The sequence below is a fragment of the Aeromonas sp. 604443 genome (genome assembly GCF_049170315.1).
Lineage (GTDB): Bacteria > Pseudomonadota > Gammaproteobacteria > Enterobacterales > Aeromonadaceae > Aeromonas > Aeromonas veronii_A.
Genome location: NZ_JAAKMI010000005.1, coordinates 171,468 through 284,250, shown reverse-complemented (window position 1 = coordinate 284,250; position 112,783 = coordinate 171,468). Strand labels below are relative to the sequence as shown.

The 112,783-nt window shown below is 58.8% G+C and carries 109 protein-coding genes and 2 tRNA genes (2 of these 111 only partly in view); 53 read left to right on the top strand and 58 right to left on the bottom strand.

The window, feature by feature from the left end; genetic code table 11:
* On the top strand, positions 1-295 hold the 3' end of the coding sequence (locus G5380_RS10320; protein WP_421205251.1) for an EAL and GGDEF domain-containing protein. It extends 1,658 nt beyond the left edge of the window; the window shows 295 of its 1,953 coding nt (coding positions 1,659-1,953); the start codon falls outside the window, past its left edge; it ends in the stop codon at positions 293-295.
* Between the two features lie 56 nt (positions 296-351).
* Here the strand turns inward: G5380_RS10320 and rraB are convergent, their stop codons facing one another.
* Positions 352-687 (bottom strand): ribonuclease E inhibitor RraB, encoded by a 336-nt coding sequence (gene rraB / locus G5380_RS10315; RefSeq protein WP_033114697.1) that lies wholly within the window; start codon positions 685-687, stop codon positions 352-354.
* A 265-nt stretch (positions 688-952) separates the two neighbouring features.
* Here rraB and G5380_RS10310 point away from each other — a divergent pair.
* The 4 genes from G5380_RS10310 (at position 953) to G5380_RS10295 (ending at position 3,885) form a co-directional block, all read left to right on the top strand.
* A tRNA-Phe gene (locus G5380_RS10310) sits at positions 953-1,028 on the top strand.
* A 4-nt stretch (positions 1,029-1,032) separates the two neighbouring features.
* Positions 1,033-1,108 (top strand) — tRNA-Asn (locus G5380_RS10305).
* 426 nt (positions 1,109-1,534) lie between these two features.
* On the top strand, positions 1,535-2,809 hold the full coding sequence (locus G5380_RS10300; protein ID WP_421208850.1) for an alpha/beta fold hydrolase: 1,275 nt from the start codon (positions 1,535-1,537) through the stop codon (positions 2,807-2,809).
* A gap of 350 nt (positions 2,810-3,159) precedes the next feature.
* Positions 3,160-3,885, top strand: a complete 726-nt coding sequence (locus tag G5380_RS10295; protein ID WP_421208853.1) for a carbonic anhydrase — start codon at positions 3,160-3,162, stop codon at positions 3,883-3,885.
* Positions 3,886-3,971: 86 nt separating this feature from the next.
* Here the strand turns inward: G5380_RS10295 and G5380_RS10290 are convergent, their stop codons facing one another.
* Entirely contained in the window at positions 3,972-4,880 is a 909-nt protein-coding gene (locus tag G5380_RS10290) for a pseudouridine-5'-phosphate glycosidase (RefSeq protein WP_421208849.1), read from the bottom strand.
* On the bottom strand, positions 4,874-5,965 hold the full coding sequence (locus G5380_RS10285; RefSeq protein ID WP_421208848.1) for a PfkB family carbohydrate kinase: 1,092 nt from the start codon (positions 5,963-5,965) through the stop codon (positions 4,874-4,876). The genes G5380_RS10290 and G5380_RS10285 overlap by 7 nt, the downstream gene beginning before the upstream one ends.
* 204 nt (positions 5,966-6,169) lie before the next feature.
* Between G5380_RS10285 and G5380_RS10280 the strand changes: the two genes are divergently transcribed.
* Positions 6,170-6,622: an RNA methyltransferase gene (locus tag G5380_RS10280; protein ID WP_216954310.1), complete on the top strand. Its 453-nt coding sequence runs from the start codon at positions 6,170-6,172 to the stop codon at positions 6,620-6,622.
* A gap of 18 nt (positions 6,623-6,640) precedes the next feature.
* Here G5380_RS10280 and G5380_RS10275 read toward each other — a convergent pair whose 3' ends face one another.
* A complete protein-coding gene (locus tag G5380_RS10275; protein ID WP_216961110.1) occupies positions 6,641-7,390 on the bottom strand; it encodes a substrate-binding periplasmic protein in 750 nt (249 codons plus the stop codon).
* Positions 7,391-7,583: 193 nt separating this feature from the next.
* On the opposite strand from G5380_RS10275, the gene G5380_RS10270 reads away from it, so the two are divergent.
* Positions 7,584-8,015, top strand: coding sequence for a universal stress protein (locus G5380_RS10270; RefSeq protein WP_216952973.1), 432 nt, complete (start codon positions 7,584-7,586; stop codon positions 8,013-8,015).
* A 76-nt stretch (positions 8,016-8,091) separates the two neighbouring features.
* Here G5380_RS10270 and G5380_RS10265 read toward each other — a convergent pair whose 3' ends face one another.
* From G5380_RS10265 to crp, 4 genes are all read right to left on the bottom strand, one after another.
* Positions 8,092-8,721, bottom strand: a complete 630-nt coding sequence (locus tag G5380_RS10265; protein ID WP_216952974.1) for a murein L,D-transpeptidase catalytic domain family protein — start codon at positions 8,719-8,721, stop codon at positions 8,092-8,094.
* A 176-nt stretch (positions 8,722-8,897) separates the two neighbouring features.
* Positions 8,898-10,004 (bottom strand): porin, encoded by a 1,107-nt coding sequence (locus G5380_RS10260; protein ID WP_227342031.1) that lies wholly within the window; start codon positions 10,002-10,004, stop codon positions 8,898-8,900.
* Between the two features lie 343 nt (positions 10,005-10,347).
* A complete protein-coding gene (locus G5380_RS10255) occupies positions 10,348-11,148 on the bottom strand; it encodes a putative RNA methyltransferase (RefSeq protein ID WP_421230649.1) in 801 nt (266 codons plus the stop codon).
* Between the two features lie 125 nt (positions 11,149-11,273).
* A complete protein-coding gene (gene crp, locus G5380_RS10250; RefSeq protein WP_005335304.1) occupies positions 11,274-11,912 on the bottom strand; it encodes a cAMP-activated global transcriptional regulator CRP in 639 nt (212 codons plus the stop codon).
* A 300-nt stretch (positions 11,913-12,212) separates the two neighbouring features.
* On the opposite strand from crp, the gene G5380_RS10245 reads away from it, so the two are divergent.
* Positions 12,213-12,617, top strand: coding sequence for an OsmC family protein (locus G5380_RS10245; protein WP_216952977.1), 405 nt, complete (start codon positions 12,213-12,215; stop codon positions 12,615-12,617).
* 97 nt (positions 12,618-12,714) lie between these two features.
* Positions 12,715-13,011 (top strand): MliC family protein, encoded by a 297-nt coding sequence (locus G5380_RS10240; protein WP_216952978.1) that lies wholly within the window; start codon positions 12,715-12,717, stop codon positions 13,009-13,011.
* Between the two features lie 159 nt (positions 13,012-13,170).
* Here the strand turns inward: G5380_RS10240 and G5380_RS10235 are convergent, their stop codons facing one another.
* The 3 genes from G5380_RS10235 to G5380_RS10225 are packed head-to-tail and all read right to left on the bottom strand — an operon-like array spanning position 13,171 to position 14,866.
* On the bottom strand, positions 13,171-13,704 hold the full coding sequence (locus G5380_RS10235; protein WP_216952979.1) for a DUF4136 domain-containing protein: 534 nt from the start codon (positions 13,702-13,704) through the stop codon (positions 13,171-13,173).
* Positions 13,705-13,719: 15 nt separating this feature from the next.
* Entirely contained in the window at positions 13,720-14,589 is an 870-nt protein-coding gene (locus G5380_RS10230) for a phosphoribulokinase (RefSeq protein ID WP_157162054.1), read from the bottom strand.
* A gap of 52 nt (positions 14,590-14,641) precedes the next feature.
* On the bottom strand, positions 14,642-14,866 hold the full coding sequence (locus G5380_RS10225) for a YheU family protein (RefSeq protein WP_216952980.1): 225 nt from the start codon (positions 14,864-14,866) through the stop codon (positions 14,642-14,644).
* Between the two features lie 145 nt (positions 14,867-15,011).
* Between G5380_RS10225 and G5380_RS10220 the strand changes: the two genes are divergently transcribed.
* Positions 15,012-16,115, top strand: coding sequence for a membrane-associated sensor domain-containing protein (locus tag G5380_RS10220; protein ID WP_421208847.1), 1,104 nt, complete (start codon positions 15,012-15,014; stop codon positions 16,113-16,115).
* Here the strand turns inward: G5380_RS10220 and G5380_RS10215 are convergent.
* The 3 genes from G5380_RS10215 to G5380_RS10205 all read right to left on the bottom strand — a co-directional run bounded on the left by G5380_RS10215 (position 16,094) and on the right by G5380_RS10205 (position 18,857).
* Positions 16,094-17,080 (bottom strand): hydrolase, encoded by a 987-nt coding sequence (locus G5380_RS10215; protein ID WP_266134384.1) that lies wholly within the window; start codon positions 17,078-17,080, stop codon positions 16,094-16,096. The genes G5380_RS10220 and G5380_RS10215 overlap by 22 nt on opposite strands.
* A 64-nt stretch (positions 17,081-17,144) precedes the next feature.
* Positions 17,145-18,044 carry a chemotaxis protein gene (locus G5380_RS10210; protein ID WP_227342036.1) on the bottom strand — a complete coding sequence of 300 codons (900 nt, stop codon included), beginning with the start codon at positions 18,042-18,044 and terminating at the stop codon, positions 17,145-17,147.
* A gap of 153 nt (positions 18,045-18,197) precedes the next feature.
* Positions 18,198-18,857, bottom strand: coding sequence for a hypothetical protein (locus tag G5380_RS10205; protein ID WP_421208846.1), 660 nt, complete (start codon positions 18,855-18,857; stop codon positions 18,198-18,200).
* Positions 18,858-18,896: 39 nt separating this feature from the next.
* Here G5380_RS10205 and G5380_RS10200 point away from each other — a divergent pair, with 39 nt between their 5' ends.
* Both G5380_RS10200 and slyD read left to right on the top strand, forming a co-directional pair.
* Positions 18,897-19,100 (top strand): YheV family putative zinc ribbon protein, encoded by a 204-nt coding sequence (locus G5380_RS10200; RefSeq protein WP_005335287.1) that lies wholly within the window; start codon positions 18,897-18,899, stop codon positions 19,098-19,100.
* 143 nt (positions 19,101-19,243) lie between these two features.
* On the top strand, positions 19,244-19,915 hold the full coding sequence (slyD, locus tag G5380_RS10195; RefSeq protein WP_421205033.1) for a peptidylprolyl isomerase: 672 nt from the start codon (positions 19,244-19,246) through the stop codon (positions 19,913-19,915).
* Between the two features lie 100 nt (positions 19,916-20,015).
* Here slyD and G5380_RS10190 read toward each other — a convergent pair whose 3' ends face one another.
* Together G5380_RS10190 and G5380_RS10185 are read right to left on the bottom strand one after the other, a co-directional pair.
* Positions 20,016-20,231 carry a SlyX family protein gene (locus G5380_RS10190; protein ID WP_421205035.1) on the bottom strand — a complete coding sequence of 72 codons (216 nt, stop codon included), beginning with the start codon at positions 20,229-20,231 and terminating at the stop codon, positions 20,016-20,018.
* Between the two features lie 14 nt (positions 20,232-20,245).
* Positions 20,246-21,214 (bottom strand): hypothetical protein, encoded by a 969-nt coding sequence (locus G5380_RS10185; RefSeq protein ID WP_421208845.1) that lies wholly within the window; start codon positions 21,212-21,214, stop codon positions 20,246-20,248.
* Positions 21,215-21,332: 118 nt separating this feature from the next.
* Here G5380_RS10185 and fkpA point away from each other — a divergent pair, with 118 nt between their 5' ends.
* Positions 21,333-22,136 carry an FKBP-type peptidyl-prolyl cis-trans isomerase gene (gene fkpA, locus G5380_RS10180; protein ID WP_005335283.1) on the top strand — a complete coding sequence of 268 codons (804 nt, stop codon included), beginning with the start codon at positions 21,333-21,335 and terminating at the stop codon, positions 22,134-22,136.
* 151 nt (positions 22,137-22,287) lie between these two features.
* Positions 22,288-23,694 (top strand): sigma-54-dependent transcriptional regulator, encoded by a 1,407-nt coding sequence (locus tag G5380_RS10175; RefSeq protein WP_005335282.1) that lies wholly within the window; start codon positions 22,288-22,290, stop codon positions 23,692-23,694.
* 54 nt (positions 23,695-23,748) lie between these two features.
* Here the strand turns inward: G5380_RS10175 and G5380_RS10170 are convergent, their stop codons facing one another.
* From G5380_RS10170 to G5380_RS10160, 3 genes are all read right to left on the bottom strand, one after another.
* The gene (locus tag G5380_RS10170) at positions 23,749-24,618 is read right to left on the bottom strand and encodes a hypothetical protein (protein WP_421266130.1); all 870 of its coding nucleotides are present in this window, start codon (positions 24,616-24,618) and stop codon (positions 23,749-23,751) included.
* Positions 24,619-24,729: 111 nt separating this feature from the next.
* Positions 24,730-25,065: a hypothetical protein gene (locus tag G5380_RS10165; RefSeq protein ID WP_107684268.1), complete on the bottom strand. Its 336-nt coding sequence runs from the start codon at positions 25,063-25,065 to the stop codon at positions 24,730-24,732.
* Between the two features lie 143 nt (positions 25,066-25,208).
* Positions 25,209-25,553, bottom strand: a complete 345-nt coding sequence (locus tag G5380_RS10160; protein ID WP_206877835.1) for a DUF2956 domain-containing protein — start codon at positions 25,551-25,553, stop codon at positions 25,209-25,211.
* A 268-nt stretch (positions 25,554-25,821) separates the two neighbouring features.
* Here G5380_RS10160 and ushA point away from each other — a divergent pair, with 268 nt between their 5' ends.
* Entirely contained in the window at positions 25,822-27,546 is a 1,725-nt protein-coding gene (gene ushA / locus G5380_RS10155) for a bifunctional UDP-sugar hydrolase/5'-nucleotidase UshA (RefSeq protein WP_421352712.1), read from the top strand.
* Between the two features lie 195 nt (positions 27,547-27,741).
* On the opposite strand, the gene G5380_RS10150 is transcribed toward ushA, so the two are convergent.
* Positions 27,742-28,602 carry a Tim44 domain-containing protein gene (locus tag G5380_RS10150; RefSeq protein ID WP_421352711.1) on the bottom strand — a complete coding sequence of 287 codons (861 nt, stop codon included), beginning with the start codon at positions 28,600-28,602 and terminating at the stop codon, positions 27,742-27,744.
* A gap of 363 nt (positions 28,603-28,965) precedes the next feature.
* Between G5380_RS10150 and dnaB the strand changes: the two genes are divergently transcribed.
* The 3 genes from dnaB (at position 28,966) to G5380_RS10135 (ending at position 32,052) form a co-directional block, all read left to right on the top strand.
* The gene (gene dnaB / locus G5380_RS10145; RefSeq protein ID WP_026035132.1) at positions 28,966-30,360 is read left to right on the top strand and encodes a replicative DNA helicase; all 1,395 of its coding nucleotides are present in this window, start codon (positions 28,966-28,968) and stop codon (positions 30,358-30,360) included.
* 199 nt (positions 30,361-30,559) lie between these two features.
* A complete protein-coding gene (alr, locus tag G5380_RS10140) occupies positions 30,560-31,633 on the top strand; it encodes an alanine racemase (RefSeq protein WP_421208843.1) in 1,074 nt (357 codons plus the stop codon).
* A complete protein-coding gene (locus G5380_RS10135; protein WP_042052785.1) occupies positions 31,633-32,052 on the top strand; it encodes a secondary thiamine-phosphate synthase enzyme YjbQ in 420 nt (139 codons plus the stop codon). Before alr ends, G5380_RS10135 begins: the two co-directional genes overlap by 1 nt.
* A 119-nt stretch (positions 32,053-32,171) precedes the next feature.
* Here G5380_RS10135 and pepE read toward each other — a convergent pair whose 3' ends face one another.
* The 5 genes from pepE to G5380_RS10110 all read right to left on the bottom strand — a co-directional run bounded on the left by pepE (position 32,172) and on the right by G5380_RS10110 (position 37,438).
* Positions 32,172-32,909 carry a dipeptidase PepE gene (gene pepE, locus G5380_RS10130; RefSeq protein ID WP_421208842.1) on the bottom strand — a complete coding sequence of 246 codons (738 nt, stop codon included), beginning with the start codon at positions 32,907-32,909 and terminating at the stop codon, positions 32,172-32,174.
* A gap of 233 nt (positions 32,910-33,142) precedes the next feature.
* Positions 33,143-34,504: an endonuclease/exonuclease/phosphatase family protein gene (locus G5380_RS10125; RefSeq protein ID WP_421208841.1), complete on the bottom strand. Its 1,362-nt coding sequence runs from the start codon at positions 34,502-34,504 to the stop codon at positions 33,143-33,145.
* Positions 34,505-34,734: 230 nt separating this feature from the next.
* Complete coding sequence (locus G5380_RS10120; protein ID WP_421352710.1) at positions 34,735-35,547, bottom strand: heme ABC transporter ATP-binding protein; 813 nt, start codon at positions 35,545-35,547, stop codon at positions 34,735-34,737.
* Positions 35,548-35,558: 11 nt separating this feature from the next.
* On the bottom strand, positions 35,559-36,590 hold the full coding sequence (locus G5380_RS10115; RefSeq protein ID WP_166740553.1) for a FecCD family ABC transporter permease: 1,032 nt from the start codon (positions 36,588-36,590) through the stop codon (positions 35,559-35,561).
* Entirely contained in the window at positions 36,587-37,438 is an 852-nt protein-coding gene (locus G5380_RS10110) for a heme/hemin ABC transporter substrate-binding protein (RefSeq protein ID WP_227342041.1), read from the bottom strand. Before G5380_RS10110 ends, G5380_RS10115 begins: the two co-directional genes overlap by 4 nt.
* Positions 37,439-37,608: 170 nt before the next feature.
* Here G5380_RS10110 and hutX point away from each other — a divergent pair, with 170 nt between their 5' ends.
* Positions 37,609-38,121 (top strand): heme utilization cystosolic carrier protein HutX, encoded by a 513-nt coding sequence (hutX, locus tag G5380_RS10105; RefSeq protein WP_040066748.1) that lies wholly within the window; start codon positions 37,609-37,611, stop codon positions 38,119-38,121.
* A complete protein-coding gene (gene hutZ, locus G5380_RS10100; protein WP_005335257.1) occupies positions 38,118-38,675 on the top strand; it encodes a heme utilization protein HutZ in 558 nt (185 codons plus the stop codon). The genes hutX and hutZ overlap by 4 nt, the downstream gene beginning before the upstream one ends.
* Positions 38,676-38,761: 86 nt before the next feature.
* Here hutZ and G5380_RS10095 read toward each other — a convergent pair whose 3' ends face one another.
* From G5380_RS10095 to G5380_RS10085, 3 genes are read right to left on the bottom strand one after another with little or no spacing between them, the layout of a single operon-like run.
* Positions 38,762-39,145: a hypothetical protein gene (locus tag G5380_RS10095; protein WP_421208839.1), complete on the bottom strand. Its 384-nt coding sequence runs from the start codon at positions 39,143-39,145 to the stop codon at positions 38,762-38,764.
* 37 nt (positions 39,146-39,182) lie between these two features.
* Positions 39,183-39,737, bottom strand: coding sequence for a cysteine hydrolase family protein (locus G5380_RS10090; RefSeq protein WP_421208838.1), 555 nt, complete (start codon positions 39,735-39,737; stop codon positions 39,183-39,185).
* 25 nt (positions 39,738-39,762) lie between these two features.
* A complete protein-coding gene (locus tag G5380_RS10085) occupies positions 39,763-40,734 on the bottom strand; it encodes a ChaN family lipoprotein (RefSeq protein WP_421352709.1) in 972 nt (323 codons plus the stop codon).
* A gap of 192 nt (positions 40,735-40,926) precedes the next feature.
* Here G5380_RS10085 and G5380_RS10080 point away from each other — a divergent pair, with 192 nt between their 5' ends.
* The 10 genes from G5380_RS10080 (at position 40,927) to G5380_RS10035 (ending at position 53,588) form a co-directional block, all read left to right on the top strand.
* Positions 40,927-43,032 carry a TonB-dependent hemoglobin/transferrin/lactoferrin family receptor gene (locus G5380_RS10080; protein WP_139442008.1) on the top strand — a complete coding sequence of 702 codons (2,106 nt, stop codon included), beginning with the start codon at positions 40,927-40,929 and terminating at the stop codon, positions 43,030-43,032.
* A 306-nt stretch (positions 43,033-43,338) separates the two neighbouring features.
* The gene (locus tag G5380_RS10075; protein WP_421208836.1) at positions 43,339-44,049 is read left to right on the top strand and encodes a LuxR family transcriptional regulator; all 711 of its coding nucleotides are present in this window, start codon (positions 43,339-43,341) and stop codon (positions 44,047-44,049) included.
* A 229-nt stretch (positions 44,050-44,278) separates the two neighbouring features.
* Complete coding sequence (hcp1, locus tag G5380_RS10070) at positions 44,279-44,797, top strand: type VI secretion system effector Hcp1 (RefSeq protein WP_010634242.1); 519 nt, start codon at positions 44,279-44,281, stop codon at positions 44,795-44,797.
* Positions 44,798-45,159: 362 nt separating this feature from the next.
* Positions 45,160-47,205: a type VI secretion system tip protein TssI/VgrG gene (gene tssI, locus G5380_RS10065; protein ID WP_421208835.1), complete on the top strand. Its 2,046-nt coding sequence runs from the start codon at positions 45,160-45,162 to the stop codon at positions 47,203-47,205.
* A 25-nt stretch (positions 47,206-47,230) separates the two neighbouring features.
* Positions 47,231-49,882: a pesticin C-terminus-like muramidase gene (locus tag G5380_RS10060; protein WP_421352708.1), complete on the top strand. Its 2,652-nt coding sequence runs from the start codon at positions 47,231-47,233 to the stop codon at positions 49,880-49,882.
* Positions 49,879-50,253, top strand: coding sequence for a lysozyme inhibitor LprI family protein (locus tag G5380_RS10055; RefSeq protein ID WP_421208833.1), 375 nt, complete (start codon positions 49,879-49,881; stop codon positions 50,251-50,253). The genes G5380_RS10060 and G5380_RS10055 overlap by 4 nt, the downstream gene beginning before the upstream one ends.
* 101 nt (positions 50,254-50,354) lie before the next feature.
* The gene (locus G5380_RS10050; protein ID WP_421208832.1) at positions 50,355-50,711 is read left to right on the top strand and encodes a hypothetical protein; all 357 of its coding nucleotides are present in this window, start codon (positions 50,355-50,357) and stop codon (positions 50,709-50,711) included.
* Positions 50,712-50,865: 154 nt separating this feature from the next.
* Positions 50,866-51,159, top strand: coding sequence for a lysozyme inhibitor LprI family protein (locus tag G5380_RS10045; RefSeq protein WP_223951286.1), 294 nt, complete (start codon positions 50,866-50,868; stop codon positions 51,157-51,159).
* A 474-nt stretch (positions 51,160-51,633) separates the two neighbouring features.
* Complete coding sequence (locus G5380_RS10040) at positions 51,634-52,032, top strand: hypothetical protein (protein WP_421208831.1); 399 nt, start codon at positions 51,634-51,636, stop codon at positions 52,030-52,032.
* A 401-nt stretch (positions 52,033-52,433) separates the two neighbouring features.
* Positions 52,434-53,588 carry a 3-phenylpropionate MFS transporter gene (locus G5380_RS10035; protein WP_421208830.1) on the top strand — a complete coding sequence of 385 codons (1,155 nt, stop codon included), beginning with the start codon at positions 52,434-52,436 and terminating at the stop codon, positions 53,586-53,588.
* 76 nt (positions 53,589-53,664) lie between these two features.
* Here G5380_RS10035 and G5380_RS10030 read toward each other — a convergent pair whose 3' ends face one another.
* Genes G5380_RS10030 through G5380_RS10020 form a run of 3 tightly spaced genes read right to left on the bottom strand, consistent with a single transcriptional unit; the run spans position 53,665 to position 55,717 of the window.
* Positions 53,665-54,882, bottom strand: coding sequence for a hypothetical protein (locus G5380_RS10030; protein ID WP_421208829.1), 1,218 nt, complete (start codon positions 54,880-54,882; stop codon positions 53,665-53,667).
* A 6-nt stretch (positions 54,883-54,888) separates the two neighbouring features.
* Complete coding sequence (locus G5380_RS10025; protein ID WP_201949611.1) at positions 54,889-55,098, bottom strand: helix-turn-helix domain-containing protein; 210 nt, start codon at positions 55,096-55,098, stop codon at positions 54,889-54,891.
* 7 nt (positions 55,099-55,105) lie between these two features.
* Complete coding sequence (locus tag G5380_RS10020) at positions 55,106-55,717, bottom strand: DUF2975 domain-containing protein (protein WP_421258066.1); 612 nt, start codon at positions 55,715-55,717, stop codon at positions 55,106-55,108.
* Between the two features lie 344 nt (positions 55,718-56,061).
* On the opposite strand from G5380_RS10020, the gene G5380_RS10015 reads away from it, so the two are divergent.
* Entirely contained in the window at positions 56,062-59,517 is a 3,456-nt protein-coding gene (locus G5380_RS10015; RefSeq protein ID WP_421352707.1) for a NahK/ErcS family hybrid sensor histidine kinase/response regulator, read from the top strand.
* A gap of 17 nt (positions 59,518-59,534) precedes the next feature.
* Here G5380_RS10015 and G5380_RS10010 read toward each other — a convergent pair whose 3' ends face one another.
* Positions 59,535-60,146, bottom strand: a complete 612-nt coding sequence (locus G5380_RS10010; RefSeq protein ID WP_421352706.1) for an arylesterase — start codon at positions 60,144-60,146, stop codon at positions 59,535-59,537.
* Positions 60,147-60,202: 56 nt separating this feature from the next.
* Here G5380_RS10010 and G5380_RS10005 point away from each other — a divergent pair, with 56 nt between their 5' ends.
* Complete coding sequence (locus tag G5380_RS10005; protein ID WP_216952998.1) at positions 60,203-60,898, top strand: ABC transporter ATP-binding protein; 696 nt, start codon at positions 60,203-60,205, stop codon at positions 60,896-60,898.
* A gap of 36 nt (positions 60,899-60,934) precedes the next feature.
* Positions 60,935-63,382, top strand: a complete 2,448-nt coding sequence (locus G5380_RS10000) for an ABC transporter permease (RefSeq protein ID WP_421352705.1) — start codon at positions 60,935-60,937, stop codon at positions 63,380-63,382.
* Between the two features lie 126 nt (positions 63,383-63,508).
* On the opposite strand, the gene G5380_RS09995 is transcribed toward G5380_RS10000, so the two are convergent.
* Positions 63,509-64,414 carry a TIGR01777 family oxidoreductase gene (locus tag G5380_RS09995; protein WP_216953000.1) on the bottom strand — a complete coding sequence of 302 codons (906 nt, stop codon included), beginning with the start codon at positions 64,412-64,414 and terminating at the stop codon, positions 63,509-63,511.
* Between the two features lie 252 nt (positions 64,415-64,666).
* Here G5380_RS09995 and G5380_RS09990 point away from each other — a divergent pair, with 252 nt between their 5' ends.
* Entirely contained in the window at positions 64,667-66,196 is a 1,530-nt protein-coding gene (locus tag G5380_RS09990) for an EAL domain-containing protein (RefSeq protein WP_421352704.1), read from the top strand.
* Positions 66,197-66,271: 75 nt separating this feature from the next.
* Here the strand turns inward: G5380_RS09990 and G5380_RS09985 are convergent, their stop codons facing one another.
* Together G5380_RS09985 and G5380_RS09980 are read right to left on the bottom strand one after the other, a co-directional pair.
* Positions 66,272-67,453: a PLP-dependent aminotransferase family protein gene (locus tag G5380_RS09985; protein ID WP_005354174.1), complete on the bottom strand. Its 1,182-nt coding sequence runs from the start codon at positions 67,451-67,453 to the stop codon at positions 66,272-66,274.
* A gap of 206 nt (positions 67,454-67,659) precedes the next feature.
* Positions 67,660-68,727, bottom strand: coding sequence for a M28 family metallopeptidase (locus tag G5380_RS09980; RefSeq protein WP_144714311.1), 1,068 nt, complete (start codon positions 68,725-68,727; stop codon positions 67,660-67,662).
* Between the two features lie 274 nt (positions 68,728-69,001).
* On the opposite strand from G5380_RS09980, the gene trmB reads away from it, so the two are divergent.
* From trmB to G5380_RS09945, 7 genes are all read left to right on the top strand, one after another.
* Entirely contained in the window at positions 69,002-69,715 is a 714-nt protein-coding gene (gene trmB / locus G5380_RS09975; RefSeq protein ID WP_005335228.1) for a tRNA (guanosine(46)-N7)-methyltransferase TrmB, read from the top strand.
* A 48-nt stretch (positions 69,716-69,763) separates the two neighbouring features.
* Positions 69,764-70,096 carry a YggL family protein gene (locus G5380_RS09970; RefSeq protein WP_005348158.1) on the top strand — a complete coding sequence of 111 codons (333 nt, stop codon included), beginning with the start codon at positions 69,764-69,766 and terminating at the stop codon, positions 70,094-70,096.
* 122 nt (positions 70,097-70,218) lie between these two features.
* On the top strand, positions 70,219-71,139 hold the full coding sequence (gene glsB / locus G5380_RS09965; RefSeq protein ID WP_005348151.1) for a glutaminase B: 921 nt from the start codon (positions 70,219-70,221) through the stop codon (positions 71,137-71,139).
* A gap of 29 nt (positions 71,140-71,168) precedes the next feature.
* Positions 71,169-72,464, top strand: a complete 1,296-nt coding sequence (locus tag G5380_RS09960; RefSeq protein WP_421352703.1) for a sulfurtransferase — start codon at positions 71,169-71,171, stop codon at positions 72,462-72,464.
* A 124-nt stretch (positions 72,465-72,588) separates the two neighbouring features.
* A complete protein-coding gene (locus tag G5380_RS09955; protein ID WP_421352702.1) occupies positions 72,589-73,764 on the top strand; it encodes a S8 family peptidase in 1,176 nt (391 codons plus the stop codon).
* A gap of 113 nt (positions 73,765-73,877) precedes the next feature.
* Positions 73,878-74,087 (top strand): YgdI/YgdR family lipoprotein, encoded by a 210-nt coding sequence (locus tag G5380_RS09950; RefSeq protein WP_129503426.1) that lies wholly within the window; start codon positions 73,878-73,880, stop codon positions 74,085-74,087.
* 169 nt (positions 74,088-74,256) lie between these two features.
* The gene (locus G5380_RS09945; RefSeq protein ID WP_129503427.1) at positions 74,257-74,658 is read left to right on the top strand and encodes a DUF2541 family protein; all 402 of its coding nucleotides are present in this window, start codon (positions 74,257-74,259) and stop codon (positions 74,656-74,658) included.
* An 83-nt stretch (positions 74,659-74,741) separates the two neighbouring features.
* Here G5380_RS09945 and mog read toward each other — a convergent pair whose 3' ends face one another.
* Positions 74,742-75,272: a molybdopterin adenylyltransferase gene (gene mog, locus G5380_RS09940; RefSeq protein WP_005354170.1), complete on the bottom strand. Its 531-nt coding sequence runs from the start codon at positions 75,270-75,272 to the stop codon at positions 74,742-74,744.
* Positions 75,273-75,654: 382 nt separating this feature from the next.
* Between mog and G5380_RS09935 the strand changes: the two genes are divergently transcribed.
* From G5380_RS09935 to proX, 7 genes are all read left to right on the top strand, one after another.
* Positions 75,655-75,990 carry a DUF3135 domain-containing protein gene (locus tag G5380_RS09935; RefSeq protein WP_421205075.1) on the top strand — a complete coding sequence of 112 codons (336 nt, stop codon included), beginning with the start codon at positions 75,655-75,657 and terminating at the stop codon, positions 75,988-75,990.
* A 235-nt stretch (positions 75,991-76,225) separates the two neighbouring features.
* Positions 76,226-77,023, top strand: coding sequence for a threonine/serine exporter family protein (locus G5380_RS09930; protein ID WP_421352701.1), 798 nt, complete (start codon positions 76,226-76,228; stop codon positions 77,021-77,023).
* A complete protein-coding gene (locus G5380_RS09925) occupies positions 77,020-77,487 on the top strand; it encodes a threonine/serine exporter family protein (protein WP_026035076.1) in 468 nt (155 codons plus the stop codon). The genes G5380_RS09930 and G5380_RS09925 overlap by 4 nt, the downstream gene beginning before the upstream one ends.
* 18 nt (positions 77,488-77,505) lie before the next feature.
* Positions 77,506-77,997, top strand: coding sequence for a type 3 dihydrofolate reductase (gene folA / locus G5380_RS09920; RefSeq protein ID WP_421352700.1), 492 nt, complete (start codon positions 77,506-77,508; stop codon positions 77,995-77,997).
* 552 nt (positions 77,998-78,549) lie between these two features.
* The gene (gene proV, locus G5380_RS09915; protein WP_421352699.1) at positions 78,550-79,746 is read left to right on the top strand and encodes a glycine betaine/L-proline ABC transporter ATP-binding protein ProV; all 1,197 of its coding nucleotides are present in this window, start codon (positions 78,550-78,552) and stop codon (positions 79,744-79,746) included.
* Positions 79,743-80,894 carry a glycine betaine/L-proline ABC transporter permease ProW gene (gene proW, locus G5380_RS09910; RefSeq protein ID WP_216978160.1) on the top strand — a complete coding sequence of 384 codons (1,152 nt, stop codon included), beginning with the start codon at positions 79,743-79,745 and terminating at the stop codon, positions 80,892-80,894. The genes proV and proW overlap by 4 nt, the downstream gene beginning before the upstream one ends.
* Complete coding sequence (gene proX / locus G5380_RS09905; RefSeq protein ID WP_421352698.1) at positions 80,891-81,892, top strand: glycine betaine/L-proline ABC transporter substrate-binding protein ProX; 1,002 nt, start codon at positions 80,891-80,893, stop codon at positions 81,890-81,892. Before proW ends, proX begins: the two co-directional genes overlap by 4 nt.
* 95 nt (positions 81,893-81,987) lie before the next feature.
* Here proX and G5380_RS09900 read toward each other — a convergent pair whose 3' ends face one another.
* The 3 genes from G5380_RS09900 to G5380_RS09890 are packed head-to-tail and all read right to left on the bottom strand — an operon-like array spanning position 81,988 to position 86,286.
* Positions 81,988-82,782, bottom strand: a complete 795-nt coding sequence (locus G5380_RS09900) for a phosphoadenylyl-sulfate reductase (protein ID WP_115521878.1) — start codon at positions 82,780-82,782, stop codon at positions 81,988-81,990.
* A complete protein-coding gene (gene cysI, locus G5380_RS09895) occupies positions 82,772-84,496 on the bottom strand; it encodes an assimilatory sulfite reductase (NADPH) hemoprotein subunit (RefSeq protein ID WP_421208817.1) in 1,725 nt (574 codons plus the stop codon). Before cysI ends, G5380_RS09900 begins: the two co-directional genes overlap by 11 nt.
* A complete protein-coding gene (locus tag G5380_RS09890; RefSeq protein ID WP_421284075.1) occupies positions 84,496-86,286 on the bottom strand; it encodes an assimilatory sulfite reductase (NADPH) flavoprotein subunit in 1,791 nt (596 codons plus the stop codon). The genes cysI and G5380_RS09890 overlap by 1 nt, the downstream gene beginning before the upstream one ends.
* Positions 86,287-86,475: 189 nt before the next feature.
* Here G5380_RS09890 and G5380_RS09885 point away from each other — a divergent pair, with 189 nt between their 5' ends.
* Positions 86,476-87,282 carry a PhzF family phenazine biosynthesis protein gene (locus G5380_RS09885; RefSeq protein ID WP_421208815.1) on the top strand — a complete coding sequence of 269 codons (807 nt, stop codon included), beginning with the start codon at positions 86,476-86,478 and terminating at the stop codon, positions 87,280-87,282.
* A 120-nt stretch (positions 87,283-87,402) separates the two neighbouring features.
* On the opposite strand, the gene lysS is transcribed toward G5380_RS09885, so the two are convergent.
* Together lysS and prfB are read right to left on the bottom strand one after the other, a co-directional pair.
* A complete protein-coding gene (gene lysS, locus G5380_RS09880; RefSeq protein WP_421205090.1) occupies positions 87,403-88,938 on the bottom strand; it encodes a lysine--tRNA ligase in 1,536 nt (511 codons plus the stop codon).
* Between the two features lie 16 nt (positions 88,939-88,954).
* Positions 88,955-90,053, bottom strand: a protein-coding gene (gene prfB / locus G5380_RS09875; protein ID WP_100645262.1) for a peptide chain release factor 2 whose coding sequence is annotated in 2 segments (ribosomal slippage) — positions 88,955-89,977 and positions 89,979-90,053 — 1,098 coding nt in all. Because the reading frame shifts where the segments join, the coding sequence is not laid out codon by codon here.
* Between the two features lie 256 nt (positions 90,054-90,309).
* Here prfB and G5380_RS09870 point away from each other — a divergent pair.
* Positions 90,310-92,181, top strand: coding sequence for a methyl-accepting chemotaxis protein (locus tag G5380_RS09870; protein ID WP_319920118.1), 1,872 nt, complete (start codon positions 90,310-90,312; stop codon positions 92,179-92,181).
* Between the two features lie 231 nt (positions 92,182-92,412).
* Here G5380_RS09870 and gltS read toward each other — a convergent pair whose 3' ends face one another.
* On the bottom strand, positions 92,413-93,612 hold the full coding sequence (gene gltS, locus G5380_RS09865; protein WP_108614086.1) for a sodium/glutamate symporter: 1,200 nt from the start codon (positions 93,610-93,612) through the stop codon (positions 92,413-92,415).
* Positions 93,613-94,058: 446 nt separating this feature from the next.
* On the opposite strand from gltS, the gene ansA reads away from it, so the two are divergent.
* On the top strand, positions 94,059-95,066 hold the full coding sequence (gene ansA / locus G5380_RS09860; protein ID WP_005335195.1) for an asparaginase: 1,008 nt from the start codon (positions 94,059-94,061) through the stop codon (positions 95,064-95,066).
* Between the two features lie 262 nt (positions 95,067-95,328).
* Here the strand turns inward: ansA and G5380_RS09855 are convergent, their stop codons facing one another.
* Together G5380_RS09855 and G5380_RS09850 are read right to left on the bottom strand one after the other, a co-directional pair.
* The gene (locus G5380_RS09855; protein WP_005335194.1) at positions 95,329-95,622 is read right to left on the bottom strand and encodes a YeaC family protein; all 294 of its coding nucleotides are present in this window, start codon (positions 95,620-95,622) and stop codon (positions 95,329-95,331) included.
* Between the two features lie 72 nt (positions 95,623-95,694).
* A complete protein-coding gene (locus tag G5380_RS09850; protein ID WP_421205092.1) occupies positions 95,695-97,128 on the bottom strand; it encodes a glyceraldehyde-3-phosphate dehydrogenase in 1,434 nt (477 codons plus the stop codon).
* Positions 97,129-97,339: 211 nt separating this feature from the next.
* Here G5380_RS09850 and G5380_RS09845 point away from each other — a divergent pair, with 211 nt between their 5' ends.
* Positions 97,340-98,140, top strand: coding sequence for a DUF2989 domain-containing protein (locus G5380_RS09845; RefSeq protein WP_227342060.1), 801 nt, complete (start codon positions 97,340-97,342; stop codon positions 98,138-98,140).
* Positions 98,141-98,147: 7 nt separating this feature from the next.
* The gene (locus tag G5380_RS09840) at positions 98,148-98,708 is read left to right on the top strand and encodes an NUDIX hydrolase (protein ID WP_421352697.1); all 561 of its coding nucleotides are present in this window, start codon (positions 98,148-98,150) and stop codon (positions 98,706-98,708) included.
* 106 nt (positions 98,709-98,814) lie between these two features.
* Here the strand turns inward: G5380_RS09840 and lipA are convergent, their stop codons facing one another.
* From lipA to leuS, 14 genes are all read right to left on the bottom strand, one after another.
* Positions 98,815-99,780 carry a lipoyl synthase gene (gene lipA, locus G5380_RS09835; protein WP_139740976.1) on the bottom strand — a complete coding sequence of 322 codons (966 nt, stop codon included), beginning with the start codon at positions 99,778-99,780 and terminating at the stop codon, positions 98,815-98,817.
* Positions 99,777-100,454 carry a lipoyl(octanoyl) transferase LipB gene (gene lipB, locus G5380_RS09830; protein WP_216953013.1) on the bottom strand — a complete coding sequence of 226 codons (678 nt, stop codon included), beginning with the start codon at positions 100,452-100,454 and terminating at the stop codon, positions 99,777-99,779. The genes lipA and lipB overlap by 4 nt, the downstream gene beginning before the upstream one ends.
* A 62-nt stretch (positions 100,455-100,516) precedes the next feature.
* Positions 100,517-100,780 carry a DUF493 family protein YbeD gene (gene ybeD, locus G5380_RS09825; protein WP_005348100.1) on the bottom strand — a complete coding sequence of 88 codons (264 nt, stop codon included), beginning with the start codon at positions 100,778-100,780 and terminating at the stop codon, positions 100,517-100,519.
* Positions 100,781-101,072: 292 nt separating this feature from the next.
* Positions 101,073-102,269, bottom strand: coding sequence for a D-alanyl-D-alanine carboxypeptidase family protein (locus tag G5380_RS09820; protein ID WP_216953014.1), 1,197 nt, complete (start codon positions 102,267-102,269; stop codon positions 101,073-101,075).
* A gap of 184 nt (positions 102,270-102,453) precedes the next feature.
* On the bottom strand, positions 102,454-103,437 hold the full coding sequence (locus G5380_RS09815; protein ID WP_421208814.1) for a septal ring lytic transglycosylase RlpA family protein: 984 nt from the start codon (positions 103,435-103,437) through the stop codon (positions 102,454-102,456).
* Positions 103,379-104,377, bottom strand: coding sequence for a lytic murein transglycosylase B (mltB, locus tag G5380_RS09810; protein ID WP_421352696.1), 999 nt, complete (start codon positions 104,375-104,377; stop codon positions 103,379-103,381). Before mltB ends, G5380_RS09815 begins: the two co-directional genes overlap by 59 nt.
* On the bottom strand, positions 104,377-105,480 hold the full coding sequence (rodA, locus tag G5380_RS09805; RefSeq protein ID WP_227342064.1) for a rod shape-determining protein RodA: 1,104 nt from the start codon (positions 105,478-105,480) through the stop codon (positions 104,377-104,379). Before rodA ends, mltB begins: the two co-directional genes overlap by 1 nt.
* Positions 105,473-107,395, bottom strand: coding sequence for a penicillin-binding protein 2 (mrdA, locus tag G5380_RS09800; protein ID WP_421235954.1), 1,923 nt, complete (start codon positions 107,393-107,395; stop codon positions 105,473-105,475). The genes rodA and mrdA overlap by 8 nt, the downstream gene beginning before the upstream one ends.
* A gap of 103 nt (positions 107,396-107,498) precedes the next feature.
* Positions 107,499-107,966: a 23S rRNA (pseudouridine(1915)-N(3))-methyltransferase RlmH gene (gene rlmH, locus G5380_RS09795; protein ID WP_005335166.1), complete on the bottom strand. Its 468-nt coding sequence runs from the start codon at positions 107,964-107,966 to the stop codon at positions 107,499-107,501.
* Positions 107,967-107,985: 19 nt separating this feature from the next.
* Positions 107,986-108,327 (bottom strand): ribosome silencing factor, encoded by a 342-nt coding sequence (rsfS, locus tag G5380_RS09790; RefSeq protein WP_005335165.1) that lies wholly within the window; start codon positions 108,325-108,327, stop codon positions 107,986-107,988.
* 103 nt (positions 108,328-108,430) lie between these two features.
* Entirely contained in the window at positions 108,431-109,081 is a 651-nt protein-coding gene (gene nadD, locus G5380_RS09785; protein ID WP_421352695.1) for a nicotinate-nucleotide adenylyltransferase, read from the bottom strand.
* Positions 109,075-110,112, bottom strand: a complete 1,038-nt coding sequence (gene holA, locus G5380_RS09780; RefSeq protein WP_216953019.1) for a DNA polymerase III subunit delta — start codon at positions 110,110-110,112, stop codon at positions 109,075-109,077. The genes nadD and holA overlap by 7 nt, the downstream gene beginning before the upstream one ends.
* Positions 110,112-110,594 carry an LPS assembly lipoprotein LptE gene (gene lptE / locus G5380_RS09775; RefSeq protein ID WP_421235955.1) on the bottom strand — a complete coding sequence of 161 codons (483 nt, stop codon included), beginning with the start codon at positions 110,592-110,594 and terminating at the stop codon, positions 110,112-110,114. Before lptE ends, holA begins: the two co-directional genes overlap by 1 nt.
* A gap of 113 nt (positions 110,595-110,707) precedes the next feature.
* On the bottom strand, positions 110,708-112,783 hold the 3' portion of the coding sequence (leuS, locus tag G5380_RS09770) for a leucine--tRNA ligase (protein ID WP_319920089.1). It continues 501 nt past the right edge of the window; the window shows 2,076 of its 2,577 coding nt (coding positions 502-2,577); the start codon falls outside the window, past its right edge; it ends in the stop codon at positions 110,708-110,710.

The following is a 112,783-nucleotide window of genomic DNA, read 5'->3' as shown; positions in this document are numbered from 1 at the left end:
CATCGATGATTTCGGTACTGGGTATTGCTCGCTGGCCTATCTGCCAAGGCTCAAGGTCGCCACGCTCAAGCTGGATCGCAGCTTCACCCAGGGGTTGGTCAGCAACAGTGCCACCACCGCCATCGTGAGATCGGTCATCGGACTTGGCCATGAGCTGGGGATCTGCATTACTGCAGAAGGGGTGGAAACCGTCGAGCAACAGTTGTGGCTGACCCAGGCGGGGTGTGATCGGCTACAGGGTTATCTGTTCAGCCCCCCGTTGTCGCCCGAGCAGTTTGCCGCCAGTTATTTGTGACAGTCTGCAATAACAGAGAGGCCACCCGCAGGTGGCCTCTCTGTTTGTGGCAGGGATCAATCCTGGAAGTAGGTGCCCCAGCCATCGTAGTCCACCCCATATTTTTCCAGGATGGGCAGCATCTTGGCGATATCGGCAACGATCGCTTCGACATTCAGCTTGCACTCGATGGTGGCATCGAAGCAGAAGATGGTGGCGCCGTCATCCAGTTCCATCTCTTCGGCATCGGTCACTTCAAAACCGGCCTTGAACAGGTCAACCGCTGCTTTTTCCAGACGGTCGAAATCCTGGCAGGCGAAGTGGTGCTCGATGTCGTAATCCGCATCGGGATTGCTGCCATCGGCCAGCAGTTCGTTGACGATCTCGGTGGTCTCTTCACGCCACTCTTGCATATTCAGACTCATGTTGCCTCCAGGCGGTATCATTGCGGCAAAGCATACTCGCAGAGTGGATTCGGCTCAATGTGGCAAAGCTATAGAGGCCGTGATTTCCCGCGGTTTGGTGATCATTCATATATGAGGCGGGTCACGGTTAGGCAGATTTCTGCTCCGAAACGGCTAATAACCGTTCATTGCGTTCAGTTGTTGAGCGAACGTGCTTTTTATCGTGCCATCATGGTTGACACCCTGCGCTGGAAAGGGTTTAATGCGCGCCGTTGCCCAGATAGCTCAGTCGGTAGAGCAGGGGATTGAAAATCCCCGTGTCGGCGGTTCGATTCCGTCTCTGGGCACCACAATTCCTCCTTAGTTCAGTCGGTAGAACGGCGGACTGTTAATCCGTATGTCACTGGTTCAAGTCCAGTAGGAGGAGCCAAATTCGAAAAGCCCGCTCAATCGAGCGGGCTTTTTCATTTCTAGTTGCTGTTGCATGCTGCCAAAAAGAGCGTTGCGCCACAGGTGGCACTGAACAGCAGCATTCCGGTCTGCAGCATGCTGCCAGGGCATGGCTTCTTCTCTCTTTTTCTGGCCCTGATCCACTTCGGTTTCATCACATTCCCTTATCTATTTTGTCGGCCTGAATGGCTGCACTCCTGTACAGGCGAACCATCTTTGTTGAATGGCGCCATGGCGTCAATCTCCCTCGCAAAACAATCAATTCAGCACCGTTGAAGAGCGGCTTGTCGGGTGATGTTTCGACCTTTAAGCCATTGTTAACATTTTGGAAAACCTGAGTGACCCCAAGGCAGGGCGGGGATATGATGAGATCAATGATGTTCCCATCCTGACGGAGAGATCCCAGATGAGCAGCCCCTTGAGCTATGTACTGGACGGCATTCATTGCGAGCCGCACTTTTTTACCGTTCCCCTCGATCATGATGAGCCGGATGGTGACAGCATTACCCTGTTTGCCCGTACCCTCTGCCGTAAAGACAAGCTCGATGAGAAGTTGCCCTGGCTGCTGTTTTTGCAAGGGGGGCCGGGATTCGGGGCGCCGCGCCCGACGGCTAACAGTGGTTGGCTCAAGCGGGCGTTGCAGGAGTTCAGAGTGCTGCTGCTGGATCAGCGTGGCACCGGGATGTCGAGCCCCATCCATGGGCATATTCTGGCCAAAATGACACCGACCGAGCAGGCGGAGTATCTCAGCCATTTTCGCGCCGACAGCATAGTGCAAGATGCCGAGTTCATCCGGCAGGAGCTCAGCCCCAAGCATCGCTGGAGCCTGCTGGGGCAAAGCTTTGGCGGCTTTTGCTGCCTGACCTATCTCTCGTTTTTCCCTGACAGTCTGCGGGAGGTCTATATCACCGGCGGTATCGCGCCGATCGGCCGCAGTGCCGAGGAGGTTTACCGCGCCACCTACCAGCGGGTGGCCGACAAGAACCGCGCCTTCTTCGCCCGCTTCCCCCACGCTCAGGGGATTGCCAACCGGCTGGCCAACCATCTGCACCAGCACGATGTGCGGCTGCCCAACGGTCAGCGCCTGACGGTGGAGCAGTTCCAGCAGCAAGGACTGGATCTCGGTGCTACGGGTGCCTTTGAGGAGCTTTATTACCTGCTGGAGGAGGCCTTTATCGGTGACAAGCTGAGCCCGGCCTTTCTCTATCAGGTGCAGAGTATGCAGCCATTCAATACCAATCCGCTGTTTGCCATCCTGCACGAGGCTATCTACGCCGAAGGGGAGGCGACTCGCTGGGCGGCAGATCGGGTCAGAGGGGAGTTTCCTGCGGTGAACTGGGCGCCCGGCAAGGATTTCGCCTTCACCGGCGAGATGGTTTACCCCTGGTTGTTCGAGCAGTTCCGCGAGTTGCTGCCCCTGAAAGAGGCGGCTCATCTGCTGGCCAACAAGGCGGACTGGGGGGCGCTCTATAATCCGGCCCAACTGGCCCGCAACCAGGTGCCGGTAGCATGCGCCGTTTATGCCGAGGATATGTATGTGGAGTTTGATTACAGTCGTGAGACCCTGCGTGGGCTTGGCAACAGTCGCGCCTGGATCACCAATGAGTATGAGCACAACGGTTTGCGTGCCGATGGTGAAGCGATTCTTGATCGTCTGATCGCCCTGAATCGCGACCGTTAATTGCCGTTATCGGCAACCATCGCGGGAGCCCGTACTCCCGCGATGGTTGTGATGGATGGTTGTTATGAAAGCGTGACACCCTGAACCTTGTCCCGCACCTGCCAGTGGAGGAGTGGATAGCCGACTGATTAATTTCCCCCTCTTTCACTGTCTCTGCCGATCCCTCACCATATACTTGCCAAACGACTCTGTATTGAGCCGCGGTCAAACCGATTGACCAGCCCGTGCTCATTACCATTAGAAAGTCGCTCCGATGCTCTGTATCCCGCGTATCAGATATGCCATCTCTGCATGCCCCGCTATCCGGGGGAGGGGATGGTCGTGCTTTTCAATCAAGATAAGGATGTATGATGAGAAAGTCTCTGTTGGCCTGCTCCCTGTTGCTGTGCCCTGTCGTGTTTGCTGCCACCCCCCATTGGGAATATAGCGGTGAGGTGGGGCCTGCCCACTGGGCCAAGCTGACCCCTGAGTTTGGCCAGTGTGCGGGTAGCAATCAGTCGCCGGTTGACCTGAACGGATTGGTCGAGGCCAAACTGGCCCCGCTGGTACTCCACTATCAGGCGGGTGGCAACACAGTGGTCAACAATGGTCATACCGTGCAGGTCGGTTATGCCCCGGGCAGCATTTTGCAACTCGATGGCACCAGGTTTGAGCTCAAGCAGTTCCACTTCCACGCCCCGAGTGAAAACCTCATCGAGGGCAAATCCTATCCGCTGGAAGGGCATCTGGTGCACGTCAGTGACAAGGAAGAGATCGCCGTGGTGGCGGTGATGTTCGAGGCTGGCAAGGCCAATCCTGCGCTGGCGGCAGCTTGGAGTGCATTACCTGCCAAGGTGGGGGAGATCCAGGCCCTCAAGGCGCCGCTCTCTGCTGAGCAACTGCTGCCGGAAAGCCATGACTACTATCGCTTCAGCGGTTCCCTTACTACGCCCCCCTGCTCGGAAGGAGTGCGCTGGCTGGTGATGAAGCAGCCGGTTGAGGTCAGTCAGACCCAGATCGACGCATTCAAGGCGGTGATGCACCACCCCAACAACCGGCCGGTGCAGCCACTCAATGGGCGCGTGGTACTGCAATAACACAGCGTTGCAATAGCGCTGCAGATAGCAAAAACAACAAGAGGGCCGCGAGGCCCTCTTTTACATGGCGAGGTATCGGCGTGCGATCACAGGCTGGCAGCGATCCGGGCACCGAGGGCCGCGTTGTTCAGTACCAGCTGGATGTTGGCCGCCAGCGAGTTGCCGCCAGTCAGCTCGCAGACGCGAGCCAGCAGGAAGGGGGTTGAGGCCTTGCCCTTGATCCCCTGCTCATCCGCTTCACGCAGCGCTTGGGCAATGGCTGCGTCGATATCGGCTTTTGGCATGGCGTGTGCGCTCGGGATGGGGTTGGCCACCACGGCGCCGCCCGCCAGTCCCAGCTCCCACTTGAGGCGCAACGCCTCGGCGATGGCTGCCGGGGTATCGAGGCGATAATCGACCTTGAAGCCGCTCTCGCGGGTGTAGAAGGCGGGCAGCTCCTCGGTTTGATAGCCGATCACCGGTACCCCCTGGGTCTCCAGATACTCCAGGGTCAGCCCGATATCGAGGATCGACTTGGCACCGGCACAGACTACGGCTACCGGCGTTTGTGCCAGCTCCTGCAGATCGGCCGAGATATCGAAGGTCTCCTGCGCGCCGCGATGTACCCCGCCGATCCCGCCGGTGGCAAAGACCCGGATCCCCGCCATGGCGGCGATGATCATGGTCGAGGCGACCGTGGTGGCCCCCATCCCCTTGCGTGCCAGCACGAACGGAATGTCGCGGCGGCTGCACTTGGTAACCGCATGGCCAGCCCGACCGAGGGCCTCCAGCGCACCGGCATCCAGTCCCACCTTGAGGCGGCCATCGAGGATGGCGATGGTGGCTGGAATGGATCCGTTATCGCGCACCACCTGCTCCACCTGACGGGCCGTCTCCACGTTCTGCGGATAGGGCATGCCGTGGGAGATGATGGTGGATTCGAGGGCAACCACCGGTTTGCCAGCAGCTAGCGCGGCAGCCACTTCCGGTTGGATATCGAGGTAAGCGTTCAGCATGAGTACTCCTCCAGTATGCGGTCAACGGCGGTCTTGCTCAGACCGGAAAAAACGGTATCGGAACAATTGACGGTGAGGGCGGCGCAGCCCAAGGCAAAGCGGGTGGTTTGGGCAATGTCGAGCTCTTGCAGCCAGGCGTGGGCGAGGCCAGCCATAAAGGCATCCCCGCCGCCGGTGACGTTGAGCACCGGACTACCCAGCACAGGCAGGTGGCCCTGTTGCTCGCCATCGCTGTAAAAGATCCCCTGTTCACCCAGACTGAGGAACAGTCGCTTGACCCCGGCGAGGTGGAACCAGGCGGCCACCATGGGCCAGGTTTCGGGCCCGGCGATGGTCATGCCGCACAACTGCTCGGCTTCACTGCGATTGGGTTTGAGGGTGTGGATCTTGCCGAGCCAGGGGCGGATCTTCTCCACCTTGGCCACCGAAACGGTATCGACAAAGATGGCGTGCTCTCCCTGCCGCTCGAACAGCCAGTCGAGGGTGTGGATGGCCAGATTGGTGTCGAGCACCCAAAGCCGGGCACCGCCGAGAAAGCCACCGAGCGGGGTCAGGCGGGCAGGGGTGAGCTGCTCTATGATGGCCATGTCGTTGATGGCGCAGCTCATTTCGCCGCTGCCATCATGCAGGCTGAGGTAGCAAGAGGTAGTGTGGCCATCGAGCACCAGGGTCTGGCGCACATCGACGCCGGCCCGCTGGCTTACCTCCAGCAGATGATGACCATACTGGTCGTTGCCGACCGCTGTAAGCAGCCGGGTGTCGCTGCCGAGCCGCGCCAGATTCTCGGCGATATTGCGGCCAACACCACCTGCCGAGGTGCGCACCTTGCCCGGGTTGGAGTCGCCGAGCAGCAGGTTGTCATGGCTGGTGCCACAAATATCCATATTGGCACCGCCGATCACCACTACGTAGGGGCCTTCTCGCAGTACATAACCTCTGCCTTGCACATATCCCTGCCGGATCAGGCTGGAGATGTGGCTGGCCAGCGCGGAGCGGCTGATGCCGAGGCGATCGGCCAGATCCTGCTGGGCAATCATGGGATCCTGACGCAGCAGGGCTAGGATCTCTTGTTCACGCTCAGTCATAGACAAACATCCATTTACAAACGTTTGTCCATTATTGCTGGGAAACGTTTGCTGGCTATCGGCTTGTACAAAATTTGTCGGCTTGCGCACAAAAAATCGACATTCAAAGCTGGGTTGGCAAGCGGTTTAGCCGGGGAGGGGACTTTTAACGGGTCGGTGGCCCTGCAACGGCTTATAATGGCCGTCGCAAGATGAGGAGAGATGATGGAAAAGAGTGCATTCTGCTGCGTGGGGTTGGTCAATCCCAAGTCCCCGGAAAATGTCGGTTCCGTGATGCGGGCTGCGGGTTGTTACGGGGTGGACGAGGTCTACTACACCGGCAACCGCTTCGAGCTGGCGCGCCGCTTTGCCACTGATACTAAGCAGATGGTGGAGAAGATCCCGCTGCTCGGGGTGGATGATCTGATGGCGTTTATCCCGCAGGGATGCGTGCCCGTGGTGGTCGATCTGATCGACGGCGCTACACCGCTCCCCGACTATGTCCATCCGGAACGCGCTTTTTATATCTTCGGGCCGGAGGATGGTACGCTCGATCCTGCCCTCTATGGCGCGGTGAAAGATGTGGTTTATGTGCCGACCAGTGGCTGTATGAATCTGGCGGCCTCGGTCAATGTGATCCTCTACGACCGCTTGGCCAAGGGAATGAGGGGAGAGTAATTAGCGCAACGTTATCATTCAGTCTGCAGGACTGGCAGCCACTTTCTGTTCCAGTTCTTCGATAAAACCCTGATAGTAGTCATAGAGCTGATAGTGCTTATAGATCTCTGCCAGACCCCCGCTGCGGATCAACTCAACCATTCCCTTATCCCAGAGCTGTAACATCCGGTTGCCTTGCTGGGTATCGGCAAAAATGGGATAGGTCGGGATCCAGCGCAGGAAGACGCGATGCAGCTCGGGAGGGATAGCCTCATCCACATAGAGCACGCCGGCAGTGAGGTAAAAGCGATATCGCTCTTTACCAAGCAGTTGCAGGGCCAGCTCATCGCTGTCAATTTCATGCCACTGCATGGTGACCGCAATGTACTTGTCGAATGCCCAGCCCCGCCGCCATATCACGGTTTGCCCTTCCAGACTTTTCTCCCCTTGCCACTGGGGTTGCCATTTCTTGAGCATGAACACGGTCAGGTCATCCGCTGATGCCGGATAGCGAGATTGCTGGACGCCGGATACTTCATCGCGATATACCCCCATGGCGATATCTCCCCCTTTTTTTGCAATGACAGCGAGAGCGCGCTTATAGGGCACAATATGGGGGGTTACCTGATAGCCGTGAGGCTGGTAGATGGCTCGCACCAGATCCAGATAGAGGCCTTTGCCATCCTTTTGACAAAAACCGGGCCAATCATCGCAATAAACGTCAATAGACTCTGCCCGGCAATTCGCCGCAGTGAACAGACAACAGAGCAACAGACAGATGCGTAGCATGGTCAGAGCTGGCCTCGCTGGGGCAGAGGAAAAAACACTGATACCCTACTTTATACCATGGCATTGATGGCGACGGCGTACAGAAAAAATCCCTGATGTTCATTTTGCGACAGGGTCGAGAGTTATTTTCAATCTGATGGTTATGATGAACTCAAGATTCAATAGTACCCCAATCAGTAGAGGAGACTGCATTATGCCATCGATCAAAACTCTGCTTTGTCCTGTCGATTTTTCCCAAATGTCCCGGGCGGTACTCGACTATGCCGTATTCATGGCGCAGAGCCATGAGGCCCAGCTCAAGCTGATCCATGTCGTAGACCAACTGCACGGCTTTGACAGTTACAAAATTCTTCATATGACAGCCGTTGAGATCACTCACGAAATGGAGCGTCAGGCCAGAGCCCAACTCAAAGAGCTGATTGCCACCCTGCCTATTCCGGCAACGTTTGATATTCGCTTTGGCAGGGCAGCGGATGAAATCATTATCCAGGCCAAGGAAGACGAGGTTGAACTGATCGTTATGGGGAGTCACGGCCGCTCCGGCATCAGCCATCTGCTGGTAGGCAGCGTTGCCGAATCCGTGGTGCGTCATGCTCCGTGCCCGGTCCTGGTGGTGCGCCAATAACTCGTCCCGTTTAGTGTGAGAGCGTGACAAACAAGGCCAGCGATTGCTGGCCTTGTGTTTTATGGTGTTATGCCCGTTAGCCGTGGGCGTAGATGACACTGCCCCCTTTTATGGTATCTATGATGGCCCTGGCTTGTTCCTTTGGCAGGGCGGGACAGCCCCAGCTGCGGCCCAGTTTGTCATATTTGCGCAGATGGTTTGGGCTGGCATAGGCGGCGCCATGCACCACGATGGCACGTTTGCGGGCATTGCAGTTTTTGCCGGGGCTGAGCCCATCCAGCCGCAGGGAGTAGCCATGCTTGCCCAAGTAGGTTTCTGCGGTACGATAGACGCCGAGGGAGCTTTGTCGGGAGTTGAGCTGGTTGGAAAAGCGCTCTGCGGCTAGTTCACCTGAGTTGCGGCCATGGCTTACCCAGGTGTGATAAAGCAGTTTGTGACGTTTCATGTCGATGACGAACAGCCTGCGCTGAGTCGAAGGCTTGCTGTAATCAATGATGGTCAGGATGGATTTTTGCTTGCTGCGTACGCTTTGATAGCTAACAAGGGCTTTTTGAAAGGTTTGTCTGTCGAGTTTGCCGGCCAGCCCAAGCTGCTGATAGAGGTTGCGCTCACTACTGGCGGCGCTATTCCCGCTCCAGCCGATGCTCACCAGCAACAGTAACACTGGCCACAGTGGCCCCCACCGTTTTCCGAGTAACTCTGTCATCCCTGCTCCCCTCTTTGCGCATCCTTGCTTGTCCAACGGGCTGAAATTACAGCTATCCGCTCGATAGTTATATGCAAGGTGCTGAAAACGCGCAATAAAAAACCGGCCGCTGAGCGGCCGGAAGAAATTCAAACAGTAGACATTGGTTTCACAGGGTATAACCGACAGTCAACCTTTTAGAAGTTGTACTGCAGGGCGACAGCAACAACGTCGTCGGTGTTCTTGCCCAGAGAGTTGGTGGACTTGCCATCAACAGAGTCAAGCAGGTTCAGCTTGTAGTCAACGTAGGCGTTGAAGTTCTCGGTAAAGTTGTACCAGGCACCGATGGATACGTACTCGGTGTAGGTGTCGTCAATGCCGTGGGCAGTATCTTTGACGTCAGTGCGCAGGTAAGCCAGAGAAGGCTTGAACTTGCCGATGGTGTACTGGGCAACGGCTTCGTAACCATCCATCTTCTCGGCGTAGCCGTTGTTGACGAACAGGTGGTTCTCACCGTGGGAATAGGTTGCCGCCAGATAGAGGTCGCCTGCAGCATATTTGGCACCGAAGCCCATCAGCTTGGCATCTTTCTCGCCGCCAAAGGCTGCGTAGCGGGCCTGTTCGGCAGTTTTGCCAGCCTGGTTGTATGCAGCGCCCAGGCTCAGACCCATATCGAAGTCATAGTTGGCAGAGAAGGCAAAGCCCTCTTTGGAACCAGTGCTGTTCCAGCTCTCACCGTTGTAGAGGTTACCGTTGAAGGACTCGGCAATGGCGCTGCGGCCAGCATTTTGCGGGGTATTGTTACCAGTGAACTGGGCACCCAGAGTCAGACCTTCGTAGTTGAAGATGTACTGAGCCAGACCGTTGGTACGGCCGGTACCGAATACTTCGGTATCTTTGCCCAGGCCATCACCACCCCATTCGGGCAGTACGTCGGTATAGTTGTTTACGGCCTTGGTGAACAGACCATCCTGACGGCCATAACTGAAGGCACCGAAGCGATCGTGCTGGATGCCGGCATAGGCGTAACGCAGTTCATCGTTGTCAGAACCGGAGGTCGGCAGGTTGTATTCGGCAAAGCCGAATGCCTTCATCTCGGGAGCGATCTTGGTCTCGCCAGCAACGTGCAGACGGAAGTAGCTCTGATCTCCTTCGGCGCTGTTGTTGTCAGTGCCGTAGTAGGCACCCTGGGCACGGCCACCGATATCCAGCTTGGTGTCGTTCTGGTTGTAAACGGTAGCAGCGTGGGCGCCACTGGCCAGCAGCAAGCTGGAGATGGCCATAGTCAGTGCAGACTTTTTCATATCCTTATTTCCTCTGATGTAAACACTTCCGAACCTGTGGTCGGTTCTATGGAAATCGGAAAGGGTCCGATAGCCACACGGTAGGCGCTTGAACCTTGACTGGGCCTGAATCTGTCGTCGTTTAATTTGGTGCTGAAGGGCGCTGTTGATACTGGATATGACGTTTTTTGACAGGTTAAAAAGAGATTAAATTCAATGAATTATTCTCTATTGGCTGTTTTGACATTAAAACTGGCCTGACCAATAAGGTCGATGACTCAAGTTGTGAGGCGTATCACGAAGGGGGAGAAGAGTGGCGGGAGGAAAATGGGACAGGAGCACTTGCCGTGCTCCTGTCTGGCGGTCAGCTTGCTTTTTGCCACAGTGTCATTAGCAAATCCTGTTCCAGCTGTGCCGGGCCTTGCTGGATAAAGGCATGGCGCTGTTCGCCGTTGGCGCGCCAGCCGAGACGGCTTGTCTCCAGAATAAAGGCGCGCATGGTCTGATCCATAGAGATAGGGAACTGGCAGCGCTCCTGGCTTACCAGTCGGAGACCGGCAAGCGAGGGCCAGCTTAAAGGGTGTTCCATACTCACCGGATTGAGGCTGACCCGCAGTTGCCACTGATGACGCGGGCCTGGCTGCAGATAGAGCAGATAGCCACCGGGGGCCAGCCAGCTGACCAGCTGTTCGGTCTTGACCTTGAGATCGTTGACCAGCAGCACCTGAGCAGAGCCCGGTTGCAACGGCGCGCGAGCGGGATCGGCAATGACAAACTGGCCGTCCGGCTGCGCTTTTTTGGCGGCAAAAATGGTGTTCTTGGCGATATCAACCCCAGCAAACTGCCAGCCGGGCAGGCGCTCTGCCAGCGCGCGGCAGTAGTAGCCTTCACCACATCCCAGATGAACCAGCTCTTGCGGGGCAAGGGGAGAGAGCAGGGCGGCCATGGCCTCGACCAGCGGCAGTTGGTTGCCGGCTTCCAGGAAATGGTGCTTGGCGCGCATCAGGGCGCGGCTGTCGCTGTCTTTGGGGTTTTTCTTGCCGGGGATGAGGTCCAGATAACCTTCTGGTGCCGGATCGAAGTGATGCTTGTTGTCGCAATAGCGCCCCTGGGAGGCTTCATGAAGATGGAGCGGACTGCGGCAGCGGGGACATTGAAGATGCATAGTAACTCTCTGGACGAATGCCGGAACAGTGAAGGGCGTTCGGGATTATAGGGGAGAGGATCAAAAAAGGCTGCCGTAGCAGCCTTTTTTATCCCAAGGCCTCAGTCAGTCCTGCGGACGGGTCATCAGCGAGTGCCAAATACCACAATGGTCTTGCCGTGAGCAGAGATGAGCTCCTGCTCTTCCAGCATCTTGAGGATGCGGCCCACGGTTTCACGGGAGCAGCCGACGATCTGGCCGATCTCCTGACGGGTTATCTTGATCTGCATGCCATCCGGGTGGGTCATGGCATCTGGCTGCTTGGCCAGGTTGAGCAGAGTCTGGGCGATCCGGCCGGTCACATCCAGGAAGGCGAGGTTACCCACTTTCTGGCTGGTGTGCTGCAGGCGCTTGGCCATCTGGCCAGAGAGACGCATCAGAATGTCCGGGTTGACCTGGATCAGCTGGCGGAACTTCTTGTAAGAGATCTCGGCCACTTCGCAAGAGCCTTTGGCGCGAACCCAGGCGGAACGCTCGGGATTCTCGTTCTCCTCGAACATCCCCATCTCGCCCAGGAAGTCACCCTGGTTCAGATAGGAGAGGATCATCTCTTTGCCCTCATCGTCCTTGATCAAGACGGCCACAGTGCCCTTGACGATGTAGTAGAGGGTCTCCGCTTTTTCACCCGCATGGATCAGGGTGCTCTTCGCGGGATACTTATGAATGTGGCAGTGCGACAAGAACCATTCCAGGGTGGGATCGCTTTGCGGTTTGCCAATAACCATGAGAATTCCTCTGTAGTGTCTTTTTATGGACTTGTGCGTCCGGGCAAGCTGCCAATCTTGCCATTCCTTGTATTAGTCGCAGTAGGATAAGAGCCTTTGTCTGTGCTGACAAGGCTTTGCGCCCTTTTGCAAGAGCCCTTTGGGTAATGCCTGCTGCGCTGCTTCGGCCATTCTAGGGAAGATAGAGGTCGGAGATGTTGATTTTGATCTATTTCCATCCCAACTCCCCCTGTTCGGCAGAGATAAGCGACTGGGTTATGCTAGGGATCCATCATCACGATTAACAGGAGAGAGTGCGAGATGAAAGCCAAGGTCAGCTGGGTGGAAGGGATGAAGTTTGTGGGTGAGAGTGAATCCGGTCACAAGGTGATCCTGGATGGAGCCAACCCCGGTGAGGGGGCCAGCCCGATGGAGATGATCCTGCTGGCGGTCGGTGGCTGCAGCTCTATTGATGTGGTCTCCATCCTAGAAAAAGCGCGCCAGTCGGTGACCGCTTGTCATGTCGAGGTCAGTGGCGAACGGGTTGATAGCGTGCCCCGGGTTTTCGAGAAGATTAATCTGCACTTCGTGGTGACAGGCAAGGGATTGGCAGAGAAACAGGTGGCCAGAGCGGTCGATCTGTCGATGGAAAAATACTGTTCTGTTTCCCTGATGTTGGAAAAAGCGGTACAAATTACCCATAGTTATCAAATTGTTGAAGCTTGATAACTGACGATTGTTTCGTTGGTACCCTGGCATAAGGCCGTCACATGAGGCCTCTGCACAAGGCCATTACATAAGGCCATCACATAAGGAAAGTGCAATGAAAAAATTGATCGCTCTGCTTCCCCTGCTGGGTCTGGCGGCGTGCAGCAGCCCGCAACCTACCCAGTATCAATACAGCCAATACCAGTGTGGCGAAGAGATGCTGGCCATTACCTATGATGCCCAGGCTGACATGGTGCAGTTCCCCTATGCCGGGGTTTACCACAAACTGGCGCGTGTGGAGTCAGAGTCTGGCGCCAAATATTCTGACGGCCTGACCACCTTCTGGAATCAGGAGAAACAGGCGCTCCTCACCCAGAAAGGGGTTACGCTGCTGACCTGTACGCTCAAATAAGTGACCACAGATATCTGAAGGCGTGCAGCTTCGTGTCCCAGTCTGGCCAAGACCAGACTGGGACAAAACTGTGAGACAACTGTGAGACCACAAAAAACGGCTTGCCGGGAGGCAAGCCGTTTTTCTATCCATCCCTTTTCAATAAGCCAGCATTAACTGTTAATTGGTCGGGACGCTATGAAGCAGTTCGGCAGCGAGCTGCTGGCTGAGCGCCTGACGTTGGCTATCAGCAATGCTTACATCGCTGGTCAGCTGGATGATGCTGCTCCAGACTGCTTTCTGGGTTTTGCGATCGAGCAGCACTATGGCCAGCGAGCCTTTGCGCTGGTTGGCCGAGGCATAGACCCCGGGCGTCATGCCGAGGCGGGCGAAAATCTCGCCATCGCTCATATCCTTGCCGCCCGCGACGCCTATGGCGACCCACAGATCCGCCTCGTCGAGCGGCGCACTCTGCCACCCCTTGCCATTGAGCTCCCGGCTCACCGCCTGCTGCATCGGCTCCAGCCACCCTTCCGCCAGCTCACCGGCGAATTGATACTGCTCGGCCAGGGCGTAGCGCGGGGTTGCGCCATAGGTCCAGTTGCCAATCGGACGAACCAGCATGGTGCCGGACTCCAGCGTGGGGGCCGTCGGCCCGCTGCTGCAGCCGCCAAGCAGGGCGGCCAATACCACAGAGATAAACGCTAACCGCATTGTGAACTCCTTGGCTTAAGTGATCTTGCCGGTTTCAAGTAGTTGCTGGATGAGTGGCTTAAGGATCAACTCCATGGCAAACCCCATCTTGCCACCCGGCACGACGATGGTATTCATTCGTGACATGAATGAGCCGTCGATCATCGACAACAGATAGGGAAAATCGACCTGTTTTATGCCGCGAAACCGGATCACCAGCATACTCTCGTCCAGACTCGGGATCACCTTGGCACTGAAGGGATTGGAGGTGTCCACTGTCGGCACCCGTTGGAAGTTGATATGGGTGCGCGAGAACTGCGGGGTGATGAAGTTGATGTAATCATCCATGGAGCGGACTATGGAGTCGGTTACGGCCTCACGGGAGTGGCCGCGCTCCGAGGTATCGCGGATCAGCTTCTGGATCCACTCCAGGTTGACGATGGGCACCACGCCGATGAGAAAGTCCACGTGGCGGGCTACGTTGTGATCCTCAGTGACCACACCACCGTGCAGCCCTTCATAAAACAGCAGGTCAGTGTCGCTCGGCAGATGCTGCCAGGGGGTGAAGGTGCCGGGCATCTGGTTGAAGGGGACCGCCTCGTCAAAGCTGTGCAGATAGCGGCGATACTGGCCGGTGCCATCCTGGCCATAGCCCTGAAAAAAGCTCTCCAGCAAGCCGAAGTCATTGGCCTCGGGGCCAAAATAGCTGATGTGGCGTCCTTGTTCACGCGCCTTGCGGATTGCCACATCCATCTCGGGGCGGGTGTAGCGGTGAAAACTGTCACCTTCCACCACGGCTGCCTGATAACCCAATTGGTGGAACATGGATCGAAAGGCGATGGTGGAGGTAGAGGTACCGGCACCGGACGACCCGGTGACGGCGATAATGGGATGCTTGGCCGACATAGAATGCTCTCTTCCTTGGGAGTTTCGTTATACGGGCGTGAACCCGAGATGGTCAAGACGGCTCGTTGAAACGATCGCGTGGCACAATATTGACCGATTCATGCAACTCGCTATAGACGATCACGGCGATGCCTTGCTGTAATTGAGTCCTTACCATAGCGACTTTGGCTTCAAGCGAAACATCATGTTCGCCATATTCGGTGCCTTCTTGCAGCACAAACTGTTCGATCAGGTTGGTCAGGGTATCGGCATCCAACGCTTGCCAGGGGATTATCATGAAGGGATCTCGATGCAAAAGGGTATAACCGTCAGCTATTGTTGTGCGCAATAAAATGAGTGCAACCTCTTTTTACGCGTTTCGTGGAGTGTGAGACATGTTGTCTGAAGAGCAACGCCGGGCCCCCTCAACGATATCGGCTCACATGGATCTTGCTCGTCGCCAGGCCATCAGTCGCGGCATGGTCTGGTTCTGGTTGCTGAACTGGCTGGTTGTGCTGTTTCTGGCGATACGCTACCAGGTCTACAGCCAGGCAGGCCTGGCCAGTGACGGTACTCTGCCATGGCGCTTTCAGAGTGAGCTGGGCTTTGTCATGGTCGTGCTGCTGCTGCTGCCGGTTGCAGCCCTGCTCTGCAATCATCTGCAGGATCGAGTCTGGCTATGGTGCGCATTGGTCGTAATGCTGGTCTGGGGGGGCGTCTGGACGCTGCATATCTTCACCATTGGTGAAGTTGAGCTGCGAGGAGGGGCAAGTTATGCCAACGGGATCATGCGCCTCAATTTACTGGCTGCGCTGATCGCGTTTTATCCCGACCGACGCGTGTTGTATGCCTATCTCAGTGTACCGTTGCTATTTGGCGTTGCGCGTTTGTGGTGGCTGGAGGTGGATTTTCCGCAGCTTTATCTACTTGAGGTGGTATGTACCATAATGGCGCTGGAGGTTGGTCGCCGGATGCTGCATCGCTGGTTTGAATTGGCCGTGATGCGTGAGCATGACAATCTGGCCCTGTTGCGGCGCCTCGATGCACTGGCCAAGCAGGATCCACTGACTGGTCTTGCCAATCGGCGCCACTTCAGTCAGGAGCTCGAACGCTGCAAAGCCCATAGTCAGTCGAGCGGCGCCCCGCTTGCCCTTATCCTCATCGATGTGGACTACTTCAAACGCTTTAACGATCACTATGGCCATCAGGCGGGGGATGTCTGCCTGCGGGAGGTGGCGCAGTTGATGATGCGTTCGGTGCGCAGTGAGGCGGATCTGGCCGCCCGTTATGGCGGCGAGGAGTTTGTGTTGCTACTGCCCGATGCCGACAGTCAGAGCGCCGCTGCGGTAGCGCGGCGGCTGCAGGATGGGCTGGCCGAATTGCAGCTTGAGCATCTGGCATCCGATGTTGCCAGTCGGGTGACCATCAGTCAGGGGATCGCGACACTGGAAGGCGGGGAGAGTGGTGAGCAGCTACTGGCGCGGGCCGACCAGGCCCTCTACATGGCCAAGGCTGGGGGTCGCAATCAGTTCTGCACCGCACCCTGAGTCTGTTCGGCAATCCAGTGACTGATCCGCTCATCCAACCAAAACCGTGGCCGCCAGGGGGTGCCGTGCAGAAAACCGACATGGCCGCCGCGCTGGCTCAGCTCATAGCGCACCGTGGGCGAGAGTTGATCCGGCCGGGGAATGACCGCGTGTGACATAAAGGGATCGTCGGCGGCGTGCAGGATAAGGGTCGGGATGGGGATTTGAGCCAGCAGCGGTAGTCCCGAGCAGCTCTGGTAGTAGTGGCTGGCACTGTGAAAGCCGTGCAGCGGAGCGGTGACCAGTTCGTCAAAATCGCGCAGGGTGGCAATCTGCTCCACTTGCCGGGGCTGCCAGCGTTCACTCGCTTTCTGCTGTTGGCTGATCTTGCTGAGCAAATTGCGGCGCATGGTACGCAGCAGATAGTTCTGATAGACCTTTGAGAAACCCTGATTGACCCGTTCGGCACAGCTGGCCAGTTGCAGCGGGGCCGAGACTACCACTGCCGCTTTCAATGCCGCAGGACAGGCCCGTGCCAGCAAGTTGACCAGCATATTGCCACCCAGTGAAAAGCCGATGGCGATCAGCGGTTTGCCCGGGAAGCGTTGGCTCAGCTCGGCAATCAGCTCCTGCGCATCACCGATGGTGCCGGAGTGATAGGCATGCAGGTGGCGATTGGGCTCGCCGCTGCAGCCACGAAAGTGCATCAGCACGGCCTCTCTGCCCTCTTGCTGCAGATGGGTGAATAATCCCTTGGCATAGTGGGAGTGAATGCTCCCCTCCAGCCCGTGAAAGACCACCACCAGTGGTCGCGAATCTGTCGTGATCTCGCCGCTCCAGGCGAGATCGACAAAATCCCCGTCAGTCAGTTCGAAGCGCTCGGCCACAAATCGGGCCGGAGTCCGGCGCAGCCATTTGGGCAATATGGTCTGCAGATGAGGATTGCGGGCCCACCAGGGGGCGTGGAAGTGGCTTTCGGTCAGCATGGCGTCGTCGGTCTGGGTCGAAGATAGAGGGGCGAGAGGTGTTCAGCTCCCGCCAGTCATTGGCTTATTTCAGCAGGCGATCGTGATGTTCGGCACCGCGCAACATGGCCTGGATCAGCTCGTTGGCCTCGAACTTGGTCAGCGCCTCATGGGCGCCCACCTGATGGGCCCGCTCCACACTGATCTCGCTGGAGAGGGAGGTGTGCAGGATGATGTAGGCCCCCGCCAGTTTGCTGTCGCTCTGTACCTCGAAGGCCAGCTCGTAGCCATCGAGCCCAGGCATCTCGATATCGCTCACCAGAATATCGATGGGGGTCTGCTGGCTGGCACGTTGTTGCATCAGGGTCAGTGCGTCCTTGCCATTGGTACAGACCTCATAAGGGATATTGATGTAATCGAGGGCTGCCATCAGCTGGCGACGGGCGACCGAGGAGTCATCAACCAGCAGGATCCGCATCGGCTTGATCCGCTCCCGCTGCACATCGGTCAGCACCGGATAGAGGTGGCTCGGATCGTCCGGATAGACCCGGGAGAGGATCAGCTCCACATCCAGCAGCTGGATCAGCTGGTCATTGACCCGGGTGACACCAGTCACAAACACATTGTGGCCGAGGGCGGCGGGAGGTGACTCGATATCGCGCCAGTTGCACTCGGTGATCTTGTCGATGCCTCGCACCAGAAAGCCCACCAGGGTGCGGCGGCAATCGGTGATGATGATAAAGCAGTGGGGCATCTCCTCCTTGCTGATGGGGCGATAACCCACCGCCATCGCCATGTCGATCACCGGAATGGTGGCGCCGCGCATATTGGCGGCCCCCAGCACGGTCGGATGCGAGTGCGGCATGGCGGTCAGCTGGGTGTAAGGGACTATCTCCTTTACCTTGAGGGTGCCTATGGCAAAGGATTGCTGGGCTGAAAGGTGAAACAGCAACATGCCCTGGGATTGATTGGCTTTGCTCGTCATGGCAGATGTCCTGTTGGTCGAAAGGTTGGCAGTCACTTCAGGCCTTTAGCATAAAGGATTACGGGGGGGATGGCCCTTCCTTGTTAACGACCATCTGGCAAAAAACTGGACTCGTTCAGCCAATTTAGTTGGCGCATTCATACCTGTGTCCGGTTATTGATCGCCATCCTCGCCAACGCCCCACTGCTGGCAGGCCGCTTGCAATGCGGCCTCATCGGCATAACCCAGCTTGCTGGCCACCTGCGCGGGTTTGCTGCCGCCCTTGAGCAATCTGAGCGCCTGCAGCAGTTGCCACTGTTGTTGCAATTCACTCCCTTCCACCGGCGCATCGGCTTGTTGTGCCCACTGTTGCAGAGACTCCGGTTGGCCATTGGCCAGCGCTTGCCAGCAGGCTTGCAGCTCACCGTGACCCTGCTGGCTGATGGCACACTGTTGCAGCTCATCCAGGATCACCTGCAGTCGCTGACCGTAGGCCCCTTGCCACTCTTTTGGACGTTGCCACCGTGCCAGCGAGTCGAGCAGGGCATCGAGCAGCGGGGTGGTCTGCAGCCAGCCTGCCTGCTGCGGCTGAGCCACGCGCAAAGAGACATTCAGCTGATCGTACTCGCAACCGCTGAGGGGGCTGAAGGCCGCAAGTGCATCGGCGCAGAGCCAGAAGCTGCAGCCTGCCGGAAGCAACAGCTCATGTTGGCCCAGTCTCAGCAGCGCGGCGCCCCGGGTGATCCGCAACAGCTGCCCGACCGGAGTTCGTTTGCGGTTGCCGGCGTGCAATCCCTCACAGGAAAAATGGTGGTATTCGATTGCGTGATGCATGTAAAAACCCTGATATGATGCTGCCTGGAGGTAACAAATATGGAAACCAGGCGTAAAAAACGCTTCATTGCCGGTGCGGTTTGCCCGGCGTGCGGCAAGTTGGACAACATGATGCTGTATCTGGAGCATGGAGTCGAGAAGGTGACCTGCGTCGCCTGTGGCGATACCCAGGTACAAACGCCTGCCGAGGTCGACAAGCAGACTCGCGAGGCGGAAGAGGTGATCGGGGTGTTTCGCCCCTGATGTGGCAACGGCGGGTGGAGTGCGGGTCTCCTCGCTGACGCTGTTGCCGTTTTTTTCGTCACTCCGTGGCGCCGCACGGCATATGCGCGGCCCGCTTTTTAGGGTATTCTGAGCCCGTTTTTTTCTATCCGCAGGATCCTGACATGAAAGTAGCTCCTCTGAGCGTGGTTACGCTGGAATACACAGTCACCGACGAGCACGGTGAAGTCATCGACAGCACTGTCGGCAAAGAGCCGCTGGTCTATCTGCACGGCACCCGTTACCTGGTCTCTGGCCTGGAAGCCGAGCTGGAAGGTCGCGCGGTAGGTGAAGCCTTCGAAGTGACTCTGGCACCGAGCCAGGCCTACGGCGAATATGACGAGACACTGGTACAAGAAGTACCGGGCGAGCTGTTCGACGGCATGGAAGTCTCCGAAGGGGATACTTTTGTGGCTGAAACCGACGATGGCCACCGTCCGGTGACCGTGGTTGAAGTGTCCGAAGAGTTCGTCAAGGTGGATGGCAACCATCCGCTGGCTGGCGTGACTCTGGGCTTCAAGGTCGAGATCAAGGATGTGCGTGCTGCCACTGCCGAAGAGCTGGCTCACGGCCATGTTCACGGTGCCGGTGGTTGCGGTCACGATCACGGTCATGACCACGATCACGGCGGTTGCTGTGGCGGTCATGGTCACGACCACGATGAGGAGCATGGCCAGAGCGGTTGCTGTGGCGGTGCTGGCCACGGTCACGATCATGGCCACGACCACGGTGACGACCATGGTCACGGCGGCTGCTGCGGTGGCGGCGGTTGTGGTGGCAAGGGCCATCACCACTGATCACGGCCATACCGATGATAAAAAACCCGCGTGAACGCGGGTTTTTTTATTGGCTGACAGCTATGCCAAGCCATGTCGCCAGACCAGAGATAGCGCCGGTTCAGTAGTGCGGCGGAGGGGTCTCTTCGGCCATGCTGGCAATCTGGCTGGGTTGTACGCTTTGCAGTTTATCGATCAGCAGCTGGATCTGGTATTTGAGTCGATCGAGTTCGCGGCCCTGAGTGGTCACCTCGTCGTTGAGCTGCTCTATGGCGTACTCCGCATAGGCGAGACGGGTTTCCAGGGTTTCGATGCGATCGTTAAGTTGCTGACTCATGGGCCTTCGGGTCCTTACTTGATTGTCCAGATTTCGGCCAGACCACTGGAGCTGGCACTGACAAGATGGCTATTGTCGCGCAAAGCGACGCCGTAGACCACTGCGCTGGGCGGTTTCACCTTGGGTTGCGGCGAGACGCGCCAGCTCTGCAGCAGGGCACCATCGCTCACTTGCCACAGGGAGAGCTGACGGGAAGGGGCGCCAGTGATGATCCACTTGCCATCGTTGGCAAAGCGGGCGCTGGTGTAGACCTCGAAGCGGTGATCATATTGCAGTTGACTCACCTCCTTGCCGGTTTTCAGATCCCAGATGCTGGCCCGGCTACTGTCGGCGGTGAAGGCGTAGCGGCCGCTCGGCTCCAGTCTGGCCATGATCACCCGGCCACCATGGTTGAAGCGCCAAATTACCTGCCCGCTATGGGTGTCCCACAGATAGGCGCTGTAGTCGTTGCCGCCGGTCAGGGCGTAACGACCGTTAGCGGAGAGATCCACCGTATTGACCTGTTCGGTGTGTCCCAGAAACTGCAGGCGACGACCGCTTCGGGTATCGAGCCACTCGGCCTTGCCATCTTCCCGCCCGATCAGCACATAACGACCGTCGGCAGAGAGCGCGATGTCCCTCAGCCTGGATTCAGGAAGTGAGTAGTAGCCTTGTGATTGCCCGTCGTTCAGCCGCCAGGTAGCAAAGGTATCGGGGGTGGCGGTGACGGCATGGCTGTTGCCTTCGGAAAAACGGGTAATGAATACCAGATCATCCGTAGAGTCGGATTGCTTCCAGCGCCAGCGTTGACGGTTCTGTTCCAGATCCCAGACGATGATGCCCTGGCTGATGCTGGAGACGATGGCTTGCTTGCCATCACTGGAGAGATCTGCGGTCAGCAGACCCGTGCTGGCGAGGGTCATTTGCTGGTTGGGTTGGGAGCTTTGCTCGCAACCGGTGAGCATTAAACAGAGGCTCACCAGATAAATGGCACTTTTTATCATTTTTGCGGTCTCACGCTTTTGTTACCTGCGATCACGGCGTTAGTATAAGGCGCTTATCACGATAAACCTCTCATTTCACGATGGAACCGAGAGCGGTATTTGGAGTTTGGAGAAACTGATGAACAAATTTCTGAAGGTGTCCCTGTTGGCGGCGGCGGTTGCCGTCGGTCTGACTGCTTGCCAAAAAGACGAGAAGCCTGCTGCGGCCAATACCGCCGAAGTGAAGGCAGAAGCCAGCAAGCCGGCAGAGGCGACCAAGGCCGAAGCCAAGAGCTTTGAAGAGCAATCTGGCTACGCAATTGGCCTCTCCATGGGTCGTTACATCGCCAATACCCTGGAGCGTCAGCAGGAACTGGGCATCAAACTGGACAACGCCGTGATCCTGAAAGGGGTGACTGACGGTCTGGGCAAAGAAGCCAAGATGACTGATGAAGAGATCCAGAAGGTACTGCAGGATTACGACGCCAAGATCAACGAGCTGACCAAGGCCAAGGCCGAGAAAGATGCCGTTGAGAATCTGAAGAAGGGCGAAGAGTTCCTGGCTGCCAACGCCAAGAAAGAGGGTGTGAAGAGCACTGAATCCGGCCTGCAATACGTGGTCGAGAAGATGGGCACTGGCGCCAAGCCGAAATCTACCGATATCGTCAAGGTTCACTACACCGGTACCCTGACTGATGGCACCAAGTTCGACAGCTCCGTCGATCGCGGCGAGCCGGCTACCTTCCCGCTCAACCAGGTTATCCCGGGTTGGACCGAAGGCGTGCAGCTGATGCCGGTTGGCTCCAAGTTCAAGTTCTTCCTGCCGTCCAAGCTGGCCTATGGCGAGCACGGTGCAGGCTCCATCCCGGCGAACGCCGTGCTGGTGTTTGACGTTGAGCTGCTGGCTATCGAGAAGCCGACTGCAGACGACGCCAAGAAGTAATCCCCTCTTGTAGTTAAAAACGGCTCCTTAAGGAGCCGTTTTTACTTGTGTATTCCCTGCAATCGCGGGATAACAGAGCTGTCTTGGCGTTGGGTTTGCGCGCGAAAATAAGGCAAAATAGATCGCAGAATCAAATACAAGGATGAGTCCAGTGGCTGAAAATAAATCGCGTGTCCTGCTGGTGGAAGATACCCGTAGTCTGGCGGTGGTCTATGAACAGTACCTGCGCCAGGAGGGGTACGAGGTTGTGCTGGCCGATTGTGGTCAGCAAGCGTTGGCACAGTTGCTGGCAAGTCCTCCCCCCGTGGTGCTGCTGGATCTGGAGCTGCCGGATATGTCCGGTATGGATATTCTGCAGATGATCACCGAACAGCAGTTGCCCTGCTCTGTGGTGGTGATCACCGCCCACGGTTCGGTGGATGTGGCGGTGGAGGCGATGCGCCTCGGTGCCTTCGATTTTCTGACCAAGCCGTTTGACAGCAAGCGGCTCTGCGCCACCGTTCGCAATGCCTTGAAACACCAGCAGTTGAGCTCGCTGGTTGCCCACTATCGGGAGAACTTCGAGCGTAGCTCCTTCTTCGGCTTTATCGGCGCCTCCATGTCGATGCAGGCGGTCTATCGCATCATCGAGAGCGCTGCGCCCAGCAAGGCGACCGTCTTTATCACTGGCGAGAGCGGCACCGGCAAAGAGGTGTGTGCCGAGGCGATTCACCAGTGCAGTCCCCGCAGCGAACAGCCCTTTATTGCCCTCAACTGCGCCGCCATTCCCCACGATTTGATGGAGAGCGAGATCTTTGGTCATGTGAAGGGCTCTTTTACCGGTGCCCAGGGGGATCGCAAGGGGGCTGCCAGTCTGGCTGATGGCGGTACCCTGTTTCTCGACGAGATCTGCGAGATGGACCTGGATCTGCAGAGCAAGCTGCTGCGCTTTATCCAGACCGGCACAGTGCAGCGAGTCGGCAGCGGCAAGCTCGAGACGGTGGATGTGCGCTTTATCTGCGCCACCAACCGGGATCCGCTGGTGGAGGTGAAAGCGGGCCGTTTTCGCGAGGATCTCTACTATCGGCTCCACGTCATTCCCCTCACCCTGCCGCCGCTGCGGGAGCGGGGTGAGGATATCCTGCTGCTGGCGCGTACCCTGTTGCAGAGCTACGCCAAGGAGGAGAACAAACGCTTCAAGGATTTCGATGTCGAGGCGGCGCGAGTGCTGCTCGACTACCCCTGGCCTGGCAACGTACGCGAGCTGCAGAACGTGGTGCGCAATATCGTGGTACTCAACGACAAGGAGTTGGTGAGCCCGGATATTCTGCCGCCACCACTCAATGGAGTTCGTCCCCAGCTGCCGGCGGCTATTGCGGCAGCGGTGACATCGGCTCCGGCCACCACCGGGGTGGCCAACGGGCCAATTCGTCCGCTCTGGCTGGTGGAGAAAGAGGTGATCGAACAGGCCATCGCCAGCTGTGATGGCAATATTCCCAAAGCGGCGGCCCTGCTCGAGATCAGCCCCTCTACCATTTACCGTAAAAAGCAGGGGTGGGAGGAGTCCAATCGGGCCTGAACCATCTTGCCAGCAGAAAGGGCGGCTAGTGTGCCGCCCTTGCTATTTTGGGGATCAGAGTTTGGCGAGGCGCTTGAGGCGGGCCAGTCGCTCCCCCTCGTTGGCGCTGAACCAGCGGTCCTGCGACAACAGAAACCAGGCGCGGGAGAAGTATTCCGCGGCCAGCGGATCGTCCAGCACCAAGGAATTCTCCCCCAGCTCCTCGAACAGATAACCATCCTCAGGTTCGCCTGCCTCGGCCATATCGGCCTTGAGCTGGTGCAGCTCTGTCAGTGCCTGCTGGTGCTGACCCTGGGCCCGGGTCAGGCGAGCCAGACTCCAGCGAGCGATAAACGCCTTGGCCGGCTGGTTATGCTGCAGATGCCAGGCCAGGCACTTCTGTTGCTGGATTTTCGCCTCCTCAAAGCGGCCCAATTCGAACAGGGTCCAGCCCTGATTGTTGTAAAGGGGGGCCAGCCAGCCACGCACCTTCTCGTCACAGCTGCGTTCCGCCAGCTCCATTGCCAGTTGATGCCAGCGGCTCTGCTCTTCCAGTGGTGCGGCGATGGCGATCATGTGAGCAGCGTCGATGGCGAGATAGGTTTCCTTCTCCTTGAGCCCCCACTGCCAGGCTTGTTCAAACAGCGGTTTGGCACTGGCTTTGTCGCCCGCCGAGTTAAAGGTGCGGCCTCGCTCCAGCAGGGCTCTGATCCGCGCTCTGGGGGTTGTATCTGTGAGGCGAGGCGCTATCTCGTCGAGCAGCTGATGGGCTTCGGCAAACTGGCGCTGCAGCGAGTGGGTGCGGGCAATTTGGGTCAGCAACTCCAGTTCGAGTTGCAGGTCGGCGGCGGCGCGCGCTTCGGGAAGAAGGGTGTGAAAACGAAGGGCACTGGCGGCGGGATCCTGATAATCCCACAGCGCCATGAAATCGGGCGGATTGTCCATTTGGCCTCCTTGCTGGTTATCCTGTCACCAAGATGCCTGCAGGCCATTGTTTGTACAAGGGCGCCCGTCACAGAGCGCCCCTTGAGCCATGCTAACGGTTGTGCCAGCCGATCAGTAGACCATGGCCAGGCTCATCAGCATCAGGCCGAGGGCGGCAAAGGCCCCCTCCTTGATGGCGAGCCGTGGCACCAGCGCCTTGGGCAGGGCCGGAAACAGGCTCAGGGCAAAGCCAAGCCCCGGCATCAACCAGTGGAATGCCGGATCGCGCAGGGCGGGATTGGCGGCTCCATTGATGATGATCAGCAAAATAAACAGGGTGAAGGCGGGGAGGATAAACCAGCGTACCCCGCCGGCGGCGACCGCCCGCAGCGGCGAAATGCGATAGAGCAGCATGGTCACAAGGAACAGAACAAAAGGGGCCAGCAGATAGAGCGGAGCGGGGTTCATAACATCTTTCCTGAAAACTGATCGTCAAAAAACAGGGAGTCCGGTGCAAGAGGCGCGGGATTTAACCACTCTTCGCAGGTAATCACCAGCAGCCCGGGCCCGGGCTGTGAAGAGGATCCCGGACAAAGGTTTGCTAGCGCGTCTTAGTGCGACCAGAACCAAGCTGCTGCAAATCCCAGCCAGCTCAACACTAGCAAAATCCAGGGCAGGGGATGCTGATGGCTTACTTCAACCAGCTCCAGCTGATCGTCTTGTTCTTCGGTTTGTGGCGCGCCCTGTGGCTGCCTGGCTTTGGCCTGCATTTTTTTCTGGCGGCTCGCTTCGCGGGCCCGCGCCTTCATCTGTTTCTTGTATTCGTCGATGCCTTTCTGGATCCCTTGCGCGATAAGCTGGGTCTGTTCCTTGGTCTGCCCCGGCTTCTGGTTGGCACGGGCAATTTTCATCGCCTCCTGCTGGGTCTCGGGGGAAATCTTGTCGTACTTGGCCATCAAATCATCTCCTCGGGCATGGCTGGCTGGGGAGTATGCCATAAAGGCGCGTCCGGGTGGCGTCTCCTTGGTGCGGGAGGGGATCAAGTGAGTGACAGCTCAACAAAAAACCTGACAAATCAGCAGGAAGCCGGATGTTGGGCCGAAGATCACAATTAGCAGAATTTGTGAGTCATCGATGAAAAACGGTCATCTGTTGTTTGTTATATTGGCGCCCGACCCGCTGGACAGGGTTGATAAATAACAAAACAATCAAGGTGATATGGAAATGAATAATAACTTTATCAAAGGCGGCGTGGCACTGGCCGTGCTTGCTGCACTGACTGGCTGTAATACCTCGACCAATGACACCGTTGCACCCTGCACCGAAAATGTCTGCAAACTGACCATCCTGCACACCAACGATACCCACGGCCGTTTCTGGCACAACGCTGAAAATGAGTATGGTATGGCTGCCCAGAAGACTCTGGTCGAACAGCTGCGTGCCGATGCCAAGGCTGCTGGCAGTGACGTACTGGTTCTTTCCGGTGGTGATGTGAATACCGGGGTGCCGGAGTCCGATCTGCAGGATGCAGAGCCTGACTTCATGGCGATGAACAACATTCGCTACGATGCCATGGCAGTGGGCAACCATGAATTCGACAACCCCCTCAGCGTGCTGGAGAAGCAGCGCAAGTGGGCCCAGTTCCCCATGCTCTCGGCCAACATCTACGACAAGGCCAGTGGCAAACACTACTTTGACCCCTACAAGGTGTTCAAGCTGGAGAGCGGTCTCAAGGTCGCCGTACTGGGTCTGACCACCGAAGATACCGCCCAGCTGGTTGACCCCAACAACGTGCAGACTCTGGAGTTCCGCGATCCGACTACGGAAGCGGCCAAACTGGGCCAGCAGATCCGCAGCAACAAGGAGGCCAATCTGGTCTTCGCCATCACCCACATGGGCCATTACGAGAATGGTCAGCACGGCAGCAATGCGCCGGGCGATGTAGAGATGGCTCGTGCACTGCCGGCAGGGACTCTGGATGCCATCATTGGTGGCCACTCCCAGAATCCGGTCTGTATGGAACCGGGCACCACCAACAAGTACGCCAATTTCAAACCGGGTGATAACTGCCAACCGGACCAGCAAAACGGCACCTGGATCATGCAGGCTCACGAGTGGGGCAAGTATGTGGGCCGTGCCCAGTTTGAGTATCAGAATGGCAAGTTGACCCTGACCAGCTATGAGCTGATCCCGGTCAACCTGATCAAGCGCAACGCCAAGGGCGAGGCGATCGATGCCAACGGCGTCGTAACCAAGGACCCGACCAAGATGCAGTTCGTACAGGACGAGATCACCAAGGATCCCGAGCTGTATAACACCCTGCTGGGTTATCAGGAGAAAGGTCAGCAAGAGCTGAATGTCGTCATTGGCTCGGCAGATGGCTTGCTGGTTGGTGATCGCAACTCGGTTCGCAACAAGCAGACCAACCTGGGTCGCCTCATCACCACGGCGACCAGCAGCAAGCTGGGGGTCGACTTTGGTATCGTCAACTCAGGCGGCGTGCGTGACAGCATCCCGGCCGGTGATATCACTTACCGCAGCGTGCTGCTGGTGCACCCGTTTGGCAACACGGTCAACAAGGCTGTCATGAAGGGAAGCGAGCTGGCGACCTATCTGGGCCAGGTGGCAAGCAAGACCCGCAATACCGGTGGTTATGCCCAGTTTGGCGGTATCAACATGGCGGTGGATTGCCAGGCCAAGAGCGTCAATATCACCAGTATCGGTGGCAAGGCGTTTGATCCGGCAGCAACTTACAGCTTCGCGATCCCGAGCTTCAGCGCCTCCGGTGGTGACGGTTATCCGAAGATCGATACCATCAATGCCGGCTTGGTGGATGCAGCCGTGCTGAAAGAGTTCATCGAGATCAAGAAGACCATCAACGTTGCGGATTATCAGCCAGGCAATGAGGTGAGCTATCTGAACTCAACATCTGCCGAAGGGTGCAACTGATTCGTCAGCGGTGCGTTTAGCTCCAGATGTGATCCCCAAGGGCAGCCGGTGGCTGCCCTTTGTCGTTGTTTGGGTGGCGGTTACAACTCTTCAATCATCAATGACGATAGCAATCGCCTGTATGAGGTCAGGTGAGGGGATGAAATGAAAAGAGGCGGCCCGTTGGCCGCCTCTTGCGTAGTGACAATCTAAACCTTACAGCTGTTCGATACCAACTATATGCCAGGGGGCATTGTTTTTGGCCAGATCGCGCTCGAGGTGCCACACCTCTTTGATGTCTTCTTCGACCTGCTCCTGACGGTCCATGTAGCGGCCGCTGAAGCGCACGCTCACCTGAGCCCAGTCGCTGCCATAGTCAGCACGTACCAGCTGGGTATCGACGTACATCACTTCGGTATGCTGGTCGCCAGTCAGTTCGGCGCGCTCGGCTTTGAGCTGCTCAAAGAGCTCGGGGCTGACGTACTCGCGCACCTTTTCCAGATCGTTCTTGTTCCACGCCTCTTGCAGGGTGCGATAGTGATCGCGGGCACCGGCCAGGAAGCTGTTCATGTCAAAGCCCGGCGGCAGGCGGAACGGCACGTCGCTGTCGGCAAAGCCGGTGGCTTGCAGTGCGCTGTTGCTCTGCTCAAACTGCTGCGGGGCAGCAGATTGCGGTGGCTGATAGCCCGCATAGGCCGCCTGTTGTGGCTGTGGCGTCGCGACCTTGCCCTTGCGCAGGGTACGGATCAGGAAGACGGCACCCAGCGCCAGCAGGGCGATCAGCAGGAAGTCCATTCCTTGCAGACCTTCAAAGGCACCGCTGCCCAGCAGGTAGGCAAACAGGCCACCGGCCAGCAGGCCGCCCAGCAGGCCGCCCATCATGCCGCTCTTTTTCGGCGGAGTCTGGGCATTCAGTGTCGGATTCTTGTTGTCGACCGGTTTGGCCGCAGGCTGGGCCGGCGCAGTTTTGTAACTTTTACCAAAGGATTTGCCGCCGCCAAACTTCTTGGCTTCGGCGTGAGGTGCCCCCAGGCCAATGGCCAGGATCACGGCAAACAGGGTCAGCATCTTTTTCATTTTGACTCTTTTCACTCTCGTCTGTGGGTGGGGCATGCTCCGCTTTGGCAAGCTCAGCAAGGCGCATGGCAGGCTGCCTGTCCCTAATTGTGTCGCAGCTTGTATTCATCAATATCACCTCTGGCATGAATTATTCATGAACGAGGTTGTCGCGATGCGGCGTCAAACAAGAGGAGTAAACCGGATGAAAAGCAGAAGATTGAGTCGCAAGGAGCGCAAAATGCGAAGCAAAATCAAAATGGTCAAGGTAGAGCAGACTCTGGTTTGGCCCTTTATGATGGTATGAGCCGCCAGATAGGGCTCGCCGTAGTTGGCTTTCTTTTGTAAAATTCCCGTTCCCTTCCCGCTGCGGTTTTTATGTGTATGGCAGAGCAAGTGACGGCGAAAAAAGACGCCAAGACACAACAGCTGAAAGTTCCTCCCCACTCTTTTGAGGCCGAACAGTCCGTACTGGGCGGCCTGATGCTGGATAACGATGCCTGGGATCGGGTTGCCGAACGGGTGATCGATCAGGATTTCTACAGCCGTCCGCACCGGTTGATCTTCCAGGCCATGACCCGCCTCTCCAACGCGGGCAACCCCATTGACCTCATCACCCTGCAGGAGGAGCTGGAACGCTCCGAACAGCTGGAAGAGGCGGGCGGCTTCGCCTATCTGGTGGAGATCGCCAAGAACACCCCGAGTGCCGCCAACATCAACGCCTACGCCGAAATCGTGCGCGAGCGAGCGGTGGTGCGGGAGATGATCTCGGTCGCCAACGAGATAGTCGAAGCAGGTTACGAGCCACAGGGCCGTACATCAGGCGATCTGCTGGATCTTGCCGAGAGCAAGGTATTCAAGATTGCCGAGCAGCGCACCAGCGCCAACGAGGGGCCCCAGCCCCTGAAGCTCATCCTCGAGCAGACCGTCGACAAGATTGAAGAGCTGTTCAAGACGCCGCACAACGGGGTGACCGGGGTATCGAGCGGTTACAACGATCTCGACAAGATGACCGCCGGTTTGCAGCGTTCGGATTTGATCATCGTTGCGGCCCGTCCTTCCATGGGCAAGACCACCTTTGCCATGAACCTCTGTGAGCATGCGGCCCTCACGGCCGACAAGCCGGTGCTTATCTTCTCGCTGGAGATGCCCTCCGAGCAGATCATCATGCGTATGCTCGCCTCGGTCGGTCGCATCGACCAGACCAAGGTGCGTACCGGTCAGCTCGACGACGAGGATTGGGCACGCCTCTCCTCCACCATGGGATTGCTGCTGGAGAAGGGCAAGATGTATATCGATGACGCCTCCGGCCTCACTCCGACCGATGTACGTTCCCGTGCCCGTCGGGTGGCACGCGAGCACGGTGGCCTATCCATGATCATGGTGGACTACCTGCAGCTGATGCGGGTGCCGGCGCTCTCTGACAACCGTACCCTGGAGATCGGCGAGATCTCCCGCTCCCTCAAGGCCTTGGCGAAAGAGCTGCAGTGCCCGGTGGTGGCGCTCTCCCAGTTGAACCGAAGCCTGGAACAGCGGGCCGACAAGCGCCCGGTCAACTCGGACCTTCGTGAATCGGGTTCCATCGAGCAGGATGCGGATTTGATCATGTTTATCTATCGTGATGAGGTTTATCACGATGACAGCCCGGACAAGGGGATTGCCGAGATCATTATCGGCAAGCAGCGTAACGGCCCCATCGGCCGGGTGCGCCTCACCTTCCAGGGTCAGTTCTCCCGGTTCGACAACTACGCCGGTCCGGCGTTTGACGACGATTATTGATAAGTAACAATCATGGCAATCCTGTGGTCAGGATTGCCACCACCGCTCTGACCCGCTTGCCATTCACTGCAAGGCAGCCCGTCAGAGCCTGTTTTCCCGGTTCGACAATTATGCCGGTCCGGCCTTCGACGACGATAAGTGAGTGGCGGTCTTCTGCCCGATGAGGGGGAGACCATTTGTGCCCTCGTAAGGGAAAACCATGAAAGCGGCTACTGCCCAAATCAACACTGCGGCCTTGCGCCACAACCTCGCCGTGGTCAAGCGCCACGCTCCCGCTTGCAAGATCATTGCTGTGGTCAAGGCCAACGCCTATGGCCATGGACTGCTGCCGGTCGCCCGCACCCTGGTGGATGCGGATGCCTATGCGGTGGCCCGTATCGAAGAGGCGCTGATGCTGCGCTCCTGCGCCGTGGTCAAACCCATCGTGCTGCTGGAGGGATTCTTCTCTGCCGACGATCTGCCGGTGCTGGCGGCCAACAATCTGCAGACGGCGGTTCACACCTGGGAGCAGCTCGAAGCGCTGGAGCAGGTTGAGCTGCCAGCGCCCGTGGTGGCCTGGCTCAAGCTCGACACCGGCATGCACCGCCTCGGGGTGCGTGCCGACGAGATGCCCACCTTTATCGAACGACTCGGCAAGTGCAAGAACGTGGTGCAGCCGTTCAACATCATGACCCACTTCAGCCGCTCCGATGAGCTGGAGCAGCCCACTACCCGCGAGCAGATTGACCTCTTCAGCCGTCTCACGGCACCGCTGGCGGGCGAGCGTGCCATGGCCAACTCGGCGGGCATTCTGGCCTGGCCGGACTCCCACTGCGACTGGGTGCGCCCCGGCGTCATCCTCTATGGCGTGTCGCCCTTCCCCAACACGGTGGCGGCCGATTACGACCTGCAGCCGGTGATGACCTTGAAGACCCAGCTGATTGCGGTGCGGGATCACAAGGCGGGCGAGCCGGTGGGCTATGGCGCCAACTGGGTGTCAGATCGCGATACTCGCCTTGGCGTGATCGCCATCGGCTACGGTGACGGCTATCCACGCATGGCCCCCAACGGCACTTCCGTGCTGGTCAACGGCCGCATCGTGCCGCTGGTGGGGCGTGTCTCCATGGATATGAGCACGGTCGATCTGGGGCCGGGCGCAACCGACAAGGCCGGTGACGAGGCGGTGCTATGGGGCGAGGGGCTGCCGGTAGAGCGGGTGGCCGACGAGATTGGCACCATCCCCTACGAGCTCATCACCAAACTCACCTCCCGCGTCTTTATGGAGTACGTCTGATGTGGCAGCAGTGCCTGCTGACTCTTAAGCCCCGTTCGCGGGGCTTTCATCTGGTGACGGACGAGCTGGTGGCCAAGCTGCCGATGCTGGCGGATTACCGGATTGGCATGGCGCACCTGCTGCTGCAACACACCTCCGCCTCGCTCACCCTCAACGAGAATTGCGATCCGAGTGTGCGCAGCGATATGGAGGCCCATCTGCATCGGCTGGCGCCGGAAGATGCCCCTTACTATCGCCACACCTATGAGGGGCCGGATGACATGCCCGCCCACATCAAATCCTCCCTGCTCGGGGTGAGCCTGCAACTGCCGATCCGCGATGGTCAGTTGGCGCTCGGCACCTGGCAGGGGATCTGGCTTGGCGAGCATCGCATCGATGGCGGTGCCCGCAAGGTGTTGGTGACCCTGCAGGGTGAGTAATCAGGCTGCAACCAGCCGAAAGATGACGATAAAAAGAGGGATGGCATTGAGCCATCCCTCTTTTGTTTTAACGGTTTCGCGAGCTATCCGCCTGCCAGTGGCGCGGTGCTCTGCGTGGCTCAGCCGACCTTGAAGGGGGTCAGTTCGGCCAGCGGGGCGGCGTCCATAAAGGCTTGCGGCTCCTGACCCTGTTTGAAGATCTTGAAGTCCTGCTCACGGGCGCTCCAGTACTCCAGACGCTCGCTGCCGTTTGCTCCGGTGATTTGCAGCAGGCTCGCTTCGCGCAGAGCCACCACATATTCGCTCGGGTTGATGGCGCAGAATTCGGCCAGACGCTCGTCGCGGGTCTCGCCCATGTGGCCGCTGATGCTGGCGTCCAGATAGTGCGGGTTGATCTGCAGCGGGAACAGGCCCAGCGCGGGCAGCACGGCGGCGCTGCAAACCGGCATATCGTTGGTGGTGCGGATGCTTGGGGTCGCCACGTTGCAACCGGCGCTCCAGCCCACATAGGGGACACCCCGCTCGCGCACGGCACGCTGGATCGGCACGATCAGGCTGTTTTCATGCAGCATCTGGTTGAGGCGCCAGGTGTTGCCGCCGCTGATAAAGATGGCGTCCGCCTGATTGATGGCATCGACCGGGTCATCGAAGTGGTGGATGCTGATGGCATCGACTCCCAGACTCTCCTGCAGCTCGTTGGCGCGGGCATCCCAGTCGCTGCGGATCACCGCGTAGGGGATGAGCAGAATGCGCTTGACCTGTTTGCGAGCCAGCAGGCTCTGAACCCGATCGCGGGCCCAGCCGAGCAGACCCGGAAATTCGTTGGCTTTACCGTTGCTAAGCAGAAGCAGTTCCATCAAATCGTTCCTCAAAAAGTGAAAGCGGAGGAGGGAGGGCCACCGGATCCGCCGTGCGGCCGGATGGCAAGAGGAGGCATGCTACCACCATTGGCGCGGCGGTTCTGTGATCGCGAGGCCCATTCAACTGTTATGGATGGGGGATGCCATGCCAAGCGGTGGATTAATGAGCCGTGGTCAACGCGCCACCCCTCGCCAATAAAAGACCCCGCCGCAGCGGGGTCATGGCAGGGTTAGTCGAGTTTGAGATCGACCCACACCATGCGGTGATCCGAACTGACTCCCTTGGCGATGCCGAGTTTCGCATCATAGACCAGGTGATAACCGGCCTCGAAGCTGGCAGGCCAGTAGACACCGCTCTTCACCGCGTTGAGGTTGGCGGAGGGGATGACGTGATCCAGCTGCAGCACGCTGCTATTGGTGATCCGCTCCGGGTTGGGGCGATTGAGGTTGCGTTTGCAGTCGGTCCCCTTGCTGACACACTCCGGGCCCCCTTCGCTGACCGGGATCAGGGTGCCATTGGTGATGGCCTGATTCATCAGCGGGTTGTTTAGCAGATCCTGAATGGCGGTCAGGTCACCGTCACCGGTGAGCGGATCGGCGTTGAGATCGCCGGCGATGACAAACTTGGCGTTTTTGGCCAGCCCACCCTTGGTGCCCTTGTCATCGGTCATGTAGTTGAGACCCTTGACGTAGTCGTTCCAGAAGGCGATCTCGGCGCGGTTGTGCTTGACGGTGTGACGCGCTGCGTTGGCAAAGATCGGTGGGGTCGGGTGGGAGATCAGGAAGTGGATCACCTCTTCACCCTTCTCGGTCTTGATCCGTACTGGCACATCGGCGTGGTTCTTGGAGGAGAGCGGGTACTGCTGCCAGGCCGCGTCTGAATACCAGGCATCACCACACTGGCGGCTGGCCGGGATCTTGACCTTGGGATTGTTGCAGTCATCGATGATGGGGTTCTGCTCGCCCGGCATATCCTTCCACTTGAAGTTCTGGAAGGTACGGATCTGCTTGGTGTCGATGGGGTATTTGGACATCACCGCAAAGGCGTACTGGCCGTGGTAGTTGCCAAAGCCCCAGGCATCGTCGGGGCCGCTGTTGACCTTGCCATCCAGATTGAGGTCATAACCGCTCATCAGGCCGGTGTTGGTGGCGAAGTTCTGCATCACCGGATAGCTGATGGCCGTCACCTCTGCGTGTTGGGCGTGAGCCAGATAGTTGTCGTTGAAGGCTTTCAGATCGGCGGTGCTCTCGCCTTTGCCGTCGTTGTCGAACTCGTTGAGCAGGAACACATCCGGGCGGGTACGCTGGATGATTTCCGCCACGTTGCGGATCTGCTGCACGTTCTTGGCTTTGGTTTCAGTGGCGCCGCTCAGGCTCCCTTCGGCGAGGCGGGCCAGCAGGGCATCCTGCTCGGTGCGGGTCAGCGCCAGCTCGCCAGTCAGCATACCGGCGGCAGTGCGGTCAAAAGAGAGGTTGAAGGTGGCAAAACGAACCATGGGATCAGCTGCCTTTGAGTCGTTGTCGCTGTTGCAGCCAGCCAGCATCCCGAGGGAAATGGCGGCAGCCAGTAGGGTCTTGTTGATATTCTTCATTTTAATTATTCCGTAGCATCAATGAGTTATGCCTTCTGTGAGGCGGCGCCATTATAAGTAGACGGCGATGCTGCGGGGATTTTGCCTGAGCAAAGTGTGAGGATATTCACACCACATATCTGGCGATGATGAATGTTAGCAGGGCGATATGGGGTGTGAAAAACCGGTTTATACGCTGCAGTTTCCGGGATGAATGGCGCATTTCCTGCCGTTACCGCACTCTGAATTTGTCACACCACCATCGGCAGGCCGCTCTCGGGGTGGTGGATCACCTGTGCCGGATAGTCATAGAGACGGGCGATCAGCTCAGGGGTGAGCACCTCGGCAGGTGTGCCATCGGCCATCAGCTTGCCCCGTTCCAGCATCACCAGCCGATCGGCATAGCGCGCCGCCAGATTGAGGTCGTGCAGCACCACCAGCACCGCAGTATTGCGGCTGGCCAGGGCGCGCGCCATGGTGAGCAGCTGATGCTGGTATTTCAGGTCCAGCGCCGAGGTGGGTTCGTCGAGCAGCAGCAGGCGGGGTTGCTCGGCTTGCTCGGCCGGGGAGGGAGCTTGCCAGATCTGCGCCAGCACCCGGGCAAACTGCACCCGCTGCCGCTCGCCGCCGGAGAGCCCGGGATAGAGCCGTTTGGCCAGATGCTCGACCCCGGCATGGGTCATGGCCGCTGCCACAATTTCGTCACGCCGCGCCGCCGGTTCACTGTGGGGCAGGCGCCCCATGGCAACCACTTCCTCGCAGAGAAAGGGGAAGTTGAGGGAGGAGCTTTGCGGCAATACCCCGAGCCGGTGGGCCAGCTGGCTGCTGTCCCACTGCCGGCGATCCGCGCCAAACAGAGTGATGGAACCCTCATATTCCAGCTCGCCGGTCAGGCACTTGAGCAGCGAGCTCTTGCCCGCCCCGTTGGGGCCCAGCAGCGCGGTGAGGGTGCCGCTCTCGAGACTAAGATCGAGCCCATCCAGGATCTGGTGCTGGCCACGGCGCAGGCTGAGTCGGCTGCAGCTCAACAGGGGGGCGGAGAGTGAGGATGAGAGTGGTTGCATAACAGTCCGTATCACAGGGCGCGGCGGCCTTTTACCAACAGCCAGATGAAGAAGGGGGCGCCGAGCAGGGCGGTGATGATGCCCACCGGCAGCTCGGCCGGGGCCAGCAGGGTGCGTGCCAGCATATCGGCTGCCAGCAGCAGGGCTGCGCCCAGCAGGGCCGAGAGTGGCAGCAACCTGACATGGTTGGGACCCGCCAGCAGGCGCACCAGATGGGGCACAACCAGCCCGACGAAGCCGATCATCCCCGCTACCGCCACCGCCACGCCGACGCCCGCTGCGGTGAGCAGGATCAGGCGACGTTTGAGGGATTGCACATTGACCCCCAGATGACGGGCCTCCCCTTCACCCAGCAGCAGGGCGTTGAGGGGATTGGCATCGCGCATAAAGAGCCACAGCAGGGCCACCAGAGTGAGCAGGGCTAGCGCCACATCGGCCGGTTTGCCTGCCGCCAGCGTTCCCATCTGCCACAGGCTCAGGTTGCGCAGCATCTGATCGTCCGCCAGATAGGTGAGCAGGCCGATCACCGCGCCGGAGAGCGCCGTGATGGCGACCCCGGCCAGTAGCATGACGGTGACCGAGGTGCCCCCCTCACGGGTGCCGAGCAGATAGACCAGGGTGGTGGTGAGCGCGCCGCCGAGAAAGGCGAGCAGCGGCAGCAGACCAACCCCGATGGTGGCTTGCAGCTGCTGGCCGAGGGGGGCCAGCAGCACGATGGCGAGTGCAGCCCCAAGCGCCGCACCGCCGGAGACACCTATGATGCCGGGGTCAGCCAGGGGGTTGCGAAACAGCCCCTGCATCACGGCGCCACAGAGCCCGAGGATCCCCCCCACTGCGATGCAGAGCAGGGTTCTCGGCAGGCGAATTTCCTGCACGATCAGCAGCTTGTGTGACTCAATCCCGCTCTCCTGCCCGGCAAACAGCGCCCGCAGACTCTCGCCCAGGGTGAGGGTCATGGGGCCGGTTGCCAGCGAACCGAGCAGCAACAGTGCCAGTGCGGCCGTGGTAAAGGCCAGCAGCCAGGAGAGGGGTAACCGCATCATGACCCCTGCTTGATCCACTGGGCGATCTGGTTCGCCTGTTGCAGGGAGTTGAGGCTCAGGCCCCCTTGAAGGGCGTGGCCGTCGATGGCGTGAATGGCGTTACGCTTGCCAGCCGGGGTAGCGGCCAGGGCGGGTACTTCTGCCAGCACCTTGGCCGGATCGGCATACTGCTGCCAGTCACGACCGCTGACCAGCACCAGATCGGGCTGCATCTCGATGAGGGATTCGGCGGATACCGGCTTGTAGTTGCGCAAATCGGCGACCGGATTGATGCCACCTGCCAGCGAAATCAGCGCGCTGGCGGTGGTGTCCCCCCCGGCGATGCTGGTGGGTTGCCCCTTGTGCAGCAGCAGGAAGGCGACCTTGAGCGGTTTGTTCTGTTTGGCTTGCGCCGCCAGCTGATCGGTCTGAGCCTGGATCTCTGCCTTCAGGCGATCGCCAGCGGCTTTGTCGCCCAGCAGGCTGGCGAGGGTGTCGATACGCTGGTTGAGGTTGGCGAGGGTCGGCGCGGTATCCAGCACCTCCACCTTGACCCCGGCACGGCGCAGCTGATCCAGGGTCGGGGCCGGCCCCATCTCGTCACTGCCCACCAGTCGGGTGGGGGAGAGGCTCAGGATCCCTTCGGCGGCCAGCGCCCGGTGATAACCCACCTTGGGCAACCCTTTTGGCAAGGGGCTGCTGACATCGGTGGCGATCAGGCTCGATTCACCGCCAAGGGCCAGAATGAGTTCTGTGGTGGCCGGGCCGATACTGACGATACGCTCTTTCTGTCCGTCGGCGGCAACGGCAGAGAAGGGGGATAGTGAACTGCAGAGCAGGGTGATGGCGAGGGCAAGACGACGGCCCATGCTAACCTCCGAAGGGGTGAATGAAACGGGTGTGCCGCCGAGAATATCAAGGCTTTGGAAAAAATGCACTGATAATGATAGCAATTATCAATTGCATTGATTCCGGTGCTTTATTAGAGTAGCCGCCATGATAAACAGCGGGACGACCTGGTCCCGCAGAGGGAGAAAACATGAGCATTGCACAACGCATTCACGCGCTGCTGGAGCAGGATCCCGGCGCTCATCCGTCCACCCTGGCGGCCCAGCTTGCCATCAGCGAATGGGAGGTGGTTCGCCATCTGCCCGCCGAGCTGGTGACCCTGCTGTCCGCCGATCGCGCACAAGGTCTGCTGGAAGATCTGGCCGACTGGGGCCCGGTGACCACCATCGTCGAATCTGAAGGCTCCATCTTCGAGGTAAAAGCCCCCTTCCCGAAAGGCAAGGACGCACGCGGCTACTACAACCTGATGGGCCGCGACGGTGAGCTGCATGGTCACCTCAAGCTCGACAACGTGGCGGGGATTGCGCTGGTCAGCAAGCTGTTCATGGGCAAGGAGGGGCACTCCTTCCAGTTCTTCGGTCACTCCGGCCGCTGCATTTTCAAGGTCTATCTGGGTCGCGACGAGAAACGCCAGCTGCTGGCCGATCAGGTTACCCGTTTCATGGCGCTGCGCCACAACTCTCAAGAGGAAGTCAAAGCATGAGTGAACGTCAGGAGCGTCTGCAGAACCGCCTGCAACCGGAGATCCGCGAGTTTCGCGACAGCTGCCGTACCCTGCAGCTCGCCACCGTCGATGGCGAAGGCAATCCCAACGCCAGCTATGCCCCGTTTGTGCTGCAGGAAGATGGCTACTATGTGCTGATCTCCGAGATCGCTCGCCACGCCCGCAACCTGCAACAGGTGCCGCGAGTATCCCTGATGCTGATCGAGGATGAGAGCGGTGCCCGCGAGCTGTTTGCCCGCAAGCGCTTGACCTTCGATGCGGTAGCCGAAGTGGTGGCCCGTGACGACGCTCGCTGGAGCAAGGCGGTCGCAGCACTGGAGGGGCGTTTTGGCGAGATCATCAAGGGTCTCTCCAACCTCAAGGATTTCAAACTGTTCCGCCTCAAGCCGGAGCAGGGGCTGTTCGTCAAGGGCTTCGGCCAGGCGTTCGCGGTCTCCGGTGACGAGCTGGTGGATTTCGTCCATCTGGTGGAAGGGCACAAGCGCATCGACAACGGTGCCGAGCTCACCAGCCCGGCCGATGCGCCGGTCTGATAATCCCTGTCGACCACGACAGCCGTTATAACAAAACGGGCAGCCACTGGGCTGCCCGTTTTTATTGCGTTATCTTATCCGCCAGTTCAATCCTGCCAGCTGGCCTTGTTGGGAAAAGCGCGACGATCGGCGTCGGTGGCCGTTTCGTTGCACTCCCCCCGCACCTTCCAGGAGGTCTGGCTCAGCACTATGTAGCCCTGGCGGCAATACTGCTTGGTCGCCAGGGTATCGGTCAGCAGATTCTCCTGCAACGCCTCCCTCTGTTCCAGCAACCGTTGACTCTGGGCCGCCGAGAGGCCGCGCGGCAAGGTGTCGTTGGGCGCGGCTTCAAAGGTGAAGCGCTTGCTCCCCTCCTCGTTTATGTGGGTCAGAAACAGAGGTTCCGGCCCGTCATACTTCTGTCCGGGCAAGCTGGAGCAGGCCGACAGCAGGGGAACAATCAACAACAGGGTGGCAGACAACAGGCGCACGACAGACTCCAGTGAGAAACGAGGCGAGGCTCGCAGATTAGCATGGCTGCAGGGCGGGTGTTACTGCCAGCAGCTCGTCGGTGGTGAGTAGGGTGACATTGCGCCCCTCCGGCAGGCTGAGGTGGCGCCACATCCAGTGATGGTGCTCGGTGATCTGGGCCGCGCTCAGGTGGGGGCGATCGGCGGTGGTGTGACCATCGCTCAACACCAGCACCTCGTACCCATGGGAGGCGGCACTGCGCACCGTGGTATCGACGCAAAAATCGGTGGCGCAGCCACAGAGGATCAGTCGATCGACTGGCTGCTCGGCCAGCAGGAAGGCAAGCTCGGTATCGAGAAAGCTGTCACAGGCTGTCTTGCGCACCCGGCTCTCTCCCTTGGCCGGTTGCAGCGCACTGTGCAACTGCCAACCCGGGGTGCCCGGTTCCAGTTCGGTACCGGGGGGCGAGTCATGCTGGATATAGATGACCCGTCCCTGTTGCTGTCTGACATGGGCCGCAGCCCGATTGATATTGGCCAGCATCTGCTCCTGGCGGTAACGGGGCTCGTTGAACAAGCCTTGCTGCACATCGATGATCAGTAACACATCCATATTTTACCCGCCGTTTCCTGGAAGATTAGGGTTGCAGCCACTGGCTGCAGTCACGACTGCGGGATTGATGCAGCGCGCCCATATCTTGCTTCATCTCGTCACTGTTTTGCCAGCGCTTAGGCAGCGGCATGATGGTTACCTGCACATCGGCTGCGGGATCTGCAACAGAGGTCTCATCTGTACGGGGCACGACCAGCGCCACCTTGAGGGCAGGATTGCGGCTGGCGATGCGACTGGCGAGCCCAAGCCCCCCCTCGACGTGGAAATTGCCGGCGATATGCATGATCTGCTGGCCCGGGTGCTTGGCGAGATAATCCACCATGCTCTCGGCCATGGTGTCGTCCCAACTGGTCTGGGCGGCGAAGCGGCGGGCGTTGCTGTCGGCATCGCCGTGGTGCATGGAGGCCATAAATTTCTGGCGATAGGGGTCATCCCCCAGCGTCAGCTGGCGGGCCATCTGGCTGCGACGTGTGGCTGGCAGTTTGTCGAGCCACTCAGCCCCCTCCTGACCGACACAGCTCACCAGCGGCTTGGGGGCGTTGGCGGCGATCACCGGCATCCGGTGAGCCTTGGCAAACTCTACCAGCGGGCGGTAGTCGCTCGGATAGTTGGGCCAGGCGTTGCCTTCGCGGATCAAGGCCGCTTCACCAATCTGATTCGCCAGATAGGCATCCAGCGTCTTCTGATCGGCGCGGCTGAACTGCTCCATGGAGAGGGCCAATGGCCGACCGTGCTGCTGACCTGCGGTGTAGAGCCCGCTCAGCAGGCGCGATTGCAACAGATGCACGGCAGGATGGCTGTGCAGCTCGCCCACCAGAATGATGTCGGCGTCGGCAATGCGCGCGATTGCTTGCTCCAGCGTCAGGTCTGCATCTCCCTCGCTACTTAGCCGGTAGTCATAGAGCGTCTGCAACTGTGATGACACGTTTGGCTGGGTTGGGGTGGCACAGGCTGCCAGTAGCAGCGGCAGGGCGAGCAGGGGAAGTCGTCTAATCATGGGATCTCACGGCTGATATGCCCGGATGCCGGTGCATCTCGGGGGCTAATAGAGAATAAGGGCAACACAGGGCGACAGTGTAAAACCAATTTGGTTCAAAACAAATGAGAATGATTTCGTTTCTTGTTGATCTTTGTCGAGAGCCGGGTAATATGCGGCCTGTTTGATAACAGTTCTCAATAAGGATTCGCTGTGACCCATCATAACGCACTCTCTCTGGTTGCCCTCGCCGTGGCGGCCGGTCTCTCCTCCCAGGTCTTTGCTGCCACCCAGAAGGCGGATGAAGTCGTGGTCGTCAGCGGCTCACGGATGGAGCAAAAACTGGAAGATGTCTCCGGCCCCATCTCGGTGATCACCGCCAAGCAGATTGAAGAGCAGGTCGTCACCAACGTCGCCGACCTGTTCCGCTACGAACCCGGTGTGACCGTGCTCGGCGGTCAGGGGGATGCGCAGACCTTCATCATCCGCGGCATGGGTGAAAACCGGGTCAAGGTGGTGCGCGACGGTGTGCGCCAGAACGATGCTTACAGCAAGGGCGGTGTTGGCCAGAGCTACTTCGATACCGACATGATCAAGCAGGTAGAAGTGGCAAAGGGGCCGGCGTCTGCCGCCTACGGCTCCGATGCGCTGGGTGGCGTGATTGCCATCACCACCAAGGATGCCAGCGACTTCCTCAAGGGCAAGGATAGTTATCTGGATGTGACCAGCGGTTACGCCTCCAGCAGCCACCAGAAGATGGCGGGCTTTACCGGCGCCTTGCGCACTGGTGAAGTGGAGAACCTGCTGCGCTACACCTGGCGCGATGGCGGTGTGACCCAGAATTTCGACTCCACCAAAAACGACTTCGATATCGGTACCCACGCCCTGCTGCTCAAGAGCAAGTGGAACCTCTCCGATGAGCAGTTCCTCAAGCTGACCGTTGACTACCTGACCGATGGCGAGGAGCCGGATGCGGTCAAGCTCAACAAGGTCGGTACCGGTACTGCCCGTGTCTTTGATCAGCCCATCACCGACAAGCAGACCGACAACCTCTCTGTGGTGCTGGATCACGGCATCGCGCTGAATCAAGGCTGGGCTGATCGGATGGATAGCAAGGTCTACTTCGCCCGCACCAAGCAGACGCTGGATCAGTACGCCTCATCCAAGTATCCGGTCAGCCCCGGCAACCCCTATGTGACCAAAAACTCGCTGGATCACAACGTGTTCGATCAGAAGAACATCGGCGCCCAGCTGCAGTTCCACAAGGCGGTCGCCAACCACCGCCTGGCCTGGGGGGCTGAATACGAGCACACCGACAACGAACGTACCCGTTACAAGGGGCCGACGACCCCCGGTGATTTTGTCGGCTACAACGAGCTGAGTTTCCCGGCTACCACCAGCGAGCGCAGCGCCCTGTGGGCCTTTGACGAGATCAAGTTTGGCGAGCGCTGGGTGCTGACCCCAGGTGCCCGTTATGACTACTACCGGATGACTCCGGACAACGATCCGGCCTACACAGGCGACAAGCTGCACAAGTTCTCGGAAGGGGAGTTGTCACCCAAGCTGGGTCTGGTGTTCAAGGCCCACGAGGCGGCCAACCTGTTCGCCCAGTACAGCCACGGCTTCAAGGCCCCCATGTATGACAGCGCCTTCTCCACCCTGAACCATCAGGCTTACGGCTATCGCATCGAGCCCAACCCGAACCTCAATCCGGAGAGCAGCGACGGCATCGATCTTGGCGTGCGTGGCAGCAGCAACGGCTTCAGCTATGAAGTAGCCAGCTTCTACAACAAGTTCGAAGACTTCATCGAGATGGTGGAAGTGGGCAAAGAGGGGCGCACCGCCGTCTACCAGTACCAGAACCTGAGCAAGGCGACCACCAAAGGGGTCGAAGCCAAGGCGGATTACTGGCTCAACGACATCGTCAATGTCTGGGGCAACCTCGCCTACATCGAAGGCAAGGATGGGGATGGCAACTACATCAACAGCTTGAGCCCGCTCAACGGCTCCGTCGGTGTGCGTCTGGAACAGTCCCAGTGGAACTTCAATACCGCGCTGCGCTTTGCTGACGACATGGACAAAGTCCGTAAAGACAGCAAAGGCAACGATTACGTGAAGAGCGCCGGTTGGGGTGTGGTGGATATGTACGCCCAGTTCAACCCGATGACCGACCTGCAGCTCAACGTCGGGGTCTTCAACCTGTTTGACAAGGAGTACACCAGCTACGAGCGCATCGCCGGTCGTGCCGAGGGCTCCGATAACAGCATGATGACCGAACCGGGCCGCAACCTGAGTGCACGGGTCAAATACGTATTCTAAAAAGACAACACACGCAGTGATCTCGGGCTGTTGCCCGCACCGGATCCCCGCCCTGACAGGCGGGGATTTTTTATACATGTAGCCAGGTGTGAGGTGACCCGCTCACACCATGTTATTCATTGGCTTCGCCTTTTTCTTTGTGTTGGCGAGATATTATGCTATTTGATTTATTGTTAATGACATTTAGTAATTATTTACAACGGGTGTGCCTAGCTTTTGACTTCGACATCGAACTTTTTCCTCGACACCGCCGACGCTCTTGAGCTGATTACCCGCTTCAATGAGGCCTCTGACGAGCAGACCATAGTGGCCCTGCTGCGTACCCTTAGCCAGCAGATGGGTTTTGACCACTTCCGGCTGGGATTCATCTTTCCCAGTTCGATTCAGCGACCTGACGTGAGGATTTTCAACGGCTGTCCTGCCGAATGGGTACAGACCTATGACAAAAAGCGTTTCTTTACGTTAGATCCCGTTGTACGCAAAGGGATGAGCCAGAGTACCCCTATCCTCTGGGCCAACCTGATCACCGAGTGTTGCGATCAACAAGATATGGCGGGGCTTGAGGTGATGTTGCAGGCCCATGAGATGGGATTGCGCGACGGGATCACGATTCCCTGGCACGGGCCGAATGGCCATGTTGGCTTGTTGTCATTGATCACACGCACTACACGAACTGAGCATCAGTGGCTGACGGCTGCTCCCTTTTTAAGCTGGCTGGCGGTGCATGTCTTCGAGGCTGTGGCCCGTGTTTGTCTTGCCGTGAAGCTTCCTCAGGAAGAACTGACCCTACGGGAGCTGGAGGTGTGCCAGTGGGCTGCCGAAGGCAAGCAAGTGAGTGATATTGCCCAGATCCTGGGGATCAAGCCCAGAACCGTCACTTTCCATCTTGAACGGATAGCGGAGAAGCTGGGGGCAAGCAGCAAAAATCAGGCGATATCATGGGCGCTGATGCAGGGTATTGTCAGACTGAACATTGACACGGCACAGATTGAAAATGTGGATGATGACAGTGCATGATGCTGTATAACGCAAAAAATTGCTCATCACACAGATAAAATCACTTAAAATGACAGTTTTGCCAGTGAGTTTGATGATATTGCGCAATTTATTGCATATGAAGGAATCGTGCGAGAATTGTCTTTTATTTAACTAATTGAAAAATAAGAATAAAAATAAGTGGCATGGTCGCTGCTAAAGGGTTGGTTGAGTGCTATCTCGTTTAACCAACTTATTTAGGAGCATACACATGCCAACTCCATGTTATATCAGCATCGAAGGTAAAACCCAGGGCAATATCACCGCCGGAGCCTTCACCTCTGACTCAGTCGGCAACATCTTCGTGCAAGGCCACGAAGACGAGATGCTGGTACAAGAGTTCCAGCACGTTGTCACCGTCCCGACCGACCCGCAATCCGGTCAGCCTGCCGGTCAGCGTGTCCACAAGCCGTTCAAGTTCACCGTCGCCCTGAACAAAGCCGTGCCGCTGATGTACAACGCGCTGGCTTCCGGCGAAATGCTGCCGAAAGTGACCCTGAAGTGGTATCGCACCTCCGTTGAGGGCAAGCAGGAGCACTTCTTCTCTACCGTGCTGACCGATGCCACTATCGTTGACATCGACTGCCAGATGCCCCACTGCCAGGACCCGGCGAAGTCTGACTTCACCCAGCTTATCCAGGTCTCCATGGCTTACCGCAAGATTGACTGGGAGCACACCGTTGCCGGTACTTCCGGTGCGGACGACTGGCGCGCCCCCATCGAGGCGTAAGCCTTGCTTCGGTACTTTGGTATTCCTTGTAAGTAGTAATGTGTCTTTGAGCCGGTTGTTCAACCGGCTTCTTGTACTGTGCATTTTCTCCAGCCTGGCCAACGGGTTGGCTGGAGCTTTTCTGTTTTGCCATCCCCCTGCTGGGGTTTTATGCCCTGCGAGTGAGCGCGGAGGGATGGCAAAGCACTAAAGGGGGTCCTGTGATGCAGACCCGAACCGCTCGTAACCTGTTAACCCCCTTGTCTTTGGTGCCCTTGCGGCACCTGAGAGGGCGGTAGCGTGGCTGCGCGGCGAGGGCGTGTATGGGCGCGAGAGTTGGCAAGGGCTCAGGCACAGCTTGGCCGTGACAAGAGGGGAAAGCCATGGCTAATCAAACCGGATTGCAATTTACCGTCAAGGTGGGGGAGTTGCCCGAGAGCACCTTCGTGGTGGCCAGTTTCCAGCTGGATGAGGGGCTGAATCGGCCGTTCAATCTGCAGCTGGAGGTGGCAAGTAGCCAGCCTGATGTCGACTTTGGCGCCGTGCTGGACCAGCCGAGCGAGCTGATGGTGTGGTACAACGGCGAGTTGCAGCGTCGGGTCTGCGGGGTAGTGAGCGAGTTTGCCCAAGGGGACAGCGGCTTTCGCCGTACCCGCTATCAGCTGCAAGTCAAACCTGCCCTGTGGCGATTGGGGCTGCGCCAGAACTCACGCATCTTTCAGGCGCAAAAGCCCGATGAAATCCTCAGTATCCTGCTGCAAGAACACGGCATTACTGACTACGCCTTTGCGCTCAAGAACGAGCACGCCCAGCGGGAATACTGCGTGCAGTATCGCGAGACCGACCTCGATTTCGTGAACCGCCTCGCTGCCGAAGAGGGCTTGTTCTACTTCCACGAATTTGAGCAAGGCAAACACCGCATCGTCTTTGCTGACGATGCTGCCGCCCTGACCGCTGGCCCCGAGCTTTTCTTCAACCTCGGCAACCGCTCGCTGGAACAAGGGCCCTATGTGCGCCAGTTCCACTACCGCGAGGCGGTGCGCCCCTCGGATGTGGAGCTCAAAGACTACAGCTTCAACACCCCGGCCTATGGCCTCTCCCACAAAAAGCAGGGCGCGGAGCTCGACCATCAGCGCGATACCTACCAGCATTTTGACTACCCGGGCCGCTACAAACAGGACGGCAGCGGCAAGGCCTTTGCCCAGCACCGGCTTGATGCGCTGCGCAATGACGCGGTAGCGTGCAGTGGCAAATCCAACAGTGCAGCGCTGTTGCCGGGGCAGCACTTTTCATTGACCGAACATCCGAACGGCAGCCTCAACACCGACTGGCAAATCGTCCATATTCGCCACACCGGTGAGCAGCCCCAAGCGCTGGAAGAAGAGGGCGGCAGCGGTCCCACCGTCTACCACAACGAATTTGGCGTAGTGAAGGCGAGCACCACCTGGCGCGCCCGCATCGGCAGCCCCGAGGCACCCTACAAGCCGATGGTGGACGGCCCGCAAATCGCTATCGTGGTGGGCCCCGACGGGGAGGAGATTTACTGCGACGAGCACGGGCGGGTGAAACTGCAATTCCCGTGGGACAGATATGGCAGCTCCAACGACCAGAGCTCCTGCTGGGTGCGAGTCTCGCAAGGCTGGGCCGGTGGTCAGTACGGCATGATGGCGATTCCGCGCATCGGCCACGAAGTTATCGTCTCGTTTCTGGAAGGAGACCCCGACCAGCCTATCGTGACGGGCCGTACCTACCACGCCACCAACCGGCCGCCGTATGAGTTGCCCGCCAACAAGACCCGCACCGTGCTGCGTACCGAGACCCATCAAGGCGAGGGTTTCAACGAGCTGCGTTTTGAAGACCAGGCGGGGCAGGAAGAGATTTATATCCACGGTCAGAAAGACCTGAATGTGCTGATAGAGAACGATGCCGCCTGGCACATCAAGCATGACCAACACACCGACATCGACTTTGATCGGGTGACCCGCATCAAGGCCAATGACCACCTGACGGTGGAAGGTGAGAAGCGTGACCAGATCAAGGCGGACTATTCGCTGACGGTGGATACCTCCCTGCACCAGAAACTGGGTCAATCCCTGTTGGTGGAAGCGGGTGAAGAGGTGCATATCAAGGTGGGTGACAAGTTGGTGCTGGAGGCGGGCTCAGAGATCACCCTCAAGGGGGGTGGCAGCTTTGTCAAAGTTGACCCGAGCGGCATCAAGCTGGTCGGCCCCGCCATCAAACTCAATGCCGGAGGCTGCCCGGGAGCTGGCTCTGGCTGGGCTGGTCAGGCTCCCGTTATTCCCAAAGGGGTTGAGGTGGTCAAAGCTCCGGAACTGGTTGAACTGGTCAAGGCGATTGCCACCGAGAAGGCGATGGAGGCGTTGCTCAAGGCGCTGGAGCCCGATAGCGATTATCAGCCCTCTGCTTGATGTTCGACGAATAACTTAGGATTGAATGATAAAGATGAAAATCGTCTATCCCATGCAACTGGCGGGTGAAAATGGCTCCAGCGAGATTGCATCCCTCGATGAATTTATCAAGAAGATCAATGGTCTCAAGAGCGGTACCTTCCCGATAGGCCGTAACCGCATTTGGCACGGTGGTATCCATTTCAGTAAAAGCGGAGGCTGGCACCCGAGCGGAGCAGTGCGCGCGATTGCTGACGGGGAGATTGTGGCCTACCGACTGGCGACCAAACCGGCCAAGGCAACCCGCAGCCCCGAAGCAGGAAAGCCAGGAGACGATATTGAGCTACATACCTCCCCTTCGTTTTGTCTGGTTCGTCATCGCTACGAAGGCGGAGAGCAGAACAAGAATCGCCTGACGTTCTACAGCCTCTACATGCACATCGCCTGCGAGAACAGCTACAACAGTCCCGAGGCGGCGCGAGTTACCGTCAAGGGCTCAGGTGTCTCCACCTATGAACCGGTGGCGCAGGGAGACCCCCTAAAGCTGACACGCCGACTGTCGGGCAGTAGTCCTGTGTATGCCAAAACAGGTGCTGAGGTGAAGTTGCTCCAGCAAACCCCGAGCAACCTGCTCAACCACAGGGATGAAGCCCACAATTATTTTCTGGTGCACTACGTCGATGAACCGAACAGCCCGTTCTATATCGCACAGAGCCAGTTACAGCATGAATATCCGCAAAAGCCGACGTGGATGACCCCACCAGAAGGCAAACCGGCCCGCCACAAGGTCCCGAGTAATACATGGTTACGTAAAACTGCTGACACCACAGTGGGTAGCATGGGGCTGCCTGCTGGCAGTGAGGTGGTGGTATCCACTGAGCCACCACAGATGGTGAACCTCAATGGCGGCACGACAGAGTTTCGTAAAGTACAGGTGTTCAAGACGGGCAGCGGCACAGTCAAAGACAGTGCGAATCAGGTGATGACCAATGCTGGCAAAGGTGCCGTTGGCTGGCTGGCAAAAAGCAAGATGGGGGCCGGACTGCCCGCTGAACCGAGTACCCCGGTCGAATTCAAAGACGATGCGCCGGTTGTTAACCGCAGCGCAAATCCGATACCGGTGCAGGCCGGAGAGATCATCGGTCATTGGGGGGAGCATGAGCTAGCCACTGCCAGTGCCAGCGGTTTCGAGAAAGACGCCGACAGCAAAGCCGTGCACTTTGAGGTGTTTGTGTCAGAGAGCGACAAACAGGCGCTTAAAGATTGCATCAATAACAAGGCGCGGGTCACCGGTGGCCAAGGCTACCTGCTAGTAAAGAAAGAGGTCACTACCTATCGTCTAACCAGCGATAGCCAACATGGTTTTCACGAGGTTGCCAATTTTGGGCCGCTGGTCTTACCGTTGGCGGTGAAAGAGTCTGATATTGTTACTCATGGTGCCAACAATTTTGTGAAAGTGCGTGAGCGGACTACTGCGGACGGGGAGTTGCCTGGCGAGTTCGTATTGAAGGGCGGTGATGTCGAAGTCATCAGTCAGCACGACTGGCACCAGCTGGGCGTCAAGCTGGTCGATGGTAGCAGCGATGAAGATGGCTTTTTAGATAAGGCAGATACCGAGAGTGAAGATCCGCAGCAGAAAGAGGCGAGCAAATTTTTTAGTACCCTCTATGACAAGCTGGTGACAGACAGGGACAATAATGGCACCCTGAGCGGCAATGACATCAAGGCCGCGCTGGCCGATGAGGAGCTGGCGGGCAAGTTGCGCATGTTGTTTATCAAGCACAAAAGCGAATGGGTAAAACCGGGGGATTGGCCGCGTCTCAAGCAGGAGTTGGCTGACCAGCCGAAGCTCTATGAGTATGCGATGCAGGTACACCGCAATATGGCGTGGGTGGAAGATGCCAGCGCGATATTGGGTGATACCAAACCTTGGTTTATTCATCCGGCAGGGATGATGGGGTTGGTGGCTGAGCCTATCTCTGATGATGAAATGGATGAAAAATGGCTCACTGTACCCAAAGGACAGCTCACATTTGATGCTGAAGGGAACGATGTTGATACGAGTATGTATTTTTCAAGACATCCACATGTTCCAAATAATAGAGGGGTTGTGATTGGTGCGTCTGGTGTTACTTATGGAAGGGGGCTTGATCTGGGCCAAATATCAATTGGCGAGCTGAACAAGTTAACAACGGCTATTTCTAATAATTGCAAACCGCTATCAAGTTCCATGTTGCATTGGCTCACTGGTGCAGTTGGTCTTCAGCGGAAGGCTGCATATGATTATACTATAGCAATAAATAACGTTGTTCCCAGAAATGAACAGACCCTTACGAGAAAGCAGCAGCACTATTTGTTCAATGAAATCTATCTAAAGTTAGAAGCTATTGCTAAAAGAACGATCGAAAATCCGAAGGGGACTCGCACAAGAGCTGCTCCAAATGGTATTGATTTAGATCCGGAAAGAATGATTTCATGGCTTGCACTTCCTCAAAACATAAAGGATTTGCTCATTGACCTCACTTTTAGAGGGGATAATCGTCCTAGTACTAGAGAATTTTTCATACCCGATCTCGTCGAGAGCATAAAAAATAACGATGAGTTTTCAGCTTTTAAAGAAAATATAAAAAGTAACAGGTGGAAAGAAACTTATAATGTTCCACTCGATAGACATCAAAGAAGGTGTAACTATTTATGATTATACTAGGATATTTTTTTGCATCATCGATAGCAATGTTTGATGCAAGACAATGCGAAAACCTTGACTTAACAGCTAGATTTAAGTGTGTTGAAACTTTGTATAATAAATCAGATGCAGAGCTAAATAAGGTTTACCAAAATCTTTTTTCATATTTACAGAATGATTATGAAGGAATCGGTGAGCCTAGAACAAAATACTTGAAGTTGGCTCAACGTGATTGGATTAAGTTTCGTGATTCTAGTTGTAATTTTGAAAATCCACAAGGCATGGGCTCTGGAGGAGAGGGTTTTGGTGTGGAATACTTAACCTGTCAACTCAAAAAGACTGTAGACAGAATAGATTATTTAAATGGTTTTTTACCAGAGTAAATGCATCTATCTGTGATGTAATTTAACTTGACTAAATGCAGGGGTGAATTGAGTTCCAGCCTTGCTGATTATGAGTTACTTACAGTTTTTGTGGTGTAAAAATGGAAAAACATTCTATTTTATTTTTGAGCGTTTTTTTAGCTAACCAATACGCTGTTGCTAGTAGTGATTGTAACAATTCGTCGGGAATGCATCAGGAAATGGTTTCCTGTGTTCAAAAGCAAACGGCAAAATATGAAAGCAATTTAAAAAACATCATTTCTTCAAAGTCTAGTGATTATGGCTTTTCGAAAAATTTTTACGATAAACAACGGCTTGCTATCCATGAAAAATGTATGCTTTATTCAAACATTGGTGGTCAGCGTGGTGAGTTGTTAATGGTTCAGTGTGAATTAGATAGTGTCAAAAATTTAAATGAGTACATCAACCAATATGTTGATGATGTGAATAATAGTTAACTTCTTTGTGTAAATTAAAGAGGGGCCTTTGAGAAAGGCTCCTCTTATTTCTTCATTAGAGACAAAAATACGCCGATTACATCAAGAATAATCCCACCTTGAGCCAATATGAGCCTGGGCGTAACAGAGCTAAATATCTAACTGGAGAATAACTGTGAAAAGACTATCTTTTGCTCTTTTTTTTATATCATTGAGTGTATTTTCAAACACAGATCGTAATTGTGATATCTCTGCGCCATCTACCAATCTTGCTGCTTGTTATGAAAGTAAATCAAAACAAGCTGATGCTGAGTTAAACAAAACATATAATAATTTAAAATCTACATTGTTATCTAGCGGTTATGATAAGCAATCTAAAGAAAAATACTGGAGTCAACTGGTTCAATCCCAAAGATATTGGATTAAGCATCAGAGATGCTCAGTGTTACGCGAGGGGAGCTTTTTTTGAAGACAGTTCTATTGCTCAACTGATAGAAATTAAAAAATGCCTTATGAATGTAACAAAGGAAAGAGTGTTTTTTTTGAATAATGAGATTCAATTAATTCATGATTTACCTTGATAGGCAAGACTGATGGCCAAGGACGGCTCTGCATCAGTTTTATGCCCATCAGATGGTTGTGTAGCATATATTTACAAAACAACATATTAGGCAAAAAATATAGATGGAAGTGGCCTGTCCAAGTCGCTTATTTAATTTGAACGGTAGTTATCCAGTAACAAATTCAGTCCAGGCATCCATCATGAGGAGGCGTTGAACCAGTAAGTCCGTACGGTGGGGAAATCTGGGAACCCAATATTTTTGACTCTGCTAGATACTCAACCATGTACTCCGCAGGAGATGGGTGAAAAGTGGTATGGACGGCTTTGTCGAGATTGGCGAGGTTTTGTTGGGCAGAGTATTATAACTATAGAATAACTTAAATGAATAAATATTTGGTCTTGGTTTTTATTCTGTTTTCTTCTATTTGTTGTGCTGAAGATGTCGGCGTAGACTATCGCTGCTTTGTTAGTACAGATGGTAAAATTAAAATGCGAATGATGTGGGCCTCCACTGCGGGTTGGGTTGGAGGATATGTTCAATATGGGAAAAATAAAGATAAAATAACTATAGTTCAAGTGAATTCTGAAGAAGAGGCGAATGACGAAGGTCGACCATATGCTGTTAATAGTGACTGGGTTGAAATAATTGATGGCAAAGTTAATGGGCGGTATCACTTTAGTTACCAGGGTGCTAACTTTGACAATGTTTTTTATATAAATGCTAAAGGAAAGAAGTTTGATTTCTCTCAGGCATTGGAAAATTACGAGGATTGTTTTTGATTGCCGTGGTTGTGAAATAGTGAGTGTATAGATCTAGTTATCACCTAACACCGGCTTAACGCCGGTGTTTTTTATCGCTACAAATAGTTTTGGTGCAGGATAGTTCGAAGATTTGTTGTGTCCAGATGATTTTTCGTGGTGAGGATGGATTTAAATTTGAATCCGAGATGTAGATCCTGGTTATGAAGAAAAGTGATTAGGGGACAAAAAAGAAACCCGCCATGGGCGGGTGGAAGGATTGCAACACTAACCAGGAGGAGGTGTTACCAGGTAGACCCCACCTCTTCGGTAATAGTTCAATTTTATTGAATTTTTTTCGTTTTCTGCGCAGGGTTTCCATCGGGATCTGCGGGGGAGGATGGGTTATCATTCTGCTCCCGTCATCCGGTTGCAGAGGATCTATGCCCGCGTTTTCCTGGTTAGCGCTCTTTTTCGGCGCCTTCTATTTTGTCTACGGTGCTTACTTGCCGTTCTGGTCGCTCTGGCTGGAGGGGGTGGGCGTCAGCGCCGAGATGATCGGTCTCCTGCTGGGGGCGGGGATGGCGATCCGTTTTGCCGGCAACCTGATGGTGATGGGGCAGATCAAGGGGGCAGGGCATCTGCTGCCAGTTACCCGCTTGCTCTCCCTGCTCAGTCTACTGGCGTTTCTCGGCTTCTACCTCAGTCATAACCTCTGGTGGCTGGTGGGCTTGACTCTACTGGCGAACTTTATCTATCCGACCCTGATGCCGGTGGGTGAGGCGCTGGCGACCCGCATGGTGGTGCAGGCTCACCTCGATTACGGCAAGGTGCGGCTATGCGGTTCCTTTGCCTTTATCGTCGCCTCTACTCTGGTGGGGGCGCTGGTGGGCAACTTCGGTAGTGACTGGATTTTGCACACCATGGTGGCGGGGCTGGTGCTGATGCTGCTGCTCAGCTGGCTGCCGCTCTATCCGGCGCCACAGGATAGTCAGGGCGAGCGCGCCAAGGCGTCCTTGCTGGCAACCCTGCGCAGCGCACCGGTGCGCCGTTTCCTGCTGCTGACAGCTTTGCTGCAGGGGAGCCACGCCGCTTATTACGGTTTCAGCGCAATCTACTGGAAGGCGCAAGGATATAGCGGCACCATCATCGGCTATCTCTGGGCGCTCGGAGTGGTGGCGGAGATCTGTATGTTTGCCGCCGACAAGCGTTTCTTGCAGCGCTTTGGCGCCCAGAGTCTCTTTATCGCCGGTGCCATCGGTTGTGTGGTGCGCTGGGTATTGCTGGGTGCCTCGACCGAGCTATGGGTGTTGGTGCTGGGGCAACTGCTCCACGCGGTGACGTTCGGCATGAGTCATCTCGGGGCGGTGCGTTTTATGACTCGCCAGCTGCCCGCCGAGCAGTTGATCCCGACCCAGGCGCTCTATGCGGCCCTTGGCCTCGGCATGACGGTGGCGGCCCTGATGGCTGTCTGCGGCGTGCTGTTCGAGCCACTTGGCGGCGGCATCTTCTTCCTGATGGTGCTGGTGGTGTTGCCGGTGTTCTTCCTGCGGCTGCGCCCCTTTGCGCCCTCTGCGCAGGAGAGGGCTCTAGCCTGATATTTGTCTATTTGAATCATCACCTAACAAAAGGGAGAGCCACGGCTCTCCCTTTTTCGTTGTCGCGGTTGCGCTGTTACTGCTGCTCGCCCAGATAGAGGCGGCTGAGGCGGCGCCAGGTGTTCGAGCCGATGGTGCCGGCAAGTAGTTCATTGGAGGCGGCATCAAAGCGACTATCCGGCAGCCAGCCCAGTTGGGGCAGCAGTTGGGCCAGCGTCACGTCATTGTGTTGCAGCTCCCGCTCCAGCGCTTCCCAGAAGGCGCTCCCCTTGACGTAAAAGAGCGGGTAGTAGGAGCGATCGCCAGCCATCACCTCGCGGGCCGCCCGATAGAGACCGCTATCGCTATGGGGCAGCTGTTTGCCCCACTCGGCCAGCTCGTTGACCGCCGTGACTTGATGCAGCCGAAAGCGGCGTAGCGCCTTGATGGCGAGGTACTCGGCGAGGCTCTCGTTGACCCAGGTGGGTTGTGGAGCAGAGTGGCGAGCGCTCAGGATATGCACCGCCTCGTGGGCCGAGGTGCGCAGCAGGCGCAAGGGGGCCTGTGGCGTCGGTTTGCCAGCCTCGGTGGGGTAGTTGGCGACAAACACCTGATCTCCGGCGGTGCCGCCGAGAGAGCGGGTCGCCACATCCCGCCCCAGCCACACCAGTTGCCACGGGTGAGTGGGTGGATCCACATCGAGCTGGAAGGCCAGATAGTCGATGATCTCATTCAGTTGCTGCTGCAAGGCCGGCAGATCGAGCTGATTGGCGGTCTCGTCATGGCTCAGCACCAGCCGCGGATCCGGCTTGGTGACGGGCACAGTTTGCAGACCAAATGGCAAGATCAGCGGTGGCTGGTTGACATCCGGTAACGGTTGGCAGCTGCCATCCGGCAGACATACCTTCCCTTGGCGGCTCCCCTGCTGGCGCACAAAGTTACCCCATTCGGTCAATAGCCACTGGTTGGGAGCGAACAGAAGCGACTGTTGGGCCGAGGCATCCGCACCCACTGTCGGAGCCGGTGTGAGCGTGATCTGCCAGCCAACCTCTTTGCAGGAGAAGGGCTGGTTGAGGGCAACCGGCTGGTTGTCTGCAAGGCAGACCAGCGCGGGGGAAACCGGCGTGGCACTGCCCGGCAACTGACGAGCGGGGAGCAGGGTAAAAGGGGGCTTGCCCTGCATGGTGAGGCGCACTTGCAGCACATTGGCGCTGGCGCCCCGCTCGATAAGATAGCGGGGGCCGCTCGCGTCATTGCCAGCGCAGGCCCACAGCGGCAGCAGCCACAGGGCAAACAGGGTGATATGACGACTCATAAGGGGTTAGTGCTCCTGCTCGTAGCCCAGCAGATCGCCGGGCTGGCAATTGAGTTCACGGCAGATGGCCTCCAGAGTGGAGAAGCGCACCGCCTTGGCGTGGCCATTCTTGAGGATCGAGAGGTTGGCCTCGGTGATGTCGATGCGCTGGGCCAGTTCGCGGGCGGTCATTTTGCGCTCGGCCAGCAGGGCATCGAGCCGGATGATAATGGGCATGGGATCCTCACACCGTCAGTTGTTGTTCATCGGCCAGCTGCTTTGCTTCCCGCATCACCAGTGCCAGCGCCGAGACGATCAATCCACCCAGCAGCAGCTGAAAGTTTGAGGAGCTGATATTGATGGTGCAGTACAGTTCAGGGCCATGCAGAGTGAGCACTATATCCAGCAGTGGCGTGGTGATGATCTCGGCGATGAAACTGGCACACAGCAGCAGTCCGATCATTTTGTAACGACGGATCTGGCCGAAGGTGAACAGCATAGCGCGTCGATAGCCACGAAACAGCTGGAGCAGTTGCCACAGGATGAGCATGAAAACTACATCAGGCAGCAGCATGACCAGGGTCGCCAGCAGGCGGGTTCCCATACTGAGGGAGTAGTCGGCAATCGAGGGGGCCGGAGTGGTCACTACTGGCGAGGGCATGTTCAGTGGGACATTGCTGAGTGTGGAACCGTCATTCACTGCCAGGGCATCGACCAGCTCCTGATGCAGATAGTCGTTGCCACCCAACAGGTGTGACCAGGCTCCCATGACGGTCATAAGTGGTGTGGCCACCAGTGCAAATAGCAGAACCCACTCGATCAGGCCGCTCATTCGTTCGAGCTTGTTGTGTTTCATCGTTTATCTCCAGATGGAATGTGACAGAAAGATTAGGGCCATGAACGGTGCTGCCAGCAGGGTCAGCAGCAGGAACCATTCGATGAGGTCGCTGATGTGTCCGAGCGTGTGGTGTTTCATCGTTTCACCTCTTGCTTGAAAGAGAAAGATGGAGCGTGCGCGCATGAAATTATTGTTTATCAATAAACAGGCGCTAGTGTTTATCGTTTTACGATATAGTGTCAAGGCTGAATTTATTGAAAAACGATAAATTCAATCTGACTGCAGGGGGATGACTTTTGGCTGTCGCCTCTCTAGACTGGCGAGGTTGTATACAAAAACTCAACATCTACAAGGGGTTATCGATGCACCAGGGATGGCTGCTGATCGGATTGTCGCTCACCTATCTTGGGCTGCTGTTTCTGATCGCCTTCGTGGCAGACAAGCACAAACGGCACCGTCTCAAGGGGCAACCGCTGCTCTACAGCCTGTCGCTGGCGGTCTACTGCACTTCCTGGACCTTCTTCGGCACAGTGGGGCAGGCGAGTGAATCCCCCTGGTCACCGGTGCCCATTTACCTTGGCCCCATGCTGGTCTTTCTGTTTGGCTGGCGGCTGCTGGCCCGCCTTATTCTGGTGGCCAAGCGTGAGCACATCACCTCCATAGCCGACTTTATCGCCGCCCGTTACGGCAAATCCCAGCGGCTTGCCATGGTGATCGCCCTCATCGCCATCATGGGGATCCTCCCCTATCTGGTATTGCAGCTCAAAGCCATCGTCACCGGGCTGGATCTGCTGATGGTCAACAGTGGCGGCATCAGCCCGACCAGCAATACCAGCGAGTTGGCGCTCGGGGTTACCCTGCTGCTGGCGCTGTTCAGCATCCTGTTCGGCACCCGCCATCTCGATGCCACCGAGCACCACAGGGGGATGGTGGTGGCCATCGCCTTCGAATCGGTGGTCAAATTGCTGGCCTTTATCGCGGTGGGGGGCTTCGCCCTCTGGCTGATCCTGAGCAAACCGGGCGAGGCTCACGAGCAGGTGACCCGCGACTTTTTTGCACAGGTGGTGGCGGTGAGCCCCGGCAACCTGCTGGAGCTTGCCATCTATACGGTGCTGGCGATGTGCGCCGTCATCTGCCTGCCGCGCCAGTTTCATGTGACTGTGGTGGAGAACAATCAGGGGCAGGATCTGCACTGGGCGCGCTGGATCTTCCCGCTCTACCTGTTCGTGATGGGGCTCTTTATCTGGCCGCTGGCGCTGGCGGGCAAGCAGTGGGTGGGTGCCGACATGGCCTCCGACACCTATGTGATCAGTTTGCCGATGGCACTCGGGTTCGATGGCATGGCGATGCTGGCGTTTCTCGGCGGCACCTCGGCGGCCACTGGCATGGTGATCGTCTGCACCATCGCGTTGGCGATCATGGTGAGCAACGATCTGGTGCTGCCGGTGCTGCTGCGCCGCTTCTGGCGGCAGGGGCGTGACGAGCGGCTGGTACGGCTGCTGTTGCAGGTGCGCCGTGGCGCCATCCTGCTGATCTTGCTGGCGGCCTGGGGGCTCTACCTTTGGCTCGGCGATCTCACCAGCTTGTCGCGCATCGGCTATCTCTCTTTTGGCGCGGTGGCCCAGTTTGCGCCAGCCCTGCTGCTCGGTCTTTACTGGCGTCACGGCAATCGCAAGGGGGTCTATCTTGGGTTGAGCCTCGGGGTGAGCCTCTGGTTCGTCACCCTGCTGGTGGAGAGCGGGCTGCTGGCCGGTTCACCGCTGACCGAACTGCTGGCACCGCCGGACTGGCCCGCATTTCGCGAGCTGAGTCTCGGAGCCTGGTGCATCTTCCTGAGCCTGCTATTCAACCTGCTCGGTTATGTGGCGGGCTCGCTGCTGTCGCGCCCTGCGGTGAGCGAGCGGCTGCAGGCGGCCAACTTTGTCGGCAAGCCGAGTCGCGATACCGCCGCCCTCTATCAGGCGCGGGTCTCGGTCAAGGAGCTGGAGATGCTGGCGGCCCGCTTTGTCGGCTCAAGCCGGGTCAAACGCGCCTTTGGTCGTTTCGCCGGTGAGCGGGGCGGCACCCTGGCGCCCCAGATGCAGGCTTCGGCCGAGCTTATCGCTCACACCGAGCGGCTGCTGGCGGGGGTGTTTGGTACCTCATCGGCACGGCTGGTGCTCGCCTCTGCCCTGCAGGGGCGCAACATGCAGCTCGAGGAGATCGCCACCATCGTCGATGAAGCCTCCGACGTTTTTCGCTTCAACCGCGGCCTGCTGCAGGGTGCGATCGAGCATATCGGGCAGGGGATCTCGGTGGTGGACAGGGAGCTTCGGCTGGTGGCCTGGAACCGCCGTTACATCGAGCTGTTCCACTATCCGCCCGGGCTTATTCAGGCAGGGCGCCCCATTGAAGAGATCATCCGCTACAACGCGCAGCAGGGGCTCTGTGGCCCCGGCGATATCGAGGATCATGTGGCGCGGCGGGTCGCCTTTATGAAGCGGGGCAGCGCCCATATCTCGGCGCGGGAGCGCCCGGATGGGCGAGTAATCGAGATGCAGGGCAACCCCATGCCCGCCGGTGGTTTTGTCATGACCTTTACTGACATCACCCCGTTTCGCGATGCGGAGCGGGTGCTGCGCGAAGCGAACGAACATCTGGAGGCGCGGGTGGCCGAACGTACCCGTGAGCTCTCCGAACTCAACCGCCAACTATTGCTGGTGAACCAGCAGGTGGAGCGGGCCAATCAATCCAAGAGCCGTTTTCTGGCGGCGGTCAGCCACGATCTGACCCAGCCCCTCAATGCGGCCAAGCTGTTTACCTCCTCCCTGCTGGAGATGTTGCCCGATGCTGGCGAGCAGGCCCGCATTGCCCGCCATATCGATGATGCGCTGGGGGCGACCGAGGATCTCATCACCGATTTGCTCGATATCTCGCGGCTCGAAGCGGGCAAGTTCAAGGCCAAGAAGCTCGACTTTGCCCTGCGCGATCTGCTCGACAACCTCAAGGCGGAGTTTGGCGTGCTGGCGCAGGCGGGGGGGATCCACTTTTCGGTGGTGGAGAGCAAGCACGCGGTACACAGCGATGTGCGGCTGCTGCGTCGGGTGCTGCAGAACTTCCTGACCAATGCGTTTCGCTACAACCCGGGGGGCCGGGTGCTGCTCGGTTGCCGCCGGATGGGGGAGAAGATCCGCATCGAGGTGTGGGATAACGGCCCCGGCATCCCGCAGGACAAGCAGGAGGCTATTTTTGACGAGTTCTCCCGCCTCGATCACTCCCGCACCGCCAAGGAGCAGGGGCTGGGTCTGGGGCTTGCCATCGCCCGCGGCATCTCGCAGGTGCTCGGTCATCAGCTCACATTGCAGAGCTGGCCGGGCAAGGGATCGGTCTTTGCGGTGACCCTCAATCTGGCGACCCGGCCGGTCACGGCCCATCAGCTGGCGGCGCCGGTGGTGCGTGACAGCCAGCTGGAAGGTGTAGCCGTGCTCTGTATCGACAACGAGCGGGATATTCTGACCGCCATGAGCACCCTGCTCGGCCGCTGGGGCTGCGAGGTGCGCTGCGCCGTCGATCTGGCCGAAGCCGAGGCGCTGGTGGCAGACGGGTTTGTGCCGAGACTGGTGCTCTCTGACTACCACCTCGACGATGGCAAGACCGGGTTGGAGGCGCTCGCTGCCCTGCAACAGGTGTGTGGCGACGAGCTGGGAGGCATCATCATCAGTGCCGATCGCAAGAGCGAGTTGCAGGCGCAGATCCGCGATCGGGGGTATGGCTATATCAGCAAACCGGTCAAACCGCTCAAACTGCGGGCCCTGATGAACAGCCTGCTGCTGAGTTAAACAGGGGGAGATGTTTCTTATGGCTCCATAAGGGGCTCAATAAAACCGGCTACCTTGTCGCGGATCTTGGGCTGGGCCGCCGGGGTGGGATGAATACCATCGTTCATCATAAGTTCAGGGCGCAGCGCAATATCATCCATAAAGAAGGGCAGCAGCGGCAGATCGTTAGCTTGAGCCAGCTCGGGAAAGATCTGTTCGAACTGGCGCAGATAGCGGGCACCGTAGTTGCGGGGCAGCTGGATTTGGGTCAACACCACACGGGTCTGCAGCTCCTTGGCGAGCGCGATCATGCTGGCCAGATTTTGGCGGGTAATGGTCGGTGCGAAGCCACGCAGGCCATCGTTGCCCCCCAGTTCGATCAGCAGCCAGTCCGGTTTGTGCTCCTTCAGCAGAGCGGGCAGACGGGCCAGCGCCCCTTGTGTCGTTTCACCGCTGATGCTGGCATTGAGCAGGGTGTGTTTGCCCCCCTCTTCCTGCCATTTCTGGTTGAGCAGGGCAGGCCAGCTCTGCTCAACCTGCATCTGATAGCCGGCGCTCAGGCTGTCTCCCAGCACCAGCAGGGTCTGGGCCTGAGCCGACGAGAGCAGGCTGCCGAGGCCAACCAACAAGGCAAACAGAATACGCACCATCAATTCAACTCCCGCTATGGATTGTCATCAAGGGATTGGAACAAAGGATACAGAGCATGAGTTCAACCCCCATTATTGTCGTCAAGGGCCTCGGCAAATCGGTTCGCCTCGGCCAGGAAAGCCTCACCATCCTTGAAGGGATCGATCTGCAAGTCAATAGCGGCGAGACGGTGGCCCTGGTCGGCGCCTCAGGCTCCGGCAAGTCCACCCTGCTGGGATTGCTGGCAGGACTCGATCTGCCGAGTCAGGGGGATATAGAAATCCTCGGCAAATCCCTTGGCGAGCTGGATGAAGAGGGGCGGGCCCGATTGCGCGCCGAACAGATCGGTTTTGTGTTCCAGTCGTTTCTGCTGCTCCCGACCATGACTGCGCTGGAGAATGTGATGCTGCCTGCCGAGCTGCGTGGCGAGCGCCACTGCGAGCCGAGGGCCCGCGAGCTGTTGGCGGCTGTCGGGCTTGGCGAGCGGTTGCACCATCTGCCGCCACGGCTCTCTGGCGGCGAGCAGCAGCGAGTGGCCATCGCTCGCGCCTTTATGACCCGTCCCAGCCTGCTGCTGGCAGACGAGCCGACCGGCAACCTCGACAGCAAGACCGGCGAGAAGGTGATCGAGCTGCTGTTTGAACTCAATCGCAAGCACGGCACCACGCTAGTGGTAGTGACCCATGATCATCAGCTGGCCGAGCGTTGCCAGCGGCAACTGGTCATGACGGCGGGCAGACTGGATCTCGAGGTGGCCCATGATGTGGTGTAACGGGGTGAGCAGCGGATCAGGCGGGAGATGCCAGGGATGATGCAGTGGCGATTGGGATGGCGGCTGCTTCGCCGGGAAGGTTTTAGTGGCGAGCTACGCTGGTTTGTGCTGGCGCTGGCTCTGAGCGTGGCATGCGTCTTGAGTGTGGCGCTGGTAGCTGATCGGCTCGATGCCGGACTCAAGGCCTCAGGCCGCGACTTTATCGGGGCGGATCGGGTGCTGCGCACTGCCGCTGCTCTGCCGGATGGCTGGCTGGCCCGAGCGAAACAGGATGGCTTGGCGGTGCAGATCACCGTCAGCTTCAACAGCATGCTGTTTCATGGCGATGCGTTGCAGCTCGCCTCCATTCGGGCGGTGCCCGATGGTTTTCCCTTCTATGGCAAGCTCACTCTGGAACCTGCCCGCGCCCCGGCCCCCGGCGAGATCTGGCTCTCCGCCCGGGTGATGCAGCTGCTTAAGGCCAAAACGGGGGATGAGCTGGAGGTGGGCAATACGGTGCTCAAGGTGGCCGGTCTGCTTGGCGAGGAACCGGATCAGGGTTTCAGCCCCTTCTTGCTGGCGCCGCGTGCGCTGATCCATAGCGCTGATATCGAGGCGACCGGCGCTCTGCTCCCCGGCAGCCGCCAGCAGTGGCGCTATCTGTTCAAGGGGCCGCGAGAGTCGCTTGCTCGTTACGAACAGTGGCTATTGCCGCAGTTGCAGGCCGGACAGAAGTGGATCAAACCGGATGACAGCGAATCCCGTGTCGGCCGCTCGCTGGCCAATGCCGAGCGTTTCTTCCGGCTTGCTTCCCTAAGCGGGGTATTGCTGGGGGCGTTGGCGATGGGGATTGCTGTGCGCCACTTTGCCGAGCGCCAGACCAATATGGTGGCGCTGCTCAAAACCCTGGGGGCATCCCGTCGCTCGCTCTGGCAACTGATGGGAACCCTGCTGCTGTCGTTGACGCTGATCGGCGCGTTGCTGGGTCTGGTGGCGGGCACTGCCATGCAGTGGATCACCTTGCAACTGCTGGGGGACCTGCTGCCTCCGGATCTGCCGCCCCCCTCTTGGCGCCCCTTTGTGCTGGGCGTGGCAGTGGCGCTCTTTATCACCCTGCTGCTCGCTTTTGTGCCCTTCTTGCGGCTGCTGAAGGTGCCGCCGCTACGGGTGTTGCGTCGCGAGCTGGAGGCGGGGATTCCCCCCTGGCTGGCCCTGCCGGTCGGTCTGCTCGGGCTGTTTGCGCTGGTCTGGGGCTTTACCGCCGATGTGCGGCTGGCGCTGGGTCTGGTGGGTGGTATGGGCTTGCTGATGGGGCTGCTGGCCCTGCTGGCGGCGCTGATGTTGCGGCTGGGAGCAAGAGTGAACGGGCCTCATGCCTTGCGGCTGGCGCTGGCCCACCTGTCGCGCGAGCGCAGCAGCGGCCTGTTTCAGTTGGCGGGCTTTGCGCTGGCATTGATGCTGTTTGGCTTGCTCTGGGCGGCCAGGGTCGATCTGCTGGATGAGTTTTCGGCCCGTCTCCCCGTTGATGCACCCAACCGTTTTCTGGTCAATGTGGCCGAGAACGAAAGGGAGGGGATCCTGAGCGAACTGGCGGCGGCCGGGGCCACCACCTCCGATTTCTATCCCATGGTGCGCGGCAGGCTGACCCATATTGCCGGTGAGGCGGTGGGCGAGGGGGCCAGCAGTGGCCGCGAGGGGGTAGATCGGGAGCTCAACTTCACCACCACGGCTACCCTGCCAACCGACAACAAGCTGGTGGCCGGGAAGTGGCTTGCCGGGTCCGGCGAGGTGTCGGTGGATAGCGAGTTGGCCAAGCGACTCGATATCAAGCTGGGGGACATGCTCGCCTTTACTATCGAGGGGCGCAGCTTCGGCGCCAGGGTCACCAGTCTGCGCAGCATCAAGTGGGACAATATGCGGCCCAACTTCTACATGATCTTCTCCGAGGATCTGCTGGCACCCTTCTCCCGTACCTGGCTTGGCAGCTACCGGCTGCCCGAGGCGGGGCGCACTGCCGAGGTGGAGTTGATCCGCCGCCACCCCACGGTGAGTCTTATCGATGTGGATGACCTGATTGCGCGGCTCACTCAGGTATCGGAGCAGGTGAGCCGGGCACTGGCGCTGATGCTGGGGCTGGTGACAGTGGCCGCGCTGCTGGTGCTGCTGACCCAGACCCAGGCCAGCATGGCTCAGCGTCGGCGCGAACTGCTGCTGATGCGCACCCTGGGTGCCAGCAGCGAACTGCTGAAAAAGATGCTGCGTTGGGAGCTGGTGGCCAGTGGTGCGCTTGCGGGGCTCTGCGCCGCCATGGTGGTGGAGCTCTGCTCCTTTGGCCTGCAGTGGTGGTGGTTCGAGGGGGTGTGGCAGTTCCACTGGGCCATCTGGCTTGGCCTGCCGACTCTGGGGGCGCTGTTGGTGACGCTGGCGGGGCAGGGGATGCAGCGCCAGCTGCTGGCTGGCACCCTGAGCGATCGGCTGCGGGGGCTGGGTCAGGGACTGTTGTAATCCGGCCAGCGCGAGCCGATACACACAAGGTGCAATAGCGCAGCCGCAATAAGCAAGCAGCCCGGCCTTGGTCGGGCTGCTTGCTATGCGAGGTGCTGACGAGTGGACGCAGCGAACAGGTGTGAGTTAGCGGGGCTCGCGCAGCAGATTGGCGAGGGCACTCGGCAGCTCGGGATAGCTGAAGTGGAAACCGGCCTGTTGTAGCCGAACTGGTATCACCTTTTGTCCGGTCAGCAGCAGATCTGCCGCCTCCCCCATCACCAGTTGCAACAGCGGCGCCGGGACGAAGAAGAGGTGTGGACGGTGCAGCGTGGTGGCAAGGGTCTGGCTGAACTCCCGGTTGCTGACCGGATGGGGCGCAGTGCCGTTGAAGATGCCGCTGCACTCTTCGTGCTCCAGTATGAACAGGATGGCGCGCACCAGATCCTGCACATGGATCCAGCTCATCATCTGGCTGCCCGACCCCATGGGGCCGCCGAGTCCGAGTCGGTATGGGGGGAGCATTTTGGGTAGCGCTCCCCCATCCATGCCGAGCACCAGCCCGATCCGCACGATACAGACCCGGGTCTGCTTGCTTTGTGCTTCCAGTGCCAGGGTCTCCCACTGTTGGCAGAGTTGGTGGGTGAACTCGTCGTTGGGAGAGCGGCACTGCTCGTCGAGGGTTTCGGTGCCCTGTCTGCCATACCAGCCGATGGCGGAGGCGTTGATCAGCACCTTGGGCGGCGTTGTGGAGAGCTTGATGAGATCAACCAGCTGCTCGGTCAGCAGCCAGCGGCTGTCGCAGAGCAGCTGTTTACGCGATTCGCTCCAGCGTCCGGCGGCGATGGGTTCACCCGCCAGATTGATCACTGCGTCCACGTCATTGAGGTCATCGAGCCGGTCAAGGTTATCCAATACCTTGATATCGTGACCGAGCAGGGAGTAGGCGCGGCTCCCCTGCCTGCTCAATACCACGACCTCGTGATTGACCTTGAGATGGGCAACCAGCTTGCGGCCGATAAAGCCGGTTCCTCCGGTAATCAGAATCTTCATCGTTGCACGCTCCTGCTGCCGTTTGCTCTACTCTAATGGCGTCGTCCTCCTTCAACAAGTGGACGAGTTTGACACGTTTTGTTCATTCGACTGATGTTAACTCTATCCTCTTCTTGCGACATATTGTTGAACAATAGTTTGAATTGATTGATTTTTGTCGGGTGGACATTTGTTGTTCAATCGCTATTATGGCGACCCTTTCGCCTGTCCACCGGGGCTGTCACCCACCATCCGAGCATCAAAGAGGCCGCCATGCCATTTCGTCGTTTGAAACTTCGCCAGCTTTACTCGAGGATTCTGGTGGCACTACTGATGGGGGGCGGGATCCTGCTGCTGGGGGTTGTTGCCGTTATCTGGCAGACAGTGACCGAGATAGAGCATGATTCCGATTCACGCTTGCAGCATGCCCGGATGATGTTTGATCGCTCCATCGGCCATGCCCGGCAAGCGGCCATCAATGTGGAGGGGATGCTTGGTCACTCCTGCAAGGAGGCGGCACAACTGCTGCGCGAACAGGTGGCCACTGTGCCTGATGTCCGCTCTGCCAATCTGGCTATAGGAAATCGTATCTATTGCACCTCGCTCTATGGTGACTACGATGGCCCCTTCAACCCTGACAGTTATGTGGATGGCAGGCTGCAACTGCTGCCAGGCAATGAGGTCACACCGGATCGCCCCCTGATCGTGCTGCGCCACGAAACGGACAAGGGGAGTGTGCTGATCGGTGTGGATGGCTACTACCTGCGCAATACCCTGGAGATCTCCAGCAAGAACTCCCCGATGGCTCTGGTGGTGGGGCAGAGGGCACTGTTTGGCTCAGGTCAGTTCGGGGCGGCGCCCTCTCCGGCAGAAGAGGGTTATATTGCCCTCGCTTCGGCCGATTTCCCCTATCAGGTCGTCACCCGGATCACGGTGCATGATTACTTGAGCCACGCATGGCGCTACTCCAGAGATACCTTGATCCTCTCTCCACTGCTGGCGCTGCTGATTGGATTCGGCACCTTCAGGCTGATGGGGCGTAGCAGCTCACCAGCGGAGGAGCTCAAGCGGGCGTTGATCGAGGAGGAGTTTATCCCCTACCTGCAGCCGGTGGTCTCCGGTGAGGATGAGCAGTGGCGTGGCTGTGAGGTGCTGATGCGCTGGCAGCATCCCAAGCAGGGGATGATCTCGCCGGATCGCTTTATCCCGCTGGCGGAAGATAGCGGGCTGATCGTGCCCATGACCAGCTTGTTGATGGCTCAGGTGCGCGATCACTTCTCCCCTTATGCCCGCCAGTTGCCGGCAAAGTTTCATTTTTGCTTCAATATCAGCGCCAAACACTTTCAAGATCTCGACCTGTTGACTGACTGCAAGGCGTTTCTCGACGCGTTTAAGGACAATCCCGTTGATTTGGGGCTGGAGCTGACCGAGCGGGAGCTGCTGGTGGCCGATGAGACAACCGCCCGGATGTTTGCCGAATTGCGCAAACTGGGCGTGTTGATCTCTATCGATGATTTTGGCACCGGTCACTCCAGTCTCACCTATCTGCAACAGTTTCAGGTCGATGCACTCAAGATTGATCGGAGCTTTGTAGAGATGATCGGCACGGATGCACTCTCCAGCCATATCGTTGAAAACGTGATTGATCTGGCGAAGCGACTTGAATTGATCCTGATCGCGGAGGGGGTCGAGAAGCAGTCGCAGGCGGACTACCTGCGGGCGCGCCACGTTGACTATCTGCAAGGATATCGCTACGGCCGCCCCATTCCGATGAAGCAGTTTTGCAAGACCCTGTTTGGCTGAACGGGTGAATGGGGAGCATAAAAAAAACCAGCGAGCGCTCGCTGGTTTTTTGTTAATACGGTTTGGCTTGGGCGTTCAGAGCATCCGCTGGAGGGCGCGGGCCAGCCGCTTGACCCCCTCCTCGATGGTCGCCTCATCGACGCAGGAGAAGCTCAGGCGCAGGGTGTTCTTGATTTCGGGGCGTACATAGAAGGGGGCGCCGGGCACGAAGGCTACCTTCTCCTTGATCGCCTCGTCAAACAGCGCCATGGCACTGATGTGGGCTGGCAGAGTCAGCCAGAGGAACATGCCCCCTTCCGGTCGGGTGTAGCTGACGCCGGGCGGGCAGTGACGGGCCAACGCGGCCTCCATGGCAGCGCGCTGGCGGCCATAGACCTCCTTGATCTTCTCCAGGTGAGCGTCGAGGGAGTTGTCGGTCAGGAAGCGGTGCAGCACCTGCTGGCTGAAGGCGTTGCTGTGCAGATCGGTCGCTTGCTTGGCGATGGTCACCTTCTTGCGCAGCCACTCCGGCATCACCATCCAGCCCAGACGGAAGGCGGGCACTACGGTCTTGGAGAAGGAGCCGAGCAGCACGGTATTGTTTGGTGCCAACTTGGCAATGGGGGGCAGATGCTCGCCCTCGAAGCGCAGCTCGCCATAGGGATCATCTTCCACCATCAACAGCTCGTGGCGCACCAGTCGCTCGGCCAGTGCCTCGCGGTTAGCGCGGCTGTAGGAGACTCCGCTCGGGTTCTGGAAGTTGGGCACGCCGTAGAGCAGTTTGGCATTGGAGCCGCTTGCCAGCAGCGCATCCAGCGCCGCCAGATCCAGACCCTCTTCTTCAAGGGTGATCGGCTTGAAGGTGGGCTGGTAGACAGAAAAGGCCTGAATGGCGCCAAGGTAACCCGGCTCTTCGATGATGAGATCCTGACCCTCGTCGATCAGCACCTTGCCCAGCAGATCCAGCGCCTGCTGGGAGCCGCTGGTGATGAGGATGTTGTCCGGATTGATCTGCATGCCGTGGCGGGCCAGATAGCGGTCGGCAATATATTGGCGCAGCGGGGCGAAGCCTTCGGTCGCCGCATATTGCAGGGCAGCAGCCCCCTGTTCGCGCAGCACATCCTGACAGGCCTGATCGATCGCCTTGACCGGAAACAGGTGGGGATTGGGCAGGCCACCGGCGAAGGAGATGATCTCCGGATTGGCGGCAACTTTGAGGATTTCACGGATAAAGGAAGGTTCAACCTTCTCGAAGCGCTGGGCAAAAAACGGCTGCATAGACAATTCTCTCGGCATGTGGGCGGTCGCTCCATTCGACCGCCAGGTTATCCGTTTGTATCAGATTTCAGAAATGAGGCAATGATTGTCACAAAAATCGCCAAAAAAGGGCAGGTTTGGCACCTGCCCGAATTTTACCTGCCCGTGTGGCTCCCATGAATTGAAATGAGTTAGGGCGATCTTGTTTTGTGGACAAGCAACTGACCTTACAAACCCGGTTCCTTGAGGAAGCGGATCATCAGGTCGGTGTTGGCGCCAAGTTGGCTTTCTACTCTGCCAGGGAATAGTTCCGCCATCTTGTCGAGGCGGTCGTACTGGGTGTGCCAGATTTTTCCCCACTGGGTTTCGCTGTCACGATCGCAGGCGCTCTTGGTGGTGGCGTCATAGCAGTCCCACAGCGCTGGATTGGTGCTTTGGGAGTAGCCGTCATAGCCATCAGCGCCGTTGATGGTGAAGTTGGTCGCTTCAACGTAGGCGATCGGCACCCCCAGGCAGGCAAAGGGAGCGTGATCTGACCAGCTGCCAGTCTCCCCTTCCGGATAACCGCTGTAGCTGGGATGAATGGCAAACGGGGTCGCAGTCTGTTTGGAGAGGGTAAGCAGGCGATCCCGCACCTTGGGATCGAAGCTGTAGCGGCTCGGATCTGTGCAGTTGTATTCGGCGACGTCCGAGTGGGCTGAGTGGACGTAGACGATGTCGCCCCCGGCGATGGTGTCGTAGTTCACCATCGCCAGCAGCTTGGCGACGGCGGTGCTGTCGAGGCTGGCGGCATAGGCTTTGGAGCCGTTGAGACCGTTCTCCTCCGCCCCGAAGAATGCAAAGCGAACCGTGTAGGGCAAGGTTTGTCCTTTAAGCGCCTCAGCCACTGCCAGCAGGGCTGCTACGCCAGCGCCGTTGTCGGTGGCTCCTTCAGAACCTTTCTTGTCGCCCGTACTGTCGTAGTGGGCGCCGATCAGGATCACCTTGTCACTTGTGCCCTTGAGCTCAGCGATCAGGTTTTGGGAGTTTTTACTGGCGCCGCTTTTGGTGTAGGTGAAGGGTTGGCGTTGCACATCGTAGCCCCAACCGGTCAGATGGTCCTGGATCCATGCCGCGGCACGAGTTTCTGCCTCTGTCCCCGTGGGGCGCGCGCCAATCCCTTCTGCGGTTGAGCTCAACTGCACCAGATACTCATAGGCCTGCTCGGCGGCAGCAGGGGTTTGTGAGTCATTTGTTGATGTGTCGCATCCCGCAAGCAAAGTGGTGATGGCAAACGCCAATGCTCTGTATTTCATACTGCAATCCTTTGTTGTGTATGGTTTTATTTGCGCAGGCAGCATGTACTCGACGCGTGACCGATTCTGTGAACGGGTCGGCATTTGTCAACTGTTGTCAATGAAATGGAGAGAGATGAGGGATTTGTTTCGCGAAACACTTGCGCCTTGGGCCTATCTTGGGATAATTCGCTCCCCTGTTTTCGCGGGTCGATGAAATGCCGAGCCGCGAGCGGTCCCGCTAGGGATCGGACACAAGATGTATTACCCGGATTGATGAAATAACGAGACCATTATGCCTGTGACCCAAGATGTATTTAACGAAGACGGCAAGTTCATGCGCAAGATCCGCAGCTTTGTCCGTCGCGAAGGCCGCCTGACCAAAGGGCAGGAGAAGGCCCTGGAAGAGCTCTGGCCGGTCATGGGCATCGATTTCGAGCCAAAGCAGCTCGATCTGGTCGCACTGTTTGGCCGTGAAGCACCTGTGGTGCTGGAGATCGGCTTTGGCATGGGCGCCTCTCTGGTGGAGATGGCCAAGAATGCCCCCGAGAAGAACTTCATCGGCATTGAAGTGCACTCCCCGGGCGTGGGTGCCTGTCTGGGTACCGCTCAGGAAGCGGGAGTCACCAATCTGAAGGTGATCTGCCACGATGCGGTGGAAGTGCTGGAGCACATGATCCCGAACGGTTCACTCTCCTGCCTGCAGCTCTTCTTCCCGGATCCCTGGCACAAGAGCCGTCACCACAAGCGTCGCATTGTACAGCCTGCGTTTGCCCAGGATATTCGCCAGAAGCTGGCCATCGGTGGCGTGTTCCACATGGCGACCGACTGGGAAAACTATGCCGAGCACATGCTGGAAGTGATGAGCGCCGCCGAGGGTTACGAGAATACCTCTGCCACCGGCAACTGGGTGCCTCGTCCGGACTGGCGTCCGCTGACCAAATTTGAACAACGTGGCCACCGTCTCGGCCACGGGGTTTGGGATCTGATTTTCAAGCGTGTCAGCTAAGCTGGCACGTCAACACACCTAGCGTATCAACTAACTTGAGGAGCTATCATGGCCAATCGTAGCCGCCGCCTGCGCAAGAAACTGCGCGTCGATGAATTCCAGGAAATGGGTTTCGACATCAGTTTCAACTTCCCGGTCGGCACTGCCGAAGAGACCATCGATGCGGTAGTCGATGCGATGATCGATGAGGTTGTTGAACCCCGTAAACTGGCTTTTGCCGGCTCCGGTCACCTGGCCTGGGAAGGGATGATCTGCACCCAGCAACTGGGCAAGTGTACCGAAGAAGACCGCGCTGCCGTCAAATCCTGGCTGGAAGGCAAGGGGATGGAAGCCGTGGTCGTTACCGAGCTGTTCGACCTCTGGTACGGTGAACCGGCCTGATACAAGGCTGCCGCATCTGGCGCCTTGTTGTGGGTAACTGAAAAATCCCGCCGCTGGCGGGATTTTTGTCAGTGGGGATGGGATCTCCACCGCTGTTTTAGTCATGGAATCGCTTATTGCTTATGGTGTTGTCATCCGAATTACTGGCCAGCATCCTTGAAGAGGTGCGCCCGTTGCTGGGACAAGGCAAGGTGGCCGACTACATTCCGGCACTGGCTCAGGTACCGGCCGATCGGCTTGGTATCGCAGTCTGTACCGTCGAGGGGGAGCTGTTCACCGCCGGTGACGCTTTTGAACCCTTCTCCATCCAGAGTATCTCCAAGGCCCTGAGCCTGACCCTGGCACTCACCCTCTATCAGGAGGAGGAGATTTGGGCCCGGGTTGGCAAGGAGCCCTCCGGCCAGCCCTTCAACTCGCTGGTGCAGCTCGAGTTCGAGCAGGGGATCCCCCGCAACCCCTTTATCAATGCCGGGGCGCTGGTGGTGAGCGATCTGCTGGAGACCCGCCTCACTGCGCCGCGTCAGCGTACCCTAGAGCTGGTGCGCCGTCTTTCCGGCAATCCGGCCATCATGGCGGATCAAGTGGTCGCTCGCTCCGAATATCAGCACTCTGCCCGCAACGCCGCCATCGCCTATCTGATGAAGGCCTATGGCAACTTCGAAAACGAAGTGGACAAGGTGCTGCAAAGCTACTTCAATGCCTGTGCCATTCGCATGAGCTGCGTCGATCTGGCGCGGGCATTCATCTATCTGGCCAACCGTGGTGTGCCATTGGGCGAGAGCGTGCCGCTGCTGCCCGCCCGCACCACCAAGCAGGTCAACGCCCTGCTCGCCACCTGTGGCCTCTATGACGAGGCGGGCGATTTTGCCTATCGGGTCGGCATGCCGGGCAAATCGGGTGTCGGCGGCGGTATCATCGCCCTGATCCCGGGCGAGCTCTGCGTCTGTGTCTGGTCGCCGGAGCTCAACAAAGCCGGCAACTCGCTGGCGGGCACGGCGGCGCTGGAGCTGCTGGCCGAGCGGCTGGGTCGCTCCATTTTTTAACCTTGTTCACTATGAATCGAGAAATCACCATGAAACGACATCTTCGCTTCCTGCAGGCCGCGCTGGCGACCTTACTGCTCTGGTGTGCCCTGCCCGCCGTGGCAGGGGAGTTGCCACCGCTCTCGCTGGCCGATGCCAAGGCCAAACAGGCTGTCATCCTGGATACCCGCGCCAGCTACTTCTATCAGGGGTGGCCGATGGAAGGGGAGAAGCAGGGCGGCCATGTGGCGGGCGCCGAGAACCTCTCAGCCGAGTGGAAATACAGCGATGAAGAGTGGCCAAAGGCGCTCGAGATCAAGGGGCTGAAGGCCGATCGTCCGGTTGCCCTCTACGGTGCGTCCCGCGAAGTGGCCGAGGTGGCCCGTCTGCTGCGCAAGCAGGGGATCAAGCAGCTGTTCGAGCTGCAAGGGTGGCAAGCCGCACCGCGCGAGTCGCTGGCACGCTGGCAGCAGCTGGTCTATCCGCGCTGGTTGGCGGACCTGCAAGAGGGCAAGCCGGTTGCCGCTGCGCCCAAGGGTGACTGGAAGCTGTTTGAAGTGGATTGGGGTTCACCCAAGGCCTACCTCATCAGCCACATCCCGGGGGCCGGTTATATCGATACCAACAGCCTCGAAGAGGAGCCGCTGTGGAACAAGGTCTCTGACGAAGCGCTCAAGAAGCTGCTGCTGGATAACGGCATCCGTCACGACACCACCGTCATCCTCTATGGTCGAAACACCATGGCGGCTGCCCGTGCCGCGCACCTGATGATGTATGCGGGGGTGAAAGATGTACGCCTGCTGGACGGTGGTCTGGATGCCTGGTTTATCCAGCACCTGCGTACCGAAACGGGTCTGCCCAACAAATATGAGCCGGTGAAGGAGTTTGGCGTGGCCATTCCCGCTCACCCCGAGTACTACACCACGTTAAGTCAGGCGAAAGAGCTGCTCAAGCAGCCCGATAGCGCACTGGTCAGCGTGCGTACCTGGGACGAGTTTGTCGGCAACACCTCAGGTTACAGCTACATCAAGCCGAAGGGCGATATCCCGGGGGCCAAATGGGGTCACGGTGGGGTGGATGCCAACAGCATGAGCGACTTCCACAACCCGGACGGCACCATGAAGCCGGCCCGCGAGATCCTCGCCATGTGGGACCAGTGGAACATCGAGCCAACCCAGCAGGCTGCGTTCTACTGCGGTACCGGCTGGCGCGCCTCCGAGGCCTTCTTCTACGCCTGGCTGATGGACTGGAAACGGATCAGCGTCTACGACGGCGGTTGGTATGAGTGGAGTTCCGATCCCAAGAACCCGACCGTGACCGGTGAGCGCCAGCCCGCCAAGTCATGATTGCGCTCTTGCGCTTGAAAGAAGAGGCCGGACAGATGTCCGGCCTTTTTGTATCCGCTCGGACCTGCGCCAGCCTGCCACTACACTTTGCTGGTGGCTATCAGGTCGATGGAAGGAGTGGCTGATGAGACGGATATGGACAGGCCTGCTGGTGGCAGGCGTACTGGCACAGGGGGTAATGGCTGCCGAACGGGCTCGTTATCTGGTGCAACTCAAGCCGGGGGCGGAGGCCGCTGTGCTGGCCCAAAGCAAAGGGATGGGGGGCGAGCTGGCCCTGCAACTGCCCGAGCAGCATGCGCTGGCGCTCTGGTTGCCAGCTGCTGCAGCGACAGCGCTGGCGCGCAACCCCAACGTTCTGTGGGTGGAGCCGGATGCCAAGCGTTATGCCAGTGCCGAGACCCTGCCTTATGGCATTCCCATGGTACAGGCGCCACAACTGAGCGATGGTATGGCCGGAGAGGTGCTGGTGTGCATCATTGACTCTGGCTATAGCGGCAATCACCCGGATCTGCCCCATGGGGCGCAGGTGCAGGGTAGTGACAACGCAGGTACAGGCAGCTGGAGCAGTGACGAAAACGGTCACGGCACCCACGTGGCAGGCACCATAGCTGCCATTGGGGGGAACGACATAGGCGTGGTCGGTGTCTTGCCGAATCAGAGTGTCCCGCTGCACATCATCAAGGTGTTTGGCGCCAACGGCTGGGCCTATACCTCCAACCTGGTGGGGGCTCTCAATGCCTGCAAGCAGGGGATGAGCAGTCGTGGCTTTACTCGCATGGTCATCAATATGAGCCTAGGGGGCAATGTGCCCAGCAAGACGGAAGAGCAGGCGTTCAATCAGGCTTACAGCCAGAATGTGTTGAGTGTGGCGGCGGCGGGCAATGCGGGCAACACCAGCAAGTCCTATCCCGCCTCTTACAGCAGTGTGGTGAGCGTGGCTGCTATCGATGGCAGCAAGCAGTTGGCTTATTTCTCGCAACGCAACGATCAGGTGGAGCTGGCGGCCCCCGGTGTTGCTGTGCTGTCGACCGTGCCGAGTGGTTACGCCAGCTACAGCGGTACCTCGATGGCGACCCCTCATGTGGTCGGGGTCGCCACCCTGGCCTGGTCACAGCGGCTGGAGTGCAGCAATGATCAACTGCGCCAGACCCTGCGCAGCAGCACCCAGGATCTGGGGGCTGTCGGACGGGACAACAGCTATGGCTATGGTCTGGTGCAGGCCAGAGCCGCGGCAGATCGGCTGGCACTTGGCTGTGGTTCCGGTACCGGTAGCAGTGGCAAACCGGGTGGTCGCAAGTAACTGATTTTTGATGGTGATCTCACTTTATTGTGCAAGTTTCCGACTGCCTGCCGGATTGGAGTAGGCTGGATATGACACCCTCGTGGTGAGGGTGAAAGGAGAAGAGTGCGCCTATGAAAAAACTGATGATGATCCTGGTGTGCGCCCTGGGGCTGGTAGCATGCAGCTCCCAATACATCATGAGCACCAAGGATGGCAAGATGATCACCACAGAGAGCAAGCCCAAGCTGGACGAGAGTACCGGTATGTATCGCTATTACGATCATGAAGGGCGTGAGGTGATGATCAATAAAGAAGATGTGACCCAGATCATGGAGCGTTGAGCGCTCATATGCAGTCAGGGCCGCAATATGCGGCCCTTCACATTTTTACCGGCAAATTCCTCCATTTTCTCAGGCAATCGCCCCTCTTTCGCCGCAAATGCGCGTTCGGGTACAGCTTCCGTTATGGTTCGGCCCGTATTATTGCACTCCGTTTTTTATTGGAGGTGTTATGTCCCTGATGTCTATCTGGAATTCCCGTTTTTCCGCGCGCACCCTGCTGGGTGGTGTCTTGCTGGTGGTGGCGTCAGCCAGCCATGCTGGCGATGATCAGTTCACGCTGGGGCGGACTATTTTGCTGGGGGCCGGTGATCATGGTGCGACAATTCCTTTGGTGATTTGCCGTCAGACCAAATATATCAAGGTGAAGGCGGAACGTGATTTGACCCTGGATCGGGTGGTGGTGACCTATGGTGGTGATCGTACCAAAACCATTCGCTTCGATCGGGAGATGAGCAGTGATAAAGAGACCGAGTGGAAATCACTGGGTTCGCGTCGTTGTGTGAAAAAGATCGAAGTGTACGGTAATTCAGAGCGCAGCAAAGCGGGCGTAAAAGTATTCGGCCGTAAATAATCGATGCATTTTGTCTGCGCAAACAGATGAGCTAAAAATAATGGCGAGCCGTGGCTCGCCATTATTTTTTATGGTCGGCTTTGCTATTTTTTCGGCCGAAATGGCTTGATGACAGTTTCATCGCACTCAAGATACGGCCCTTCCATCAAATCGATGCAGTAGGGGATGGCGGGGAATACTGCATCCAGACACTCGCGGATCGATTTGGGCTTGCCCGGCAGATTGACGATCAGGGTATCGTCGCGCAGCCCGGCAGTCTGGCGCGACAGAATGGCGGTCGGCACAAACTTGAGGGATTCGGCCCGCATCAGCTCGCCAAAGCCCGGCATCATGCGATCACACACCGCTTCGGTCGCTTCCGGCGTGACATCCCGCTTGGCCGGGCCGGTGCCGCCTGTGGTGACGATGAGACAACACTGCTCTTCATCCGCCAGCCGGATCAGGGTCGCTTCAATCTGATCCTGTTCATCGGGGATCACCTGATAGACAGGTTCCCACTCCGATGTCAGATAGGCGTTCAGGGTGTCGATGATGGCCTTGCCGGAGAGGTCTTCATAGATACCCGCGCTGGCGCGATCGCTGACGGTGACGATACCGATTTTTGCCTTGCTCATGGTCTGCTCTTGAATGTCCGATAAAAGTGGCAATTAAAATAACATAATCAGTGAGATATGTTAAACCGTCGGAAGGAGCTACTGGTCATTTTATGGATGATAAAGAGTCGAATGAAGCAAAATTAATTTATCCCGGCTTTTATTGGAAATAAAAAACATAAAAAAGCAGCCTAAAATGTCTAAGTGTTTTGCATGCTCTTTCTTTTTTAAGCAAATGTTTGTTTCTGCATGTTATTTCAATGGATGATTTTCATCATGGTTGCCATTTTAATAACGATTACCTGAGTGGTGTGGTGAGCTCTTTGCCGCTCGGTCGTATATAAAGTTTTATATGGCTGATTCCTCAAGTTGTGGAGCCAGCAAGAGTCGCCGAGGAGGGCATATGGAGTTGCCTGATTTTGACACCCTGAAGGAGTTGGCCGCGAGAGAGCCTTCCCGGCTGGATGCGATCCTGGAGCAGCAGATCGACCAGTTGATGGCCCGGGCTAGCCCCGATCAGCAGCGCCGTCTGCGCGGATTGCAGTTCAAGATTGATGGTCAGCGTCGGCTGGCTAAAAACAATCTAGACAGCTGTATCCGGATTGCCAACATGATGCGGGAATCCTTTTATCTGATGCGCAGCGAAATGATCCAGTTCAGAGAAGAGGGAGAGCCTCCGCCTGAAAACGATGGCAGTGGTAAAATAATCCGTCTGGCGGACTATCGACGTCGTAAATAATCTGCAAGAAACTCCTTGGTTGATATTTCAGCCAAATCGGTGAGGTCATAATAAAGGGAATTGCTGACGACCTGATTGTTATGGTTTTTAATGTTAGTCGTAATGTATTTGTGATGTAATCTCTTTTCTCCTTCTTGTAATAAATTATTAGTCAGGTTGTGATTGAGGTGGATGAATAACGGTAAAAGTTAGGCTAATATGGCCGAAATTTTTATTGCTACGACTCGAAGGGATTATGAGAAGTATCACACCAAGACGGGTGTTGTCGCGGGAGCAACAGACAGAGATCACCCGCATTATCGTCAAGGTGGGTCAGTTGTTGGCCCAGTTCGGGGCGGAGAGCCGGATCATCGAACAGACCACGGTGCGACTGGGGATGGCGCTGGGGCTGGAGAGTGTCGAGATGGCCATCTCTTCCAGTGCCATCGTGCTCACCAGCCTCTATCAGGGGGGCTGTGTTACCACTACCCGGCGGGTGCGCGAACATGGCATCAACATGCAGGTGGTGTGCGAAATCCAGCGGATCTGCATCATGGCGGAGAAAGAGCTGATCGGCGCACGGGAAGTGCGCCAGCGCCTCGAGGCCATTGTCCCCTTCCATTATCACCCCTGGCTGGTGGTGCCCATGGTAGGGCTCTCCTGTGGAGCCTTTAGTCTGCTGTTTGGTGGTGATTGGCCCATCTTCCTGGTGACCTGCTTCTCGTCTGCCGTCGCGATGCGGGTGCGCCAGCTGATGGCCCGCCATCATCACAGTCCGCTCATCAACTTTGCTGTAACCGGCTTTATCGCCACCTTGCTCTCCTCCAGCGCCACCTTCTTCAACTGGGGTGACCAGCCCTATCTCGCCATGGCGGCCAGCGTGCTGTTGCTGGTGCCGGGCTTTCCGCTGATCAATGCGGTCTCAGATATGGTGAAGGGCTACTTCAACATGGGCTTGGCCCGCTGGGGGACTGCAACCCTGCTGACCATCAGTGCCGCCATAGGTATCATTTTGGCCATGTCGGTCACCGGGATCTGGGGGTGGAAAGTATGATGGATTTGCTCTGGCTACTGGCCAAGGATGCCTTCTGGTCCTCCATCCCGGCGGTGGGGTTTGCCATGCTGTTCAACGTGCCACCACGGATGCTGAAGTATTGCGCCATGGGCGGCGCGCTGGCCCACAGCCTGCGTACCTTGCTGATCCACTATGGTATGCCCATCGAGTGGGCGACGCTGGCGGCGGCCACCACGGTCGGCTTTGTCTGCGTCTACTGGTCGCGCCGTCTGCTGGCGCCGCGTCCGGTGTTCAGCGTTGCCTCCATCATTCCGATGATCCCGGGCAGTTATGCCTTCAAGACCATGATTGCGGTGGTAGAGCTCAACATCAACGGCGTGACCATGGAGTTGATCCAGAGTGCGGTGGAGAATGGCCTCAAGGCGCTCTTTATCGTCGGTGCCCTCAGTTTCGGTTTGGCGATCCCCTCTCTGGTCGTGTACCGTAACCGCCCCATAATCTGACAGACGGTGAGAGGCCCCATGAAGATTTCCATGATTGCCGCCATGGCCCACGACAGGGTGATAGGCAAGGACAACCAGATGCCCTGGCATCTGCCTGCCGATCTGGCTCACTTCAAGCGTGTCACCCTCGGTAAACCGGTATTGATGGGGCGCAAGACCTTCGAATCCATCGGTCGACCGCTGCCCGGACGGCGCAATCTGGTGATCAGCCGCAATCCCGACTATCAGGCCGAGGGCATTGAGGTGGTGAGCTCCGTCGAGGCGGCGCTGGCGCTGTTGGCAGGCAGTGACGTGGCCGAGCTGATGGTGATCGGAGGCGGTCATCTCTACGGCCAGCTGCTGCCACGGGCCGACAGGCTCTATCTGACCCGCATCGATCTGGCGGTGGAGGGTGATACCCGCTTTCCGGCCTTCGACGAGGGCGACTGGTCGTGCATCGAGCGCGAGTCACATCAGCCTGACGAGAAGAATCCCCACTTCTACTGTTTCGAAACCTGGCAGCGGCGTTGACGGGCGTTACCGCTCTGGCTGATAGCCCCTTGTGTTGCACAAGGGGCTTTTTTCGCACGGGCTATTTGCCAGAAGCTCCGTGCCAGCAGGCCGATTGTCCAGAGGTGGCAGGGCGATCTCATCGCGGCGTGTGAACGCACCTTCATCCTCTGCTCTGCCCCTCCTCTGCTCCTTTTCTTGTCCCCCAATCTGTCCTCATTGTGACCAATAAATAGTTAGATGTGTAATCATTTGGTCGCTGTTGATTATCTGGATGGCGCGTCACACAGTTACCGTCATTAACCTGCATTTTCTTGCGCTTTTTTGATTGTTTTTGAATGATTTTTCCCAGTGCATCTTCGTTTTATATGGAAGATTTTATGGATAAGACCAGGCTTTGTTCGGTTTTTATTGATAAAAATAACTTTTTAAAATCAATTGTTTATTTTGTGGTTTGCCTTTGGGGACTCTATTGGTCCTTTTGTTTTGGGTGTTTATTGCTTAGTGTAAAAAGCAGTTGGCTCGCGTTCGGCAGGTTAATCACCAAGATGTCGACCATGAAAAAAGGACAGTATGACAGTCAAACTCGAGGTTAAATCACTCTACAAAATCTTCGGCGATCAGCCGGAAAAAGCGTTCAAATTGCTGGCGAAAGGGCATGACCGCGCCAGCATCCTGCAAAAAACCGGGCAGACCCTGGGGGTCCAGGATGTCAATCTGGCCATCGACGAAGGGGAGATCTTCGTGGTGATGGGCCTCTCCGGCTCGGGCAAATCCACCCTGGTGCGTCTCTTCAACCGGCTGATCGAGCCGACCCGCGGCCAGGTACTGATCGATGGCGAGGACATCGCCGCCATTTCCGACAGCGAGCTGCGTCAGGTACGGCGCAAGAAGATCAGCATGGTATTCCAGTCCTTCGCCCTGATGCCGCACCTGAGCGTGCTTGAAAACACCGCCTTCGGGCTGGAGCTGGCCGGTGTGCCGCTGGCGGAGCGCCAGCAGAGCGCCCGCCAGGCGCTCCATAAGGTGGGGCTGGGTCAGTGGATCGATGCTTTCCCCGATTCCCTCTCCGGCGGCATGAAGCAGCGGGTCGGCCTGGCCCGGGCGCTGGCCAACGACCCCGACATCTTGCTGATGGACGAGGCTTTTTCGGCGCTGGATCCGCTGATCCGCACCGAGATGCAGGACGAGCTGCTCAAGCTGCAGGCCAGCCAGCAGCGCACCATCGTCTTCATCTCTCACGATCTGGACGAGGCGATGCGCATCGGCGATCGCATCGCCATCATGCAGGACGGCCAGCTGGTGCAGGTCGGCACCCCGGACGAGATCCTCAACCAGCCCGCCAACGACTATGTGCGCGCCTTCTTTCGCGGGGTGGATCTGGCCAACGTGTTCAGCGCCCGCGACGTGGCCAGCCGCAAGCAGATGCCGCTCATCAAGAAACACACCACCGACGGGCCGGGCAACGCCTTGCGCCAGCTCAAGGAGCAGGAGCGGGAGTTCGGTTACGTGGTGGATCGCCGGCGCCGCTTCATCGGGGTCGTCTCGGTGGAGTCGCTCGGTCAGGCGGTCAGGGCCAAAGGCCGCCTGGAGCAGGCGCTGCTGGCGGACATCCAGCCCATTCTGGCGGACACCGCTCTCAACGAACTGATCAGCCAGGTGGCGGCCGCCCCCTGTCAGGTGCCCGTGGTCGAGGAGGATGGCACTTACCTGGGCCTCATCTCCAAGGCCAACCTGCTGAACACCCTGGACAGGAGTACCCCGGCATGAAGCGGATGAATCCCCATTTTTTACTGAGCGGGCTGCTGGCCCTGGTGCTGCTGGCGAGCCCCTCCCTGCGTGCCGATGAGGCTGCGGTCGACCCCTGGGGGGCCAGTGCGGCCGCCACCGAGGTTGCCGATCCCTGGGGCAGTACCGACACTGAGGCGACCGACTGGCAGAACCAGATCGAGGCGGTCGACACTACCGCCGCCGTCGACTGGCTGGATCCCTTCCAGCAGGCGCTGGTGCCGCTGGATAGCTGGGTCGAGGGCGGCATCGGCTGGCTGGTCGACAACCTGCGTCCCGTGTTTCAGCTGATCCGTGCACCGGTGGAGCTGGCGCTGGGCGGCATGACCCATCTGTTGCAGACGGTGCCCTCCACCCTGATGATCGGCCTGCTGACCCTGATCGCCTGGCAACTGGTGAACGGTCGCATGGCGCTGGGTACCCTGTTCTCACTGGTAGTGGTGGGGCTGATCGGCGCCTGGTCCGATGCCATGGTGACCCTGTCGCTGGTGCTGACCTCGCTGTTCTTCTGCGTGCTGATCGGGCTGCCGGTCGGCATCCTGCTGGCGAGGAGCGAGCGACTGTCGCGCTGGACCCGGCCGCTGCTGGATGCGATGCAGACCACGCCGGCCTTCGTCTACCTCATCCCCATCGTCATGCTGTTCGGCATCGGCAACGTGCCCGGGGTGGTGGTGACCGTCATCTTTGCGCTGCCGCCGATGATCCGGCTCACCATGCTGGGCATTCGCCAGGTACCCGCGGATCTGGTGGAGGCGGCTCACTCGTTCGGTGCCAGCCCCTCCCAGCTGCTGTTCAAGGTACAACTGCCGCTCGCCATGCCCACCATCATGGCCGGGGTCAACCAGACCCTGATGCTGGCACTCTCCATGGTGGTGATCGCCTCCATGATCGCGGTGGGGGGCCTCGGCCAGATGGTGCTGCGCGGCATCGGCCGGCTCGACATGGGGCTCGCCTCCATCGGCGGCCTCGGCATCGTATTGCTGGCCATCGTGCTCGACCGCCTGACCCAGGCGATGGGACAGCCGGATCGCAGCCGTAGCGGCCGCTGGTATCAACGCGGCCCCGCCGCCCTGCTGCTGCGCCTGCTCGGCCGCGACAAGTCAATCGATTACAAAGGAGTAAATGCATGAGGCTTATCACCAAGACGCTGACCCTGGGTTCCCTGCTGTTGAGCTCCCAACTGCTCGGTCCGCTCGCCATGGCCAGCACCGAGCTGCCGGGGGAGGGCGTGCGCGTCCAGCCCCTGCAGAGCTCGTTGCCGGAGGAGAGCTTTCAGACCCTGCTGGTGAGCAAGCTGATGGCGCGCCTCGGCTATGACGTCCAGCCGGCTCAGGAGGTGGATTACAACGTGGCCTACGCCTCGGTGGCGCAGGGGGATGGCACCTTCCTCGCCTTCAACTGGATACCGCTGCAAAACAACAAGTACGAACAGGCTGGCGGCGACAAGGTGTTCTTCCGTGAGGGCACCTATGTGGCCGGGGCCGCCCAGGGCTATCTCATCGACAAGCAGACCGCGACCCAGTACGGCATCACCAACCTGGGTCAGCTCAAGGATCCCAAGCTGGCGGCGCTGTTTGACGGCGATGGCGACGGCAAGGCCGATCTGGTGGGCTGCAACCCGGGCTGGGGCTGCGAAGAGGCGATCAACCGTCATCTGGCCGGCTTTGGCCTGACCCCGACCGTCACCCACAAGCAGGGCAATTACGCGGCGCTGATCGCCGATACTCGTGCCCGTTACCAGGCCGGCAAGCCGGTGCTCTACTACACCTGGACCCCCTACTGGCTCAGCAGCGAGCTGGTGCCAGGCAAGGACGTGGTGTGGCTGGAGGTGCCCGCCGATGGCCCTGATGCGGCCAAGACCCGGCTGCCGAACGGCAAGAACTATGGCTTCCCGGTCAACACCATGCATATAGTGGCCAACAAGCAGTTCGCCGAGGCCAACCCGGCAGCCGCCAGGCTGTTCTCCATCGTCAAGCTGCCGCTTAATGACATCAACGTGCAGAACGGCCTGATGAACAAGGGGCAGAACAAGCCGGCGGACGTGGAGCGTCACACCGACGCCTGGCTCAAGGGCCACGAGGCGCTGGTGAACGACTGGCTGACCCAGGCACGCGCCATCGCCAAGTAATGAGGGGCGGTAGCTCGCTCTTTGCGCAAATAAAAACGCCCGGCAGTTGCTTGCCGGGCGTTTTTTATGGAGGCCGTGCGGGTGGACAGCCTGGCTCAGATGCCGGAGCCGTCGTTCTCGCCGTTCTCCTCGTGCAGGCCGCACTCGCGCTTGAGGCCGAAGAAGCGGGTCTGCTCCTCGCTCATGCCCGGCTCCCACTTGGCGGTGGTGTGGACATCGCCCACCGAGAGGTAGCCCTGCTCCCACAGCGGGTGATAGGGGAGGTCGAACTCCTTGAAGTAGTAGAAGACATCCTTGTTGCTCCAGTCGATCACCGGCAGGAACTTGAAGCGGCCGCGCTGGATGCCCAGCACCGGCAGCTTGCCACGGCTACCGGATTGCTCCCGGCGCAGGCCGGAGAACCAGGTCTGGGCCCCCAGCTCACGCAGGGCGCGGTCCATCGGCTCCACCTTGTTGAGCTGGTTGTAGCGGGTGATCCCCTCCACGCCCTGCTCCCACAAGAGGCCAAATCGCGCCTCCTGCCAGGCTGGGCTGAGCTCGGCCCGGTAGATCTTCAGGTTGAGCGCGAGGCGCTCGGTCAGCTCGTCGATGAAACGGTAGGTTTCGGGGAACAGATAACCGGTATCGGTCAGCACCACGGGCACGTCGGCCCGCTCGCGGCTTACCAGATGGAGCATCAGCGCCGCCTGAATGCCGAAACTGGATGAGAGCACATGCTCCCCCGGCAGATTGGCCAGGGCCCAGCGCACCCGCTCGGGGGCACTCATGGTATCCAGCTCCCGGTTGAGGGGCGCGAGTGCCTCGACTTGCTCCTCACGGCCGAGGGCCAGCAGCGCCTGCAGGTCAAGGCGGCCATCTTCAGTGACATTAAGCGGCTGATTAAGCGGCATAGAAGTCTCTCGCAGAGTCGATAACGGGGGCAATTACCCCAACCCGGATCACGAAGTCGCCGAAGCACTCACCCTGATTTCGCTCGGTGGCCCAGCGGCCGATCAACGCGTCGAGTTCGGCCAAAATCTGCGGCTCGGTGATGTTCTCCTGATAGAGGCGCGGAATGCGGGTCCCCTCCAGATTGCCCCCCAGATGGAGGTTGTAGCGGCCGGGCGCCTTGCCCACCAGACCCACTTCCGCCAGCATGGCGCGGCCGCAGCCGTTGGGGCAGCCGGTGACCCGGAAGATGATGGCGTCATCCGCCAGCCCATGCTTGGTGAGCAAGCCCTCGATGTCGGTGACAAACGCTGGCAGCATGCGCTCCGCCTCGGCCATCGCCAGCGGGCAGGTGGGCAGGGCCACACAAGCCATGGACTGCTTGCGCTGCTCGCTCACGCCGTCATCCAGCAGGCCGTACTGGCGCGCCAGCCCCTCGATGCGGGCCTTCTCGCTGGCAGGTACCCCGGCGATGATCAGGTTCTGGTTGGCGGTCAGGCGAAAATCCCCCTGATGCACCTTGGCGATCTCCAGCATGCCGGTTTTGAGCGGCTTGCCCGGGAAGTCCAGCAGGCGGCCATTCTCGATAAACAGGGTGAGGTGGTGCTTGCCGTCGATCCCCTCGACCCAACCGAAGCGATCGCCCCGGCTGGTGAACTCATAGGGGCGAACCGGCCCGAACTGGATGCCGGCGCGGCTCTCCACCTCGGCCTTGAAGGCCTCGACACCGACGCGCTCGAGGGTGTACTTGGTCTTGGCGTTCTTGCGGTTGACCCGGTTGCCCCAGTCGCGCTGGGTGCTGACCACGGCGGCCGCCACCTCCAGCACGTGGGAGAGCGGAATAAAGCCAAAGTCGCTCGCCTTGCGCGGGTAGGTGCTGGTGTCGCCGTGGGTCATGGCGAGGCCCCCGCCCACCAGCACGTTGAAGCCAACCAGCTTGCCATGCTCGGCAATGGCCACGAAGTTGAGATCGTTGGCGTGGATATCCACGTCGTTGTGAGGCGGGATCACCACAGTGGTCTTGAACTTGCGCGGCAGGTAGTTGGAACCCAGGATCGGCTCTTCGTCACCCCCCAGCTTCTCGCCGTCCAGCCAGATCTCCACGTAGGCGTGGGTCTTGGGCAGCAGGTGCTCGGAGATCTTCTTGGCCCACTCGTAGGCCTCCTGATGCAGCTCGGACTCCACCGGGTTGCTGGTGCAGAGCACGTTGCGGTTTACATCGCCTGCGGTGGCGATGGAGTCGATGCCGGTGCTGTTGAGGGTCTGGTGCATCAGCTTGATGTCGCGCTTCAATACCCCGTGGAACTGGAAGGTCTGTCGGGTGGTAAGGCGGATGCTGCCGTACAGGCTGTGCTCTTCGGCGAACTTGTCGATGATTTGCCACTGGGCCGGGGTGATGATCCCACCCGGCAGGCGGGCACGCAGCATGACGTTGTGCAGCGGTTCCAGCTTCTGGGCGGCGCGCTCCGGGCGGATGTCACGGTCATCCTGCTGATACATGCCGTGAAAGCGGATCAGCTGGAAGTTGTCGCCGTTAAAGCCGCCGGTGAGCGGGTCCTGCAGATCCTGCTCTATGGTGCCACGCAAGAAGTTGCTCTCGCGCTTGAGGCGTTCGTTGTCGGCCAGCGGCCCTTCGACCGGTCCCGCTTTTGGGTGAGAAAGAGGTTGTTTGCTCATCAATAGACATCCCTTTGATAACGTTTGGCACGACGCAATTCGCTCAAATACTCTTCTGCTTCCTCACGGCTCTTGTGGCCGTGTTCGGCAATTACATCCAGCAGGGCCTCCTGCACATCCTTGGCCATTTTGTTGGCGTCGCCACACACATAGAAGTGAGCGCCTGCTTCCAGCCACTGGTAGAGCTCAAGCCCTGCCTCGCGCAGGCGGTCCTGCACATAAATCTTGTTGGCCTGATCCCGGCTGAAGGCTAGCGAGATCTTCGACAGCAGCCCCGATTTCACATAACGCTGCCACTCCACCTGATAGAGGAAATCCTGGGTAAAGTGGGGGTTGCCGAAGAAGAGCCAGTTCTTGCCTTCCGCGCCCTGAGCTTCCCGCTCCTGCATAAAGGCGCGGAACGGGGCGATGCCGGTGCCCGGGCCCACCATGATGACGGGGGTATCTGGGTTGGCAGGCAGGCGGAAGTTGTCGTTGTGCTCGACAAACACCCGCACCTCGCCATCCTCAATCAGCCGATCCGCCAGATAGGAGGAGGCGGCGCCAGAGCGCACAGTGCCATCTTCCTGCGGGTAACGCACCGCGCCGACGGTCAGGTGCACCTCCTCTTCCACTTCGCTCTGGGCGGAGGCGATGGAGTAGAGGCGCGGGGTGAGGGGGCGCAGCAGGCCAACCAGCTGCTCGGCCGTGAGCGCGGTCGGGAAGCGTTTCAGTACATCCACCACTTGGGCAGAGGCGACCAGTGCATTGACCTGGGCCTTGTCGCCAGCCAGATCTTTCAGCGCCGCATTATCCGATATGTCAGCGAGCCCTGTGATAAAGCCGCCGTGCAGCCGGGTCAGTTCGAAGTGACTGGTCAGGGCCGCGCGCAAGGTGCCGTGGGCCGTGGCTTCATCGCCAGAGAGGCCGGTCAGGGCCAGCACTTCGCCCACCAGTTCGGCGTCATTGTCGAACCAGACACCGAGGGCATCACCCGGCTGATAGGTAATGCCGGAGTCGGCCAGATTGATCTCGATATGGCGGATATCCTTGGTGGAATCCCGGCCAGTGATCTTCTGATTGACCGACAGGCGTGCAGGGAAGGGGTTCTCCTTGCTGTACTGGCTGTGGCCAACCGCCTGCTGCACCGCGCTGGCTACGCTGCTGCTGGCCGCTCCGGTAGAGAGGGTTGCGGTGATGGCGTTGAGTGCCTGTTCGCCCCACGCCTTGGCTGCATCCTGATAATCCACATCAAGGCTGGCGAGCTCATAAATGCGCTCGGCTCCAGCGGTGGCGAGGAAGTTGTCAAAATCTTTGCCGGTCTGGCAGAAAAATTCGTAGGAGCTGTCACCCAGCCCCAGCACCGCGAACTTGAGGCCGTCCAGTTTGCCAACCTTGCCTTTTTTAAGCTGCTCGAACAGATCGACGGCGCTCTCCGGCGGTTCACCCTCCCCGTAAGTGCTCACTACCACCAGCAGGTGGCTCTCTTTCTTGAGCTGCTTGGGTTTGTAGTCGGCCATCGACGCTAGGGTGACGGGTAGGCCGAGGGCCTCTGCCTGCGCCTTGATGGCAGTGGCGACACCTTTGGCGTTGCCGGTCTGGGAGCCGTAGATAATGGTCAGGCTGCCGCTGGGTGCAGCCACGGCGGCGCTGGTTGCAACGCTCTGCTGACCGGTCTGGGAGAGGCCGTAGAGATATCCGCTCACCCAGGCCAGTTGCTGGGTATTGAGAGTCGAGAGTACCTGGCCCAGCTGACGTTGCTGCTCGTCAGAGAGGGGGGAGAGGTTGAATGGGGAATCCTTCAATTGCATCACACGCGTCTTCCATGGTCTGATTTTTGGCCAGATTAAAGGGCGTGTTGGATAACAACAAAGAATAAAAATGTCTTCTTTATTCTATTAATGCATTAAAGGGGCAGAGGTACGCCTGTTCCCGCAGCAAAAGAGGGGCGTGGTATAAAGGGCGTTAAATGAGAGCCACTTGATAACACAGGAAGTGCCATGTCCAATATCAGATTGTTTCATGTCAATGCGTTCAGTCGGCAGCCCCTTGGTGGCAACCCCGCAGTGGTTGTATTGGGACCCGCCCTGCCGGATGCCAGCCAGCTGGCGATGGCGGCCGAGTTCAACCTCTCCGAGACAGCCTTTCTGGTACAACTTGGCAGAGCCCATTATCAGTTGCGCTGGTTCACGCCGAAAGTCGAGGTTGATCTCTGCGGTCATGGCACCTTGGCGGCTGCTCATGTGTTGTGGCAGACAGGGGCGGTAGCTGCACACGAGACTATCCGCTTCGAGACCCGTAGTGGTGAGCTGCTGGCCCAGCGCGAAGATGAGTGGATTTGGCTCGATTTTCCGCGTGTCGCATTGACTCCACTGACTCTGGACCTCGCCTATGCTGCCGCGCTCGGCTGCCAACCAAGACAAACCCTGGCGGCCGGGGCCAAGTTCTTGCTGGAACTGGCAAGTGAAGAGGAAATCCGTGCGCTTTTGCCAGATTTTCATGCTCTGGGTGCTTTGCCGGGACGGGGGGTGATAGTGACGGCGCCCTCAAACGACCCGAACCATGACTTTGTCTCCCGCTATTTCGCCCCTTGGGTGGGCGTCGATGAGGATCCGGTCACTGGTTCCAACCACTGCGCTCTGGTGCCCTTCTGGGCCGAACGGCTTGGTAAACGGCAACTGCGGGCCCGTCAGATTTCGGCCCGTGGTGGTGAGTTGCGGCTTGAACTGCAGGAGGCGCGGGTACTGATGGCCGGTCAGGCCGTCACCTTGTGGCAGGGAGAGTGGCTGCTACCGCCAGCCTCATAAGCGGTAAGCATTCGTCAATTGTTGTGAGCATTATAAAAAAACGCCCCGCAGTCGCGGGGCGTTTTTATGGGCTATCACGCTCGGGATTGACCCAAGGGATTTAGCTGGCTTCTGTGGGCCTTACTTCTGCGGACGCAGGGCAGGGAACAGAATAACGTCACGGATGGTGTGGCTGTTGGTGAACAGCATGACCAGACGGTCGATACCGATACCCTGACCGGCCGTCGGCGGCAGGCCGTGTTCCAGTGCGGTGACGAAGTCTGCGTCGTAGAACATGGCTTCGTCGTCGCCAGCTTCTTTCTGATCAACCTGATCCTGGAAGCGCTTGGCCTGATCTTCTGCATCGTTCAGCTCGGAGAAGCCGTTGGCCAGCTCGCGGCCACCGATGAAGAATTCGAAGCGGTCGGTTACGTCCGGGTTCACGTCGTTGCGGCGAGCCAGCGGAGAAACGGCAGCCGGGTACTCGGTGATGAAGGTCGGTTGCAGCAGCATGTGCTCCACGGTCTCTTCGAAGATCGCGGTGATCACGTGGCCCAGCTCCCATCCCTTCATCAGCTCGATGTGCAGACGCTTGGCAACGGCCTTGGCGCTCTCCAGGGTAGCCAGATCGTCCAGAGTTACGTCCGGGTTGAACTTCAGGATGGACTCGACCATGGTGAGGCGCTGGAACGGCTGACCGAAATCGATGGTCAGGCCCTCTTCGCCCTCTTTGGCGTAACGGATCTTGGTGTTGCCCAGAATGTCTTGCGCCAGGGTGCGCAGCAGCTCTTCGGTCAGGTCCATCAGATCGATGTAGTCGGCGTAGGCCATGTAGAACTCGATCATGGTGAACTCGGGGTTGTGACGAACCGAGATACCTTCGTTACGGAAGTTGCGGTTGATCTCGTAGACACGCTCGAAACCACCGACCACCAGACGCTTCAGATAGAGCTCCGGAGCGATACGCAGGTACATGTCGATGTCCAGCGCATTGTGGTGAGTGACGAACGGACGCGCGGAGGCACCACCAGGGATGACTTGCATCATCGGGGTTTCCACTTCCATGAAGCGCTTTTCGTTGAAGAACTTGCGGATACCGGCAACCACCTGGGTGCGGATCATGAAGGTCTTGCGGGACTCTTCGTTGGCGATCAGATCCAGGTAGCGCTGGCGGCAGCGAGCTTCCTGGTCGGTCAGGCCCTTGTGCTTCTCGGGCAGCGGACGCAGTGCCTTGGTCAGCAGGCGGATATCGGAAACGTGAACGGAGAGCTCACCGGTCTGGGTCTTGAACAGGGTACCTTCGACACCCACGATGTCGCCCAGATCCCACTTCTTGAACTGCTCGTTGTAGAAACCTTCCGGCAGGTCGTCACGGGTGACGTAGACCTGGATCTTGCCGGCCATGTCCTGCAGGGTGGCGAAAGAAGCCTTGCCCATGATCCGGCGGGTCATGATGCGACCGGCAATCTTCACCCGTTTACCCAGGCTCGTCAGCTCCTCGGCGCTTTTGTCGTCGAACTCTGCGTGCAGATCGCCAGAGAGGCTGTCGCGACGGAAGTCGTTGGGGAAAGGATTACCCTGGGCGCGCAGGGCGGCCAGCTTGGAACGACGCTCGGTCATCTCGTTGTTGAGTTCGAGAGTTTGGTCGACTTCCGGAGTGATGGTTTGTTCAGACATGGTGATTCCTGCTTGTTTACAGACCTGATTTCAGGCTGGCTTCGATAAACTTGTCCAAGTCACCGTCGAGCACCGATTGGGTATTACGGGTTTCGACGCCGGTGCGCAGATCCTTGATACGGGAGTCATCCAGCACATAGGAACGGATCTGGCTGCCCCAACCGATATCAGACTTGGTCTCTTCCAGGGCTTGTTTCTCAGCGTTCTGCTTCTGAATTTCCAGCTCGTAGAGCTTGGCTTTCAGCTGCTTCATACACTGGTCTTTGTTTTTGTGCTGGGAACGGTCGTTCTGGCACTGTACCACGACACCGGTCGGAACGTGGGTAATACGTACCGCGGATTCGGTTCGGTTAACGTGCTGACCACCGGCACCGGAGGCACGGTAGACGTCGATCCGCAGATCCGCCGGGTTGATCTCGATATCGATATCGTCGTCGATCTCGGGGTAGACGAACACAGAACAGAAGGAGGTGTGACGGCGGCCACCGGAATCGAACGGAGACTTGCGAACCAGACGGTGTACGCCGGTTTCGGTACGCAGCCAGCCGAATGCATATTCGCCGGTGAACTTGATGGTGGCGGATTTGATACCAGCCACGTCGCCTTCGGAGCATTCAATCAGCTCGGGCTTGTAGCCGTGGGCATCGCCCCAGCGCAGGTACATGCGCAGCACCATGTTGGCCCAATCCTGCGCTTCGGTACCACCGGAGCCGGATTGAATATCGATATAGCAGTCGGAGCCGTCGTGCTGGCCGGAGAACATACGGCGGAACTCGAGGTCCACCAGCTTGGCTTCCAGCTGTTCGGATTCGGCGATGGCTTCGTTGAAGGTCTCTTCGTCTTCCCCTTCCACGGCCAGGCTCACCAGCATCTCGACGTCATCCACGCCCTGGGTCAGGGTGTCGATGGTGCCGACCACGTTTTCCAGCGCGACGCGCTCTTTGCCCAGCGCCTGTGCGCGCTCGGGTTCATTCCATACGTCCGGCTGTTCCAGCTCGGCGTTGACCTCTTCTAGACGCTCTTTCTTGGCGTCATAGTCAAAGGTACCCCCTAAGAAGCTCGGTCCGCTCAGACAGCTCCTTAAGTTTATTTAATACGGGATTAACTTCGAACATCGTGAAAACTCTCAGGGTCGATGTGATTTAAAAACGGGATATTCTAGCCAATTGTGGAAGGAATAAACAGGGTTGCCTTGGCTTGTGCGGCTCATGCCGTCAATTTCTGGTGCACTTTTCTCCACCTCGGTAGAAAATATCGCCCGCAGACCCATTTTCAGGTTCAGTTTTGGCCATTCGGGTCGCTAATGACTACGTGTAGTGTTGTGCAATTCAGGGAAAAACCCGCTCCTCACCTCAATAAGAAGAACACATGATGAAAAACCTGTCACTCAAGCAGAAGATACTGTTGTCAGTGGTGATCGCCCTTTCGTTGGTGATTTTGTTGCTCTCCTGGCAGAGCTATAGCAGCCAGAAGTCCCTGTTGCTGCAAGGCAGCCAGGAGCAGTTGCAACGGCTGGGTACCCAGCAGGCCGAGCGTGTCAGCGACTGGCTCGCCGCCCGTCGCGACGTGATCCAGGCGCTCGGCAACAAGGCCGGTGCCGACCCCCTCAATGCCTTGCAACAGGCACAAGTTTCCGGCCGTTTCCAGCTCACCTATTTCGGTGAGAGCAGCGGCAAGATGAATGACTCCGATCCCTCCATCAACCGCGATGGCTACGACCCGCGCTCCCGCGGCTGGTATCAGGAGGCGATGAGCAAAGGTGGCCTGATTGTCACCAAACCCTATCTCGATGTGGCTTACAACATCATGGTGGTGACCCTTGCCCAGCCGGTTTCTGGCGGCGTCGTCGGTGGTGACCTCTCCATCGCCTCGCTGGTGGAAGACGTGACCAAGATGCAGCTGCCTGCCGACGGTTTCGCCATCATGATGCACAAGGATGGCACCATCATCGCCTACAAGGATGCTGCCAAGGCGATGAAACCGGCCAGCGAGATCGACAACGATCTGACCAACGCGCTGATCGAGCAGAGCAAGTCGAGCAAAGAGCTGGTGCCAGCTTATTTTGACAACGAAGGTCGAGACAAGCTGCTGTGGGCGGCCGATATCCCCGACACGGATTGGGAACTGGTGCTGGTGCTGGACAAGGCCGCGCTGGAAGCGCCGCTCTCCTCCCTGCTGATGACCCAGCTGGGCATGGCGCTGCTGGTGCTGGTGGGTAGCATCCTCGCTATCTCCTGGCTGGTCAGCATGCTGCTGGGCCCGCTCACCAAGGTCTCCCAGGCACTGGCTCGTATTGCCGATGGTAACGGCGATCTGACCCAGCGCATCAAGATCGACGCCAACGACGAAGTGGGCCAACTGGCCAACAGCTTCAACCGTTTCGTCGGCAGCCAGCATCAGCTGATCGGCAATATCCGTCAGCTGGCCAACGAGTTGAACGCCGATGCCGAGCGCAGTCTGGTGACCAACCAGGCCGCGGTGGACGAGCTGCAGCGTCAGCAGCAGGAGGTGACCATGGTCGCCACTGCGGTCACCGAGATGGCGAGCGCCACCATGGAGATCGCCGGCAACGCCGAGAACACCGCCGCCGCTGCCCAGCAATCTGCCCAGAGCAGTGAGCAGGGCAAGATGCTGGTCAACAAGACCCGCCAGTCCATCAATGGTCTGGCTGAAGAGGTGGGGCAGGCGACCGAGGTGATCGGCGAGCTGAGCCGTCACGCGCAGGCGATCACCAGCATTCTCTCCACCATTCAGGGGATTGCCGAGCAGACCAACCTGCTGGCGTTGAACGCGGCCATCGAAGCGGCCCGTGCTGGTGAGCAGGGTCGTGGTTTTGCGGTGGTGGCTGACGAGGTGCGGGTGCTGTCTCGCCGTACTCAGGACTCCACCCAGCAGATCCAGTCCACCATCGAGACCCTGCAACAGACCACCGCCCGCGCGGTGAGCCTGATGCAGACCAGTCAGGGGCTGGCGGACAACAGCGTGCAGGATGCGGATCAGGCGGTGCGCGCACTGGAAGAGATCACCAGTGCCATCTCCCTCATCTCCGACATGGCGGGCCAGATCGCCACTGCCGCTGAGGAGCAGACCCAGGTGACCGGCGAGATCACCCAGAACACCACCGCCATCAAGGATGTGAGTGACGAGATCACCGCCGCCGCCATGCGCGATCTGGATCAGGCCCAGAGTCTCAAGGGACGGGCAGCTGACCTTAACCAGCAGGTGTCGACCTTTATCCTGTAAGGTGCAACTCTCGGCCTGTTCCGGCTGAGATAAAAAAGCCCCGCCCTCTGTCGAGTGCGGGGCTTTTTGTTGTTCGGGGAAGTGCGGGATATAGGGATTCCGGGTTGCTCGCGGGTCACCCTGGTGGCGGATACGAGCTCCGGCTCTGCCTGCGTCACCTGGCGAGTCGATAACAAACAAAGAGCCCACCGAAAGGTGGGCTCTGATCATATACGTCTGACGGAAAGGGAATTACAGGAATGGCATCGCCATAAACAGCTTGATCACCATGGCGTTGATGATGTCGATAAAGAAGGCGCCCACCATGGGCACCACCAGAAACGCCAGGTGGGAGGGACCGAAGCGCTGGGTGATGGCCTGCATGTTGGCGATGGCGGTCGGGGTGGCCCCGAGGCCAAAGCCGCAGTGACCTGCCGCCAGCACGGCTGCATCATAGTTGCTGCCCATGACCCGGAAGGTGACGAAGATGGCGTAGAGCGCCATTGCCACGGTCTGGGCGGCCAGCAGAATGAAGATGGGCAGGGCCAGGCTGGCCAGATCCCACAATTTCAGGCTCATCAGTGCCATGGCGAGGAACAGCGACAGGCTGACGTTGCCCAGCAGGGAGACCTCGCGATCGCTCACCTCATGCCAGTTCAGCAGGGTCAGGACGTTGCGCAGCAGCACGCCGACAAACAGCACGCAGACAAAGATCGGCAGCTCGAAGGCGCCCCCTTTGAGAGAGGCCGAGAGCAGCTCGCCACCCTTGAGGCTGATGGCTATCAATGCCAGCGTTTCGATAACGCTGAAAGTGGTGAGGGGGCGCTCCATATCTGGCATTTCGAAGCCCTGGGGGGCCTCATCCTGATTGTGCTCCTCACCGGGCACCTGCACTTTCTTCACCAGATAGCGAGCCACCGGGCCGCCGATCAGGCCGCCCAGCACCAGACCGAAGGTGGCGCAGGCGATGGCGAGTTCGGCAGCGGATTGCACGCCGTATTTCTCGGAGAAGGTGGCACTCCAGGCCGCCCCGGTGCCGTGGCCGCCGGAGAGAGTGATGGAGCCGGCCAGCAGCCCCATATGGGGATCCAGACCGAGCAGGGTCGCCAGACCGACACCCAGACTGTTCTGCACCAGCAGCAGGCCGGTGACCACCATCAGGAAGGTAACCACCGCCTTGCCGCCGCGTTTCAGGCTGGCGAGATCGGCGGAGAGACCGATGGAGGCGAAGAAGGCCAGCATCAGCGGGGTTTGCAGGCTGGTATCAAATTGCAGCTCCATCTGCAGGGTGGAGCGCAGCAGCAGCAGTACCAGCGCGACCACCAGGCCGCCGGCTACCGGTTTGGGGATGTTGAAGGTACGCAGCAGCCCGACTCGGGTAACCAACACCCGGCCAAGCAGCAATACCAGAGTGGCAGCGACCAGCGTTGCGTAGGAATCAAGTTGTAACATTCAGTACTCCCATGTTGATTGGCTGTGTCTTTCATAGCAAAAGACTTACAGATTCAGCCGGGATGAAAACAGTGTGGCTCATGCGCCAACAAAGAAGGGGAAACATCTCCCCGCCCCAGGAAAGATGGGGCTTGTGCGGGCCTGAAATGCTCAGGCATCCAGATGAGATTTTAGTAAAATCCGGCGGATTGTAGCAAAAAGCATCGTTTAATTCCATCTTTGTCGTATTAATGCTCGTTTTAGTGGTTTATTGTGACATTTAGCACTATGTAGGTAGAGGGCAGAAAAGCCGAAAAGGGTGCATGGAACGGCTGTCATTTGGGGCGCCAGTCTCTATAATTCGCCGGTTTCCGCTGCACGCAGAGGCGCTGGCGGGCGTTGACATTGTGGTTCACCCCGACATGGTTCATGTTCCGGCGGTGTTCACTTCATCAAGAGGAGAGGGTGTGAAGAAGTCTATCTACATTGCCTACACAGGCGGCACCATTGGGATGCAGCGTTCCGATCACGGCTACGTGCCGATGGCGGGCTTTATGGAAGACTGTCTGGCGCGGATGCCCGAGTTCCACCGCCCCGAGATGCCGGATTACCATATCCACGAATATGCGCCCCTCATCGACTCCTCCGACATGACCCCGGCGGATTGGCAGCGCATCGCCGAGGATATTCGCGACAACTACGAGAAATACGATGGTTTCGTGATCCTGCACGGCACCGACACCATGTCGTTCACCGCCTCGGCGCTCTCCTTCATGCTGGAAGATCTGCACAAGCCGGTCATCATCACCGGCTCCCAGATCCCGTTGGCCGAGTTGCGCTCCGACGGTCAGCAGAATCTGCTCAACGCCCTCTATATCGCGGCCAACTACCCGATCCACGAGGTGACGCTGTTCTTCAACAACCAGCTCTATCGCGGCAACCGCAGCAAGAAGGTGCATGCAGACGGCTTCCACGCCTTCGACTCCCCCAACTATCCGCCGCTGCTCAATGCCGGGATCGCCATCTCGCTGGAGGCGGGCGAGCTGGGCGTGCCCTCCGAGCGGCCGCTGGTGCTGCACGACATCACCCCCCAGCCCATCGGCGTGGTGACCCTCTATCCGGGGATCTCCAGCGAGGTGATCGCCAACATCCTGCAACAGCCGGTGAAGGCGCTGATCCTGCTGTCATTCGGGGTCGGCAATGCGCCGCAAAACCCGGCCATGCTGGCGCTGCTCTCCGAGGCTTCGGCCCGCGGCGTCATCATCGTCAACCTGAGCCAGTGCCTGCACGGCAAGGTCAATATGGGGGGCTATGCCACCGGCAACGCCCTGTCGCGGGCTGGGGTGATCTCGGGCTTTGACATGACCGCTGAAGCTGCACTCACCAAGCTGCACTTCCTGCTGAGCCAAGACTTGCCATCCCACCGCATTCGCGAGCTGATGCAGCAGTCCCTGCGCGGGGAGCTGACTCCCTAAGCGATGCGGCCCTCACCCTAACCCTCTCCCGGCGGGAGAGGGGATAGCTCGAGGTGCGGTTGGCCGCAAGGCTTGCCATGAAGAGCGTTGGCAGGTGGCCCGTTCACTGTTCGCAGGTGCGAGCCTGCTCCCTTCTCCCCCTGGCGGGAGAAGGGTTGGGGATGAGGGGGATGAGTCACCCGGCATCGATAGGAAAAAAGAGGGGAGCCATCATGGCTCCCCTCTCTGTTGTGGCCGCCACGAGCGGCCTGCCGGGTCAGGCTCAGTGGTTGAGGTCGACCCGCACTATCTCTTCCTCATCGCGATACTGACGCTTGAGCTCGCTCTTGCTCTTCATCACAATCTCGCCGTCACGGCCGATGTTCATGTGCTCGGGATTGTCGAGGTGCATCGCCTGCCAGGCCATCACGGCTTGCAGGGAGGTGGCCTTCTGCTCGTCGGTGAGGGGCTTGCCATCGGGCCACTTGCCCAGCTCGACTGCGGTCTTGAGCCGCTCGTACACCTCTTCGGGCATCTGCCTGATTGCTTGCAAAAACTCACCCTGTTGAAACGACATCCGGCCTTCTCCTTGAACTATTGAGCCATAAACTGCGGGATCTGACGGGTCATGCAGGTAGACTCTATCGGTCTATGCAGGCAGATCCTGGCGGACTACGCCAGCCATCTGCTCCATCACCCGCACTACCTGACAACTGTACCCGAACTCGTTGTCATACCATACGTAGAGCACACAATGATCCCCCTCGGCGATGGTCGCCTGGGAGTCGACGATGCCCGCATAACGGGAACCCACCATGTCGGAAGAGACCAGCTCGGTGCTGGCGCTGAAGTCGATCTGGCGATGGAGGGCCGAGCTTAACGCCATCTGCTGCAGATAGGCGTTGAGGCTCTCCCGATCGGTGGCCTGCTCCAGCGACAGGTTGATGATGGCCAGCGAGACATTGGGTGTGGGCACCCGGATGGCGTTGCCGGTCAGCTTGCCCTTGAGTTCCGGCAGCGCCTTGGTCACCGCCTTGGCGGCGCCGGTGCTGGTCATCACCATATTGAGGGCCGCGCTGCGACCGCGCCGCTCCCCCTTGTGATAGTTGTCGATGAGGTTCTGATCGTTGGTGTAGGAGTGGACCGTCTCCACGTGGCCGTGGCGGATGCCGTACTGCTCCTGCATCACCTTGAGCACCGGGGTGATGGCGTTGGTGGTGCAGGAGGCGGCGGAGATGATCTTGTCATCCGGGCCTATCACCTCATGGTTGACCCCGAACACCACGTTCTTCATCTCCCCCTTGCCGGGGGCGGTCAGCAGCACCTTGCCAGCACCGCGCGCTTTCAGATGCTCGGAGAGGCCAGCCTCATCGCGCCAGACCCCGGTGTTGTCGACGATCAGCGCATCGTGAATGCCGTAAGCTGTGTAGTCGATGTCAGCCGGGCTATTGGCGTAGATCACCTGAATGAAGGTGCCGTTGGCGATGATGGCGCTGCGCTCCACATCCACCTCGATGGAGCCATTGAAGGGACCGTGTACCGAGTCGCGGCGCAGCAGGCTGGCGCGTTTTTCCAGATCCCCGTCGCGACCACCGCGTACCACGATGGCGCGCAGGCGCAGCGGATTGGCGGCGCCGGTACGCTCGATCAGCAGGCGGGCCAGCAGGCGGCCGATACGGCCAAAGCCGTAGAGCACCACGTCGGTCGGCTGCGGCATCTGGTTGCGGCCAAGGGCCGGTGCCAGTCGCGCTTGCAGATAGTCCTCGATCCCCGCCTCATCCTGATGATCCTGCCAGTAGCCGACTGCCAGCTTGCCAAGGTCTACCTCGGCAGCGGTGGGTTTGAGGGCAACGATGGCCTGAAGAAGGGGGAAGCTTTGCTGGATGGGGAGGGGAGCGCCCTGGTGGCGGCGGACGACCCGGTGGGCCTTGAGGATATCGATGGTGGAGGCGTTTTGCAGTGGGCGGCCGTAGAGGGTGATCTCGACCCCTTGTTGTCGGTAGAGGCGACCAATCAAGGGTTGCATGGCTTCGGCGAGCTCCTGGCTCTCCTGCCACGCTTGCAAGTAGTGCTCGTGGGTCATTGACCAGATCCTTTATTTCACGTTGTTGGTGTAAATAGAAAATTCGTCGAATGCAGATCAGTGTAGGGGTCTATATTTCGTTATATTATTCTGCAATCGCGGCCTTATATGGCGCGCGCATTGTAATGGATATGTAACCGGTTTGCTAGCCGGTGGTGGCCGACAGAGGCTTCAGTTGTTACCAACCCGCGTTACCAACAAGATGTGAATCATGGCCAATTTCCCCCTGCGACAGACCTTCATCATGCTTTCAGTCGGCCTTGCCGTAGCTGGCTGCAATGACGATCGGATCCACAATATCTGCAGCAACCATGCCGAGCTCTGTCAGGATCTGGTGGACGATGGCTGGTGTCGCTACGAGCGTACCGATGTGATCCGCAGCCGCTTCTATCTCAAGGAGGAGGGAACGGATCGGCGCAAGTACGAGCTGATGCGCAACCTTGAGCGCTATCTTAAGTGTGCCGAGCGCTCTACCAACATCGAGTATAAGAATGCCCGCGAGCAGAAGAGCCCACGGGTGGAGGGGATGCTGGCGGCTGGCGAACAGTTGGCCCAGCTCGATGTGGCCACCCGCAACTCGCAGGATCCCTACTTGCTGCTCTGGCACTGGACCAACAACACCAACGAGCTGGCCCGTCAGCAGTTTATGGCGCTGGAAGGTAACAAGGTGCTCGACGAACCGGAACTTCAGCTGGCCCTTGGCGGAGCCTACGCCAAGAGCGACCCCGAGAAAGCTATTTCCATCATGCATCACGGCCTCTCCCTCTATCGGGAAGGTGACAAGATAAACAGCCGCCTGCTCACCTCCCTCAGCACCCTCTATATGGGCCAGAAGCAGTACGGGCTGGCCTATCTGTGGGGCAAGGTGAGTGAGTCTTTTCAGGATGCGCCAGAGGTCTCTGCCAGGCGTTTTGGTATTTATCACACCCTGAGCAAAACAGATCAGGATGCCTACGACGTGCGAGCGGCTGAAATAGTCGATCAACTGAAACATGGCAGCTATCGGCACTGAGGCTCTGATGATTGCACTATCCCCGGCCAGCTGCTGGCCCGCACCTTTTTCCCTCTCGTTTGTCCATGGCGAGGTGATCACCGATGGCCATACCCTGGAACGCCTTACGGTACGTGCCATAGTACTCCGTGGCGACGAGTTGCTGCTGGTCCACTCCCGGGTCAACGGTGATCTGATGTTTCCTGGCGGCGGCGTTGAAGCGGGGGAAAACCACCATGTGGCGCTGGCCCGCGAGCTGAAGGAGGAGTGCGGTGCCGAGTTGCTGGAAGTAGGGACCCTGCTTGGCGAGACCCGGGAATACCGCGCCGCCCGCGAGCCGGGGTTCGATGCCTACTGCATCCGCTCGCTGTACTACTTGTGCCGGATTGGTGATCAACTGGTGGAGCCACAGCCACAGCCCTACGAGATCCGCCTTGGCTTCGTGCCCGGCTGGTTTGGCCTCGACGAAGCGCTGCAGACCAACAAGACCCAGCTGGCGGGGCCCTGTCCCCAGTGGACGGCGCGAGAGACCCGGGTGTTGGCCCAGTTGCAACGCTGGCATCAGCAGGGGGTCTTCGACCACGGCTGATGAGTAGATCAAGCTGCAACGGTCAGTGATACCAACAGAAAGAGCGCCAATAGGCGCTCTTTTTCATTGCGAGGGTGGCGGTTACTGGCCGCTCTATCGTGCGAGGTTACTTGACCTCTTCGCCCTTGGCTTGCAGATCCGCGTGATAGGAGGAGCGCACGAAAGGACCGCAGGCGGCGTGGGTAAAGCCCAGCTCCATGGCGACATCTTTCAGCTCGTCAAACTCTGCTGGCGGCACGTAGCGCTTGACCGGCAGGTGGTGGCGGCTTGGCTGCAGATACTGACCCAGGGTCAGCATGTTGACGCCGTGAGCGCGTAGATCCTTGAGCACCTCGACGATCTCTTCGTTGGTCTCGCCAAGGCCCATCATCAGACCGGACTTGGTCGGTACATGGGGGTGCATCTCCTTGATACGGCGCAGCAGCTCCAGCGACCACTTGTAGTCGGCACCCGGGCGAGCGACGCGATACATGCGCGGCGCAGTTTCCAGGTTGTGGTTGAAGACGTCCGGCGGCGTTTCGCGGAACACCTCAAGGGCCTGCTCCATCCGGCCACGGAAGTCCGGGGTCAGGATCTCGATGCGGGTCTGCGGGCTGTGCTCGCGGATCTCGCGGATGCAGTCGGCGAAGTGCTGGGCACCGCCGTCGCGCAGATCGTCGCGGTCCACCGAGGTGATCACCACATACTTGAGGTTCATCTCCTTGATGGTCAGCGCCAGCTTCTTCGGTTCTTCCGGATCGAGTGCCAGCGGGCGGCCGTGGGCCACGTCGCAGAAGGGGCAGCGACGGGTGCAGATCGCGCCCATGATCATGAAGGTGGCCGTGCCGTGGTTGAAACACTCCGCCAGGTTGGGGCAGGAAGCCTCTTCACAGACCGAGTGCAGCTTGTTCTTGCGCAAGGTGCTCTTGATGTGTTCGATCTTCTGGCTGGAAGGGGGGAGTTTGATCCGCATCCAGTCCGGCTTGCGAAGGATTTCTTCGTTGGGATCCGGCATGAATTTCACCGGGATCAGGGCCATCTTGTCGCCATCGCGCAGCTTGACGCCCGGCTCCATACGAACGGGTTTGCTCATGATTCACTCTCGGTGTTTGTTATTGTCTGATAGCCAATCAGGCTGGCCAGTTCGGCCACCAGAATGGATTGCGCCTCGGCCACGCTCTGCGGGCCGCCCAGGGCGCTGGTCTGGGTCATGGCCATGCCCGCATAGCCGCACGGATTGATGTGCAGGAAGGGGGTCATGTCCATGTTGATGTTGAGGGCCAGCCCGTGGAACGAGCAACCCTTGCGGATGCGCAGTCCCAGCGAGGCCAGTTTGGCCTCCATGCCAAGGTCATTTTTCACATAGACCCCGGGGGCATCTGCCTTGGCATAGGCCTGGATATTGCTTTTGGCCAAGGTGTTGATGATGGCTGTTTCCAGCGCGGTCACCAGCTCGCGCACCGAGAATTTGCAGCGGCGGACATCCACCAGGACGTAGAGTACCAGCTGGCCCGGGCCGTGATAGGTCACCTGACCGCCGCGATCGCTCTGCACCACCGGGATATTGCCCGGATTGAGCAGGTGTTCGGCCTTGCCGGCCTGGCCCTGGGTGTAGACGGGGTCATGTTCGACCACCCAGAACTCGTCCGGGGTGTCGCTGGTGCGGTTGTCGGTGAAGGCTTTCATGGCGTCCCATACCGGCTGGTAGGGGCGGCGACCCAGCTGCCTGACTATCAGGCTGTGCTGAGCGGGGATCTGGGATGACATGGTGTCCTCGTGGCGTGCTGCGGCCAAAAACAGTCGCCCCGCAGAACGGGGCGAGAGAGAAATTACAGTACGTATTTCACCAGCTCGATCTTGCCAAGCGCAGTGTACATCGCTTCGATGTGCTCTTTGCTCTGGGCTGTCACGGTCACGCGAACCGAGTGGTAGTTCCCCTTGGAGCTTGGCTGGACGGTCGGGCTGTAGGTACCCGGAGCGTGCTGCTGCAGCACTTCAACCACCATATCCGGCAACGCAGGATCCGCGATGCCGAGTACCTTGAACGGGAATTTGCAGGGAAACTCCAGCAGTTCATCAAACTTGGTATTCATTTACTCACCTTTTTCGTCATCAGCATGATGACTTCATCTTGGATGGCTAGTGGCCGATGGCCCGTGGAGGCCGCCATTTCAAGTCTGTATGGGGGCGGCTAAACCCTATATGGGCGCCGCACACTCCGGGATCAAGGCCGGGAGCGGTCAGACAAGGATGGAAGTGCTGCTTTTTACCACAAATCAGGGTAAGGCGGAACCTGCAGTTTACAGGGTTATTCACTGCCATTGTCCGGCGCAGACAGCAGCGGCGCCTGTTGGCGCCGCTGTTTGGTGAGGATTGTGCGTCGGATTACTTGAACCAGCTGGTGACCAGCAGTACCAGGTAGTCCCACAGACGGCTCATCAAGCCACCTTCCTGCACCTCTTCCAGAGCGACCAGCGGTACCTGCTTGATCTCTTTGTCACCCTGCTTCAGGAACACGGTACCAACGCGTTGACCCTTGGCCAACGGGGCTTTCAGCTCGCTGTCGAGCTGGAAGTCTGCCTTGAGGTTGTTGCCCTGACCGCGGGTGACCAGCACGGAGACATCCTTGTCGACGCCCAGTTTCACTTCAGATTTGTCGCCCATCCAGATCTTCTGGGTGACCAGCTCGGTGCCTGCCTTGTACGGAGTCAGGCTCTGGAAGAAGCGGAAGCCGTAGGTGAGCAGTTTCTTGCTCTCGGCGGCGCGGGAGGCTTCGCTGCTGGCGCCCAGTACCACGGCGATCAGGCGCATGCCTTCGTTGTTGGTGGCAGAGGAGACCAGGTTATAGCCGACCTGGCTGACGTGGCCGGTCTTGATGCCATCCACTTGCAGGGATTGATCCCACAGCAGGCGGTTGCGGTTGTGCTGGGTGATACCGTTGAAGACGAAGGATTTCTGGGAGTAGATCTTGTACTCCTCCGGCTGATCATGGATCAGTGCCTGACCCAGGCGGGCCATATCACGGGCTGTACTGTAGTGACCCTCTTCATCCAGACCGTGGGGGTTCTTGAACTGGGTGTCCTTCATGCCGAGCTTGGCGGCCCAGGCATTCATCAGGCTGGCGAAGGAGTCGGTACTGCCGGCCAGATGTTCGGCCATGGCGACGCAGGCATCGTTGCCGGACTGGATGATGATGCCCTTGTTCAGGTCATCGACAGAGACCTGCTTGCCCACCTCGATAAACATCTTGGAGGAGTCTGAGTAGTTCTTGGACCAGGCGTTCTGGCTGATGGTCACCATGTCGGTGCCCTTGATGTTCCCCTTGTGCAGCTCGTCGCCAACGATGTAGGAGGTCATCATCTTGGTCAGGCTGGCAGGGGGCAGACGCTCGTCGGCGTTCTGCTCGGCCAGCACCTGACCGGAGTAGTAGTCGATCAGGATATGGGCCTTGGCGGAGATCTCCGGCGCGGCGGGAACCACCACTGGGTTGGCGTTCGGCGTGGGTGTCGGCACCGGCGTATTGGCCTGAGCGGTTACGCTGATCAGTGAGGCCAGAAGAACTGAACGGGCAAATTTGGACATCTTGAAATTCCTGCGAGCCAGATGGGGATAAAATGCGGGCCTAACTATACCAGATGCGCCCGCAGGTTATAGTCCGACATGGCGATCATGACTGGTTTTTTATCCATCAATCCCTGCCATCACGCCATAAAGCGACGTGATGGCGGGGCCGGGAGATTGGTCACCGCCGCTGTCAGAGGAGGGATCAGGGTACGATAAAGGCCTGTTCCAGTCCCCCTTGCCGTACTTTTTCCAGCAGTGCGGCTTGTTTATCCGCCTCCACCGGGCCGATCAAGACCCGGAAGATGGCGCCATGGGCTTCAATCCGGTAGGGCACACCATGGCGCTGGGTCATCACCTTGCCCATCGCCTCGGCCCGATCCCGGGAGCCGCTGGCCAGTACCTGGATCATCTTGCCATCACCGCTGCTGGCAGGAGCTGCGGTCTTGGCGGGAGCTGGCTTGACAGGTGCCGCTTTGGCGGGCGTGGTCGCGGGCGCCTTGACGGGAGCGGGTTCGGCGGCGGGGGTCGCCATCGCCAGGGCGGTCGGTTCACCCAGGAAGCCATCTTGCGCCACTGTGTTGGATGCCGTTGCTGGCGGGGTGGTCGGGGTCATCTCGATGGGCTTCATCGGTTCCATGATCACCATCTGGTCCGGGGTGTCGTTGATCAGCTCCAGTCGAACGCGAGCTGTGCCGCTATCGACCATCTCCAGCTGCTTGGCCGCCGCATAGGAGAGGTCGATCAGGTGAGGGCTGTTGAAAGGGCCGCGATCGTTGACTCGTACTATGGTCTCCAGCCCGTTGTCCAGATTGGTGACCCGCACATAGCTCGGGATGGGCAGGTTGCGATGGGCGGCGCTGAACAGCTTGCTGTCCAGCACATCGCCGTTGGCGGTATTCTGGCCATCCAGATCCGGTGACAGCCAGCTGGCGGAACCCTCTTCGCTATAGTGCTTGATATCGCGCCACACCTCGTTTTTCTGTTTGCCAATCCAGTAGTCCCGGTTGCCGCTCGCGCTCAGGGGCTCCGGGCGTGGGATGGCGCCGGTGGCTTGCGGGATCTCGATAACGGGTGGCTTGCTGACCGGTGCAGGCGGCTCGACAGGGGCGCTCTGTTCCGGCTGGCTGCTACAGGCGGCCAGCAACAAGCTCAGACTGAGCGGGAGGAGTTTGTGACGAAGATGCATACGCTTCCTGAATAGCTTGGCTAAGTTGATACACCGCCATCGCGTAGAGTGGGCTGCGATTGTAGCGGGTGATCACGTAAAAGTTATGCCGTGCGACCCAGTATTCCGGTCCATCGGCTTGGGCAAGCGCCAGCAACTTGACCGGCGTCTGCGGGGCCAGCGGCGTGGCGAGCTCAATCCCTGCCGCCGCCAGTTCTGACCACTGTTGTGTGAGCTCGGGCTCAGATCTCAGCAAAGGTTCGACCGCCATTAGCCCGATCTGGGCTGGTTCCACCACGGATTCGCCCCAGCGCCACTGGTGGCTGGCAAAATAGTTGGCCACGCTGCCGATGGCATCGACCGGGTTGGCAAACAGATCCCGCTTGCCATCCCCGTCAAAATCGACGGCATAGTGGCGGTAGCTGGAGGGCATGAACTGCCCCATCCCCATGGCGCCGGCATAGGAGCCCTTGAGGGCATCGAGTTGCCACCCTTCCTCTTTGGCCAGCACCACCAGCTGGGCAAACTCCTTGGCAAAGAAGTCGCTGCGCTCCGGGTAGTGGAACCCCAGGGTGTAGAGGCTATCGAGCACCGGATGACGGCCCATCTGGCGACCGTAGAAGGTCTCGACCCCTATGATGGCCACGATGAGCGAGGCGGGCACCCGATAGGTCAGCTCCGCGCGGGCCAGCGTCTCGGCATGTTGTTGCCAGAACTGCTGGCCATCACGGATCCGATCCGGGGTAACGAACAGCGGCCGGTAGCGATGCCAGGGCTTGGCCTCCCACGGCTTGCTGATGGTGTCGAGCACCTCCTGCCGTAACTGGGCGCGGGCGACGGCAGCCTGCAACTCCGCCAGCGGCACCTGCTGCTGTTCGGCGAGCAGGGCCAACCGATCCGGCGCCACGGCGGCGGTCGCCATGATGGTGGCTAGCGAGAGCAGCAATCCGGCCCGTTTCATCAGGCGAGCAGCCTTCTATGAGTCTGGATGGACATCAGTATGCCAAAGCCGGCCATCAGGGTCACCATGGAGGTGCCGCCATAGCTCACCAGCGGCAGGGGCACCCCTACCACCGGCAAGATGCCGCTCACCATGCCCATGTTGACGAACACATAGACGAAGAAGGTGAGGGTGATGGCGCCGCCCAGCAGTCGCTCGAAGCTGTTCTGGGCCTGCATCGAGATAAACAGGCAGCGGCTGATGACGTAGAGGTAGAGCACCAGCAGCAGGGCAACCCCTACCAGACCGAACTCCTCGCTGAATACTGCGAAGATGAAGTCGGTATGGCGCTCGGGCAGGAACTCCAGCTGGGACTGGGTCCCTTGCAGCCACCCCTTGCCAAAGACGCCGCCGGAGCCGATAGCAATCTTGGACTGGATGATGTGGTAGCCTCGGCCGAGCGGGTCTTTCTCCGGGTCGAGCAGCATCAGCACCCGCTGGCGCTGGTAGTCGTGCATCAGGAAGAACCAGAGCACCGGCATAAAGGCAAGCAGCAGCAGTACCGCCAGACCGATCAGCCACCAGCTGAGCCCCGCCAGAAAGATCACGAAGAAGCCGGAGGCGGCCACCAGAATGGAGGTGCCAAGGTCCGGCTGGGCGGCGATCAGCAGGGTGGGCAGCAGCACCATGATGAGAGCGATCACCACATGGCTGAACTTGGGGGGCAGCGAGTGGCGGCTGAGCCAGGCCGCCACCATGATGGGCATGGAGAGCTTCATCACCTCGGAGGGCTGGAACTTCATAAAGCCCAGATCGAGCCAGCGCTGGGCCCCCTTGCCGATGTGGCCGAACACGTCCACAGCAATCAGCATCAGCACCACCACGGCGAACAGCGGCACCGACCAGCGGGCGTAGAGGGAGGGGGGCAGCTGGGCCAGGCCGATCATCAGGGCAAAGGCGAGGCCGCCGCGCACCAGCTGGCGCACGATGGAGTCCATATCCTGACCGGAGGCGGAGTAGAGCACCACCATGGAGAGGGTCATCACGGCCAGCAGACCGAGCAGCAGGGGCAAGTCGATATGCAGCTTGTACCAGATGCTCTGCTGGCGGGCAGAATTACTCATTGGGAGCGACCTCACTCGGTTGGGACGGCTTTTCCGGTGCCGGTGGCAGTTGCGGATCAGGGGGCAGCAGATAGGCATCCAGCATCTGGCGTGCAATGGGCGATGCAGCCCGGCCACCGCCACCACCAATGGAGTTTTCCAGTACCAGAGCTACCACCGCTTTGGGTGCCTCGAAGGGGGCATAAGCAACGAACAAAGCGTTATCGCGATGCTCCGCCTTGACAGTCTTGATGTTGTAAACCTGATTTTCCTTCAAACCGACTACCTGGGCTGTGCCCGATTTACCGCCTGAGGAGTAAGGCGCCTTGGCAAACGAGTGACGGCCACTGCCTTCACTGCCATGGTTGACTCGCCACATCCCATCCTGCGCCACTTTCCAGAAGCTGTCGTTCTTGAGCTTGAGGGCGATATTGGGGTTGATAGGGGCATCGACCACCCCCGCCTGCGAAGCGGTGCTCTTGAGCAGGTGCGGGGTGACGTCGTGACCATTCTGGGTCAGGATACTGATCGCCTTGGCCAGCTGGAGCGGTGTCGCGCTCCAGTAGCCCTGACCGATACCGACAGAGATGGTGTCACCCTGATACCAGGGCTGGCGCCAGCGGGCCATCTTCCAGTCACGGGACGGCATGACACCCTTGGTCTCTTCATAGAGATCGACCCCGGTGTACTGACCGAAGCCAAACTTGGTCATATAGCTGTGGATCTTGTCGATGCCGACCCGATAGGCGAGATCGTAGAAGTAGGTATCTGCCGAGACCTCGATGGCGCGATAGACATCGAGCCAGCCATGACCCCAGCGGCGCCAGTCGCGAAACTTCTTGGTGGTACCGGGAATGGAGAAGCTCGGGCCGCCGAAATAGCGGTAGCCCGGGGTGATGGCCCCCTCGTTGAGACCCATGATGGACATCATGGGCTTGACGGTGGAGGCAGGGGCATAGATGCCCTGAGTGGTGCGATTCACCAGTGGCCGCGCCGGATCGTTGAGCAGCGCCGAGTAGTTGGCGCTGGAGATACCGGTCACGAACAGGTTGGGGTCGTAGCTGGGGCTCGACTCCAGGGCCAGGATGGCGCCGGTTTTCGGGTCCATCATCACGATGGCACCGCGCTGGCCAGCCAGCAGTTGCTGGGCCTTGAGCTGCATCCGGACGTCGATATTGAGGTAGATATCCTTGCCCGGAACCGGAGGCTGGAACTTGAGGGTGCGGACAATCCGGCCGCGGTTGTTGACCTCGACCTCCTGATAACCCGCCACCCCGTGCAGCTCATCCTCGTAATACTTCTCCACCCCCTGCTTGCCGATATCCTTGGTGGCGGCATAGTTGGCGAGTTTGTCCTCTTTTTCGAGACGCTCCACGTCGCGGGTGTTGATCTTGGCCACATAACCCAGCGCATGGGTCAGGGTGTCGCCAAACGGGTAGTAGCGCTTGAGGTAAGCCTCGATACTGGCTCCCGGATAGTTGTGCTGGTTGACCGAGAAGAGTGCCACCTGATATTCGGTCAGCTTTTCGTAGAGAGGGACCGGCTTGAAGCGACGTTGGCGTTTCACCTCGGTCAGAAACTTCTCTTTGGTGCCCTCCGGCAGCCCCAGCAGGGCGATCAGCTGGTCAGCGGTTTTTTCAAGATCCCTAGTCTCTTCCGGGACGATTTCCAGACTGTAGACAGGGCGGTTCTCCGCCAGCAGCACGCCGTTGGTGTCGTAGATGAGACCCCGGGGTGGCGCCACCGGCACTACCCGGATGCGGTTGGAGTTGGAACGCGTCTGGTAGGTGTCGTAGGACTCGACCTGCAGATAATAGAGATTGCCCAGCAGCACCAGCATCAGCACGACGATGCCGATGTAGGCTACCAGGGTGCGCCGGAAGAACAGATTGCCCTCGGCACTGTGATCGCGCATCTCGATGCGTTGTTTCAGCATGCCTTTACCTCAAGACCCTTGGGGGCAATAAGAGCAGGAACTGCATTGTTCACTCTCTGTGATAGGGGTGAATATGAGAGGTGAGACTCCAGAGACGCATGGCTCACTCTCTATGATACGGATGATTGGTCGTTATGCTCCAGGCGCGGTAGAGGCTCTCGGCCACCAGTACCCGTACCAGCGGATGGGGCAGGGTGAGCGGTGACAGGGACCAGCTCTGTTCGGCAGCAGCCTTGCACTCGGGGGACAAGCCTTCCGGTCCGCCGACCAGCAGGGCCACATCGCGGCCATCGAGTTTCCACGCCTCCAGCTGGGTGGCCAGCTGCTCCGTGGTCCAGGGCTTGCCCGGAATGTCGAGGGTAACGATGCGCGAGCGCCCCGCAGCCGCCAGCATGGCTTCCCCTTCCTTCTGCAGGATGCGGGGAATGTCGGCATTTTTGCCCCGTTTGCCTGCGCCAATCTCGACGAGTTCAAACGGCATGTCTTTGGGGAAGCGGCGACGATACTCTTCGAAGCCATGCTCTACCCAGGCGGGCATCTTGGTGCCCACCGCAATCAACTGGATCTTCATGGTCGTTACACTTGTGCTCTTATTGCGTATTCATTTGAGCGGCACCGCTCCACAGCTTTTCCAGTTGGTAGAAGTCACGGTGTTCATCCTGCATCACATGCACGATCACCGAGCCCATATCTACCAGCACCCATTCACCGCTCAGTTGCCCTTCCACGCTCAGCAGATCCAGACCCGCGTGGCGGGCCTCGCTGGCCAGATGGTGGGCAATGGCGCTGACGTGACGACTGGAGTTGCCGGAACAGATGATCATGGTGTCAGTAATGCTGGATTTGCCGCGTACATCGAGGGTGATGATGTCGCGGCCTTTCATGTCATCGATCTTGTCGATGATAAAGGCATGCAATTCTTGGCCTTGCAATGAGTCTCTCCTGTATTCCGGCGCGCAGCGTTTGCGTCAGGGCGGCGGATTATATCATGGTCACTCCCGTTTCCCATCGGGTGGGGCGGGATAACGACAGGGGCTAGCGGCGGTTGGCGCAGTAGAGCCCCTGTTGATCAATATAGTGCGCAACCGACTCGGGCAAGAGGTAGCGGGTGTCTTGTCCCGCATCCAGCAAGGCTCGCAGTCGGGTGGCTGACAGTTCGATGGGCTGGTTGTCCGCCAGCCAGATATGACCGGCCAGACGCTGATGCAGCGCGTTGGCATCCGCGGTGTGATGGCGCGCCAGCAGCTGTGCCACCCCGGCCGGATAATCCGGTTGCCAGCCCGGCCGCACGCTCACCACCAGATGGGCATAGTCGAGCAGCTCCTGCCAGCGGTGCCAGCTTGGCAGGCTCAGCAGGGAATCCATCCCCATCAGAAAACAGAGCGGCGTATCGGGCAGTTCATGACGCAGCTCGATCAGGGTATCGATGGTGTAAGAGGGCTTGTCCCGTCTCAGCTCCCGCTCATCCACCACAAAGTGGTGGTTCTCTGCCGCCGCCAGTTTGACCATGGCGAGACGCTGTTCGCTGGAGCAGAACGGATTGGCGCGGTGGGGCGGGATATGGTTCGGGATCAGCCGCATTTCGGCCAGCCCGAGAGCATCGCGCGCCTCGATGGCCGGGCGAAGATGACCGATATGGATGGGGTCGAAGGTGCCGCCAAGCAAACCGACAGGCGCCTTCAGCACGGGCTGCTCTCCATCACCAGCGGCAGCGGGGTGCCATCACGAAAGCCGAGGGCAATGGTCTGCAGCATCAGCCACGCCTGTTCGGTATCAAAGCGGCGCTGGGCGCCATCCAGTTGCGCCATCAGCTGCCATAGTTGTTGCAACTTGGCGAAGGGGAGACGAGTCAGCGCCTGTTGAATGAGCTGCTGGCGGCTCTGCCAGATGCGCAGGCGGCTGAAGTGCTCACCCAGCGGCTGGCCGTTGCGCATCGCCAGCGACAGTTCGGTCAGCTGCTCCAGCTCGCGGCAGAGGGTCCAGGCCAGCATCCCCGGCTCGGTGCCTTCGGCCCGCAGGGCGGCCAGAATGCGCTGGGCCCGGTTCACCTTGCCCTCCAGCAGGGTATCGACCAGCTGGAACGGGGTGAAGTGGGCGTGGCGGATAATGGTCTCTTGCAGATAGGTGACGCTGATGGGCTGGGGCGGCGAGAGCAGGGTCAGCTTCTCGATCTCCTGACTGGCGGCCAGCAGGTTGCCCTCGTAGGAGTGGCACATGAAGTTGATGGCATCCGGCAGCGCCTTGAGGCCGAAACGCGCAAAACGGGCGCTCATCCAGCGCGGGAAGAACTTGGGCTCCGGATGGTTGACCGGCACATAGGTGCCAATCTGGTAGAGCTTGTCGAACCAGGCTGCCTTCATCTGGGTCTGGTTGAGGCGACCGCCACTCAGCACCAGCAGCAGGTCGGGATGAAGCTGCTTGCCAATTTCGCTGATGCGGGCAGCGAGATCCTTGTCCACCTTGGCGGGCAGCTCCAGCTCGATGATCTGGCGGGCGGAGAAGAGGCTCATCGCCTGACAGGCATCGTAGACCTGATTCCAGTCCAGCCCCTGCTCCACCACGAAGGTGTGGCGCTCATCGAAACCCTGCTTGCGGGCGATCTGACGAATGGCATCGATGGCCTCCAGTCGCAGCAAGGGCTCGTCGCCAAAAACGAGATAGCAGGGCCGAAGCCCTGCTTTGAGGTGGTCACCAAATTGTTCCGGGTAGATCCGCATCAGAAGCTGACCTGACTCAACTGCCGGATCACCTGATTGGCCGCCTGCTCCTGCATTTCGCGGTTGAGCTGCTCCTGCTCACGGGAGGAGGCGAGCGCTGCATCCGGCTTGTTGAGGAAGCTGCGGTTGAAGTTGATCGGGAAGACCTGAGTCGGCTTGCCCGGTACCGAGATGGTGAACTGGGTACCAAAGCCCAGCACATATTCGGTGTCCGTCCCCAGCGCGTTGACCGAGGCGACCTGACTGGTGCTGCCTACGCCGCCCAGAGTGAGCACCGGAATGCCCTCCTTGTCGGCCAGGGTCACGCCAGAGGCCTTCAGACGGGTGGTAACCATCCGGTAGAAGTCGCTCTTGTTGTCGCCCACGACCTTCATGGTCATCAGCTCGGCCGGGATGCCGTTGCCGCGCATGTGAAAGCCGCAGCCTTGCAGCAGCAGACCAGCCAGCACGATGGCCATCCAGCGGGTGAAGATGGTGCCCATAGAAAATCCTCTTTGCATTAAGGGAAAGCGGCGGGCGCAGGGCCCGCCGTTATCATCCGTTTGCTGTTACAGATTGGCAATGATCAGTTGGTAACCAATCAGTTGGCAGCCAATTAGTTAGCGACAATATTGAGCAGCTTGCCAGGTACATAGATCACCTTGCGCACGGTCAGCCCGTCGGTGAACTTCTGCACGGAGGCATCGGCCATCGCCAGCTTCTCGACGTCGGCCTGGCTGATCTCGGCCGGCACGGTCAGTTTGCCGCGCATCTTGCCGTTGATCTGTACTACTACCAGCTTCTCGGTCTCGACCATGGCCGCTTCATCGGCCACCGGCCAGGCTGCGTGATCGATGTCGTCGCCCTTGCCCAGCATCTTCCACAGCTCGAAGCCGATGTGCGGGGTGATGGGGTAGAGCATGACCACCACAGCTTCCAGCGCTTCCTGCATCAGGGCGCGGTCCTGCTCGTCGTTGCCCAGCTTGGAGAGATTGTTCATCAGCTCCATGATGGCGGCGATGGCGGTGTTGAAGGTCTGACGGCGACCCACGTCATCACTTACCTTGGCGATGGTCTTGTGCAGTTCACGGCGTACCGCTTTCTGCTCGTTGGTGAGAGCCGCCACATCCAGCGCGGCAACGGCGCCACCGGAGACGTGTTCGAAGGTGACGCGCCACAGGCGACGCAGGAAGCGCTGGGCACCCTCTACGCCGGAGTCGGACCACTCCAGCGTCATCTCTGCCGGAGAGGCGAACATCATGAACAGACGGACGGTATCGGCGCCGTAACGCTCGACCATCAGCTGCGGGTCGATGCCGTTGTTCTTGGACTTGGACATCTTGGTCATGCCGGAGTGGAGCACTTCACGGCCTTCGTTGTCGATGGCCTTGGTGATGCGACCCTTCTCGTCACGCTCTACCTTGACGTCGGTCGGGCTGACCCAGACGTTGCCGCCCTTCTCGTCCTTGTAGTAGAAGGCATCGGCCAGCACCATGCCCTGGCAGAGCAGGCGCTTGAACGGCTCATCGCTGTTGACCAGACCGGCGTCACGCAGCAGCTTGTGGAAGAAGCGGGCGTAGAGCAGGTGCATACAGGCGTGCTCGATACCGCCGATGTACTGATCCACCGGCAGCCAGTGGTTGGCAGCAGCCGGATCCAGCATGCCCTTGTCGTAGTCTGGCGAGCAGTAGCGCGCGTAGTACCAGGAGGACTCCATAAAGGTGTCGAAGGTATCGGTCTCGCGGAACGCTTCCTGACCGTTGTAGGTGGTCTTGGCCCACTCGGCATCGGCTTTGATCGGGCTCTGGATACCATCCATCACCACATCTTCCGGCAGCAGCACCGGCAGCTGGTCTTCCGGCGTCGGCACTACGGTACCGTCAGCTAGGGTCAGCATCGGGATGGGGGCACCCCAGTAGCGCTGACGAGAGACACCCCAGTCACGCAGGCGGTAATTGACGGTGCGCTTGCCCTTGCCGAGCCCTTCCAGCTTGCTGGCGATGGCATCGAAGGCGCCCTGGAAGTCGAGACCGTCAAACTCGCCGGAGTTGAACAGCACGCCCTTCTCGGTATAAGCCGCTTCGCTCACGTCGACGTCGCCATCAACCGGTTTGATGACAGCCTTGATGTCGAGGCCATATTTGGTGGCGAATTCGAAGTCACGCTGATCGTGGGCCGGAACTGCCATCACGGCGCCGGTGCCGTAGTTCATCAGCACGAAGTTGGCGACCCAGACCGGTACCTTGCGGCCATCCAGCGGGTGAATGGCATAGAGGCCGGTGGCCATGCCCTTCTTCTCCATGGTGGCCAGCTCGGCTTCGGCTACCTTGGTGTTCTTGCACTCTTCGATAAAGGCGGCCAGCTCCGGATTGTTCTGGGCTGCTTGCAGCGCCAGCGGGTGACCGGCGGCGATACCGACATAGGTGACGCCCATGAAGGTGTCCGGACGGGTGGTGTAGACCTCCAGCTGCTCAGCCTGACCCTCGATGGCGAAGCTGATGTTGACCCCTTCGGAGCGGCCAATCCAGTTGCGCTGCATGGTCTTGACCATTTCCGGCCAGCCTTCCAGATTGTCGATGTCGTTGAGCAGCTCTTCGGCGTAGTCGGTGATCTTGATGAACCACTGGGGGATCTCTTTCTGTTCCACCGGGGTGTCACAGCGCCAGCAGCAGTTGTCGACCACCTGTTCGTT

Bases quoted from the DNA above. Each gene is read 5' to 3' on its own strand.
- hutZ (WP_005335257.1), top strand. From the start codon at position 38,118: ATGAGTGAACGTCAGGAGCGTCTGCAGAACCGCCTGCAACCGGAGATC.
- rraB (WP_033114697.1), bottom strand. From the start codon at position 687: ATGCAAGAGTGGCGTGAAGAGACCACCGAGATCGTCAACGAACTGCTG.
- G5380_RS10170 (WP_421266130.1), bottom strand. From the start codon at position 24,618: ATGGACAATCCGCCCGATTTCATGGCGCTGTGGGATTATCAGGATCCC.
- tssI (WP_421208835.1), top strand. From the start codon at position 45,160: ATGGCTAATCAAACCGGATTGCAATTTACCGTCAAGGTGGGGGAGTTG.
- G5380_RS10265 (WP_216952974.1), bottom strand. From the start codon at position 8,721: ATGACAGAGTTACTCGGAAAACGGTGGGGGCCACTGTGGCCAGTGTTA.
- G5380_RS09925 (WP_026035076.1), top strand. From the start codon at position 77,020: ATGATGGATTTGCTCTGGCTACTGGCCAAGGATGCCTTCTGGTCCTCC.
- G5380_RS10085 (WP_421352709.1), bottom strand. From the start codon at position 40,734: ATGATTAGACGACTTCCCCTGCTCGCCCTGCCGCTGCTACTGGCAGCC.
- G5380_RS10210 (WP_227342036.1), bottom strand. From the start codon at position 18,044: ATGACGAGCAAAGCCAATCAATCCCAGGGCATGTTGCTGTTTCACCTT.
- rodA (WP_227342064.1), bottom strand. From the start codon at position 105,480: ATGAGTAATTCTGCCCGCCAGCAGAGCATCTGGTACAAGCTGCATATC.
- dnaB (WP_026035132.1), top strand. From the start codon at position 28,966: ATGGCAGAGCAAGTGACGGCGAAAAAAGACGCCAAGACACAACAGCTG.
- G5380_RS10285 (WP_421208848.1), bottom strand. From the start codon at position 5,965: ATGACTGAGCGTGAACAAGAGATCCTAGCCCTGCTGCGTCAGGATCCC.
- G5380_RS10005 (WP_216952998.1), top strand. From the start codon at position 60,203: ATGAGTTCAACCCCCATTATTGTCGTCAAGGGCCTCGGCAAATCGGTT.
- G5380_RS10230 (WP_157162054.1), bottom strand. From the start codon at position 14,589: ATGTCGGCCAAGCATCCCATTATCGCCGTCACCGGGTCGTCCGGTGCC.
- holA (WP_216953019.1), bottom strand. From the start codon at position 110,112: ATGCGGATCTACCCGGAACAATTTGGTGACCACCTCAAAGCAGGGCTT.
- G5380_RS10185 (WP_421208845.1), bottom strand. From the start codon at position 21,214: ATGATAAAAAGTGCCATTTATCTGGTGAGCCTCTGTTTAATGCTCACC.
- G5380_RS10165 (WP_107684268.1), bottom strand. From the start codon at position 25,065: ATGAACCCCGCTCCGCTCTATCTGCTGGCCCCTTTTGTTCTGTTCCTT.
- G5380_RS09885 (WP_421208815.1), top strand. From the start codon at position 86,476: ATGTCCAATATCAGATTGTTTCATGTCAATGCGTTCAGTCGGCAGCCC.
- ybeD (WP_005348100.1), bottom strand. From the start codon at position 100,780: ATGAATACCAAGTTTGATGAACTGCTGGAGTTTCCCTGCAAATTCCCG.
- hutX (WP_040066748.1), top strand. From the start codon at position 37,609: ATGAGCATTGCACAACGCATTCACGCGCTGCTGGAGCAGGATCCCGGC.
- G5380_RS10150 (WP_421352711.1), bottom strand. From the start codon at position 28,602: ATGAAAAAGATGCTGACCCTGTTTGCCGTGATCCTGGCCATTGGCCTG.
- G5380_RS10115 (WP_166740553.1), bottom strand. From the start codon at position 36,590: ATGATGCGGTTACCCCTCTCCTGGCTGCTGGCCTTTACCACGGCCGCA.
- G5380_RS09850 (WP_421205092.1), bottom strand. From the start codon at position 97,128: ATGACCCACGAGCACTACTTGCAAGCGTGGCAGGAGAGCCAGGAGCTC.
- G5380_RS09845 (WP_227342060.1), top strand. From the start codon at position 97,340: ATGGCCAATTTCCCCCTGCGACAGACCTTCATCATGCTTTCAGTCGGC.
- G5380_RS09985 (WP_005354174.1), bottom strand. From the start codon at position 67,453: ATGCAGCCGTTTTTTGCCCAGCGCTTCGAGAAGGTTGAACCTTCCTTT.
- mltB (WP_421352696.1), bottom strand. From the start codon at position 104,377: ATGAAACGGGCCGGATTGCTGCTCTCGCTAGCCACCATCATGGCGACC.
- folA (WP_421352700.1), top strand. From the start codon at position 77,506: ATGAAGATTTCCATGATTGCCGCCATGGCCCACGACAGGGTGATAGGC.
- G5380_RS09900 (WP_115521878.1), bottom strand. From the start codon at position 82,782: ATGCCGCTTAATCAGCCGCTTAATGTCACTGAAGATGGCCGCCTTGAC.
- G5380_RS09945 (WP_129503427.1), top strand. From the start codon at position 74,257: ATGTCCCTGATGTCTATCTGGAATTCCCGTTTTTCCGCGCGCACCCTG.
- fkpA (WP_005335283.1), top strand. From the start codon at position 21,333: ATGAACAAATTTCTGAAGGTGTCCCTGTTGGCGGCGGCGGTTGCCGTC.
- ushA (WP_421352712.1), top strand. From the start codon at position 25,822: ATGAATAATAACTTTATCAAAGGCGGCGTGGCACTGGCCGTGCTTGCT.
- G5380_RS09950 (WP_129503426.1), top strand. From the start codon at position 73,878: ATGAAAAAACTGATGATGATCCTGGTGTGCGCCCTGGGGCTGGTAGCA.
- G5380_RS10280 (WP_216954310.1), top strand. From the start codon at position 6,170: ATGGAAAAGAGTGCATTCTGCTGCGTGGGGTTGGTCAATCCCAAGTCC.
- lysS (WP_421205090.1), bottom strand. From the start codon at position 88,938: ATGTCTGAACAAACCATCACTCCGGAAGTCGACCAAACTCTCGAACTC.
- G5380_RS09820 (WP_216953014.1), bottom strand. From the start codon at position 102,269: ATGTCCAAATTTGCCCGTTCAGTTCTTCTGGCCTCACTGATCAGCGTA.
- G5380_RS09970 (WP_005348158.1), top strand. From the start codon at position 69,764: ATGGCCAATCGTAGCCGCCGCCTGCGCAAGAAACTGCGCGTCGATGAA.
- G5380_RS09815 (WP_421208814.1), bottom strand. From the start codon at position 103,437: ATGCATCTTCGTCACAAACTCCTCCCGCTCAGTCTGAGCTTGTTGCTG.
- G5380_RS09955 (WP_421352702.1), top strand. From the start codon at position 72,589: ATGAGACGGATATGGACAGGCCTGCTGGTGGCAGGCGTACTGGCACAG.
- gltS (WP_108614086.1), bottom strand. From the start codon at position 93,612: ATGTTACAACTTGATTCCTACGCAACGCTGGTCGCTGCCACTCTGGTA.
- G5380_RS09930 (WP_421352701.1), top strand. From the start codon at position 76,226: ATGAGAAGTATCACACCAAGACGGGTGTTGTCGCGGGAGCAACAGACA.
- proX (WP_421352698.1), top strand. From the start codon at position 80,891: ATGAGGCTTATCACCAAGACGCTGACCCTGGGTTCCCTGCTGTTGAGC.
- G5380_RS10000 (WP_421352705.1), top strand. From the start codon at position 60,935: ATGATGCAGTGGCGATTGGGATGGCGGCTGCTTCGCCGGGAAGGTTTT.
- G5380_RS10020 (WP_421258066.1), bottom strand. From the start codon at position 55,717: ATGAAACACAACAAGCTCGAACGAATGAGCGGCCTGATCGAGTGGGTT.
- G5380_RS10120 (WP_421352710.1), bottom strand. From the start codon at position 35,547: ATGCAACCACTCTCATCCTCACTCTCCGCCCCCCTGTTGAGCTGCAGC.
- cysI (WP_421208817.1), bottom strand. From the start codon at position 84,496: ATGAGCAAACAACCTCTTTCTCACCCAAAAGCGGGACCGGTCGAAGGG.
- G5380_RS10160 (WP_206877835.1), bottom strand. From the start codon at position 25,553: ATGGCCAAGTACGACAAGATTTCCCCCGAGACCCAGCAGGAGGCGATG.
- trmB (WP_005335228.1), top strand. From the start codon at position 69,002: ATGCCTGTGACCCAAGATGTATTTAACGAAGACGGCAAGTTCATGCGC.
- G5380_RS09890 (WP_421284075.1), bottom strand. From the start codon at position 86,286: ATGCAATTGAAGGATTCCCCATTCAACCTCTCCCCCCTCTCTGACGAG.
- G5380_RS10060 (WP_421352708.1), top strand. From the start codon at position 47,231: ATGATAAAGATGAAAATCGTCTATCCCATGCAACTGGCGGGTGAAAAT.
- mrdA (WP_421235954.1), bottom strand. From the start codon at position 107,395: ATGCTGAAACAACGCATCGAGATGCGCGATCACAGTGCCGAGGGCAAT.
- glsB (WP_005348151.1), top strand. From the start codon at position 70,219: ATGGTGTTGTCATCCGAATTACTGGCCAGCATCCTTGAAGAGGTGCGC.
- G5380_RS10245 (WP_216952977.1), top strand. From the start codon at position 12,213: ATGAAAGCCAAGGTCAGCTGGGTGGAAGGGATGAAGTTTGTGGGTGAG.
- G5380_RS09960 (WP_421352703.1), top strand. From the start codon at position 71,169: ATGAAACGACATCTTCGCTTCCTGCAGGCCGCGCTGGCGACCTTACTG.
- hcp1 (WP_010634242.1), top strand. From the start codon at position 44,279: ATGCCAACTCCATGTTATATCAGCATCGAAGGTAAAACCCAGGGCAAT.
- lptE (WP_421235955.1), bottom strand. From the start codon at position 110,594: ATGGGCACCATCTTCACCCGCTGGATGGCCATCGTGCTGGCTGGTCTG.
- G5380_RS09870 (WP_319920118.1), top strand. From the start codon at position 90,310: ATGAAAAACCTGTCACTCAAGCAGAAGATACTGTTGTCAGTGGTGATC.
- G5380_RS10125 (WP_421208841.1), bottom strand. From the start codon at position 34,504: ATGAAGAATATCAACAAGACCCTACTGGCTGCCGCCATTTCCCTCGGG.
- proV (WP_421352699.1), top strand. From the start codon at position 78,550: ATGACAGTCAAACTCGAGGTTAAATCACTCTACAAAATCTTCGGCGAT.
- lipA (WP_139740976.1), bottom strand. From the start codon at position 99,780: ATGAGCAAACCCGTTCGTATGGAGCCGGGCGTCAAGCTGCGCGATGGC.
- G5380_RS10220 (WP_421208847.1), top strand. From the start codon at position 15,012: ATGGATCTTGCTCGTCGCCAGGCCATCAGTCGCGGCATGGTCTGGTTC.
- G5380_RS10255 (WP_421230649.1), bottom strand. From the start codon at position 11,148: ATGCATCTTCAATGTCCCCGCTGCCGCAGTCCGCTCCATCTTCATGAA.
- G5380_RS09855 (WP_005335194.1), bottom strand. From the start codon at position 95,622: ATGTCGTTTCAACAGGGTGAGTTTTTGCAAGCAATCAGGCAGATGCCC.
- G5380_RS09990 (WP_421352704.1), top strand. From the start codon at position 64,667: ATGCCATTTCGTCGTTTGAAACTTCGCCAGCTTTACTCGAGGATTCTG.
- G5380_RS10015 (WP_421352707.1), top strand. From the start codon at position 56,062: ATGCACCAGGGATGGCTGCTGATCGGATTGTCGCTCACCTATCTTGGG.
- slyD (WP_421205033.1), top strand. From the start codon at position 19,244: ATGAAAGTAGCTCCTCTGAGCGTGGTTACGCTGGAATACACAGTCACC.
- G5380_RS09980 (WP_144714311.1), bottom strand. From the start codon at position 68,727: ATGAAATACAGAGCATTGGCGTTTGCCATCACCACTTTGCTTGCGGGA.
- G5380_RS10030 (WP_421208829.1), bottom strand. From the start codon at position 54,882: ATGAGTCGTCATATCACCCTGTTTGCCCTGTGGCTGCTGCCGCTGTGG.
- G5380_RS10190 (WP_421205035.1), bottom strand. From the start codon at position 20,231: ATGAGTCAGCAACTTAACGATCGCATCGAAACCCTGGAAACCCGTCTC.
- G5380_RS10215 (WP_266134384.1), bottom strand. From the start codon at position 17,080: ATGCTGACCGAAAGCCACTTCCACGCCCCCTGGTGGGCCCGCAATCCT.
- pepE (WP_421208842.1), bottom strand. From the start codon at position 32,909: ATGGAACTGCTTCTGCTTAGCAACGGTAAAGCCAACGAATTTCCGGGT.
- G5380_RS10010 (WP_421352706.1), bottom strand. From the start codon at position 60,146: ATGGTGCGTATTCTGTTTGCCTTGTTGGTTGGCCTCGGCAGCCTGCTC.
- G5380_RS10205 (WP_421208846.1), bottom strand. From the start codon at position 18,857: ATGCATCACGCAATCGAATACCACCATTTTTCCTGTGAGGGATTGCAC.
- G5380_RS10275 (WP_216961110.1), bottom strand. From the start codon at position 7,390: ATGCTACGCATCTGTCTGTTGCTCTGTTGTCTGTTCACTGCGGCGAAT.
- G5380_RS10200 (WP_005335287.1), top strand. From the start codon at position 18,897: ATGGAAACCAGGCGTAAAAAACGCTTCATTGCCGGTGCGGTTTGCCCG.
- G5380_RS09995 (WP_216953000.1), bottom strand. From the start codon at position 64,414: ATGAAGATTCTGATTACCGGAGGAACCGGCTTTATCGGCCGCAAGCTG.
- G5380_RS10035 (WP_421208830.1), top strand. From the start codon at position 52,434: ATGCCCGCGTTTTCCTGGTTAGCGCTCTTTTTCGGCGCCTTCTATTTT.
- G5380_RS10225 (WP_216952980.1), bottom strand. From the start codon at position 14,866: ATGATAATCCCCTGGCAAGCGTTGGATGCCGATACCCTGACCAACCTG.
- rlmH (WP_005335166.1), bottom strand. From the start codon at position 107,966: ATGAAGATCCAGTTGATTGCGGTGGGCACCAAGATGCCCGCCTGGGTA.
- G5380_RS10235 (WP_216952979.1), bottom strand. From the start codon at position 13,704: ATGCGGTTAGCGTTTATCTCTGTGGTATTGGCCGCCCTGCTTGGCGGC.
- G5380_RS10025 (WP_201949611.1), bottom strand. From the start codon at position 55,098: ATGCCCATTATCATCCGGCTCGATGCCCTGCTGGCCGAGCGCAAAATG.
- G5380_RS09840 (WP_421352697.1), top strand. From the start codon at position 98,148: ATGATTGCACTATCCCCGGCCAGCTGCTGGCCCGCACCTTTTTCCCTC.
- G5380_RS09935 (WP_421205075.1), top strand. From the start codon at position 75,655: ATGGAGTTGCCTGATTTTGACACCCTGAAGGAGTTGGCCGCGAGAGAG.
- G5380_RS10090 (WP_421208838.1), bottom strand. From the start codon at position 39,737: ATGGATGTGTTACTGATCATCGATGTGCAGCAAGGCTTGTTCAACGAG.
- alr (WP_421208843.1), top strand. From the start codon at position 30,560: ATGAAAGCGGCTACTGCCCAAATCAACACTGCGGCCTTGCGCCACAAC.
- G5380_RS10135 (WP_042052785.1), top strand. From the start codon at position 31,633: ATGTGGCAGCAGTGCCTGCTGACTCTTAAGCCCCGTTCGCGGGGCTTT.
- G5380_RS10260 (WP_227342031.1), bottom strand. From the start codon at position 10,004: ATGAAAAAGTCTGCACTGACTATGGCCATCTCCAGCTTGCTGCTGGCC.
- G5380_RS10055 (WP_421208833.1), top strand. From the start codon at position 49,879: ATGATTATACTAGGATATTTTTTTGCATCATCGATAGCAATGTTTGAT.
- crp (WP_005335304.1), bottom strand. From the start codon at position 11,912: ATGGTTATTGGCAAACCGCAAAGCGATCCCACCCTGGAATGGTTCTTG.
- G5380_RS10300 (WP_421208850.1), top strand. From the start codon at position 1,535: ATGAGCAGCCCCTTGAGCTATGTACTGGACGGCATTCATTGCGAGCCG.
- lipB (WP_216953013.1), bottom strand. From the start codon at position 100,454: ATGTCATCCCAGATCCCCGCTCAGCACAGCCTGATAGTCAGGCAGCTG.
- G5380_RS10050 (WP_421208832.1), top strand. From the start codon at position 50,355: ATGGAAAAACATTCTATTTTATTTTTGAGCGTTTTTTTAGCTAACCAA.
- mog (WP_005354170.1), bottom strand. From the start codon at position 75,272: ATGAGCAAGGCAAAAATCGGTATCGTCACCGTCAGCGATCGCGCCAGC.
- G5380_RS10295 (WP_421208853.1), top strand. From the start codon at position 3,160: ATGAGAAAGTCTCTGTTGGCCTGCTCCCTGTTGCTGTGCCCTGTCGTG.
- proW (WP_216978160.1), top strand. From the start codon at position 79,743: ATGAAGCGGATGAATCCCCATTTTTTACTGAGCGGGCTGCTGGCCCTG.
- G5380_RS10040 (WP_421208831.1), top strand. From the start codon at position 51,634: ATGAATAAATATTTGGTCTTGGTTTTTATTCTGTTTTCTTCTATTTGT.
- G5380_RS10270 (WP_216952973.1), top strand. From the start codon at position 7,584: ATGCCATCGATCAAAACTCTGCTTTGTCCTGTCGATTTTTCCCAAATG.
- G5380_RS10110 (WP_227342041.1), bottom strand. From the start codon at position 37,438: ATGGGCCGTCGTCTTGCCCTCGCCATCACCCTGCTCTGCAGTTCACTA.
- G5380_RS10240 (WP_216952978.1), top strand. From the start codon at position 12,715: ATGAAAAAATTGATCGCTCTGCTTCCCCTGCTGGGTCTGGCGGCGTGC.
- G5380_RS10290 (WP_421208849.1), bottom strand. From the start codon at position 4,880: ATGCTGAACGCTTACCTCGATATCCAACCGGAAGTGGCTGCCGCGCTA.